The following is a 115,343-nucleotide window of genomic DNA, read 5'->3' as shown; positions in this document are numbered from 1 at the left end:
TGCCCCAGAATGTCGAACCAATGAACGATGCCATTCCTTGGGGTAGTTTTACAAGATCAGGTAACGATGCTTTGAGGATTAGCCAGCCTATTATAAATAGTAAGACAGTCTTAGCGATAGATTTAAACACCTCAACCAGATTATCCATGCTGAACATTTTCTTGAGTCCAGATGCTGGATTAAGATGATCCATATTTGGCTTTACTTTTTCAAAAGTTATGACAGGACCCGCCTGTAAAAACTCGACGAGTGTTCCGATTATTGCTGCTGGAATTATTAAGAGTGCAGTTAACTCCAATAGTGTGCTATATGACTCCATACCGATATGGTTGAGCCAATAGAAAAAATCATTTGACTGCCCGGCATTTTGGAGTGTAATAGAGACTAAAGAGGAGATGCGTTCAATAATATAGAAGAGACTGGCTCCTAGAAGTACTATCCAAAGTATCATAACGCCAGTGCTGGATATATCCTTACTTTTAGAGACATCCCCTTTCTTTCTTGCGTCCTTGAGCTTTTTCGGTGTGGGTTTTTCTGTCTTATCCCCACTATCATTCTTATCAGCCATACATGCTTCCGTTGCAATACTTATTTAATTTAAAGAATGAGAAGCTATCAGTGTATCCGATATATATATCAGGGTACAGATGAGATATGGTAAGAGTTACTTTCAGATTATAATTTTTATAAAGCACTATTTAAATAATGATATGACTCATATCACATAGTGATTTGGAATGGTTGGCAATAATTATTTAAATGCCATTTAAATTTAAAAATATAGACAAATACTTTCCTTACTTAATTGCGTCAATATTACGTCGTTCATAATAATTACTCAGTAATTGAGTGTTATGTGGGAATATTCTGATGTTTGTTGTGGTAAATTTCCGATGTAATTGACTTTCTATATGTGATTAAATTCTAGTTACAGATCTACTAATATCGTTATTATAGAAATGATAGTTGAAGTATAAGACTGTTATTTACAGTTATTATCTGTGAAAATAGATGTAAATCTGATAGACCACGGATTGGTGATAGCTGTGTGACATACTTCTCACTACAGAAATAATGAGTACGATATATGTCACGTTGTAGTAATGTTTAGTATTTAATATCACAAGCCATATCTTTATCAGGTTTTGTGAACAGGATGATAATGTTCAAAGGAAGGAATATGAGACATGATGTCTTAAAAGTTATTGCTATACTTCTTGCTGTAACTTCGATTAATAATGCTAATTGCTCCCCGCACCTATATAGATATGATATTGCTGACACAAGTCATAATGTAATATCTATTCCAGTCGGTTATCTGAAGTCTAGATACTTAGAATCATCACCTACAATTTCAAAACATTTAGATTTATATGATAAACAGGATGCTGAAAATTCCATAAAAGCGTCGAATATTACGAGCTTTGACATTAATAAATATAATGGGGATATTTCTAATATTACTTATGATTATAGAATAAAAAGAACTGTTCCTAATCATCAGTTTATTGAAGATATTTTTATAGTTTCCGAAGAATATAATATAGATCCACTTTTATTACATGCGATTGCAGAGATCGAATCTGCATATAACGCAAAAGCAGTCTCCAAAGCAGGTGCTCAAGGGCTTATGCAGGTGATGCCTGATACGGCTCGTAGATTTGGAATGCAGAACCCTAATCAAGAATTATTTAATCCCATTAGTAACCTAAGAGTAAGTTCTAATTACATTAGGTCATTACATAAGCTATTTGGCAATAATATTCCTTTAATACTTGCTGCATATAATGCAGGAGAAAATGCAGTAATCAAATATGGATACAACATACCACCATATAAAGAGACTCAAAATTACGTTGAAAAAGTGATGAAGCGCTATCTCGAAATGAAAGAGAAGTCTTACCAGTTATGAATACTGAAATTTCGAGCAATATATGAGCATACAAGAATATCTACAATCAGAAAAAGATATTGATGGGGGCATATTCTCAAGCATCAGTGATCTTGTTCTAGCGGTAGGGATTGTAGCCATCATAGCTTTGATGGTATTACCACTTCCACTAATAGTACTAGACTCATTAGTTGCAATAAATATTGTAGTTGGGTTGTTACTAGTATTGATGGGAGTGTATATAACATCACCGTTGCAGTTTTCTGTATTTCCGAGTGTTCTGCTCATTAGTACTTTATATCGACTTGCACTTTCTGTCGCTACAACAAGAATGATACTCCTGCATGGTGATGCTGGTCATATAATCGATACATTCGGCAATATGGTTGCTGGTGGCAATATAGTTGTTGGGTTGGTTGTATTCTTAATTATCACACTTGTACAATTTATAGTTATTGCAAAAGGTGCGGAAAGAGTAGCTGAGGTGGCTGCGAGATTTACACTGGATGCGATGCCAGGTAAACAACTGTCTATAGATTCAGATTTGCGATCTGGATTGCTAGATAAAGACGAAGCTAAGCGGAAGCGTAGAGAAATTGAGCTAGAAAGCAAATTGCATGGCAGCATGGATGGCGCTATGAAGTTTGTAAAGGGTGATGCAATAGCAGGTATAGTAATTATTATTATTAATCTAATTGGTGGTTTGGCGATAGGTGTATTGCAGTTAGATATGGAAATGGGTGCTGCAATGTCTAAATATTCAATACTAACTGTTGGCGACGGAATGGTTGCACAGATTCCTGCATTACTCGGAGCAATGTCAGCCGGTTTAATCGTCACGCGAGCTACTGATGAACAGTCAGATCGTCATCTCGGTGATTCAATTCAAAAGCAGTTAACTGCTATTCCTCGTGTATCACTGGTGGCTGGTGGGTTGTGTATATTACTAGCCTTTGTGCCAGGCTTTCCAAGTGGTGTTTTTGTAGTCATTGGCTTGGTTTTACTGGTTTCTGGCGCATTACTTGTACCTTTTTGGAAATCAAAAATAGAGAAAGTAACTAAACCAACGTTTGAAGTTATTTTAAGCGGAAAAGAATCAACAAAAATTGGTGAGAAAGAAGTTAACCCTTTATATGAAGTAAAGCCAGCTGTACCACTACTTTTACAACTGCCAAAAGAGATGTCAGGTAAAGATGAATGTAAATATCTAATAAATAATATAGAAAGTGTTGTTAATGATTATCAGGTAGATATTGGAGTTCTTCTACCAAAAGTAAATATACATTGGTATGGAGATATAGAGTCAGGTTGGAAGTTGCTTGCTTATGAAGTTCCTATAACAAAAAATAATATAGATACACCTGAAGCGATCGAAATGATACCTGAAAAGATACATTACGCACTTCGTAGAAATATAACTCTTTTTCTTGGTCTACAGGAAACGAGTACCATGTTGACTCAATTGACAGCAGAAATACCGGACATAATAAAAGAAGTACTACGTATTGTACCTATGCAGTCTCTGGCAACAATTCTACGTAATTTACTCGAAGAAGAGATTCCCATACGAAACTTACGTGGTATTCTCGAGGCTTTGATCGAGACGGGGCAACACGAAAAAGATATTAACAATTTAACAGAATATTCAAGAATTGCATTGAGAAGACAGATCACATATCGATATGCACCAAATAGTGTATTACATTCAGTAATACTTAGCCCTGAGCTAGAAGAGAAACTATTACAGGCTATACGTGTTACATCAGGCGTTGTACAAATGTCATTACAACCGCAAGAAGCAGAGAAAATAGTTAATAGTATTGTTACATCAATTAATAAACATAATCCTGTAGCATTAGTTACGTCGGTACAAATACGTCGTCATGTCAGGAAAATGATTGAAAATATCTCATTTGATACACCAGTACTTTCTCACAATGAGTTATTACCCTCTATCAAAATAGAGATCATGGATACTGTTAGCGTGCCCGATATGCTACTGGAAGCGGTTTAACAAATAATAACGGAATATATAAGTGATTTACTTTAAAAAAAATTGGTTCAGGTATTATGCATTTGTCAATTTATTGCTTATTTCAGGTCTTTGCTTTTCAGCAAATACACCTAATATTGATAAAAATATAACAATCATTGCTAGAGAACAACCCATTGAATCATTTCTTAGGGAGTTGTTTGGACAGTTATCTGTACCTGTTGTTATAGATGAATCTGTTAGGGGTATGGTGAACGGTAGTTTTGAAAACATTTCTGCTGAACAGATATTTAGCGATTTATCCAAGTCATTTGGACTTGTGAAGTATTATGATGGTGCTGTTTTATACATATATACGTCTAACAATATTACCAGAAGAATAATTCCAGCTAATAATTCTATCTCGAAGAGAATAGTGAATGCCGCAAATAGTCTTGAGTTAACTGATCAAAAAAATAGTATTCGTAAAGCAGTAGAGGGTGGTTTAGTAGTTACAGGAACGAGACGTTTTATCGAACAGATAGATGAACTTGTATACGCAGCAGAAATAGGACTAAAAGATTATGAACCACCGGTAGGTTTTAAAGTATTTTATCTTAAATATGCTTGGGCTCAAGATGTATCAATGACTTTCGCAGGTAAGCAGGTTGTTATACCTGGCGTAGCAACAATATTAAAACAACTTCTTGAAGAATCTCCTCAGATGATCATAACAGGGGGTTCACATGAGAATCTCATCAAGCCAACTACCCCTGGGCTACGTGGACAAGGTCTAAATAGTATAGGCAAGTCAGAACGGGTAGGTATTCCGGATACATCAGAAATCATAGAAGTTAATTCACGACAACAGGCATATCAACAGAATGTTTCCACAGTGTCTGGCATGGTTGGTGTTAATCAATCAAATGTAAGGATACAGGCAGATCCAAGACTTAATGCGATTATTATAAGAGATTCTCCAGATCGTATGTCACGATATAAAAACCTAATAGAGTCTCTCGATATTGAACCTCAAATGCTAGAAATAGAGGCGACGATTATCGATATAAACACAGATAAACTGAGGGAATTAGGTATCAATTGGCGTTGGCAAAATAATGATGATGAAGTTCTATTCGGTAATGGTAATGAAGATAGTGATACCGCTTTGAACACAACAGGACAAATAACACCTTTTGGTAAGGGTGGGTTTATATCATTTGTGCTCGGTGATAATGCTAAATTTATGGGTAGAATAAATGCGTTAGAATCAAATGGAGCAGCTAATGTTGTGTCGAGACCACATGTTCTGACACTATCAAATGTCGAAGCTATATTTGATACAAGTTCAACTTTCTACGTTAGAATTGCTGGTAGAGAAGAAGTTGATCTATTCAATATCTCTGTTGGTACCTCGCTAAGAGTTACACCTCATGTTTTTAAGGATAATGGGCAGGCAAAAATAAAATTACTTGTTACGATTGAAGATGGACAGCAAACAGACCAACAAGTAGATAAAATACCTGTTGTAAGCAGATCTGCAATAAATACACAAGCACTGATAAATGCAGGAGAGAGTGTATTAATTGGTGGGCTTGTTCGTGAGGTGACAAGTGAAAAAGTAGATAAAATACCATTACTTGGTGATATACCAATAATGGGAAATTTATTCAAAACAACAAATAATCAAAAATCACGCGTCGAACGAATGTTTTTAATATCACCAAAACTAGCAGTACATAAATTATCTGATAAACAAAAAAAGAAATTGTCAGATAATGACATTGATGTTGGTTTAGATGAGCATACGGAAATAAATAAAATTGATGAAAATGAGATAATGGAGGTTAGTAATAAACAAGGTTCAAAAGAATCATGGGAAGTATTACTTGATCTGTGATTAGTCTGTTTTATTCGTTAAATATCTAAAATTGAGTGATTGTTATTAATGCAAACAACTTCGAAAATAGAGATGATCGTTCTCACTGGCGAACAAGCAGGTGCTAGACGACTACTTGATAACAATACAACATTTACTATATCAGGAAATATGGATACTGATATGGTAATCAGGGATAATGCGATAGCTGATGAAAGACTTAATCTTATAACAAAAGACAATGAAGTATTTATTCAGGTATTGAATGGAAATATAGAAATCCAGGGTAGAAAAGTTACAAGCGGTAGCCTCGTTAAGGTACCTGAGTACGCGAAAGTTATAATAGGTGATACAACATTATCATATGGAAATAGAATAGATGCATCGTGGAAAGATATTGTTGAATATGTATCTAGTATGGAAAAGTCAACAATAAATAGTAGTAAGTTGGCAATAAATATAAAATCTAATTATATTCTATATTTATTTATAACATTAACAATTATAACAATGCTCATAACTTATCAGGTGCACTATTATAATATTGAGAGCAGTAAGTCCATAAAAATAACCAACGAAGAACACTTACTCAGCATTTTATCAGATAATGGATTTGAAGATTTAGCAGTAAGTGATAAAGAAGATAGACAACTTGTTTTGTCGGGGTTTCTTATGACAAATAAAGAAATGTCAAAAGTAGAAACGATAATAGATGAGATAAATTATCCTGTACTGATAGATATTTCTACTGGCGATCATCTTGCTGCAGAAGTAAGAGAACTATATCGTGTTAATGGCGTTGAAACTGATGTAAAGACTCTTAAGCCTGGGACTGCAATAGTTACGACAAAACATGATGATAGAGAGTTACTAGAAAAACTGAAGCATATTGCTCTAAGTGAGATACCAAGTTTAGTAGAATTAGATACAGAGTATATAGGAATTACTAATAAAAAAGAGACTGTTAATAATAGTACATATAATAATGAAGATGAAAAAAGAATAACCATGGTTGTAGATGGTTCACCTGCATATGTAATGACATATGACAAATCTAGATATTATGTAGGTGCACTTTTACCGACTGGACATAAAATTATATCTATTGTAGACAAGGAAGTACTACTGGAAAAGGAGGGACATCTAACGACACTAGAATTCTAAAATATATATAAATGGAATGATCTATAGACTAGTAAAATTTAATTGAGGATATAAAAATGGCAATAAACAATTTGTACAGTTCTATGAGTTCAACTGCTGCTAATAATCACGATACATCGGATGGTAGTTGGTTTGAAGCAATGGCTGATGCTTGGGGTAAGGCACTAGATAACCAGGCCACAAAAATAGAAACATTATCGACAGAAATTGGTGATGAAGGTCAGGAAATGCCTTCGCAAATAACAAGATTAACTGCAGAATCATTAAAAATGACATTTTTATCTAATAGTTCTCATACTGCTCTGAGTAGCTTAGGTAGCTCACTTGAAACTATGGCTAGAAAACAGTAGAGATAAAAATAATGGATAATTCATATATATCAGCAATAAATGCTGTTGGACCATCATATCTAAAGTCATCATCAAATCATGTTGAAATAGGCTACGGTGCCTCTCTAAATGATATTTCTAATTTTGAAAATAGTATGAAGAGCGTAAAAACAGAACATTTAGAGGCTACAAGAAGTGAAGGTCCATCAGTAACTGAAAAAGCAGTTACTAAACCACTAGACTTTATCAATAAAGAAGCTGAAGCTATCGCTAACTACGCAAAGTCTGCTATCGAAAGTGGAAATGAATTGACTCCAAGTGAGATCGTAATGTTAACGGCTCGCAGTCATGAATTTATGTTTCATTGTCAATTGACCTCAAACATAGCAAATAGAACTTCTGATGGTCTACAACAACTCTTTAGACAACAGAGTTAAGTATGTTAAAGAATATTATTCTTGTGATTTTAATAGTTTTAGGAATAACTGCATGTTCTGAAGAGTCATTATATTCAGGATTAACCGAAAGAGAAGCTAACGAAATTATTGCTTTACTGTCTAATGCAGGAATATATTCTTCTAAAAACAAGAATAATGATGAACGTTATACTGTATCAACTTCTCGTGATAACTTTTCTAATGCAATCGAACTTCTCAAGACTAACGGTTATCCTAAAAACAGATTCGAAAGTTTGGGTGAGGTATTTAAAAAAGAGGGTTTTGTATCTTCACCACTTGAAGAACGAGCTCGTCTAAATTATGCCCAGTCGCAGGAATTATCGAGAACTATAGAGAGTATAGATGGAGTTATATTAGCTCGTGTTCATCTTGCTATACCTAAATCTAATCAACTGGAGTCAAAAGTAAAACCTTCATCTGCTTCAGTATTTATAAAACATAGAAGAGGAGTAGATTTAACAGATAGAGAGTCCCAAATCAAAGCATTGCTTGTAAATAGTATCGAGGGATTACCCTATGAAAATGTTACGGTTGCAATGTTTACATCAAACCCAATTCCTGTAGGAGTAAAAAGAAAGGATAACAACATCAGTAGTATATTCTCACTCAACAATGCAGAGTTAGACTATATGCTTGTAATATTGAGCATACTAGTATTTGTACTATTTACATTGACAGTTTTGTTGTGGATCAAGAATAAAAAACAATCATCTCATTTAAGAATAACTAACTCTGAATAGTAAAATGAATAGTGAAATAGATCATGTAAGACAATATAGGTCGACATTAAATAGTATCGCAGATTATATACTAACGAATGAAAAATCTGTTGTTGAGTTTGGTAATTCTCTAGAGTGGAACGACCTTGAAAATATACCAACCTGGCTTCTGTGGGATAAAAATAATATTGATCATCTGGTTATGACTGCTGGAACGATATTTTTACTTCCATCGATCAGAATTTGGATAGATTCAAAAAAAATACGAGAAGTCAGTGATTTAATTGGTAATGATGTATTTAAATTTATAATGAATAATACTCATGTAAATAACCAACGTATCTCTTCACTAAATATTACAAATGTTTCTGAAAACATTAAGTCTGCAGGTGCATCTGTTTTATTATCGTGTTACAGCATAAGATTAAGACCCTGGTTGTCTCATTCCTTACCTAAAACGAAGGGTAAACTTAATTCAATATTAGCGCAGGAAATATTAAAACATACATTGTTTGTTCTAGAAAATACGAAAAATAAAACCCAACTAGATAAAGAAATACAATGAATTATCTAGTTATTATAAATAGTGATGCCATAACATGCGCAACAAACAATTATTTGTTATCAGATAAAGAGGTTATTCGGCTAGATTCTATTAACGATGTAGTAGAGACAATAAATACATTAAAAGCACAAAAAGAAGAACAAATTAATATATCAATTAAAAATGGCTATAAAAATGGATTTAATCAAGGATTAGTTAATGCGCGGAATGAATTAAATACTCAGTTTATAGAGTATCTTAAGGATTTGACTGAGAATTATTTTGTCAACACAACTGAAACTGATAGTGAAATAATTAATATGGCTTGTGAAGTAACAAGAAAGATCGCTGATGAAATCGATTCTGCTGAAATATTACCCAGTCTTGCGATTACAGCACTAAAAAAACTAAAACAACATAAAAGAATAGAGTTAAAAGTACGACCAGAATATGTAGAGATATTAAGATCAAAAATTAGTAGTTTAGAAACAAATGAAGTCAATAACTATTCATCTTTGGAAATAGTCGCTGATGAATCATTGGATACTTTGGACTGTATAATTAAAACAGATGCAGGTGTAACAGTAGCAAGCTTTAATGACCAACTAAATCTATTAAAAGAAAATATAATAAACGAAATGAGAGAATAGATATTATAGAAGTAATATTATGGTTGAGATTGAAACAAAAAAACGACGATTTAAGTCAGTAATCAATAACATCGATACTCTACATCGAAAAGGTAGAGTAGTAGAGGCATATGGGACATCAATTAAAGTCTGTGGAATCAATGCACGCATTGGTCAGCAATGCGTGATTAGTGATAAATCTAATAATAATAGAATATATGCTGATGTCGTCGGTATTACTGGGGATAATGCAATACTTCTACCACTAAGTAATTTACATGGGATTGCACAAGATTCTATAGTAACTGTTGTAAAAGAAAAATCATCTATAAAATATTCAGATAAATTAATTGGAAGAATATTAGACGGTATGGGAGAACCTATGGATGATTTACCTCTTCCGACAGAAATGCAGGAAGTGCCACTCTATAGAGAGGCACCTTCTCCTTTAAAACGCAATCCAATAAACAAGCCATTGAATACAGGTGTACGTTCTATAGATGCGATATTGACGTTAGGTGTGGGACAAAGAACGGGTATATTTGCACCGGCTGGAGGAGGAAAGTCAACACTTTTGTCTATGATAGCAAGACATGCAGTAGCAGATGTCATTGTCATTGCATTAATAGGTGAAAGGGGTAGAGAAGTTGGTGAGTTTATAGATCACACTTTAACTAAAGAGGGTTTAAAACGATCAGTTTTAATTGTCTCCACATCTGACAGGCCAGCAATGGAGAGACTAAGAGCAGCTTATACTGCAACTGCCATTGCAGAGGGCTTTCGCGAAAGTGGTAAAAATGTATTGTTACTTATGGATTCAGTCACTCGATTTGCTAGAGCACTGAGAGAAATCGGATTATCGATCGGTGAACCACCAGTCAGAAGGGGATTTCCATCATCCGTATTTGCAGAATTACCTAAATTATTTGAAAGGTCAGGTAACGATAATAGAGGAACAATGACCGCATTTTACACAGTCTTAGTAGAAGACGAAGAGAGTAATGATCCAATTGCAGAGGAAGTTCGATCATTACTTGATGGACATATAGTACTGACACGTAAATTAGCACAAGAAAATCACTATCCTGCTATAGATATTTTAAAAAGTACAAGTCGACTTATCAACCAAATAACAAATTCAAAACATAGAAGTTATATATCTAAATTGAGATCGCTTCTATCAAAATATTATGAAATAGAGTTTCTTGTACAAGTAGGAGAATATGAGGAAGGTAGTGATGATCTTGCTGATGAGGCAATTAAAAAAATTAATTATATACTCGATTTTTTGAAGCAGGATTGTGATACACATTATGAGCTAGATAAAGTAATTACAGAATTAAGTAATATAGCAACTGAAGAACAGGCCTCCTAATGGATGTTGAATTACTCAAAAAACTGACCAGGTTACAAAAGATAAGAGTTAGGGTACAGGAAAAATTGCTAATGATTGAAAAAAAAGCATATTCTGATGCCTGTCACAATTTATCAGAAAGAAATAAAAGTATAACAACTATTCATAATGAAAAAGACACTTTAAAAAAATACTGTAATGAAAAGTATGTATCAGAGTCACCAACTCACAGAGAACGGGTACATGTAAGAAACTTTTGGCTGAATTATGATTTAGAGATGCATGAATATTATCATGAACAGGAAGTCACAACTAAAACCGAATCTGAACATAAATATAGTGAACGAAAAAAAACATGGAACAAAGAAAAACAAAAAAATATTTTACTAAATAATAATCTGAAAAGTACTCTTTCTACGAGATCTTCAGTCATGGAAAATAAAGAAGATGAGTATTCACAGGAAGACATTATGCGGCAAGGAGACAACTAATGACAACTATAGAGAACAGTGGTGTAAAAATATCAAAATCTTACCAAAAAGATAATGCAAGTCAATATGATAAGCTATTCAATATTATATTGGATAATTGTAAAAATAAAAATAGTAGTAATAGTGAAGATGAAACTGAATATGGTTTGTGTGAAACTAAACCTAATCATATCTTAAATATTGAGAAAATCATGAGTTTTCATTCAGAAAGCGAAGAAAGTGATGGGAATTATTTTGAAATAAACAATCTAAACCTATATGCAAATAACTCTAGCCAAATACCTGAATACATAAGTCATATTGATTCGGTTCATATTAACGTTAATAATATTGAAGATCTTACGAAAAACTTCGATAGAATACTATGTAATATTAACAATACAACTATGAAAACTTGGATATTTACTCTAACAGAGAGTATTCATAACCAAAATATAGATTTCACATTACAAAAAGTATCAGATGTTGATCTAATACTTTCTTGTAGCATAAATCAAAATCAGATAAAAACTTATTTAAATGAATTAAATGATAGACTCTCAAAAAAAGGATGGATTATAGGGAACAGTGAACAGTCTAATAATTATTCAATTAAAGCAATAAAAAAGGAAAATAATACTTAAATATAAAATACTAATAGCCAGTATAAGATTATGTCAGTTATCTCTAATTCTATAAACTTTTCTCATGTAGGAAACATGATATCTGATTCTCTTCAAAATCATATAGAGCATACAGTACCTAATAGTATAAAAAATATAGCAAGATCGAATTCAACTCAAACTACAAGCAATTATAAAAATATAAATAATTTACAAAGTCTTGTAAATATAAGTACTAATAGTAAATACACAAATTGTGTTTCAAAACTTAATTTATCCTCATGCCACCTCGATAAACTCAATATTCAATATTCAACATTGAACAAAACACGAAGGTCAAATGTTAATATTAAATCTAAGTTGAAAAAAGATAATGATCGAGAAATTAAGGAATCAGTAGAAGAAAACAATAGTGATACAAGTATTGATAATTTGTATGATTATCAAGTCAATATTATCACTAACATACACAAATATATGCAATCTAATGAGAATTGCAGTTCCTATATTATAATATTATTTTTCGAGTATATATATGGTACTGATCTTATCTGTAAACAATGCTTAACAGTAATACCGTTTTATAATGATAAGCCAATAAGATCAATATCAGATATTTCTATTGTTTCTAAAAAAGGAAATTTGGAAAAATACAATAATCCAACATTTCTTCATATAGGTGGTTATAAATATACTCTTGATTGGCTTAACATATCTTATGTAATGACACTTAGTAATAAGATTCCATTGCGTAAGATCAGCATTGACTATGGAGATACAGTTCTATATGGATTGTGCCTTGATTGGAATCTAGATAATGATAATTTGATTACTAATAATACTAATATAAAATTACATATACCAGGATTATCTAAGATATGGAAATGATACACACGCCTTCTTTATGTCAATTTAGTGATATATGTAAATACCATCACGACTTATCTTCTAATCACGATAATACAGTAATGTTCGACACCTTATCAGATAAAATAGTATGGATGTCAGAAAAATTTATTGGTGACTTTAATCATTTAAGTGTTGGGAGTAGTCTCTCTTCTACTTGCGATGCCATCACTAAATCTAAAGATCAATCATTAGAAATGTTAAACATAGTAAAAAAGTCTTTGTTAAAAAACATTAGACAAGAATATAGTTGTCATGAGTATGTCATTGAGATATTTATCATAGAAAAAAAGGTTGTGGTTTTGAGACTTAATAAAAACCAAAATAATTTACAAGCAAATACCAGGTATCTAGAAGATAGAGAAAAATTATTATTTACGTCACGTAGTATTACTGTAAGTGAAATGGCTTCTACACTTGCGCATGAAATAAATCAACCAATTGGTACGATAAACAATTTACTTTATGGGCTAAGAGCAAGACTCAACAATATAGAAAATATTGATCATGAAATAATAAATGCAATAGATAAATCAATCGAACAAACAAAATTTACGGCTGATATTATAACAAGAATAAGGGATTATACTCAAACCAGGCAACCTAAGTTATCTAATGTAAATATCAAGTTACTTATTGCAAAATGTATTTCACTCATGGATTGGGAAATGCGTAATACAAATGTGGAAATTAGTCACTATAATCATATTTGCGATGTCATAGTATATGGTGACGAACTGATGTTGCAACAAGTAATAGTTAATCTTATACGTAATGGTATGGATGCAAATATAGATAATAATAAAAAAAATAAAATTATAATCCACACAACTCTCGATAATAATAATATAAAAATATCTATCGAGGATAATGGAAAGGGTATGACTGATGAAGAAGCAAGTAATATTTTTATACCGTTTGCTTCAAATAAGTCTTCTGGTATGGGAATTGGCTTGAATATCTGCCGATCATTTATCGAACTACATAAGGGAAAGCTTTGGTTAACTAAAAACAATAATAGAGGGTGTACTTCTCATATCATGTTGCCTCTATTGGCATAGGATAGATAACATGAATCAACATTATGTATATATAGTAGATGATAACAAAGAATTTAGTGACTCAACTTCATGGGTCCTTGAAGGGGCTGGCTATACGGTTGTTAAATATAATGATCCCTATGAAGCTCTTCATAATTTAGAAAATGAAGTTAACAGATCAAATAGTTGTTGTTTGCTTGATATAAGAATGCCAAATATGAGTGGCCTAGAATTCCATGAAAAACTACTATCAAAAAACATCTTAATACCAATTATATATATGACTGGTCATGGAGATATACCTCTAGCAGTAGAAGCTATGTCAAAAGGCGCAGTCACATTTTTAGAAAAACCACTGGATTTTGATATGTTAAATACTGCCTTAGACTGTGCTTTTAGTACTAACTGTGATGAAAGTGATATTACAATCTCTCAAGATGTAGAGTACCAATCAAGATTAAGTAACTTAACAAAACGAGAAAGTGAAATATTAAATGAGATTGTTGCTGGAAAAATGAACAAGGTCATTGCTCTAGACTTAGGTATAAGTGTTAAGACAGTTGAGCTACATCGTTCTCGAGTAATGACTAAAATGCATGCAACTACTGCTGCAGAATTAGTGAAAATGGTCATAACAAAAAGTATAAACTAAATATTAACCTATTGATAACAATGACACTATCTAACTCACTCGATAATTCACGTTCTGATTACGAAGATATGTCTGTTTGTTCTGTGTCAGATTATATTACTGATAATATATTCTGGTTTCATACAGACAGTAAATATGGGAAGTTAATAATTGGTATATTTCGTAATAGTACATATGACCAATCTAACAACTTCTATAAGCATACAATTATAGAAATGGTTAAAACTATCAATCGTGAGGAAGAAATCATAAGATTAATAGAGGATTGGCTTGAGGTTGGTTTAAACCTTAGACCATTTACTAAACAAAACAATGAAGATAATTATATTACTTTAAAAGTAGATAAACAATATAGTGATAAAAGTCATGGTAAAATAATTTTTGCATTCTCTAACGAAATATTAAATTTACTTCCATATCCAGATGAGCTAGTTAAAAGAAATATTACAATTGAGACAAGTCTTACAAACGTTAGTCTCTCACTCTCTAGTAACACCTTAAGCACCAAGTGTGTAGAAGAACTTAAACCTGGTTATATTTTATTAGTACCAGAATCATTTTCCACAGAATGGTTAACAATAATAAATAAGAGTAATATACTACCAAATGATTTAAATTGTAAAATAGGTAATGATATAAGAACTCTATCTATTAATAATACTCAAACTAATACTATCAACAATAGAGATCAGGCTGATATCATTAAAAATGATAAATATTTAACTATTATTGTAGATAATGAGATTCAGTTACCATTAGATATGGTATTAGGATGGAAAAAGGAAGCAGATTATTTACTAAGCAAATCACTTACCAATTACAAAATAGATGTAAAGAATAACAGTAAACTTGTAGCCACAGGACATTTACTCAAAATTACTAGTGGTTATGGCGTATTTATAGACTCTAAATTAGAATAGTTATATGGATTTAACTCAATTTTCCCCTTCATCTGCACTTATAACGGTTGTCATCCTTGCATTAGCACCCTTTGTTGCTGTAATGATTACTTCGTTCACAAAAATAGTTGTTGTACTAAGCCTACTAAGAAATGCACTAGGTCTTCAACAAGTACCACCCAATCTAATTATTAATGGACTTGCACTTGTTTTGTCAATATATGTGATGTACCCAGTCACGAAACAGATACATGAACAAATATCTCAAATAGATAATCCACTTAAAGATACAAGTACAATTCTGGAAATTGTTAATAGTTCAAAAGAACCAATGAGGAAATTTTTATCGAAGCATTCAAACCTTAAAGAAAGAGAGTTTTTTCTTTCATCCATCAAACGTATGGTTAAAGATGAAGATAGAAATACCAATGAGTTACTGATAGATGATTTCATCGTATTGATACCTGCTTTCACTATAAGTGAACTAACTGCAGCATTTCAAATAGGCTTTCTTATATTCTTACCTTTTATTGTAATCGATTTGGTTATCGCAAATGTTCTCATGGCAATGGGTATGATGATGCTATCTCCTACAGTAATATCTTTACCATTTAAACTACTACTTTTTGTGCTGGTGGATGGGTGGGCAAAACTTGCTCATGGACTTGTAATTTCATACTTGTAATAGTCGTGTACGATCAAGAAATAATAAAAATTACACAGCAGGCATTATGGTTCGTTATTGTTTTAGCTGGACCGCCTGTTATAGTTGCTGCGCTTGTAGGAATATTTATAGCATTTATACAAGCTGCAACACAGCTTCAGGAACAGACTTTCCAATATGCAGCTAAATTCTTTGCTATCGTTATTACAATATTTGTCACAGCCTCTCTTGCTGGTAGCACTCTATATCATTTCACAGATCGTCTGTTTACAGACTTCCCTATACTGGTTAACTAAAAGTAAGAAGAATGGACGGCTTTGACATTCTTCAATATCTTTCAGAACATGCTTTAACAATAAGCTTAGCATCAACGCGTATAGCAATAATATTCTTTATATTACCTCTGTTTACTTCTGAACTGGTACCTGCATTAGTTAGAAATGCAATATTTTTATCATTAGCAATTATTACCATTATTATTCAACCATCGATTGAACTTGGTACACTCAATACATCAGCTTGGATCTTGCTATTTGTAAAGGAAGCAATTATAGGTATCTCTATTGGCGTTTTATTTGGTCTCTTTTTATGGGCATTTGAAACTGCAGGCCAGATAATAGATAACCAGATTGGCGCCTCAATTGCCCAAGTACAAGATCCACTGACAGGAGCGCAAACAACACTTATAGGTTCTTTTCTTGCACGATTGGCTAACTATATATTTGTAACATCTGGCGGTTTACTGCTTTTGAATAATATTATTTTTGAAAGCTATCATATTTGGCCGATTGAACATCAGTTACCAGATTTAGCTGAGGCGGGTATCTCAATACTTGGTTCAGAGTTTTACTACTACTTCAAATTAGCACTATTAATAGCCTCACCAATGCTTGTGGTTGTATTAATAATAGATAGTATGATGGGGCTTGTTAACAGATATGCGCAACAATTTAATGTTTTCTTTTTATCAATGTCTCTTAAAATGTTAGCTGCTATTGTTATGTTGTTCTTTACAATTACGTCTCTAATTCATCTATTAATATCAGAACTATATGACCATTCAGAAAAGATTCCAACAATCCTAAAAGGTTTATTCGGAGGAGGGTAGGCGATGGAAATTGAAAATATTAATTGTATTCTATAAGATTAGATTGTTAACGGTTCGTGTTGTATGTCAGATTAGATTGGATATTACTTAATCTACTTAAGCTGTTACCTTGTAAAGTGTCGAGAAAGCAACTCAACACTTCTTCGGATGATTTCTCAGCCATCCAGGCCTCAACAAAGCTACCAATAGCAATACGAGATTTTCTCGATAAAGAACCATCCAACGGATCCTCAATATCTGCAGACAATTTCGTACAATAAAGTTGTTTTGCTTTCGGATTGGATGAGATTAACTCAACCAGTTCTGTTGCTGCTTTATGAAAGCCTTGAACTGGAAGAGGAGTTCTACCAGATGGTTGAGCATACCATGTAAATATATACTCAATCGGCCCTAAACTTCTGGTTTGTCCAAATAAACTATTACCACTGTTTGATTCTGCACCCCATGCACTCATTCTTCCAGATGGAAGCCGACCAGTAAGTAAAGATTGTACAAGGGTTTCAGTAATTAGTTGTTTAGACTCTTGGTCACCATTTTTTCCAACTAAGCATAGAATTTTCAAAAATGCAGGATAGAGTTCATCACCAAGGCCTAAGCAAAGTTTTTCCATTAACCCAATACGTTGATCCAGGTCGTCCAACATATTACATCCACTGACCAAGCGCTGCGCTGCGCTCTGCCAATCTGGCTGATCGCTAAGTTGGAAATATGGCATTCGGATGAGGGTGTTGAGATTCTATGGTTTTGATATATTACCAATGCATGACAGGATGCTCTGACTCATCTGGTCAATAGTCGTACCACTATCAAAATGTGCTGATGCCGTTATTGTTTGTGAAGCGTCGGTGGCGTCATCAGTAAACCAATCTGCATTTTGAGAAGTTCCACTCGCACTCGCACTTGAACTACTGCTTAATTGAGATGCAGTAGCATTTGATAAGTTATTGATTTGGTTGATAGTGGACATAAATATCTCTCCATGAGTGTCACGGGTAATACTATTCTCTAATGTCACACTTTTAAATAGGTGATAACCCTAGCCAGCGGTTACAAAATGGCGTTTGATTAATTTCAATAAATATCTAAGGCATTGATAATACAGTAATAAATATCAGTTATAAATAACTAAGGTGGAGCATAGCCCCTCCCTGTACAGGTTATGGGGCAGGATGTTAATCCCATGGATCTCCTATTCAGATTGCTGTGAGAATAGAAATGAGCTGATCCAGGGTCGACTCACTCGCTACAAATGATTGTGGATTTTACCAGATTAAATCATCAGGCACCTGGAACTCCGCATAGGGGTCATCCTCAGATGCTGGTTGCTCGTCGGCCAGATCTATGACCAGACTGGGATTGCGTTGACGAATCTTTTCAGCGATATCTTGTGGAACCAATTCGAAAACACCATTGCAATTGACGATGACGAGTCTATTCGAAGTTATCATTTTGTGAGTCTCGGCAGAGACATACATCTGCTTGACTTTACCCTTATTATTGAAATAGAAGGGCTTGTCATCTTCACTGTTGCTGCGAGGGTGTCGATGATTGGCTACTAACTGCTTGATCTGTATAGCGATTTCCCTCTGTTTTCGTGCTTCTTCACGCCGAAGATTTAGTTCGCGGTCTTTCGCCGCTTTCTCAAGTTGTCTCTGCTGTTCTGCGGTTGGCGGGGCAGTCTCTTTTTTGCTTCGTTGCTGGCGTGTCTGTTTGCGAAGCGCTTTACTGGCTTTATTGGCCTTGTTTTTATCAATCAATCCGGCTTTTAGCAATTGATCTTGAAGTGTATTTCCCACGTTATCTAGCCTCGGTTCGGGATCTGTTTTTTCATTGCAGAGGAGGGCGCTCTTTAGTTTACGGAGCCTTAGAGCAAGCCATGGGTCGATACTTTTCAGCTTAAGGACACCTCTATTAATAGCTTATACCCTAACGAAAATTATACTTCTTTAAGAAACGGTTACCAATAGCTGCTGGGTGGGATAGGAGGTGGTTTTGTTATTATTTTAAGCAGCTTGGGTTTAGCATGCAGACATGCATGTCTACATCAAGCTATCAAAGCGCCGCTTTTAGGGTGGGCTACGGGTCTTGTGCTGGCAATTAAGATTTCTTGAGACCGGGCTTTTTCGTTCATACCAAGCATGGTATCTTTGCACACCTTCGATTGATCATCCCACTTGTTTGAACTCAGAAAAACTATAATTCCACATAAATATCATTTCTATCTTATTACCAATAGGAGATTTTCCAATGAGCGAAAGAATTATTATGCGTACCGGTGAAGCCCTTGTTGCAGGCGGGCCACCCTTCACAGCTGCCGAGCCTGAAGTCGTAATCGGTGAATTAGATGGACCATTTGGTACTGCTTTTGCCAACCTGATGGGAGATCAGGTCCAAGGTCACTCGCGCGTATTAGCACTGATGAATACTGATATGCAAGTTCGTCCAGCCACTTTGATGGTAAGTAAAGTGACTGTTAAAAAAACAGCCTATACCAATATTCTGATGGGGACGGTGCAAGGTGCTATTGCCAATGGGGTACTGGATGCTGTTCGGAACGGTACCATTCCCAAAGAAAAGGCAAACGACTTGGGCATTATTGTCTCAGTCTGGTTAAATCCAAGCATTATCACAGTTGAAGAGTTGGATCACGAAGAACTGTTTGGAATTCATCGGGAAGCGACCCGACGTGCGATTGAGAAGGCCATGAATAATGAGCCAAGCATCGACTATCTTCTGGAAAATCAGGATAAACTGGTGCATAAGTACTATCAAAAAGAGCTTGATGCTAAAAAATAGATTTCTTTAGCCATAGCTCTATATAGATGAGTGGTCTATTCACTATAATCAGTGGATAGACCTAGTGGGCTGCTCGCTAAATTCGGCAAGCCTCAGCCGCATCACAAGCGTGGCTCTGAGGGTTGCCGAATTTACCGAGCGGCCCACTAGCATCTAGTCTCAATCTCCATGTAATAGGGATATACTAACGGGGTTAAATAAATTGGGATCCCGATTTGTTCAATCAACACTGTTACCACCTATGACTACCCCTGATGAAAGTGACCGGCTTAAGAGGCTGGCAGAAGAAAACGAGCATCAGTCATGGGCCGATTTTGGCTCAATCAATCCTCAGAATCCCCTGTTAAGTCGCTATATTGCCGGTTACACCTATTCCATAGGCTGCTTGAGAGAGCAGGAATCAAAATTGATCACCCGCGCCTATCCCACGATTATGACTCAAATCTATTTTGAGTTTTATGGTGGTCTGAGCGAAATTCGTGGAGAGGCACATGGCTTTGGTTCGGAGGCTAAACCTGAGAGAGAGGCTGTTTCCTCTGGGAATGAGACAAAGCAAGGTGAAGGTGCAGTAATTGAGAAGCGCACCTATATCAAACAGGGCTTAGGTAGCTGGTTTGATATCTATCAGCTTGCGACCAAAGAACAAAGCCGTCCGATAAAAAATCTTAAAGTCGATCTATATCCTATGGCGTTGTATGAACTTTTCCAATGTGCACCAAAGGAGCTTGTTGATGAAGATCTACAGCTGTCCGATCTGCTAGGGCATACCCGAACAAGTTTGATGCTGGAAGAGATGGAAGCGGCCAACAGTGGAGAGGAGCTGGTGCGGATCGTTGAGCACTACTTTCTTCAGCAGCTTTGGCACCAGATCAAACAGCATCGACTGGAGCTCTGTAACCAAAATAGTTTGGGCGTACAGGCCATTAAACCGAAGGGCTTTACTCCGCCGCTTCCTAAAGTAGAGGAGACACTACCTGAGCAGGCGCAGCACCATCAAAAAAGCAATCGTTGGCTACAGAAACGTTATGCAGAAGTCTATGGCATGTCCTTTAAACAGATTCAAAGTAATCTGAGGTTTCAGCGTACTCATCAGCAATTATGGCAGACCCTGCTCAAGCGCCAGCCGATCAGCTTGACCGAGCTTGCTTATTATAGTGGCTATTTCGATCAGGCACATTTTATAAAGGAGTTTAAGCGCTACACAGGCATGACTCCTGGGCAGTATTTGAAAAGCAATCTTGATCAACAGAGCCAATATCTTTGGTATTGGTAGGGAAGGGGGTATCTGGGAACTGGCAACACTACTCCCCCACAAGTTTTGATCATTGCCCTCATTGGTTAGCCCTGACGACGAAACAGCGACCACTGATTCATAATAATCACAACTGCAAAGCCTATCAGAACAAAGGTCTGAATGCTCTTTGTTTGCTGAGTCATACTCAACATCTCCTGGGAGAGGTTGACGATAAAGTGAAATAGAATAGCTACCAGAATACTGCGCTGATTGATATGGCACACCCAACTGATAATAACGCCCATAACTGCCGTTCCCAGAAAAAAGTTCACTGCATACCAAGGGCTCAGCTGATAGATCTCATACTGATAGGAGTGATTCACCCAGAGTAGAGGAAGATGCCACAAAGACCAGATAATTCCAAAGATCATTGAAGCAGCCAGAAAACTCCGCCCCTTCTCCAGACTTTCAAAACCATACCCCCGCCATCCCAGCTCTTCAAAAACTGCAGCAACAAACAGAAGTAGTAGCACCGGCACAAATCCGCTATTGAAAGAGAAAGCTTCAGAGAGTTGAAACTGACCGATTGAGCCGCCAAACAGCAGTGAAATAGAGATAGAAAGTACGACAGATAGTGGCATTAAAACCAGGGATAGCAGAAATGCACCTGGTCGAATCGCACGAAAACTCAACAGGCGTTGCGTGAAATCCCGCTTCATCTCCGATACAGGTTGTAACCAGATAAATAACACTGCGACAATAGCTGGCATCATCAAACCGAGCAGCATGGGCAACATATAATAATCTAACCAATCGGGGCTGAAGCTCATGGTGCCCCCCACACCCCAACATAAAAAAGTACTGAAAAAAACCACCAGAAAGTAGTTTTTCCCTTTGTAGTTAAAGTTGTTAATCATTGTCTTTACCTTATGCAACTGGTTAGCCGCTGTGAACGGATTTACTCTCTATCTTCTTTCACTGCTGTTCCATTAACTTTCAATCTTCTCAGAACAACTTATAAAGCCCCTCTCCCTTTACGGGAGAGGGGTTGGGGAGAGGGTGTACGCGAAGCGTTTCATGTGGTTGAAAAATAAAATCGCATTGATCGTTCATATCTATCTTGCTGATTGTTGGGGAAAATAGGGTGTTCATTCTCCCCCTCTCCCCCGGCCCCTATCCCGCGAGGGGAGAGGGGAGTTTCTCTCCCCACCTATTTAAGATACTGATGATTTGTAAGTTTTTTCTAGCCGCGACCCTCTGCTTTACGATGCTTTTCATATCTCAATTATCAATCAGCAATAGAAACCAACAGCAATGAATCAGTTACAGCCGAAATAGTTAAAGTAAGTGGGGCAGCAGTGATATTCTTTAATGATTCAGAACTGATAGAAAATGCCGATATAGGAAGACCACTGATCCTCTCTGTTGGTCAAAGGACTGTCATTGACCGCATCTGTAGCCCGAATGTACTCAACGCTGGCAAGCACCGTGACACTATTGTTAATCCGCTTAATAAGGTTACTTCCAAGAAAAAAGCTGTAGTTATCATCTGCCGTGTAGACAGACCGGGTGGACGTTGCCTCCTCAGGCTTTACTCCAAAGTAATAATCGGATTTCTTGCTGTTCCAGTATTCTGAGCCTGCATACCAGGAGAACATATGGGCATCACCAGTCCAGAGAGGACGCTCATATTCAAACCGTGCCGAGAAGCCGTTGTGAGTGTCAGAAATATCCTGCATCAATTTAGCTTTTGCTTGACCTCCGACCATACCGACTTCATAAGCTAGGCCGGCTTCCCAGGCCTGGTCACGTTCAGCCATACCAGCTAAGGTATCACTGTCATCGATATCATCACTGCTGTATCCATCAAAGGTACGACGAATTTCCAGGGCCAGACTCTGGCCTTCATCATCCTGAAAAAAACGATATCCACCATGGATTCCTTGCAGATAAAATCGGTCATATTCAGCGATCACCAGCGGTAAAAGGTAGTATTCTTCATCCAAATCGGTGTAATAGGTGCTATTGACTGCCGTTACCAATCCTACCTGTATATCCAGCTCTGCCAGTGAGGGTGTGCTAATTACCGCACCAATCAAAGCAATAAGTGCTGTATAGAGTTTCAATCTTTGTGCCATCATTTTTCATCCTTCATTGTTTACATGATGGCTAAAGGATAAAGCGGCATATGGGATAAAAATTGTAAAAAAGCGAACAGGTAGGAATTTTATTTGAGGGAACGAGTGGTTTTGATCAGGATATAGGGCCTCGCGTGTAGTTCCGAACTGGCTATCTCCTGCTTGATTGGAAATAACGATTCACTTGACCCTCACGGTGATCTTCTCCGACATCAAAACCGGATCCTGAGGCTCGTGATCCTCGTCCCCCAGTAGCAGTTGTAAGGTGTGTCTACCGGGTGGTAGATCCAGCAACACCTCCGTCTCACCTTTGTCGAAATGGAGATGATGCTCATCCCGTGGAATCGGCCCATCGAGATCAGGTAGTCTATCCACATCAATCAACAGATGGTGATGCCCGGCCTTGTGGCGGATTTTGCCTTTGGTACCTGCAGGAGTAATGCCAAAGCCAACGATACCGAATTTGACTTTGAATGGACTTTCGACAACTGCACCGTCCTCGATACCGATAAAAAAGACCCGGGCGTTAGGCGGTGGGGTATGGGCCATGGCAGACAGTGGTCCCAACAGCAGAATCAAAGCAAACAGTTGGCTTAGTTTTTTGTTTATGACAAGACCTTTTGATAGTGGCGAATAAAGAGAGTAACTACGCATTTCAGGTTGGGTCATTGGCCCTAGTGTGGTGCTTCATACTAGTGTAGCGTCCTATATAAAGAATAACTGACATATTAGACCCCTTATATCTCAGCCATCTTCAGGTGGCGCTCCAAGCCGGAGAATCACCAATTTTCTCCAATAGAAAATCGATGAAGATCCTGACTTTCGCTGTCAGTACATTCGATTTCGGATAGACAAGCCACAAGGCTGTCTGATTATCGATCTTGTAGTCAGGTAACACTCGAACCAGCTGGCCATCGGCGAGTTCCTGGTGGACACTCCATAGTGCGTTCATTGAGATGCCTGCCCCAGCAATAGTAGTGATCTTCTGACTCAAGCCATCATCGACTATGAGTTGGCTGTTGGCCAAACGTGGATTGAATTGTCCGGCGGTTCCATCACGACTAACCAGCTGGATCGGTGACTTGTCTTTGAATGCAATTAATTGATGAGCTGCAAGTTCATCGGGATCTGTTGGCGTACCATATTGCTTCAGATAACCAGGTGAGGCACAAAGAATAGCGATATCTTCTGCCAGCTTGCGTCCCTTCAGGCTACTGTCTGGAAGTGCTGAGTAGCGCAGCGCCAGATCGAAACTGCCTTGGATGAGGTCAAACTCCATATCGGTGAGTCTCAGGTCGAGACTTATCCCCGGATGCAAGGAGAGGAATTCGGGTAGGATTGGTGCGATATAGAGCTGGGCAAAGGTGCTTGGGGCAGTAAACCTGAGCGTACCTGTCGCTGTGACATTACCTCGCCCCAAAGCAGCGTGTGCAGCACTCTCCTGAGCAAGAATCTCTCTGGCATAGGGCAGAAACTCTGCACCCTCCAGTGAAAGAGCCACCTTCCGTGTCGAACGACGCAGAAGGTCTGCTCCCAAGGTCGTTTCCAATTTCGCGAGTTTGGCACTGGCCACCGAGGGCGCCATGCCCAGTTCACGGCCCGCCGCGCTGATATTCAGTCTCTCTGATGCAAGGACAAATAACCGAACACTTTCGGTATCCATTGATTATATCCATTTTACGAATTATGAAATCAATTGTAAGCCATTTTTTAATGATTTCAGAACAATTACTATTATTCAATACAGATGTTAATTGGAGAGAAATAGTGCCAATTGAAGTAATTCAACTATATGGACCAACCAAACAATCCTTCGGAGAAGCTCAATGAAAGCTATGGTACTCAATGAATATGGTTCCAATTCTGAATTCCAATTAACTGAGTTACCACAGCCCGCAGTAAAAGCTGGGCATGTGGTAATACGCATCGCTGCTACCAGTGTGAACACAGTAGATACCATGATCCGTCAAATGGGCAATGATCTACCGCTTTCGCCTGATCTACCCGCCATAATCGGTATGGACTTTGCCGGCACCATAGAAGCTATTGGTGAGGGCGTTACCGATTTCACTCTAGGTGATGAGGTTTATGGCTGTGCCGGCGGACTCGCAGATCTGCAAGGCACGCTGGCAGAGATTGTTGACCTGGGTGCAGTTAAGCCATTGCTCGATGAGATGCAATTTGGTTTTGAAGAAGTTGGTAAAGCATACGACCGCCTGACCAGCGGACAAGCCATTGGTAAGGTTGTGGTAGAAATCTAAGGCAATGGCGGCATTGGGATATTGAAGTCACCCGCACCAGCTCAATTCTATGCCAAGCATAACAAGGTATAGAGTTTAATATTTTCTTGATAAGTTCAGATTGTTAAAGGAGCCTAAGATGAGAAGTTTAAGATATGTAAGCGTCATAATCTCCATCTGCTTAAGTATGCAGGTTGCAGCCGAACCAATTAAAGAAGTTATCTTGGCGTCAGATGTTAAATGGGAACAGCTCAACCCAGCCCGTGGTGACAAGAGTCCATTGGCTGCTACGCTTTGGGGTGATCGCAAGGGCTCTGTGCCAACAGGCTTTCTCGTAAAATTTGCCGAAGGATTCTCGTCGCCTCCGCATATTCACAATGTCTCTTATCGAGGCGTGGTTATTAGTGGCCTCATTCACAATGATGATCCCAATGCTGCTGAGATGTGGATGCCAACAGGTTCATTCTGGACACAGCCAAAAGGAGAAGTGCATATTACCGCTGCCAGGGGTAGAACCAATATGGCATACATAGAGATTGAGAATTGGAATAGGAACATATGATGCCAAAGCAAGTCGATAAAGAAGAATTCCAATCCATCAATCGTGGATACAACTCAGCTTTCCGTATCAACAGCTTGAGCCTTGGACTCGTTGTACCACTGGAGGCCTATCCACATGGGCCTGTACCATCGATGACGCGACATATTGAACGGGTACGTCTGGCTGAGGCGCTTGGTTTCTCTGCTGTATGGTTGCGCGATGTGCCACTCAACGTGCCCTCATTCGGGGATGCAGGTCAGATGTTTGACCCCTTCGTCTATCTTGGACTGTTGGCAGGTCAGACAAATAAGATTGCTTTGGGTGTCGCCAGTATTGTTTTGCCACTTCGACATCCAGCACATGTAGCCAAAGCAGCTGCGACTATTGATGTGCTTTCGGAGGGGCGCCTTATTCTTGGCGTCGCTTCTGGTGATCGCCCAGAGGAGTATCCAGCCCTCAATCAAACATTTGATGATCGTGGCGACCGTTTTCGAGAGAGCTTTGAATATATCCAGCGCATGTGGGAGCAGTGCCCAGATTTCAAAAACAGCTATGGCAGACTCGGTGGTGGTATGGATATGTTACCTAAACCCCCATCAGGAAAACTACCGCTGTTGATCACCGGGGGCAGCCAACAAGACCCTGATTGGGTCGCACGTAACGGTGAAGGCTGGATAACCTATCCACGCCCAATCGCAACACAGACGCAAATCATCAATGGTTGGCGGGCGCGTATTGAAGCAGTGGGTGGCCATGCCAAACCTGCTCTCCAATCACTTTATGTGGATCTGCTGGACGAGCCGGATGCACCACCTCAGCCTATCCACCTGGGTTTCCGTTCCGGAATGAACCATTTACGTGCCTATCTGAAATCCTTGGAGGATATTGGTATGAATCATGTGGCACTGAACCTACGCTTTAATCAGGCCGATATCGAGACAACTCTACAACGTGTTGCCGATGAGTTATTGCCGGACTTTCCGGGGTGAGGAGATAAGAAAATGCAGCAGACCATATTAATTACCGGTTCCACTGACGGTATAGGACTTGAAACGGCCAAAGAGCTCTACTCCCTGGGACATCGGGTTTTGCTGCATGGGCGTAACCCAGCAAAATTGGAAGCAGCGGAAAAAGCAATCTCAGAGTTAACGGATGGTGGGCAGCTTGAAAGCTATCTGGCCGACCTATCACGAATGGCCGAAGTAGAGAAGTTTGCTCAGGCGATTTGCGAACGCCACAGTCGACTTGATGTCCTGATTAACAACGCGGGGATCTTGCGCACCAACGATACCATCACTAACGACGGCTTTGACATCAGGTTTGCAGTCAACACCTTCGCCCCATATTTATTGACCAAGCGACTGCTGCCGCTACTTGGGCCGACGGCCCGTGTGGTCAATCTCTCTTCCGCTGCACAGTCACCAGTTGACCTGGAGGCCCTGGCGGGACGAAGAACAATTTCAGATGATTTAAACGCTTACGCACAAAGTAAACTGGCCCTGACTATGTGGTCACGCACTATGGCACTATCACAAAAGGATAATGGCCCTCTCTTTTTCGCAGTCAATCCAGGATCGTTGCTCGCGACCAAAATGGTAAAAGAGGGCTTTGGTATGGCTGGCAAGGATATCCGCATCGGCATGGATATTCTTATCCGTGCCGCACTATCCAGTGAATTCGAGGATGCTTCAGGAGACTATTTCGACAACGATGTAGGCCAATTTGCCTCACCACATCGTGATGCACTTGATGTAAAAAAATCGGAACAGGTGGTAGATGCAATTGAAGCAGCTTTGGCGAGTATAGATATTGCTTAGGGCCTGTTAACTTTCAATCTTCTCAGAACAACTCTGAAAGCCCCTCTCCCTTTACGGGAGAGGGGTTGGGGAGAGGGTGTACGCGAAGCGTTTCATGTAGTTGAAAAAGAAAAACTGCTTTGATTGTTTATGTTTATCTTGCTGATTGTTGGGGGAAATAGGGTGTTCATTCTCCCCCTCTCCCCCGGCCCCTCTCCCGCGTGGGGAGAGGGGAGTTTCTCTCCCCACCTATTTGAGATACTGATGACTTGTAGGTTTTTTCTAGCCGTAACCCTCTGCTTTACGATGCTTTTCATGTCTCAATTCTAAATCAGCAATAGAAACCAACAGCATAGCAACGGCTAGTCCTACGTTCGCATTGCCAATGCGAATGACGCTTGTGATGCGGCTGAGTGTGACCAAATTTACCGAGTGGCTCACTACTGCCTGTTACAGTTCTTAAACATACCAACTTTTTTATTCTTCCGTCAGCCAACCCACAGCTGTGTTGGCCAGTCTAAAAATCGACATATCCCCTCTTTGGCAGTTGTTGGTCATTGATTGGTAGATGGCACATTGAACCCTATCGACCACATTTAAATAGTTGTTAAATCTTATTTTTACAGTGTTGAGTTTCATTGGAAATGTACTAAGCTCACCAATGAACGTGATGTGGCTGTTAAATAACACCAGATAAAGAGGAGAGAGACCCATGGGAATACGGGTCGGGCAGGTCGCTTTCTTCGCTGGGCCACAAGCCCAGGGGGCGCCAGACGATCTCGAGAAGGTGGTTGTCGACTTCATCAATCAGGCTCAGAAACGTCTGGAAATCGCAGTGCAGGAGTTGGAAAGCGAGCCTATCGCCAAGGCGATCATTGCGGCACGTCAGCGTAAAGTGCTAGTCAAGCTCGTCATCGAACAGAGTTATCTGAAACGCACCCCTCCAAAAGCTGATCCCTGGAATCCCGGCGGCAAGAATGAGCTTAATCGAGAGATTCACGATGCAATTTTACGCAGTAATATCGACGTTAAGGTCGACTACAACAGCAATATATTCCATCAGAAATTTATCGTGCGGGATCGGAAAGCGGTTCTGACTGGTTCTACCAATTTCACCCCCACGGGAACTCATAAAAACCTCAATCATATTGTAATCGTTGAAAACCCCAAAGTCGCAAAAGTCTATGCGCGGGAGTTCAAAGAGATCCAGGAAGGGCGGTTTGGTCGACGTATTGAAGGACATGATCCCCATCCAAAAGAACTCGTTGTCTCAGATATCCCGATCAAAATCCTGTTTGCACCTGACCATAATCCAGAAATGGAGATCATGAAGCAGATGATGAAGGCCCGACAGCGGATCGATTTTGCGATCTTCACCTTTGCGAAGAGTTCGGGAATCGACGATACCATGTTACGCCTTCTGGATATTGGCATGCCGATCAAAGGTGTCTTCGACAGTAAACAGGGCGCTCAGGATTGGTCCCCGGTTAAGACTTTAGCCAAGCAGGGAGCAAAGCTCTTTGCAGCAGGGAATAAAGACAAGCTTGGCAAGGTGCACCATAAGTTAATGGTGCTCGATAACCAGGTAGTGATTGCGGGATCTTTTAACTATACCGGATCTGCTAATCTATTGAATGATGAGAACATCATTATCCTGGGAAGTTTTGATGCATCAACAATAAAACAACAGAAAGCTCAGCGGAAATTAGCACGCTATGCCTGTGATGAGATTGAGCGGATGATTAAAGATTGTGGGCGCGCAATCTAGAAATTGAAGCGCTCAATGGCTCATGCGCATGCCAAGAGCCGACTTACCAGAGACTCTTCATGAACCTGATTGGCTTCCAGCTTAGTACTATGCCATTCGGTCATTCTCTAATATTGGAAACAATTGCTCTCTGGCTAGGAGCCAGTTTCTCATGACATGGAAAATAACAGTTCAAAGAAAGGGAGAAATAGAATACATTGCAAAATATACCACATTAGTAAAAGGGGGCTGGATGAGCAAAGAGTTGAAATTAATCGGATGGCGGGAGTGGCTTGGCCTTCCTGAGCTTGGAATAGAGGGCATCAAGGCCAAGATTGATACTGGTGCCAGAACCTCTGCGCTTCACGCATTTGCTGTAGAAAGCTATCAAGAAGATGGTATACGGATGGTTCGTTTCGGCATCCATCCACGTCAGAATGATACTGAAGTTGAGGCCTGGTGTTCTACTCAAGTCATTGATGAAAGAGAGGTTACAGATTCCGGTGGCCACCGGGAATCCCGATATGTGATCCGTACACTTGCCAAACTGGGTGACTACTCATGGCCCATAGAGATGACTCTCACAAACCGAGATACGATGAAGTTTCGTATGTTACTTGGGCGTACTGCCATGGCCGGTCATTTTAGTGTGGATCCGAATGCTTCTTACCTGAGCGGTAAGCCCAAAAAGTTGTATCGCAAGAAACAGAAAAGTAGAAGATAAAACAGTGAACCCGATTTTTTTTGGCCGGTTGTTGAGAAGTGGGGGTACTGTAGGCCATCTATAATTGGGAAACACCTCATATGAAAAAGCAGGTGACATACAGAGCCAGAGAGATCCAATTCAAACACAGGGAAACCACAATCGAAACTACCCGGAACCCTGCATATCAAATCTGTCATGGGGAATATAGACATTCACTCATTGGCGCAAGCGATTGTAGATAAAAAAGACTTTAGTGAAGGTAAGCAATGATACACTCAACTCTCGTTAACGATCATAGTATTCAAGAGGGAGGGGATGAGCTGGTTGAAGCTTGGCGCAAAGATCAGAACGCCTGGCTATGGATCGACCTGCAAGATGAACTAGCAGGAGCCGAACAAGCCCTCTTGTGCGATGAATTAGGTTTTGAAAGGCATCTAGTACTGGAGGCGCAACGCCCTCGACATCCGCCGGGGTTTGAGGCATTTGACGATTATATATATCTTCTACTGAAGCCGCTCACATCTGATTCTGAAGATCTCGATTTTGATACACTACAACTGGCAGTATTTGTTGCCTCCAATTTGCTTGTTACACGCCATAGCAAAGATTCTCGTTTTCTTTCGTTATTACGTGACCAATTGAAAGACGGGGGTTATAAGGAAATTAACCCCATATCCATGCTGGCCGCAATATCTAGGCGTGTTGCAGATCGATACGGAAAGATTATACTCGATCTCGAAACCCGTTTAGATGAAATAGAAGAAATATTGTTTGACACTCTGTCAGATGAATTGATTGAAGAGCTGGTTAAGTACAATACATCGTTAAGAAAAATGAGGCGGATTACAAACTATCATATGAAGGCATTTTCGTCACTGAATCATCACATGGAAAAAGATCAACAATGGCAAGATGAATTTAGTGATATATCTGCACTGATTGAAAGATTCCACAGTCTCGCTGATCTCTACCAAAATATGATCAGCGACTTGATTGATGGATACATAAGCCTGAATGGCCATCATTTGAATAAGATAATGAAGGTACTGACAATTGTTACTGTGATATTTGTGCCGCTTGGTTTATTGGCAGGTATATATGGCATGAATTTCGAAAACATACCAGAACTGAAGTCCTCCTATGGCTACTACATCTTATTGATTGTGATGGGGGTGATTGCTGGAGTCTCACTATGGTTATTTAAGCGTATGCGATGGCTATAAATCATGATCAAATGATAATGATCTATCTGTATTGCCTTAAATCAGAAAGGTAGTTACTAACCAGGAGATAGCAGTTTTGCTGATGCATAGCGCCACACAACATTCCAAATTACAGGTAGGGTGGGGCCTTGCCCCACCATATGATTGAATTAACATACCGAATTATCATAACCACGCACCATTTACTTCAGATTTGGTTTAATTTCTTGTAACAGAAATAGTCAAGTTCTGAAGAACTAGTTCAAATGGAGATAAAGAATGAAAATCGCTATTCTCTCACGAAATTCTAAGCTCTACTCAACCAAGCGTTTAGTTGAAGCAGGTAAAAAGCGTGGTCATGAAGTAAGGGTAATCGATACTCTACGCTGCTACATGAATACGACCTCTCAGAAACCGGAAGTACATTACGGGGGTGAAGCATTAGTCGATTATGATGCCGTTATTCCTAGAATCGGTGCTTCAATAACTTTCTACGGTACTGCTGTACTACGTCAGTTTGAAATGATGGGAACTTTTCCAGCAAACGAATCTGTGGCCATAAGCCGGGCCCGTGACAAGTTACGATCTCTTCAACTTCTTTCCCGAGATGGTGTGGGAATGCCAATCACAGGTTATGCACATTCACCAGGTGATGTACAAGATCTGATTAGGATGGTGGGTGGTGCCCCTCTGGTAATTAAGCTACTTGAAGGAACGCAGGGTATTGGCGTTGTACTTGCGGAAACCAAGAAGGCAGCTGAGAGTGTTATTGAAGCATTTATGGGATTAAAAGCCAATATACTCATCCAAGAGTTTATCAAAGAATCTGGTGGTGCTGATCTCCGCTGTTTTGTTGTCAATGGTAAGGTTGTGGCAGCAATGAAGCGACAAGCACCAGAAGGTGAATTCCGCTCAAATTTACATCGAGGAGGCTCAGCAGAAATAGTGAAAATCACACCTAAGGAGAGAGCTACTGCCGTAAAAGCAGCGAAGGTTATGGGTCTCAACATTGCTGGTGTAGATATCTTGCGCTCTGAAAGAGGTCCATTGGTAATGGAGGTTAATTCATCTCCAGGCCTCGAGGGAATAGAAACGGCAACAGGCAAGGATGTGGCTGGATTAATAATAGAGTTTCTTGAAACCAGTGCAAAGCCTCACAGGACGCGCACCAAAGGCAAAGGTTGAGAATACGATGTTAAAAATCGGTGGTATGAAGATAGACTTGGGAAGTCGAGTTACTTTGGAATTACCTATAGCTCAGCTTCACACACATACACCACTGACTATGCCTGTCCAGGTATGGCGTGGAAAAAAAGATGGTCCACGACTTTTTATAAGTGCCGCCATACATGGAGATGAGCTTAACGGTGTAGAGATAATTCGCCGCTTGTTGAATGAAAAAATTCTTTCCCGATTACGTGGCACTCTGATTACCATTCCGATAGTCAATATATACGGAGTTATTCAGCATTCACGATATCTTCCTGACCGGCGCGATCTAAACCGTAATTTTCCAGGTCATGAACGCGGCTCACTAGCAAGCCGTTTAGCATACTTGTTTATGCAAGAGATCGTTGCAAATTCCACGCACGGAATTGATTTACATACAGGTGCACTACATCGCAGTAACCTGCCTCAAATTCGTGCAAATATGGATGATGAGACCACTAGCAGTTTGGCTCTCGCATTTGGTGTGCCCTTGTTAATTAACTCACAGCTTAGAGATGGTTCTTTGAGAGAAGCTGCAGCTGAGCAGGGCATACCGATGTTATTGTATGAGGCAGGAGAGGCATTACGTTTTGATGAGGTTTCCATACGTGCTGGTGTGAAAGGCATTATCAATGTGATGCGCCTCCTGGGCATGCTACCTGCAGTACGGCATAAGTCAAAACGACCTATCGAACCGATGATCGCAAGAAATACTACCTGGATCCGTGCCCCGGAAAGTGGCATATTGCGTGTTCATGTACCCTTAGGTAGTCGAGTAAACAAAGAACAACTTCTTGGTGTTATAGCCTCACCATTCGGTGACCATGAATTTGAAGTCAAATCTCCATTTGATGGTATCGTTATAGGTCGAACCAATCTTCCTTTAACTAATGAAGGTGATGCGCTGTTTCATGTCGCTCGTTTTCAGGGAATACGTGCTGCTGAGGTTCGAGTTGAACATTTTACCGAGGAGTTGACTCCTGAAGGCCCAGATATAGATCCAGACTCTGATGCGCCGATAATATAGAATAACTACTAAGATAATATACCTCTATAGACGTTACCCCAAAAGTAACAGAAAATGAGCCACCTACGCTCTCCGGCCATTAACGGTTACGTAGGCTTTCAACATTGTTGATGTGGAGCATTTAATGAAAGTTGCCGTTATCTATAACCGTGAGTCTCAGAAAGTCATTAACCTGTTTGGTCAGCCAAACCGTGAAAAGTATGGACTTGCGGCAATTAATCGTATCGTCAACGCCCTGAAAAAGGGTGGACATCAGGTTCAGGCATTTGAGGGCGACAAAGATCTGATCGACCGACTAGAGGAGTTTATGCCACGCACACTGGTTGGTGAGCGCCCTGGCATGGCCTTTAATCTCTCCTACGGTATACAGGGCCAGGCACGTTACACCCATGTTCCGGGTATACTTGAGATGGTCGGCGTACCCTATGTAGGCTCTGGACCACTTGCCCACTCCCTAGCATTGGATAAAGTGGTAGCCAAGATGCTGTTTGTGCAAAACGGTGTTCCAACACCAGCCTTTGTGGTACTGGATACCCCCAGTTTTGAGATGCCAGATTTGGTATTCCCTCTTATTGTCAAACCTAAGAATGAAGCTGTCTCATTCGGAATTCGGATTGTCAATAATGAAGAGGAGTTACGCGAAGCCGCAGGGACTATTTTTAAGGAGTACGAACAGCCAGTGCTCGCTGAACAGTATATCGAAGGACGCGAGGTTAATATCGGGCTGCTAGGCAACGGTTCTACTCTTGAGGTCTTTCAACCAGCAGAACTCATATTTGGAGAGGGTGGACCCAATATCTACACCGAGGATGATAAGAGGCGTATATCTGGTCGTGATATAGGTATCGTTTGTCCCGCTCCGTTGGACGTAAAAATCATTGAACAGGCACAGTCTATAGCACTCAAAGCCTTTAATGTCCTCGGTTGTTATGATTGTGCCAGAGTCGATATGCGCATGGATGATGGAGGAAATCTCTATGTCCTGGAGGTGAATAGCTTGCCCAGTATGGGCGAACACGGTTCTTATGTGGCAGCCGCTGATACGATGGGTTTAGATTTTTCCGCCTTGACCAACCGCTTGGTCGAAGTGGCTTCATCCCGATATTTTGGTACGCCAAACCCCCCAGAGTTGAGAAAAAGCCGCAAGAGTCCACAGGAGAAGGTATTCGCCTATTTAACAGAGCAACGAGACAAGCTTGAAAAGCGTGTTGAGCAATGGGTAGGGCTGAGCAGTCATAGCAGCGACCCGGTGGGTATTCGTCAGGCGGCTAGTGAGGCAGCTAAGGTAATGACCTCGCTGGAGCTTTCACCTGTCGTACATCTGACCGATGCACCCCATGTCTGGACCTGGGAGTCTGCTCAAGGCATCAGGAATGGTACCTTGTTACTGTGCCACATTGATGTTCCCTTTAACTCGGCGATGGGTGGTGAACATTTTCATCGAGATCCAGAGTGGCTCTATGGAGAGGGCATCGGTGCCTCACGTGGGCCACTGGTACAATTGGAGTATACCTTGCGAGCCTTGCATCATGCTCGTAAGCTTAAATCGACTCCGCTGGGCATCATGCTTTATGCCGATGAGGGTCGAGATTGTGATGAGAGTACAGAGTTTATTACTCAGGCAGCTGCTGAGGCAAAAGAGGTTCTTGTACTCCGCCCAGGTAATTTGGATGATAGCGTAGTAGTTAGGCGTCGTGGTCAGCGCCGGTATCGTGCATTTTTCCAAGGTAAGCCTAGAAAACTGGGACAGAGCGAGAAGCATCCGGAAGTGATGTTGCAGGCGCTCAGTGCGCTGGAAGAGATCTCTCGACTCTCCAACCATAAAGAGAAGTTGGCAGTTTCTACAGTTGACTTGAGGTCTGAGGCATACCCACGTTTACTGCCACATCGGATCACTGCTACTCTTCAGGCCTCCTATCCCAATGTACGAACCGGCGACCTGCTCGAGCAGCATGTCAGCGAACAGCTGAAATTATCACGGGCGGAACTGGCATTATTATCCGATCGCCCCCCTATGCCATCTCGTCGCATCAATAGTGGTCTTTTGAAACGTCTGCTCGGGGTAGCCAATATGTGGGAGATACCACTGAACACTGAAACCAGTCTTTGGCCCTCAGTGGCAGGATTGGTACCTCCAAAGGTTCCAGTGGTCTGTGGCATAGGACCGGTAGCACGAGGCCTCTACACCGGCCAGGAGGCTGTCTCCAGGATCAGCCTGGTCCAGAGAACCTTGTTGCTCGCACAGTTTCTTTTAGCACAGGATGAATGAGAGTGAACCATCATGCTGTTAATTATTGACAACCAGAGCCAATATCTTCGTCAGTTCAAGCGACACTATCTTGATGATAGGGATATACCTCATATGATTGTTGAACATAATGAGCAAATCGATTTTCAACGCCTACCCTCAATCTCCGGTTTGATCCTCTCCGGAGGAAAGGGAAACCCCTATGAACCCCTAAACCTCACAACAAACTATGTGGCTATGATGAATCTGGATGTGCCAACAGTTGGCTTTTGTCTCGGTCATGAGATAATTGCTGCGGCTTATTGTGCAAAAATCCGGCGGCTACATGATTACCAATCCAGGAAAGAACGAATCTTTTTCACGGAGGTCGAAGACGAAATTTTCGATGGTATTGATAAATCAGAGTTCTTTATTCAGAAAAAACATCGATTTCATATTCCCTTTCCACCACAAAACTTCGAGGTACTGGCGTATTCAGATACGTGCCCGGTTGAGGTGATGCGACACAAAGAGAAGTCTATTTACGGATTCCAAGGACATCCTGAAGTATCAGGTGATTATGGGATGAAGATAATGAGTAATTTTTTATCGATATGCGGGATATCTAGTGAAGTGTAGTTAGACATTGAACACAATGTACGAACCATAGTACATATTGATCTTTAACGATAAAATCTAACAAACTATTTCTTTAAAGCTAATCGCAATAAAAACAGCGCGGCCACCCGAACCGCGCTTTTTATCAGTTTTCAAATCTTTGTTGCCTGTTTCGGCAAAGAATGTGTTTTACTCTTTTGTCTCAACTTCAGCGGATTCGTTGTTATCTGCTGATTGATTTACAACGTAATCCTGTATGCATTGATCAAGATAGGCCTCCATCTCTTCCGGTGCGACACCGTCTTCTTGAGCAAATTTTTGACAATCAGATTCGATTTCTGCCATCTGAGCCTCATTAATTTCGGCAACTGCATTGACAGAAAGGAGGGCAGCTACTGCAGCAGCTATATGTAATTTCATCGATTATTACTCCTAATAAAAATTAATTATTCATTGCAAAAATGTCATACAGGGCTATGAATAAAGCTAACAAAAATTAGTCAATATCATCCCTCTGCTGGCTTCTACGCTTGCTCTTAGGTATGTCAGGCGCTCTATCTGCGTCTACCAGAGTATCTATACACCCCTGAATGAAATCAGCCTGCTCAATATGGATAATCTTTTCGACCTTTGCACTGTGCATACACCAACTACGGTATTCTTCACCGACTTCTTCCGTGTTCACCATAGCCGATACACTTGATGTTATTAAGCATGAGGTGATTAGCATTTTGTAGATATCTGATTTCTTCGTCCAAATAGCCATTTGCAGACCGCTTAAAAGGAAGAAACTTATACCTCGCTGATTCACAGGAGTACAACAAAAGTTGCTGTTCTTGACGATCGATAATTCAGTTCGACAGAATGCCGTTCTCTACCCAAACTCACAGCCATATCGGAGACTGGTCATGCCCATATGTTCATTGAAGAAACAATCTTGCAAATCAGCGCTTAGTACAACACTACTTTCTGGATAGATCAGAAAATCGAGAATTGATAAATCAAGGCGTGTTGTCTGATACCAGCTGTTTTAATACATTTAATGCATATCGCATATGATCCTTTTGTTCATCGCCAGGTCGGTAGATCGCAAATGCGGTGCGTTCAATGACAGGCGCCTCTTGAACCAGAAACAAACTTTCATGCTCCAGTTCTTCCAATACCATCTGGTGTGCTAAATAAGCTGAACCACCTGTATCAAGCATCAGGTTGAGCGCTAAGGTGCCAGAAGCCAGTCTAGCTGCCGGTGGTGGTATGTCGGGGAAGTGTTCTGCGTGTTGAAGCGAGAAAACATTGCCCCAGTCCACCATGTAGTAGTCCCGTTTCATAACTTCCTCAACGCTACATCCTTTTCGAGATGAGACCAGAACCAGGGAGATATCCGCAATTTGCCGTAGGGCCAGATCAGAGATTTGAGGTGGTTCAAACAGTATTGCCAGATCAAGCAGGCCGTTCACCAGGCGATTGATGAGGATATCCGAAGGTTGCAATTCAATCTGTAATACCAAACTTGGCGATTGTTTACGCAACGAGGCAGCCCAGCTGCGCAGTAGTGTTGTCCATAGATCAAAGGAGCTGCCAACAGCAATAGACTCTCCTCCCTGCTCTTGAAGGGCAATCGCATGGCGGGCACGCTCCCAGCCAGTCACAATTGTCTCGGCATATCGGACCAAACGCATACCGGCAGGTGTCAATTGGATGTCATTGCGTCGACGAATGAACAACTCCACGCCCAAGCTGGTTTCCAGGAGTTTTATACGGGCGCTGACCGCCGACTGGGTAATGAATAAAGTGTCTGCTGCCTTGCCGAAATGACGTATCCGGGAGACTTCTAAAAATGTCTTAAGAAGAGATATATCCATTCAATTCAGCCTTGTTTGCTGGTTTCGATTTGTACCAGAAATTCAGCCATTATACTGTCGTAGAGCAATTCGCCCAGAATATTGTCATCTGCGCTATAAAGTCCCGTGCCAGTTAGATTGGATGCCTTCAGTGCAGCTGCCGCACCGAGTGTGCGGTGAACCCCCTCTTTTTCTGCGCCGTCGTGGTTATAGATCTCCCTATGGCCCTCGGTCACGAAGATGGTAGTGGCCTCGCACCACAGCCAAAGTTCAAGCTGCCGGTTTATTTCTAACCTGGGCTTGAGGGCCTTCATAGCAATCATCAAGCAGCGACCCACACCGCTGCAGGGTTGATCAGGCTGTGCTTTCTCTCCAGGAGTTAATGTCGCTAACTGAGCCTGTATTCGGTTTCCTGGTGTTATCAGGAACACTTTTGTTCCGGATTCCCCTAAACCTGTATGTGTCAGGTTTTATCTTTGATACCATGGGATCGTCTATTTTAAACAATCCGGTTATGAATGCCCGATTACGCATAGATGAAATCACTTCATGTGGGTACTTGGCGCTGAGAAAAGATACCAAGCGACCTTCAATGGGTAATATATCCTGGAAGTTAGGCTTATTGTCAGTATTTGTATAAATTCGAAGCTGCCCACCTTCGATTTCTGACCAATTGGGATTCAAGTAGAGAATACTAGTAACCAGGTTCCGCCCATTATTTTTCAATCTGTCTAATTGTTTTCGACAGGAAGTTCCTGGTAGATATACTTCCATATGACTTTCAAATTCTGTTAATCCTAAGCAAAGTTTTCTATTTAAAGAGAGTCGTAGTTCTTCCATGGCATCAAGATATACGCGTTGTGCACCTATACAATGTGAAGGATGCGGCCACATAATCTGATCACTTCTTGCATGAGAACTAAATCGGCCTTTGTTAGCCCAGCCTATTCCGACACGCCGAAAACTGCCATTCGTCCATAGTCGGTATATTTCACCTGCAAGTTCGCTTGACACCATAGTTGGAACAAAACCATCCGAAACATTCCATCCTTTAGATGCCAGGTCGTCAGAAATTTTATCAAATCTACATCCTGCCTCTTGAATGTCTGGTACTACATGTTTGATGGTCATTGTTCTTGCATAACACCTATCGTTGATGGAATTTCAATTTATATTGAATGATGAAGCAAACGGTAAATAGTTCAAGTTTGCAATGGAGAGAATCTAATGAAATCTTTGTGTGTGCATAAAATGTTTAATTAAAATATATCGTTGAGATAAGGCTCTCCTAAATGATCTCGAAGCTGTTTGAGCTCTATAAATCGTTCAATTCTGCGTCTCGAATTCAATGTTGTGTGATTGATCTCCTCTGTAGTTTCAAAACTTTGATCAATTTCATCCTCATTTTCAAGCATGCCGTCTTCGATTTCGAAATTCATTGTTATATCCAGGGATAATTCTGATAGATTCTAGAAATTAGAAGGTCTATTTAAATTAAAGCTTATTGAATTGAAATCAAAATATTTTTGTTGTCACGACAACGAATATAAATCATAAAAGCAGGCGAGGATTCTAAGAAGGTTGTTAAATCTCTCTTTTGTTCAGCGAAGGAGTGAATCGCTCTAGCAGCAACAGATAGGGCTATGTCTCATCGGGTCAGGTCTATTGAGCTACGCCCTTAGACCAAATCAACTACCAGTTTTCAAAAACGTATCCTGATCGGAGATTTCTGCAGGTTTTCTCTCATCCAGAGCCAGAGTCTCCAAAGTATAACGTCGTACAGCATGAACCAAGTCGAGATCATCATCCAAAGAGTGGCCATAGGATGGAATTAACTCTTCCAGGCGCTGTTTTGCTTCTCCCTGAAGCAAATCTGGCAGGCAGCTCTCGATAACATCCATCATTGCAGAGACACTGACAGAGGCCCCTGGGGATGCCCCCAACAGAGCAGCCAATGAGCGATCGGCTGTCTTGATAACCTCGGTGCCGAACTGCAACTTACCGCGCCCTTTTTTATCCAGTTTGATAATCTGCACCCGCTGTCCAGCTGGGCGAAGATGCCACTCTCCCGCTTTTACAGAAGGCATAAAGGTGCGTAGCTGTTCGAGGCGCTGATCGCCAGAACTTATCGCCTCTTTGATCAGATAGCGCGTTAACGCCCAATGTTCTCTCGCTACCTCCATCATCGGTTTGAGATTGTGGGAGCGAATCGAATTCATCAGGTCAAATAGACTGCTCGATTTCAAAAAGCGCGTGGTAAAACCGGCAAACGGACCAAACAGTAGGGCGGGGCGCCCATTGATCACCCGGGTATCGAGATGGGGTACCGACATAGGCGGTGCACCAACCGGTGCTACACCGTACACCTTGGCGTTATGAGTCGCTGCGGCTTTGATGTTCTCACTGGCAAGCCAGATGCCTGAAACGGGAAAACCACCATAGCCCCGAACCTCATCCACCCCCGATTTTTGCATTAGAGACAAAGCACAGCCACCCGCGCCGACAAATACGAAACGTGCCTCGATGGTTCGTTTTCCAGCAAGCGCATGTTTTGTTGTCACATGCCAACGATCTCCAACCTTCTTCAATCCCAAGACCTCTGTTGAGAGCCAATAGTCAACGGAGTCCTCATGTGCCAGATACTCACCCATAGAGCGGGTCAACTCACCGAAGTTGATGTCTGTTCCGTGTGCCACACGGGTAGCGGCCATCGGCTGCCCCATATCACGCTCAGCCATCATCAGTGGTAACCAATCCATCAGCTTGGCTGGATCATCCGCGTATTCCATCTCTTCAAATAGAGGATGAGTGACCAGGGCTTGCTGACGCTTCTTTAAATAACTGACGTTCTCTTTACCTTCCACCCAGCTTATATGAGGCACAGGATTGATAAAGGCTGAAGGATTCGTCAGAGCGCCATTGCGGATCAATCCGCTCCAAAACTGCAGGGACTCCTCGAAGCGGGCGTTTATTCCCAGTGCTCTTTCAATGGAAATTTCACCACTGCTTTGTTGTGGGGTGTAGTTGAGTTCGCAATAACCCGCGTGCCCTGTGCCTGCATTATTCCAGGCATGTGTACTTTCGGTGGCCAATGTTGCCGCTTGCTCGACTACAGTGATATGACGTGAGGAATCGAGCTGTGTCACCAGCATTGCCAGCGTCTTGCTCATAATGCCACCGCCAATCAAAAGAACATCTGTCTTATGTATTGTCATACGGCTGGCTCCAGTTTCATCAAACGCTAAAGTGGGTAGGGTATAGATGCTGCAGCGCAATATAAGGGAAAGTTGTCGACATTACACCCTAAATTTAACGATATTTACTGTTGATAAATGCAATACAAAAGGAAACTGTCGACATTTAACGTTAAATTCAACGATCGAGGTAGTTTCTGCACCGAATTTTTTCCTCCCTTTTTTCAGGGTTAATGGCTGTTTATCCGAGCTAGTTACTTGGTAAATGGCTGTCAGGTCAGGTGATTAGATATAAATATTCCTGATTACCCCCCATACTCAGCAAAAGAGTATCAACCTGTATAGCCGTAGTATGCGGCTAGTGCAGTTGGTGGGGCATGGCCCCACCCTACACTTTATATCGACAGGTAGGGTGGGGCCCTGCCCCACCAAATCGCGCTGGAAATTCACAAAAACCGCCAGCAACCTTCCGTAGATCCTTATCGGCACCTCTCTTAACTATCACTGCAGCTGACTTTGGAGGGTAATCAGGTAAATATTTGTTTATTACCGGCTAATTTAGGGCTAGATTCCGGCTCAATATTGGTTGTTTGTGGCTAATTTAAGGCTACGAACTGGACAGCTAATTAGACTATTAGTAAATAGCTTCTCACGACAATCTTTGAAATAAGAGAGTCGCGGGGCGAACTCAAACCACTCCACCTAAATGATCAGTATTTTGAGAAATTGCTGATTAAAGCAGGCTAATAATCATTTAATGCCTGCACCAATAATGGGGACAGCTCACTGCCTCTAACCTGAGGTCTGTTAACACTAATCGTATCGGCCCTATTACCACTCAAAAAGCGCCAATCAAGGCGCGACCAAAGGGGCCCTTACGGGCGCGAGGAGAGAGGTTTGGTCACTCCAAATGAACGACGTGCAACGCCTATCGCTTATTCTGCCTTGCTGGAAGAAAAAATTCTCAGCAGGGCCGATTCGATTAGTTTTAACAGGCCCTAATAGTATTGTGAACTGGCTGTGACACTTACGTGATATTTGCTTTCAATAATTGGGTCGCCACCTTGGTAAAAACCATCGGGCAAATGATTTTAAAACAGCTTTATCAAAGCTAAAGGAGATTTCCATGATTACACGAAGAAAACTAGCATCACTTGCATTGGCCTCAACTGCTGCAACCCTGTTTGCCGTGGCCCCTATGAAATCGGTTCAAGCGGGTAGTGATGCGAATGTGCACTGTTTTGGTGTCAACAAATGTAAAGGACACAATGATTGCAAAACCGCGAATAATGCTTGTAAAGGCCACGCAGCTTGTAAAGGACAGGGCTTTGTGAATATGTCTAAGCATGCCTGTGAAGAGATAGGCGGCTCTGTCGATAAGCCGAAAGGATAAGTCAAGCAGTGATGGATTGGTACGCCATCACAAAGATGGTGATACCAGTTCATAAATAACAAATATAACTTTTATCTGGAGATGTGCTGTGATCGAAGCTGATGGTAATCAAAGGCCTTTTCTCGGTTATGGATTGGGTCTGCGTAGACAGCATTACGATGATGTGCTTGATTCAAGGCCGGATGTGGACTGGTTTGAGGTTATTTCCGAGAACTATATGGTGGAGGGGGGTAAACCACTCCATTATTTAAACCGAATTCGCGAACTCTACCCAATAGTAATGCACGGGGTGTCTTTATCGATTGGCAGCATAGAACCACTTGATTACAACTACCTTAAAAAATTAAAGGCGTTGATGGGGTGGGTGGAACCGATGTGGTTCTCCGATCATCTATGCTGGACAGGCATCAACAAATTAAATATGCATGACCTTTTGCCATTACCTTATACAGAAGAGGCAATCGATCATGTTGTAGAACGTATCACCAGAGTACAGGAGTATCTGGGCCGACAAATGCTGTTGGAAAATGTATCGAGTTATATCAGCTACAGCGAATCCCAACTGAGTGAGTGGGATTTTTTAGCAGAAGTTGCAGAGCGTGCTGATTGTCTGCTGCTGCTGGATATCAATAATATCTATGTTAGCGCATTCAATCATAACTTTGATCCTCGCACCTATTTAAAAGCAATGCCCGCTGATCGCATCTGTCAGATTCACCTGGCAGGCCATACCCAGGAGGAGAATCTGATTATAGACACCCACGATCATCCTATCGCAGATCCGGTATTTGAATTGTATGCTGATGCAATACAACGCTTTGGTCGCGTCAGCACCATGATTGAAAGAGATGACAATATACCGCCGTTAGCGGAATTATTGCATGAACTGGAACATGTGCGGGAGATCGGTGAGACCGCTATTACTGAACAGGTCGCTTGAGTGATAAATATGTCAAACCTTGAGGAATTACAAGCTCGCTTCCAGGGATTTATTCTGGATCCGAAAAACGATGAACAGAATGCATGGGTAAGCAGGGCAGGGCGTGCAACACCGACCTATCAATTGTCAGTTTATGCGAATGCCTATACCTCACGTTTAAAGGAGGTATTGATGAATGATTATCCTGCGGTCAATATGGCCATCAGCAGTGATCAATTCGACCTTCTTGCGGATGGTTATATCCAACAAAACCCCTCACATTCATTCACACTTCGCGATTTTGGTCGTCGATTCAGTCACTATCTGTGTGAGAAGGTAGATACTGATCCCGCCTACCATAATATGTCGTGGTTGTCAGAACTGGCAGACTTTGAGTGGAAGCTGGGAGAAGCATTCGATGCCGCTGATTGTGACTGCTTTGAAGAGCAGGAGATGGCCTCAGTCCCAGCTGAAGATTGGCCAATGTTGCAGTTTCAATTCGCCCCATGCGTCGGTCGGCTAGATCTGAAATGGAATGTTCCTGAAATGTGGAAAGCACTCACTGCGGATCCCCCGGTTAAGATTGATGCAATGCAAGAGACAAATCCCTGTGGTTGGTTGATCTGGCGTCAGGATCTGGTGACACGATTTCGTTCACTTGAAGCAGATGAACAGTTGCTACTCGATACCCTTCGTAGTGGCGGAACGTTCAACGATGCATGTGAGTTACTGGCAACCCGGATAGATATAGAAGTTGTACCAATGAGGGCTGCAGGCCTGTTGAAGGGCTGGATCAATCAGGGCCTGATTGCAGCCTTGAAATAAACAGCCACCTGTACCTCCGGGGTCGGAGTCAAATCTAGAACGGAGTGGCTTGCGAGAAATATGCATTTGGGATTTTTCGAGGTAATTCACGATATGGTAGCTCTCGACTCCGACCCCTAATGTTGGTGCGTGTAGTACCACTGCAGTTACTTGATACGCGGAGCTTTTTTCGTCAGTTTTGATTTCCTGGCATTTTTTATCGTCCTCCTCCGAGGCAGAAAGTATTGTGCTATAATCTGCGCAGCTATCAAGCCTAGTGGGTAATTTCCACAGCAACCCAACCTTAGTCGGGACTACTCGTTGACATACGGCCAATTCCGGTCGCACTATCCTGTCGCCTCCTCTGAGCCTCACCTGAGGTGTTACAATGTTCACCGTCCCGTTGTACGCGCGATCAAGCGCGCCTATTTCCTATTCTGTCCCTACCGCCCGTAACGACACGGTAAAGTCCAGTCTACCTCGAATCAGTGACGTCATGCAGCTGGGCTCAACTGCCATCGTCTACTGCGAAGCCAATTTTGGTGCTATCGACGGCAAAACGGCCAACGGGCTCGTTCGGCGATCGGAACGGTATAAGATACTTTCGGTCATCGATAGTGAAAAAACCGGCCTCGACGCCGGCATGGTGCTTGACGACAAGCCCAACGCCATTCCCATCTGCCGTGACCTGGCCAGCGCACTGACACAGGCAGGTACAGTGCCAGATTACTTCATCTTCGGAATGGCTCCCTCCAGCGGCATGCTATCGATTCACGAGCGCAGCCTGATTCTCGAGGCGATGAGTCATGGTATGAACATCGTCAATGGCTTGCATGAATTTCTCAACGATGACCCGGTATTCAAAGCGGCTTGTGAAGCGAATCAGGTAGAGATCCTGGATATACGAAAACCCCGGGACAAAAAGGAATTGCGCATGTTCTGCGGTGCTATCGCCAAGGTCACCTGTCCGCGTATCGCTGTGCTTGGTACCGACTGTGCTATAGGCAAGCGAACAACGGCCGTTATTCTGACCCAGGCACTGAATGACTGTGGAGTGAAGGCCGTGATGATTGGGACAGGCCAGACCGGTTTGATCCAGGGGGCACGTTTCGGCATTGCACTTGATGCAATTCCCTCACAATTCTGTGCCGGCGAGTTGGAAGCGACCATCGTTGAAGCGTTCGAATTTGACGAACCAGATGTCATTATCATCGAAGGGCAGGGGGCGCTAAGCCATCCGGCTTTCTCATCTACATCCTTCATACTTCGTGGCAGCTGCCCTAGCGGGATTATTTTACAGCACGCACCAGGTCGAAAAAAACGCTGTGATTTTGAAGACATGGAAATGCCGACACCGGCCACTGAAATCAATCTCCTTCAGGTCTTCGCCGATACCAAGGTCATCGGGTTGACGATCAATCACGAGAACATGAGTGACAGCGAGGTCAACGAGGCGATCTCACAGTATGAGGATGAACTTGGCATCCCTGCCACAGATGCACTGATCCGGTCACCTGATCGACTGGTGGAGATGGTTGTTTCGGCATTCCCTGAACTCAAGGAGAAGCTCCCCTCCGCCGCATGAAGCCCGCACCACGGTTGGAGATCGACCTTGCCAAGATCTACCACAACGCCCACACACTGGTTAAACGACTGGCCGGTCTCGGTATCTCTGTTACCGGTGTCACCAAGGCGACACTAGGCTCACCTGAGATTGCGGCAGTGCTGTTAAAAGCGGGTATCAGTTCCCTTGGCGACTCCCGCATAGAAAATATAGAAGCGATGCGTCAGACACTACCATCCGTATCAATGACGCTGATTCGCTCTCCTATGCTTAGCCAGGTGAGACGGGTCGTCAAACACGCCGACATAAGTCTCAACACTGAAATGGAGGTCATCAGGAGACTCTCGCTCGAAGCACAAAAGGCAGACCGTACCCACGGAGTTTTACTCATGGTCGAATTGGGTGATCTCCGAGAAGGCATCCTGCCCGCTGACCTGATCGATTGCGTAGCCGAGACACTAAGCTTGCCAAACATCGCTTTCAAAGGTATCGGCACTAATCTCGCGTGTCGTAGTGGTGTCTCGCCCGACGCCAGCAACATGTCGTTGTTATCAGACCTTGCAGAGACTATCGAGTTGAAATTCGGCCAACCGGTAGAGATCGTATCGGGCGGGAACTCTGCCAATATTGAGTGGGTGTTCAGTCACACAGATACCGGACGAATCAACAATCTGCGACTGGGCGAATCGATCCTGCTCGGTTGCGAACCGCTCAATCGCATACCCATTAACGGGCTTCACACCGACGCTATCACGCTGATCGCCGAAGTCATCGAGTCGAAGATCAAGCCCTCACAGCCATCGGGTGAAATTGCACAAACCGCATTTGGTGAGAAGCCTATTGCTGCAGATCGTGGCCATATCATGCAAAGCATCCTGGCCGTCGGCATACAGGATATCGATCCAGATGGTCTGCAATCGTCAGACGGGACCCGCATCCTTGGGGCCAGCAGTGACCATCTCATCTTAGAGTCCGTACGAGGCGATCTGTCCGTCGGCACAGAAGTAACTTTTCAGCTCAATTACAGTGCCTTGGTGCGCGCCATGACTTCCCCCTTCGTCAGCAAGAAGCTGAAACCCTGACGCGTTTGCCAGAACTAAAAATACTTTCAACAATTCAAGTTATTACCCAAAGCCGCCATATAGGGGAGGGTTCTGGCGAGGATGATGGAGATCACAATGGAGTTACTTGCGGTAATAGCGGCATTATTGATTGCACCCATAGTTGTATTCATCCAGCACCTGACCCTGCTAATTGGCATGATTCCGATACCGCAGCTGCATAGCTTACGAGGACCAGGGTAAGGCGTGTTGCAACACTTGTCGTCTGATTTACACAAATACTATGAAAGAGGGGTATGATTTACATCTTTATTTACAAAGATACTTGGACGTCCACCAAGTTGATTTCTCCAGATCTAAATAATTATACGATTTAACATAATATACATTATGCACATAATCTACTGTCTTTTGATTTGTGCAAATATCGTCTTGATGTAGTATGCTTCCAGTGCAGTTAGCGTTTAGCCTTCCTTTGTGGTGAGCATTTAGCCTTCCTCTGCAGAAAGTGTTTAAACCCTTCCTGTGCAGTAGAAAGTGGTTAGCTTCCTTTAATCCTGTTAAACCGCTTTCTCCAAAGTAAAGTCGGAGACACGTTGGCTCGATCTTGTCCACCGAGCTAACACCTAAAGCCGCTGTTCACTGTAACGTTTCTGTTATGGTACAGCGGCTTTTTTAATCGGTCATGGAAAAATTATTGGTATTTCTCCACCTAATTGTCAAGAAATTTCTTCTGAGCAATGATCAAATGCGAATTTGGATTTGGCAGTGAAGCCAAGCCCAAATCCTTTTCTGGATTCATGATGATCATCCCCTTGACCGTCGAACTTTTTCGATCGCCCTTGATGTCATAGGTCCAGATGTTCTGTCCCTGCTCCGTTTTTTTGTTGATCTTCAATCGTTGAAATTTACTTTGAACCTTTTTGTAATCCGCACCGACAGATTGCGCAAATACTCGGAAGATTCTGGGACTGACGATCAAGAGACCTTCTGACACTGTATGGACCATCGCCTTAGCATTGTTGATCTCGAGCTTTCCTGTCTTGACACCTTTCGTCAGCCAGGTACAAAAAGACTTGGCGAGATTCTCAACCGGCACCGATTCTGACACAGTTTCTTTGTCGAGTGCTGCCGGTGTCGGTTGAGAATCTTGAGCCCTGGGATCCGGAGGCACATCATCATCTATATCCTGATAGGATTCTGACACATCCGTTGCAGTTACTGCAGTAATAACCGTTTGTTTGTCGACGACAGAAGCTGAGGATACCTGCTCCAGATTTTGAGAGATGGGCGGTGTGTTATCGACAGTCTGTGAGGTTGATGATGATTCTTCACGCTTGCCGTCTTCCAACACGATGTGGACATTGATGTCTGTTGATGGTCCTGTTCCAGCTCCCCACAACTTGGAAGCACGTACACCAATACACGTCAGTGATTGTTCCCAATCACCAATTTTAATGGTGATTTTCCTTGAGGCCTTGCCATCACTGGATGCATTTAGGTAGTCGTACTGAATCAACTCATCCATGATTCGAGGATTCGGTGGAATTCCCGTTTGACCCTGCCCAATCAAACTGGATCTGAGCTCATCCAAACTACGCTTGCTAACCAGCCAGATGGTATCGGATGACTGCTTGTGAAATGCAACGCCACCTGGTTCATTGCGTTTCCACTCCTCATCAATTAACCGTCGCAGTTCAACGGCAATTCGTTGATGCAGGGGTACCGCCGGTTGCTGGGCTATTGAAACAGCATGTCCTCCTGCTAAGTTATTTGCAACAGAATACTGATCGGCTTTCTTGATGATCTCGCTGATGGCATTGGCGTCATCGATGTTGGATCCGGATAACGCATCAATCCACTGCTCCAATAATGACAGGTCTGAATTGAGCCAGACTTGTCCCTCGATCGGGATTGTCCATTGAACCAGTAAGAGTTGTAATTTCTCGTGAATCTGATATTTCCGGTCACGTCGAAAAGTAATACTGTACCTTGACCCAATTGGCATTGGACCTCCCAGAGGTGCCCATTCATCCACACGACCATCGGAATGGTGAATGTGTATCAGTTGGTCGGCCAAAGGTTTTCCGATATCGTGCAGCAGTGCAGCGGTAAACACAGCATAAGTATAAAGATCTGCCTTCATCGATTGTTGCTCTGGGATTCCTCCTTGAGGTAACAGATAGCTTTGTCGTATCCGCAAAGCCGCTTCAGCCGTTTCTAGGGAGTGTTGGAGCAAACCGCCTGCGTGTGCGTGATGATGGGCTTCTGAGGCAGGTACTAATTGCACGAGTTCTGCCAGTCTTTGTATCAGGTCATTGTACAGTTTGTTGTAGTGGCCATCCGGGATACTGGTTAATTGCCGAATTCGGCTCAGCTGTGGTTGATAGCGCCTAAGGAGGTCTGTAGCAGCTTGAGCGTGTAGCAATCCCCTATTCGGCTTTTCCGCTTTTAAAACGCTTTTTAATTTATGCCACACATTCATGACTGCCGTTCTCTTGGATTTCTGCCTCAGTATTTATTGATCACTAATTGGAGTCCTGCACCAGTTCTAGAAAGCCCTTTAACCATTTCATCGCTGCGATCACTCACTTTTGTGATCGTGGCGGCCCTTTCGGGTAAGCCCTGTTCCATTAATTACCCCTACCCTTCATGTCATTTGTATCTTTTTCCCTTTGTAGTATGTGCTTTATATTATCAGCAAGTATCCATTATTTATTTTTATAATCAGAAAACCCATCATCTCCTGTGGCTCGGTCATGCTGATCAGGATTAAAATACTGGATATAATAGTCCCAACTGGAGCAGCATTTCTTGCATTAATTGCAAAAGGTGAGCTTAAGATTCGCTGTCTAGGTTCAATTTCTGGATCAGAGCCCACCTTGATTTCTATATATCGCTCCGAAGACTGGAATGCATTGGCAACAGATGCACTATTAGTATCTTCAGGGCCCAGAATTACTCTAAAAACGACCATTTACGACAGGATCATTCGTAAATACTTGCGGACTCCATACAAGTTGAGTGCCTGAACTGTCAGTATAAATATTAGCCTCAATCTTTTGTTTCTCCACACCATTGGCAGCAAGAGGATTGCCGTCTGCATCACGTAAAAAACCATGATAGTTGATTAGTATTGGAGAAGATGAACACACATGCACGGACAGTAAACATAATTATAAAAATAAATATATTGTGATTTTATTAATTATCATTACGAATCCTTTTCCAATAAAATAATGAACATCTCTGTCAGGTTGATTCATATTATATTCTGACGAAGCATATTTGATTTATAAAAGCCATTATATAAAATGGTTAACCTTAACTTTTTGATTTTGAAGTTTCTTGGGCAACAATCTAATTCTGCTTAATTATTTTTATTATTAGGCCCTACAAGTTGCCCTAGTTTATTCTTATAAAATAATTTACCGTAACATTAATCGGTCTTGTTTCAGTATCGCCACCACTGACAATTGTATGATCATGGTTGACTGCAGACTCTGTGTGATTAACAGGGCCACTCCCGTCTGGTGATGTCCCATCAGTTACTAATGCATCTCTACCCCAGTGTTTGTTTTGGGTACCAAAATGATGATATCGATGGGAATGTTGCCCATCGTGAGAAGAGACAAACGCAGTGTTTGGTAAACTAGTAGCATCATCCTGAAGCCCACCGAGAGATGTAGATAGAATACCCTTGCCTCTTAGAAATCTATCTCTCATATCTGGGACATTTTGAGAAACTATAGTTGCATAAGTAGAGCCCTGTACTGAACGACCATCTGCATAAGCCCATCTACAATTGGAATTATTTGAAATAGATGCACATGTTGATGCATCACCCACGTTTAAAGCATATTGCTCAGGAGTCAATAAAGATGAAATCACCGTACCTATAGCCACACCATTGCCGGCTGAAATTGCATAAGGAGCACTTAATATTCTCTGTCTAGGCTCAATTTCCGGTTCAGTATCTACCTTAATTCCAATATAACGCTCTGAGGATTGAAGGGCATTGACAATGGACGCAGCATTACTGTCTTCGTGGCCCAGTATTATTCCAAAACGACCGTTTACTACCGGAACATTCAAAAATACTTGGGGACCCCATACAAGTTGAGTGCCAGCACTGTCGGCATAGATATTAACTTCTATCTGATGCGTCTCTGCACCAGAGGCAGCAACAGGATTACCGCCTGCATCACGTAAAAAACCCTGATAATTGATAAGAGATGGAGGATTAGCAAATGCATAGCCTGAAAGAAGGCCTAATAATACTCCACAGCAAAAAACATGAGTAAATGTTTTCATATAAGCACCAATTAATTGGAAGCAAGTTTGAGTAAGATTTCCCTGCCATTGATAAGCTTTAGAATGAATGTAAATGAAAATATCTTCTATATTTTCAAGATGTATATTATTCACTTGCGCAGCAGGAATAATCAAGCGCCAATGGGAAGCAGTCACAGGACGCTCATTTAAATTATTAGACAAATATGGCAGTGTGGTGTATTTACCATGGGCTCAGTGTAAATATATACTTTGCTGCGAGAAAATATTGAATTATTATATAATTTAACATTTATTTACCTGGCACATATAATTAAATAATTAATATCGGCGCCGACTTGTGCTCCATCCGGATTATTTGCAAGCGCAGTAATTCTTCTATATTGGTCCGCAAAAAATTTATGTGGATTTGGCCAACCTGTAGTTGCTGTCTTAAATTCTTTTGGCGACACAGTCCATACACACTCAGATTGAGATGCTACTGTTCCGTCTGCATAACTTGGCAATGGTATTACTTGATCATGAGAAGAAGCCCCTGCGGATATAGTAAGTTTATCTCTCAAAGCTAATTGGGGAATAGATATTTTACCTGTAGTTAGTTTCGTGGCATTAAGATTAATTATGTTTGATCCATCCCCTGAAAATCCTGGCGCTATTACTTCTCTATCTGCAGTTATAGTGTTCGAGTTTATTTTGACTGCCCCTCTTCCTAAAACTTCTGCATTTATTGCATTTAGTGCATATGGAGCACTAAGGATTTGCTGACGTGGAGTCATTTCTGGCTCACTTCCAACCTTTATGCCCAAATATGTATTCTCTTTTTTAAATCCTTCAGTTAGTGCGCTACCATTTGAGTCTGTAGTCCCAAGTATTACATTAAATGAGCCATTGATTACTACTACATTATCAAATACTTGTGGCCCCCAAAGTTTGCTACCTGCACTTTCTGCATCGTAAATACTGAAATACATTTTGTAGGCTCCATCTGGGAGTGGTTTGCCATTGCCATCAAATAATCTCCCTTGATAATTTACTAATTGAGGAGCCGTTTCTCCATTAATATTAAATCCTACTAATAACAATGCTAAGAACAATAGTGTAGTAACATTGAGGTTGTTAATTGGTTGTTTCATGATTTTCCTTGTTTAATCATCAGCCGTTTCTGTAGAAAATAATATTTATACTTCTGCGATATTAGGAGCAATATATATTATTCATGATTGCCAGTTAAATCTATCATCTAACATATCTTTCGTATGTTTCATGCACTGCAGCTGCCACAATAATCAGGGTGAAGCTAACCGTTCGCTAGCTCTTTTTAGGCCTCTTTCTGTAGCTTCTCCTGCCGCAGTACCACCTACTGCACCAGCACCTGTGAAAGCAGGCCCAACTTTTGGTGCGCCCACAACCTTCTCAAAAAAACCTATCTGGCCGTAATTTGGCAAAATTGACTTGAGCTGCTTAAATGAATTCTTTCCAAAACGATTTGCAAGTCCCGTTGAAATTCGTTGACCTACCGGACCAGCAATTGCTCCTCCAGCGGCCCCACCCAAAGTAGCTGACAAAGTGCCAGATGCTATACCCTGAAAGAGTGCCTTATCGCTCTTCAAATTGTCGCGCAGATTCTCAAATAATTTGCCTGAAAATCCCCCTGCACCACCGGCAACTGTGCCAATAACAGCAGCATCCAATGCCAACGAACCACCTAAGGTTAAAGCAGCCCCAACGGCAGCCGCCGTAATTCCACCAGCCACAGCACCACCAACAGCACCTTTATAAGCAGCGGCCCTCACGGCGCTCCAATCGGTAGAGCCCTGCTGTGTAAGTAATTCGCTAGCACCACTTACCAAAGTACCTGCAGTACCACCTACTATCGCTCCAACTACCGCTCCAGCTACCGCTGCACTTCTTCCATCATTGTCGACATTTAAAGTCGGGTTATTCACTGCATATCGGTAAGTCGACAAAATTTGTGGGTTAACTAGGTATCCATATCCACCTTCATCACCCACCAAGTCACTCGTATATGCTTTATCGACGCTAATAAATGCTCCAATATTCGATGAATAGTACCGATCTCCAAAATACATATAACCACTTTCTTCATCGTATTCTTTTCCGGTATATTTGTACCTTGTATCAGAATCGCCACTACTATTTACTACCTCTTTTCTCATGTGACCATATGAGTAGCTTTCAAAATATTCCTCAATTACACCACCAGCTGATAACAATAAATTAGCAGATCCGAGGTGGTCATGAAGATAATATGCATACAACCACGTTCTTCCATTTGGACGAAGACCTCTTTTTTCCGCAACGCGCTTACTCCCGCTATATACATACTTATGCAAACGTCCATTTCTAATTTCACTATACCTATCTACATAAACAACTACTTTTCCGATGTCATCAAGATTTACTAATGTTTTTAGCTTTCGCTTGCCTAAATAGTCATAACGATATTCAGCTTTACTGTTAAAATTATTTACAGTAATAAGGCGGTCTAAGTAATCCCAATCTAAATTAATTCCACCATAATTGATCATATTACCGTTCGAATCGTAAGAGAATACCCCACCCCCAAATGAATTATTTTCGGCACCAGTCAGTGCGTGTGGGCCAGGAGGATCACTAACATCTCGCCCATTACGATTCCATGCTCCAGCTACGCCACCGTTACTGACCTCTCCCAAATTGAGAGCAGGTTTCGGAACTAGAAGGTTGGCCGCGTCCACACGAACTAAATTACCAATACGATCGTACCGATATTCGATATGTCCATAGATCGAACCATTTGCAGATTTGGTCAACCGATACAGATCGTCATATTCAAACGCCTGTGTGGCATTGAACTTCTGCGCCTCCAGATTCTCTATGCCAAGTTCATCACCTATAGCATTTAGTGTTGCTGCATCCCGCTCATCGGTAATTGTTGTGATGTTCGAAACATTGTCGTATTTGTAGTTGAGATCCTGTAGTATCAAAATGTCGCTACCCCGCTTGCTTTGCAGTCGCTGCAAACGCAAGCGACCATCGTAGGAGTAAAACGTGGTCACGCCATTGGACAAGGCCAGCAGGACATTCTGGCCAGCCTCGTTGTAGTCGCAGCGGTCAATCACACCTGGCACAGATTCCAGTAACCCCCGGTTGTTGTACTGGTAGTTCACGTAACTGCCATCCGGGTAGGTGTACCGAGTAACGCGATCCATGGCGTCGTAGCGATTGGCGCTGTAGAAGGCATGGGTGATACTCTGACGGTCGTTTATGCGCTTGATTTTCCACTCGACCCTACCGCGATTGTCATAGCTCAAGTGCTCTTGCCCGGACTGGTCTTCCACCCAAGCGAGCTTACCTAGCGTGTTATTCGCGGTGACGTTATCGGCCTGATCCGTCTTGGCTACGGTCACCACATCGGCCACGTCATCAATGCCATCTGCGTTGAGATCGTGGGGCAGTTTAGTGGAGCTGCTATCGAGAATAACGCGCGCGATGCGGCTCGCCTGGCCCCAGTAATTACCACGACCCAATGGTCCTTTGGGCGCATCATAGTGATACACCACGTCGGGGGTCGGTAAACCTGCGCTGTAGAATTCTTTTTCCAGACGGTTAACCCCATCGTACTGGTAGCGAATGGTCTGCAGCTTGGCATCAATGGTACGCTCAAGATTGCCCGCCTCATCGTATCGATAATGCATATGCCCCCGATCGGGATCGTTCATGAAGGTCTTGCGGCCCAATCCATCGTATTCGATGAGTTTCTGGTTGTTCTGGGAATCGGTATAGCCGGTGAAATTGTCCAACAGGTTGTAGCGGTAGGTCGTTTTCCACGCGACTGGTTTGGCAGAAGCCTCGCCTAGGTCGGTGAGTTTGACAACCTCGAACACCTCACGTAGGCGGCCTTTGCCGTAGTTGTCCTGCAGGCCATCCTCGACGTAACTCATGGCCGCACCTCGGTGTTTCGAGTTGGGATTCGTCTGCTCTTCATCTCGCACAGTCCTGGCCAGGGGTGCATATTCGATAGCCGAGTAGCTACCGTCAGGCTGGGTCATCCTGGTCATGCGTCCAAGTGCGTCGTACTGGTGTTTGATAAAGCCGGTGTTGTACGTGGGGTCGACGAAATCCAGGGTACCCGTCTCGAAATATGGCAAATATTTTTTCCAGGGCTGCTTACGGGCATTGAACTCCACCGTATCGCTGACCACGATCTGATCTGTGGTCTCGCCCTCGGATCGGGTCATGATGGTACGCCCCAGGCCATCGTAGAAGGTCCGTGCATCCAGGGTGCCGTTTTGTCCGGAGACTTCCCGCTTGCGGGTCTCCACCCAATTAATCACCTGACCTGAGGGCAACTGGTGGTTGAGGGTATAGTCAAATTCCTCTGTCGGATTCTGTAGACTATCTCCAGGCTTAACGATCGTGCTCAAACGCCCAAAGGTATCGTATCGGTAGTCGGTCACATGGCCATTGAAATCTGTCGAACTCGACACCTTTCCCAGTGGGAAGTCGTACCCCACTGATATCTGCAACCTGCGTTTACCGGTATATATCTTTTCAACTACCGGAAATACCGAGTAGTAATCATCGTATTCGATCTCTCGGTAGTGACCCGGCTGCTTACCAAATAGCGGGTCATAGACTGCGACAATGTTGCCATGGTTGTCGTAGTCGTTGCGCACGGTATCGATGTATTCCGACCCAGCGACCCAGTTCTTTTGCCGAGTCAGGTTTCCCTTGGAAAGTTCACACAGCGTGGTTTCCTTGTCGTAATAGTTTTCCTTGTGGGAGGCCTGCTTCCCTGATTCGTCGGTTACCCGTTGCTCTATCAGCCGGTCGAGAATCCATAACGCCTGGCCTTTCGGGCAATCAGCACTATAGCGGAATACGGTAATGCGCTCGTCATCCCATCCTGCATCCAGCCGTCCATATTCGGTAACTTTTACCTGATTGCCAAAATCATCGTACAGATAATCCCATTGCAGGCGGACCGGGTTCCCGCCACCCTGCTCGAGAACAACGCGTTGCTTTTGGGTCTGAGAAGCATACGTAACGGCCCTCTTGGTGTTGGCATCGTAGAACAGTTCTTTTGACTGCCAAGTATAACTTTCGCGGAAGAACGCCTTGCCACCATCATCTTCCGCCTGCATCTGCAGGGGCTTTCCCTTCAAGGCCTCTGTGGTAGCACCGGTATCGTATTGAAACCGAGACACCAGGGTGGGGGAGCTGGCATCGCCCAACTCTATCTTCTCTACCTCGGCAAAGCCGCGAAACTCCTTTTCAGTCGGATCGAAATAGCCGTCGTGATACATAAATCGCTGGCTGTAGGTGGCACCAATGCCGTCAAATACATCAATCCGATCGATAACGTTGACCGGGAATGGAACCTTGTACTTCCAGTTGCGATTGGCCTTACGATCCGCAACCAGGTCTTCTACTGCGCTCTTATAGGTAACGGTGGTAATCTGCCCTGTGCCATTATGTATCCTGGTAATTAGGTTTGGGCGCACACCTGCGGTTAAATCAAGGTAGACCCAAGTCGCGGATTCTCCCAGTTCGCTGAACGCCTGTTGGCGGTTCCATACGATATCCGTGGTCCCGTTCCCATTCATATCGGCATTGCGAATGTGGGTTTCGGCATTCAGACCGGGAATGTTCTGAGTAACAGTGTAGGCGTTCGGTGAAAAGCCGTGCCCTCCAAGATTCAACCAGGCCTTGAGCCGGTTGTTGGCTACATAAACCAGGTCGCTAAGTCCGTCGCCGTTGATGTCCAGCAGGCGCAACGCGCGATATTTAACTGCATCTGCAAAATCATCATCGTCGAGGCTGTCTGGCGCATCGTTCATCCAATAGCCTTCGCCATTGGCAATATCGACAGGCCAGTTTCTTGGGGTCGGATCCCAGCCCTGGTAGGACCTCGGGGTGTCCGCATTCATCGTGACACCGCGCCCTGGAAAGTACCAAAGCTCCCCTCCGGCTTTCAGCACAACGAAATCCTGCAGGCCATCACCGTTCATGTCAGCCAGTCGGACCGTGCCTGTAGTCTCCTCGCCCAGATTAAAGGTGGTGGGGGAGTCAACAGACAAAACCCCGGAAAATGCTTGACCCTGCTTGTTAAAAATACAACCAATCGCAGTAGATAAGTCGGGTTTGAACAGCACATCGGTGCGGCCATCATTGTCTAGATCCACCGGCCGGGTTATCGCTGAAAAGGTAAACGTAGGGCTGTTGGCCATTACTATCGGCAACAGTTCCCAGCCCCCTGTTGTGTGCCCTCCCCTGAAATAGCGATAGATACTGCTACCGGCGTCTTGTTGAGAATGTTGAAACAGGTCAGAATAGCCATCAGCATCCATGTCCATCAGCATGGTGTTGGACTGCTGCAACTTAATGGTGCTGAATCCACCAGGCACATCATAAGAATGACGCCAGGTCTTACCATCGTCATTTAAGTATGCCCGATGTACATCTCCGGTGTGCAACAAGTCCGGGAGGGCATCTCCATTCATGTCAACTAAATCGACATCTGGCGAGAAAAGCCCCACACCTGGATTAATCCCCTGGTCCATCGGTATGATCATGGAATTCAACGCGAATTCGCTGTATTCAAATCTCAGGATGGAAGGCAGCGGCCCCTGCGAGAGATCCCGCCCGTAGACCTCGACAGCACCCAACCGCGACAAGACACTTTTCGGGTCATAAATCAGCTTGTAGACTTTTACTGGCTGACCCGATACCCATGTTCGGATTTCTCCGACTCGCTGAGTCAACTGGATCGGATAGCGTGAGCGGTAGCTGAAAAGACTGTCGTAGGAAGAGCGCTGCTGGTAATGCAGGGTAACCTTAGCCCGGTGGGTTTTGAGTTCGTTTTCGTTATAGGTTATCGATGTCAGGTAGGCGCTACCATCTGTAGGAGCCTGACCATTTCCAAAGCCATTTGACTCGTTATAGCGGTAGAGAATTTCATTGCCATTTACGTCGACTCGCCGACTCGGATACCAGCGGAATATGTGGTCACCGTCACTTACCGCCCCTGCAGAGGAAGCATCGTAGTAGGTGGTGCTTCCGTCACGATGCTGTACCAGCCAGTTATCACCCTGTCGCAGAAAACGCTGAAAAACGCCCTCGTTCTCAACCCGGTATATGTCAGGAGAAACCTCGATCAGTTCCTCGCCACCGGCAACGAAAATATCCAGTTTATCGGCATAAACCGGCAGGCCTTTGTCCGTGCGACGCTGTATCGATGGCAGGGAAAGGGTCCAACCGATACCGAGCGTGCTGTTCCCGTTGCCACCGTTGTAATTCAGGGTGATATTTGGTTGAAAGCCGGCTCTCCCAGGAGGGACTTCCAAGGGAACTCTGTAAGATGCTGTGCCGGAATTGATCTGCGCTTCAAACGACTCTCCCAGTCCGTCGATGGAACCAGGGCCGGTGGGCAGTTTCAATACCTGTGGCTTGACGCCTGATTTGTCGACCCCGCCCCCGGCAAATACTGGCAGCGACAGGAGCTGCGCGAAGCAGACAACCAAAACGCGAAATCCTAACGACATGCTGTTGCGGTGCTGCAAGAAGAGGCTCATTCTCGTTCATCCTTTGGGAGTTGTTCAACACTCCAGCCCCAGCCTCCCTGTCCTCCCCAGTGACAGGGTGTAGTAGGAAATATTACAGGCAGGTCTGGGTGGAGTTACTTTGTCGTTGATACGCTTCCGAATTGATGTAGATAAAAATGTCCTGGATGTTACTCAGTACAATCTTGTTAGCTTTTGAAGCAGGTATCACCAGGCGCCAACTCGAAGCCGCTACCGGCCGTTCCTTCAGGTTGTTGACCAGATAGGCGGCCTCGTTAAGCTCGAAAGATAAACTATCAGGGATGGACAGGGGGACAGTACGGAAGTCGATAGGCTCCAGGCGCCCGTTTCCTTTATCCCTCCACTGGCGCATCTGGTAGGCACGAAAATCGCTGCAGTTATCGCTATCCTGCTTCAAATAACCCACACCGCCATACTGCAGCGAACCGGTCACGTTCAATACCCCACTGACAAACGCCAAACCTCTGGGTTGGAGCGACACCCCGACTTGTGTGATTTTATGGTTCCATAACGGAATCGTTGAGTACGATCGCAAGGCATAGTGAGTCCAACTATTGTGGTTGGTATCGACCGGCAGATTGTGGTTTTCCAGGTGGCCCATGGTGTCGAACTCAATCACCAGGTTGCCATCTGCATCCCGTCTTGCAGGGTCTGCCAACCACGCTGAGAACTCTTTCCAAACCCTCTGATTTTCTTCCAGCGTGTTTTCTTCACGTACGATCCGCAAAAAATCCTCACGCAGGGAATAGCGGGCGGTGTTACTGGAGTTGGTACGGTTAATGGTGACCGGGCTTTTGCTGTAACGCAACGGCCCGGAATCGTGGAAGGCCAACAGGGTTTGTAGATAATCTGACACGGTCAGGCTATCTTCCAATGCTGACACACCACTACCCTCGTTGACTGCACCGATAACCTGTAGCCGCTTTATGTCGTTGATGGAGATATCGGGTAGGCCAGCTACTCGTAGCTTCGCATCGTCGGCCAGGGCCCATTCGTAATAAACCGTGCGGGTCAGTAGATACAGCCACCTCTTGAGAAATTCAACCTGGTCTTCGGCATCCTTCATAACAGAAAACTGGATCAGACGGAAAGAAGGATCGGCAAACGACATTTCACCCAGGTTGGTGATGGCTCTGCCACGCCGGGCCAACAACTCGTCGCGCTCCACCATCAGCTGGTTCATCCGGCCCAACGCCACCTGCAGATCTAGTTCCGCCATTTCGGCAGATAGCGCCTTGAGCACCAGTTGGTTGGCGAGTTGTTCAATGGTCTTGACTTGCTGCAACTCGAATATCTTGGTGTCGAATTTTGTCAGCTTGATGCGCTCTTCGGCGGCATAACGTGTTTTTTCTGTCTGCAGCTCACCTTTTCTCTCTTCATACCGGGCCTGTTCCATGCCATTTGCCAGCGCAATGGCGGCACCCACCGTGGCAGCGTGAGTGCCGCCTGTAATAGCGCTAAAACCATTCGTCCCGGCAGCCATGGTTTGAGCTGCTTGCGTAACAGCTCTCAACCTTGCCTGCTTTGCATTGATCTTGCCGATTTCACGGTCAAGATTTTGTTGCAGCACGCTGTATTCGTTCATCACCTGTACTTTTTGGGCATGCAGCTGTAGCGCATCGGCCAGGAAACGTTTTTCCAGTTCGATATCAGCCAATAAGCGATCCATATCCGCATTGGCCTGCTCCAGTGCCGATTGTGCGCGCTGGAACAACAACACATGCTGACCGAATTCAGAGGCGATATTCTTCCCCGAGGCCCGCATATCCACGTCGATGGGATCGCTGGAATCCATACTGGGATCCAAGGTGGTTTCGTCGATACGCCCACAGATCTGCAATAGCCGGCTTTCCGCCTGTTCGTTAATTGTAAATAGCTCGTTGCGAATCCTGTCCTTGGTGTCCTGCAACTGGCCGTAGCTCCGGATTGATGACGTTTCGGCGTCTCGTGCGGTGCCGAAAAAGCCGGTTGCACTGCCCGGCGTGAACGATCCGGGTCCCACGATCAAGTTACGCAACGCACTAATCGTGTCGCTCGAATCATTGTTGAAAAACGGAACATAATCGTCAGGATAACCAAAGGCATTGGCACCTGGCCTTATAAACTCCCGCAGTGCACCGAGTTCATTCAGCTCGGAACTGACCGAGGCGATAGCATTCTGAAGCCTGTCATTGTTTGCTATTTCGGCCTGGCTCGAAGCCTTTTCGAGCATGCTTTGAGTCAGTTCGAACCACTGGTTGATGCGATAGATCGCGTCTTCGAGTGCCTTTATGGCCTGTTGTGGCGAAGCGATATCGTACATACGGCGAACTTTTTCACCCAAAGCATCACCATATGCCGCAGCTATTCGGTAAAGCAGCGCAATATCCTTGAAACCAGAGACCAGCTGCCCTCCGGACCCGGCGACATAGACGTTGACCTCGGTAAACTGCGGAGCGTCCGCGCGAATGGTGAACGGAACGGACACGACCCGAATACCACTACCAGTAGCCGGGGTCGCGATGGAAAACTTCAACAACATCTGGTTGGCGAACAACTGTTTTCCATCATAGATACTGCTGGGACCATAGAATACTTCCGTCCCCGGCATCGGACTCAAATGGGAGTTTCTGAAACTGAAGTCACTGAAGGCCGACGGTGGTATCAGAGTTTCATGGTCAAACTCGATCAACAGCTCCAGGTCCTTTACCGAATGTCCGTTTTCGACATCCATTTCGAAACGAAGCACAAAGGAAGTTCCAGGTTCGAACGAAGGCGTGCCCTCATATTTGGGCAAGGTAAACACCACCGGTGCCTGGATGGCAACGATCTGCTTACTCTGACTCTCCTCAAACGCCAAGCTCGGTGAGCCCTGCACAGGAGAGACCACTTGCCCATGCGGATCGTAGAGTTCGGTCGTTACACCGATTTCTGTTTCCTGACCACGTAGAGCTGCATATGAGACGAGATCGGAGCTACCCTGTCGGGGAAAGCGTTTGCTGAATAGCAAATCTTCGGCATTGATCTGCAGAAACGGTCTGGGAAGATCGTCAACGCCTATGTAAGTGGGATTGAAGAGTTTCATAAACTCCCTGAAGCCCGTTTCATAGGCCTGCAGGGCATTATGGATATCCTGAATTTCCAGCTCGGTGGTAGACCTGCTTTCGTTCGATTTGCGTTCGAATTTGTGCCGGTAAGCACGCGCCAGAAAGTCGTTTCCGATCAACATAAAGCCTTCGGCACGCGCGTAGTAGGTCTCCATCAATCCATCCAAGGCCTGCTCCCAGTACGGGTTGACCTTCAGGGCCTGGCGAAAATACTCTTCTGCATTCAGTAGCTTACCAATATCGTTAGTGAACTCCCTGATTGCATCCGTGTAATAGGCTTTGAGCGCATCTGCACCGCTGCCGGCATAAAGCACCCTGCGGAAATCCAATGCGGAATTAGCCTGTGGGCGATCGTAACTCCCATTACCTTTAAGGACATCCAATCCTAGTTCTGTCAGCCGCAGTGACGCATGCGGAAAATACGCCAGGGGAGCAGCAGTACCGCCCAGTTGACCATCCTTGAGATAGAGATCGGCATTCAACTGAGCATTTAACGGCTGCGTCACGAAATAAGTATCGGCACAAGCCGCCACCGAGATTGAAGCTACTCCCGTAGTACAGGACACCAACTGGTTTGCTGCAACAGTGCTTGCAGCCCCAGTCACTGTCAGAAGAAAAGCGAGAAAAACCTGTGGGCCAGTCCATTTCATTGCCTTCTCCAAGAAAACTAGCGGCTAGCGCCCATTGGTTGAAGTATCCCGGTTACCCCTCCATGGGGGGCGTTACCACCGTAATTGCTTAGCAGTCCGGTCGTCTCGATGCGATAAGTTCCTGTTAGTTTTCGGTCGTACTTGAGTTTGTCCAATGAAGCGTCGAAGTTCTCGATCGTCACGATGAGCTTCCGGTCTAGCAAAGGCTCAGGCTCTGCCGAATAAACCGGGAGGTTGTCATTGAGATCCGGGTCGTAGAGATACTGCTTGAGACTTACAGCAGTGGAAAGTGCACTGGCGATCACCTTGAAATCAAAAGTCAACACCAGCGTCTTGTTCGAGTAGGCAACGCCTTTTGCGGGAATAATGGTGCTTGTCGTATCGTTGTCGCGAACGCCAACGGACCTGGACTCGTCTATATAGGCGGCTACCACATCCCCCCCGGAAAAAGTGAAGTTGATGCCAACCTTCTTATTCGCAAACCCGAGAAAGCTTTCCGTATAACCCGCACCGTTTGGTAGGTGCCGCGTCAACGTGAACAGGTAATCTGCGCTGGTTTCGGCCTCATTTTCCAACAAGGTCACATTGTGGGATTTGTGCTCACCCAAGAAATAATCCACCGAAGGCAGCAAAGAAATCTGAAGTGATTCATTACCTTCAAAAACCTTGTCCGAAACAACGCCCAATGTGATTGTTGCCGCGTTGCCGCTGACCGTGATCTTTCCCTGGTCCTTATCTGAGAAGTCGGCCGTTGCCGAAGCACTCCCACCAATCGCATATCTGACCAGAAGATTGCTGACGGGACGATCAAGAGACAGGTGGACTTTATGCTGACCACTTACCTCGTTCACTGCACTGGATTTAAATGCAAACGAAACGGAAGGAAATTTTGCCGCTGTTTCCGCATCACTCATATCCAATATGCCATCCTGGTTCAAGTCCATCAGCCCCAGTTCCCGATCACTAAACTGCTGCGGATCGAGAAGCGCATCCCTGATCTGGTTTTCGCTGGTAGCCCAAGTAGCTGTTGAAAACAAACTCATAAGGATGGCGACAATTCGTTCCCTCTTCTCGAATATCATGTCAACGCCCCTCATAATCACGCGTAGCAGTTAGGTGCTGCAAGATGAAAAGTACCGACTTCATAAAATGCTTTCCATGGCGACCAGTACCGTCACTATGATAGTCACGTGTGAAGTCAGAGGCGGGCGCAAGCAATGCAACCCTTTCAGGCAGACGCAAGGGGGCGGGTACACTAGGGTGGTCATTGAAACCGGTCGAGGCATCAGCGACGCCCCTGTTCGAGCGTAACCATCAAATTGCTAGCACTCGTTACACTTGCCAAGCTATCAGTGTCGATGAGATACATAAGATTACCATCATCAACAGTTTTGGATTCGACTTCGGCCTTTACAAAAGCGGAAACATCAGGAATAGTGATTTGCTTACCGTTCTGTGTAGCGCCTATCATACAACTGGCAATGCCACGAGTGGCGGTCACCTTGTATCGGGTGTATTGAAGGTTGCGTTTAACGTAAGAAGACGACAATCCACGATCCAAGATTGTCATAGTGTCGATTGGTGCCCGGCCCTGTAAGAAGGCCTCATGCCTGACCCGTATCCGCATGGGTCTCTCCCTTTTTTGTCTGGTATTTGTTATCCCGGCTTATGAATAGGCCAGTCTTGATTGTTCTACCACATCCTGCTTAGGAAATGAGTTTAGACATTATTTTACGAAAATCAAAAAAAATATTTATTAATGAAATCCACCCCGTCCAGAAAATGTGCCGCATCCACGGTAAGCACGTTGGTATAGATCTCCGTACTGTCCACCGAGCGATGCCCCAATAACTGACTCACCACTTTCAAAGGCCGCCCGTGTAATAAGAGATGCACCGCAGTGGTGAAAGCACGCAGACAGATTCGACATTTCTTGGAGAATTGGTGGGTGATCTCGTTCGAGAGCTGGAGCAAGATCCAGAAGCAACATTCACCATCAAGACATCAGTTGCAAAATAACCTTTTGAGAAACCATGTCCTCTAAATGTATGTTTATCGGACCCAGTGAATACGCCCTTGCCTGATCCAGAAATGACTCTTACAACCACTCGTACGCCATATTGAAGGGTGAACAGTCATTTTCTCCGAGGCATCAACCTGAGCAGACCACCGTGGATGCTGTCCGATCAAATTGAGAGAGATCGACTCACCGCACCCACAGGGGCACTTGAAGGCGACTGCCCAGGAGACGCCGCCCTCTTCGACAAGATAGCTGACCCCAGGGGCTGGACGCTCCGGCACTTCCTCTACTTTGGTAATGGTAAGATTCCGATACCACCAACGGTACCAGGCACGATGGAAAAATCGCAACAGCCTCATGCTGCCTCCTCCTTCTCCGTCAGTGCCGGCAGCCCAAGCAGAGGCACACAGTCTCCCCGACCAATGTGTGGTGCGAGTGCTGGGCACACACCTGTATCGGTGCTGTGTCTAGCAAATCCCAGGTCAACAGAGAAAAACGTCTCTGCGTTCAGACCTTTGTCGTCTCCATCCCGATAGCCGTGGATCCGCGTCAGCAGCTCAGTAACCGCCAGCCCTGCAGCGATCATGTTGAGCGGCATAACAGCCGGCTTCTCCACGTTTACGCCAGACACATAGCCAGCCCGTACCTGCTCCGCATGGTGGTCCGGATCAGTGGTGGCCATCACCTCTTCACGCAATGCTTCCGCGCTAAAGACTTCCCGCGAAATGAACGACTGCCCGGGTTCAAAATAGTGGACCCCAGTATTCACTGACAGGATGTCACCGGTATCCTCATCGGCATGGATGGCCACCCCGGTATCGATATAGGGCAACAGGTAGAACGCCGCGATACGACACAGGAGCTGTCGAGCTTCGCGATTATCCACACACCCCATCACCACATCACAACCAGCAAGGGCCCTGATCACACCCGGTTCGTGCAAAGTACCCACGATCTCGGTCACCTCGATGTCGAATCCGATCGAGCGCATGGCGTCTGCTGCCACAGCCGTCTTCAGCCGGCAGGCGGTTATGTCTTCGTGGGTTGAGTGGATAATCCTATTGAGATTCACATCTTCAACTGTTTCAGGATCGATAATTACGATGTGGCGCACGCCGGTCCGCACAAGTGCCTCAATGACCAGACTCCCAGTACCGGAGGCACCCACCACGCCTACTCGCAGACCGGCGAGCTCGCTATAGGTGCCCTCGCCGAAGGCCTGCACCAGACGCCGCTGCGCTTCATCGACCGGAGTTGTCGGTGAAACGATCAACGAATTCAGTTGAGATCCAACCACACGGATGCTCTCCAGAGGCTGAACTTGCCCCGTTTCATCTACGAGCCGTCCTGTCGCATGCGACTCGGTCAGTACCAGGCTGCCATGCAGCCCTTGAGAATTCCAGTCGTAGCAGTGGGGCAACAGATTGCGATCACTCTCATCGTCCAGTGACGAGAATTCCGCCACACCACCTGGGTGGGAGTGGCACTTGAGCAGGGACAATCTCTCCTGCTCAACACGATGGAGCAGAGGCAGCAAGTCTACCGTGTTCCAGGTGACCTCAACCCCTGAGCGATTCCGGTAGGCCGAGGATGGCAGAGGAATCACCTCCCGCACTAACAGCTGTTTACCGAAAGGTCCTTCGGACACACCGCACAGCGCGAAGGCCACCGCTTCCTTGTTGTCACCGGGGAACAATGCGGCTCTCAGATTCGCAAGATCCTTCTCGCGAATCCGCAGTCCACTGACTGGGTCAACCGCCATCGCGGACCTCCTTGTTGAACCAGTCGTTGACGAGGGCCAGATGGCTTTCGACATTGTCGATACCGGGCTGCCATGCCGAGCCAGGCTGACGATGGCGAGACCAGCGCTGCCAGCTCTTACCGTCGAACGTGTCGTTTGCAAGTGCCCTGATACTGCGGCCAGAGTTCAAGCTCAGGTCCGGGTAGACGTAGACCATGTCGATCTGTGTGTCTGGGTAGGACCGCTCAATACGCAAATTGATGTCCGCCGTCTCGTGGTTATAGCCCGACGGTACCGGGTAATCGTAGATGACCAGGCGCATCACATTGTTAGCCGTCACCGTCTCCCACTGAAGCTCGAGGCTATCCAAAAAGGCCTCGTCGTCAGCCGGCAGACGGAACTCTCTGCGTCCGGAGAAGCCCTCCTTGCACTCCCGCGGCAGGGCCCGAAAGCGCTCCACCCCAGGGCAGCTGAGATCCACGGTATCCTCCGGGAGGATCTCACGCGGCTGGCCCTGGCCCGATTGCACCAGGAGGAACCTGATAATCGGGGTGTGACCAGAGAGCTCAAGGATCTGATGACCGGTTATGATCGGTTCATCAACCTGAAACTTCTGTTTATCAACGGTAAAAGTGAAATTTTTAGGTTTACAGTCATGATGGTTTGGCATCGATTTTCTCCAAAATTTATGGTTACACTATAAATAAGAGAAAGCGTTACAAATCCGGGGTGGAGGCATTTTGTAACGCTTTCGCTTTATATAAATGGAGGTACAGGTAGGTGCAGATGGAAATGAAAGACAAGAAGCCCCCGGTCGATTGGATTAACCTGATCGAAGAGGCCCAAACAGATCCAGAAGAGTTTCCCGGAAACGCTGTTAAGGCACTCTACTTCGAAATACATCTGTATATCAGTAGCTTAGCGACGAAGTGGCTTTCCTCTCGGAAGCTAAGCGAAACGGAGGATGGCATACTCCTCGATATCGGAATCGAAAAGGTGCTGACAGAATTAGAGAAATTTGCGTGTCAATCTGATGACTCAGAGGTTGTACACAGGCAATTTTTCGCCTGGGTGGCCAAACTCTGCAGACGTAGATGGTCTGCCTTGATCGAAGAGATGGCGAGAGACAGTGCAGCCTACCAGGCCCATGTTGAGACAGTTATGGACACTGATACGGAAGATCGCGATCGCATTCTGCTACGCACACCTGAAGAAAAGGCCAGACTGCTGGCCATTGTCGAGAAGTGTCTGGGACGCTATCCAGAGAATATGCGCCAGGCCATCCTGGCAACCATGGACCTGAAAGATTCTGTTACCTCCACAAAACGAGGACGGACCGGTGAGGCCGCCCTCATATGCGAACATTATGACGTCAACCCAAGCACCGTTCGCGTTTACAGGATGCGAGCCATCGAGTGTGCGAAAAAGGCGTTTGCCCAGGAGGGGAAATGATGAAGAAGCAAAATGGAAAGCGTAGTAACACCGAATCTATTAGTTCAGCAGATGTTAATGATGCACTGCGAGAGATCGGCGTGAAAGAAGGACTGGTGATGCCAGAAACACCTGAGGAAGTGGCGATCTATGAGGCGACAAATTCGGCTGAGCTAAGTACTTCCGGCAACTGTACCATCCCAGACCTCAGTCAGATCCTTGAGCGTGCCCGCCGAGCCCAGGAGAGCGGTACACCGTTACTCAAACCCAATCCAAAAACTTATCCTGACAGCAATATGGCCATGGCAGCTCGTACTGGCGCCGGACTCTCAGAGGAATCCCTTAGAATCATGGATGAGTCTACGCAGGAAAACTCAGACAAGCCTGATCGTGATGGAGACTGAACAAATCATCGATATGGCGGAAGCGATGGCGGATATCCATCGAGGTAGGTACCTTGGAGGCGACCCCTTCGCGGCATTCAAGGACCTAGGTGTGAGCTTTGTTCAACGCGACTTCCCAGATCCCTTCGATGGGCTACTCCGCTATAAGCGGGGATCTTTTGAAGTGTTCATCAACACTGATCATGCACGAACATCTGGCCGGCGACGCTTTACCGCAGGCCATGAACTTGGCCACTTTTCTCTCCCGCTTCACCGCCAAGGCATCCTGCAGGGCACCCTGCTTCATCAGAGTAGTGCGGGGTTTCAGTCAGATATACAATATGAATATGAAGCAGACATCTTCGCTTCTCATTTTTTGATGCCTACCGCTGAGGTGGAAACCCGTGTCCGCGTAAAAAACTGGGGAGCTGAGGAGATCTTAAGCGTCTCACAAGGGTTTGGTTCATCAATTATCAGTGCAGCGATAAGGTGTCAGCAAGTTCTTGCTGGTGACAGCACTCTGATTTATTGGAAGGATGGGGGTTACGGCTGGTCTTGGTCTGGGGGCAGCTGGGGAAAAACACCCTTTCGGTCCATTCGATCTACAGAGGAACTGGCTCGTGACTCAGCAACAGAGCAAGTTCTGCATGGCAACATGGAGTCAGGGAAATACCTTGAGTGTGGCAGCACTAGATCATTTTGGTCAAGGAGAGTTGCTCATTGGAGTTCTCAAAATGACATTTTGATCGAGTACGCAATATCTCTCGGACAATATGGCGCGATGACGCTTTTGCGGCCAGATTGTAGGGTATGAAAAGCACTTTGCATTTTAAAACATATAGATAAAGCGATATTACTGAATATCTCTCGTACGTCTTCTACGTCTGCCAACCCATTATTGATGATGTCTGGCATAGAGTTCAGTTTGGGACGTCTTGAGGGATGTGTGGCAAGCGCTTCTAGCTGGGTCTATGCAGCGTACTGACAATCTTACAGCAAGGCAGGAAGAATTGAGATAGAATCGGCTTTGAAGGGTATATTTAGAGTCACCCTCCGAGCTATGAACGGAAAATATTACCCTTAGAGAACAATATTAGTAGGAGCTAAATAACATGCAGCAACGCGATCAAGAAGTCAGCCCTTTCGGGATCCATTTTCTGGAACTAAAACATACTACAAAACATACTGATCCTGAGAACTGGAGTTGGGAACCTCATTGCGGTATGGAAAATATAGAAGAAATGGTAGGTACCACACAATACTCTCCCCCTAACACCATTGAGGACCGTGACTAAACTTTAATTATGCCTGTACTTTTAATTGATGATGGCGGTAATCAAGTAAAAAACATCTGCCAAAATCTAGAGGAGCACAAATGCCACTTTCTAGTACTAGATAAAGACTTTATATCTAATGGTGGAGAGATATCCTTCTCGTATGCCGATACAAAAACTAGTGGTAGTATCAAAAGTCCAGAAGGGAAAGTCCTGAACTTATCTGACATAGGTGCTGTATATTGCAGGGTACCATATTATCAATTTCTATCCGATAAAGTATCTGATGACTACAAAAGATCTTGGGCTGACAATAATTCAAAGGCCAGCTTTGAAAACCTTCTCCATGGTTTAAGTTGTTCAATAATGAACAACCCCAGCAACTCTATATTTGCTAACAATAAGATAAAGCAGTATCAAATAGCCAATAAGTTTGGCATTAAAACCCCGCCTACATCAATTACAAACTCACCCAGTTATCTTTCAGAATTCAGAAAACACCACGGTAGAGATATCGCGTATAAGGCTTTGTACGGGCACATTAAATGGCATGAAAAAGCTATTTATACAAATCTTCTAAGCGAAGATGACTTCAATATGTATGATGAGATGTCAGTGGTTTTGTCATATTTTCAAAAGTATATAGATAAAAAACTAGAAATTCGTTCCACAGTTGTTGGCAACCAATGTTTTAGCTGTGAAATTCACTCACAAAAAAGCGAATCAACGAAGGTTGATTGGCGTCGATATGATTTGGCGAATACGCCCCATTATGCTCATACTTTACCAAATTTTTTATCAAATGGACTCATTTCTCTTGTTAAAGAAGTGGGGCTAAATTACGGTGCATTTGACTTGATCTTAGATAAAAAAGGAGATTACTGGCTACTAGAGTTAAATCCAGATGGCATTTATGATTGGGTGGAAAATCTCGCAGGTTTACAAATATCAAAAGCCATCGCTGATTGGTTATACAATGAAGATGTTAAATACAAAGCTCTCAACGAGGCATCAATCTCAACGGCCAATACCCCTGGTTGATGCCATCGATGACATTGAACACCGGTAAAGCAAACCATGGTGGAGCGAATCGGTCATGAAGTCGGCCGGCCATACCTCTGATAAAGCTGTTTTACCCTGAAGGAGCAATAATGAGATTAAGGATCAAAGTATCAGAAGGTATGAAAAGGCTTAGGCTTTTAGTTTCGGTATTAGTTGCTATCTCGACGTATATTTATTTATTTGTCAATGAATATAGGGTCACTGAAGGAGAAGGCTTTGTGTTATTCCCACTCCTCAGCGCGCTTGGGTTTGTTTTGACTTTTATCCTGATAACAGCAGTGTATTGGGTATTAGAAGGCTTTGAGAAGGAAAATATAAGAAAATTTACTACAAAAACCATTACTGTCTTGGAGCTACTAGAAATAGCAGATCGCATATCGTTAGAGTTTCAGGCTAAGCTTATATCTATGGCAGGGTTGGCCGATACAGGAAATGAAAAACACAATAACATTAATAAAATGATTATTGACAGCTGGCAGCAGCCAGCATTGGCCTACGCATTTGCATTAACTTGTATCTGCATGTTAAAGAGACAAAAACATTTTTTGCAATCGAAAGCCGCCAAAGAATTTTCTGATACTGTATCAGATAGGTTGAGATATTTATCCTACAAGGAGGCGGAAAAGCTGGCAGACAAGAATGACAACCCTGAGACATCAAAGGAGTATTCCGATTCTCAAATTAAAAGGATGATTCTTGGTGTTCTATTCTTTTCGGAAAATATTGCGAATAGAGCGGAGGGAACAGAGCCGTTGCAGTCGTTGAATCTCTATGTTGCAGAAATTACTGGGCTTAAAGAACCAGAGCATTTTAAGAGAATGACGGAAGCAGGAAAACACCTTTTAGGGAAAATAGATAATGTATTGGTATAAAAAGTAAAAAGACAGAGAGGCTCGTTAACGTAACTGTTAGCAGGTTGATGCAACCCAAAGAGTATATATACAAATATGAATGACTCAAAAACGACATTTTTCGCATGTATTCTTTTATTAATAAATGCTGGTCCTGTTTTTGGAGAAACTTTGTGTAGCAAATATAAGCTATGTTCGACACTTAGGGCGCATGGACTTCTTGGAGAAAAAATCATTGACGGAAGTTCTGCTATCAGTAGAGATCCACCCTATGCAGCAAGGCATTCATTGTTTTATGCAGAAGATGCTGTAAGACGCTCTGGTTTAAAACTCAACTACGAGGTGGCCTGGATTGAAAATATTGGCCACGCATACGCATATATCTCTGAAGACAATGATCGTTGGATTCTCATTGACCCCAAGTGGGCAATTGATCTTATAGAACAATATAAATCATCTTTTCCCTTAACATGGATTTTAGCCCATGAAATAGGCCATCACGTGAAAAATCATGACTTTTATAATATACATGAGGAAGAATTAGAGGCCGATCAGTTTGGTGGAAGAATTTTAGGTCAGATGTTTGTCTATAAATGGCAAGCTCAACGCTGGCTGAGTAAACAAAATTCTGACTCGCAAGGTGAAGGTTATCCTGAAATTCAAGAAAGAATTAACGCCGTATCAATCGGATATGATCGTGGATGCGATAATCCTCTAGGTGTATTTATTATGGATGAAAGAAAGTTTACAGGGAACAAGACAGCGAAATGTCAGAAGTATCTTAAAGAACGAGACATCGCCAATCCGCCCACTATAGATCAATCAAAAGATAATGAGGGCCAGGTGCTTTTTGGTAGCATTCGTGGCTTTGTGAGTTCTGCAGGTAAAGAAGGAGGGACAGTGCTGGAGGAATTAAAAAAGAAAGGAGTTTATTAGATTAATTGTAAGTGATTGTATATGACTGAATGATTCTTATTAATTGTCATGGGGTGTAGAAGATGTCTATTTCGAAGATATTGAACAGTATTTGTCTACTTCTTCTAATGTATAGCTTTGAGGCTTTTTCGGAAGATGAATATTTCGGAATATTCGCCGGTGAGCCAAGCTTAAAGGCAAAATCCAACTCAACCAGCCGACCAACCTTCCTACTATTAAATGATTTTAAATTTACCGACCCAAATGGACTAGATTGGATCACGCCTGAAGGGTGGGAGGTTGATGGTGCATCAATACCACAGGTCGTATGGTCAATCGTCGGGGGGCCAATGAGTGGGAAGTACTTGCACGCTTCTATAATACATGATCGATACTGTGATACTAAAAACAGAACAGCTCATGATACCCATAGAAATTTTTATTATGGGATGCTTGCTAAAGATGTTTCAATATCAAAGGCTAAAGTTATGTATTGGGCTGTTAGAACGTTCGGACCAAGTTGGAAAGTCACGAAAAAACCCATAAGCCCGGGAATAAAGGATACCAAATATGTTTTAAAGAAGTCAGATGTTCAACCGCCTACACTTTCAGATGAAGCTGCTATAGAGCTAGTGAAAAATCTCAACTCCAATTTATCGCTTGCTGAGTTGGACTTGTTATCTGACAGTCTTCGCAACAGTTACGGATCTGAAGGCATTCAAATTAAGTATCCGACACTTAGGCCAGGTGAAGGAATGGGGAATATCGAACAAAAACTTCGTATGTTAAAAAATCAAAAATAGGTATATTTGGGAAGTTTCTTCCATATGAGTACATAAAATGACGCTAACAAAGCCATGCACCCGACGCTCCAGTCGCTCCTTCCGCTCGGGTGATGGCGGGCGTTCGCCTCTTGGAAATGCTGAAGAATTAAATGGCGATGATTATCGATAAATGCGAAATATGCGAGGAAAAGATCATCATTCCACTCCTAACTATAACCCACTCAGCTCCCACTTACTTTGCTCTATGCTGTAGTTTCGCCAGCTCGGCTACACCTGACTGATCCGGCGCCAGTTTTCTCCCATAATAGGCAGGCATCTCCGGTCGTTCCCAGTCCCCCGCCAACATCACCCGACCGATATCGATTCCGGCGGCCAACAAATCCTGGCAGGCACCAATCCGGCAGGCATGACCACTGACATCGCGGGGATCCAGTCCGGCGGCCTTGGCAACTCGTTGCACGGCACGATTGACTCCCTTGGTGCTGAGCGGTTCATCGAGGACCTCACCGCTCTTGGCTACGCCCCGGAAGATCGCCCCGGAGGTGTTGGGTAATCCCAGACCGGGATCTGCTGTTTGTTACAGCGCCGTAAGATCCTGACGGATCAGACTGCATTTATTCATGCCCGCGTGAGATAGAAACAGTGACGCCGAACTTAGAAGCGATTATTTTTTGTGCTTGGCATTATCAATTGTCTGAAAAGTTAACTAAGATTCTTTTGAATTCTGCTTCTAACTCTAAGAACGCTGAGACGATTACTGGATCAAAGTGCAAACCACTCCCCTCTTTTATGACTTTTACCGCCGTTTGATGGCTATAAGCTTCTTTATAGACTCGCTTGTTCACAAGCGCATCATAAACATCAGCTAGTGCCATTAAACGACCGGAAACAGGTATTTCATCTCCTTTCAAGCCATTTGGGTAACCACTGCCATCCCATTTCTCATGGTGAGTCAGTGCTACCTCTTTTGCGATTCCTAAGAAACTGGTTGTACCAATATCTTTTTCAGCGTTGAGGAGAGCATCAAAACCAAGTTGGGCGTGTGTAGTCATGATGTTCCATTCATCGTCATCCAATTTTCCTGGTTTAAGTAGAATACTATCAGGGATGCCCACTTTGCCAATATCGTGAAGTGGTGCAGATCGAACTATTCGATCAATATTATCATCAGTCAGATAATCACGGTAATCAGGATGGTTCTGTAGTTCTTCGCAAAGTATCTTTATATAATGTTGTGTACGCTGAATATGGTAGCCAGTTTCACTGTCTCGCGTCTCAGCCAGAGAGGCCATACAACAGATAGCAACATCCTGTGTTTTACGTATTTCGCTCGTACGTTCTCTAACTCGACTTTCCAGAAGCAGATTCTCTTCATTTAACAGCTTTTTACTCCTGGCCAAAGCCAAATGGTTAGAGACACGGCTTTTAACAATAGGTGGACTGATCGGTTTTGTTATGTAATCAACTGCACCTAAATTAAACCCTTTGACCTCATCATCTACTTCACTTTTTATTGTCAAAAAGATGATTGGAATCTCTGAAGTAAGATGATTCTCTTTTAATTTTTTACACACTTCATAGCCATCCATGTTTGGCATTACAATATCGAGAAGAATTAGATCAGGCGGGTTTTCTCTATTAGTTGCCCTAGTGATGCCCTGTTGTCCATCCTTAGATATCAGAACCCGATACTCTTCTTTGAGTATTTCAACAAGTACATCGATATAAAATTTCTCATCATCGATTATAAGTACGCAGGCTTTTTCATTGCTATTCGCTTTCATTATATGACAGTCCAGTTTCGTCTATTATTTTTCGTAAGATCGGGTAAGCTTCCTCAAACTCGTAATTATCTATCTGGTGTTGTAAATCCGATATTAATTCAGCCATATCTGGCTTTATTGTGAGAATTTGAGCTGCACATTGATCCAGTAGATTGGAAGATCCGGAATCACCATTCTTTATCGCATTAGTTAATTGCTGGCATAGATCATCTAACTGAGATGTTGAAGTTAGCTGTTGTACGTTAGAGGAATTTGATGTTGCAGATATCAACTGTTGTATATTGCGGATACTATTAAAAGTGACCTCGGCCTGTGTGATAAAGTTATCCAAATTGATATTTGACTCACTTTCAGGCTTAATTTCTTGAAAAGCAGCAAGCAACTCATGGGATGCCTGTTGTAATTTTTTTGCACCTAGATTGCCAGCGACACCCTGTAGTGTATGTAACAGGCGATGTAATGCTTTATCCTCTCCTGATTTAATAAATTCATGAATCTGTGTCCCACTATCCCGATATCGTTCAAAAAACTCAATCAGTAATTTACCGTATAACCGCTCATTCCCCCCTACCCGCTTTACTCCCCACTCTGTATCAATGCCATTCAGATCACGAGGTAAATTCAACTCTACCTCACCTGCTGGTTTTGCAGCCCGATCGACAATAGGTCTATCATCGACAGGTAACCAAGCAAGTAACATTCGAGATAATTTATCGGGATCGATTGGTTTCGATATATAATCATCCATACCTACTGCTAGACAACGCTCTTTATCTCCTTGCATGGCATGTGCTGTCATTGCGATTATACGAGTATAGGTGTTGCACAGATCTTGTCTTATGCGGCGTGTAGCTTCTAGTCCATCAATACCAGGCATCTGTATATCCATGAACACTAATTCATAATCTGCTTGTTGAATTTTCTCTATAGCCTCTTCACCATTGTTTGCAATAACCACCAGTAAACCGAGTTTTTCCAATAGCTCTCTAGCAACTTGCTGGTTAATAGTATTATCTTCAACAAGCAAAACATTACCTCTAAATCTTCTTGAGATATGACTCTTAGTTGGCAGTGACTTTGTTTGTCCGGTTACCACTTCATGAACAGCATCAAATAATGTAGATGGACTTATAGGTTTTATCAAAACAGCATCCAGCTTAATTGCTTCTACCTGATTGAGTAACTCCTCACGATCATGTGCTGTTATAAGAATTATTTTAATATCAGCATCAAGATGTTCTCTAATATAAGCAATTGCTTCAAGTCCGTTGGTTTTTGGCATTCGCCAATCCATCAGTATCAGTCTAAAGCTGGTCGATTGTATATATCCATAGGCTTCATCAGCAGATGAAGCAGTTGTTACATGAAAAGAAAATGCTTCGAGCATCTCAGTCATAACATGTCTAGCAGTATCGTTATCTTCAACCAACAATACACTCATGCCTTGAAGATCTTCATTGGAAATAAATTGTCTATCTGACTGCTCTTCGGCAATGCCGAGAGGTAGTGTAAATTCAAATGTACTTCCTTTATCAACCTGACTGGATGCAGAAAGTTCGCCACCCATCAAATGAACTAGGTTATTACTGATACTCAGGCCGAGACCTGTACCTCCATGACGTCGTGAGACTGATGCATCTGCCTGAACAAATGCATCAAAGAGGTTTTGTATCTTATCTGCTTCAATCCCAATTCCTGTGTCGGTTATAGAAAATTTCAGTAAGCAGTTGGAAATACTTTTCTCAATAAGAGTTACCGAAATTAATATCTCTCCTTGAGGTGTAAACTTGATCGCATTTTGTACCAGATTCAGTAGTACTTGACCAATGCGTAGTGGGTCACCTATAACCTTGTGAGGTATATCAGGATCTTGTTTAAAGATTAGCTCCAAACCTTTAATGTCAGCTTTAAAACCGATCATGCTCGAAAGATTTTCCATAACTGAATCCATCTTGAATTCAATTTCATCTATTTCAAGCTTACCTGCTTCTACCTTTGAAAAATCAAGAACATCATTAATAATGCCAAGTAGATTGTGTGCGGATAATTTTATTTTACTTAAATAGTCATACTGTTTTTCAGTAAGCTCTGTCTCCAATGCAAGATGAGACAAACCTATTATGGCATTCATCGGCGTTCGTATCTCATGACTCATATTGGCCAGGAATTCACTTTTAGTACGGTTGGCCTGTTCCGCTATATCCATAGCTTTTTCCAGCCGCCGTTCCATCTGTATTCGTTGTGTAAGATTTATCAATATTCCTAAGTTCATCTCCTGCTTGTTCATACGAATTGGAATTGCTGAAAGCATTCCGTCAATAATATTACCTTTTAAAGTTTTAATCTGCAGACACTTATCGTAAACATGGGTTTTTCTTGATAATTGATTACGAACAGCATCTCTATCTGCTGGATCTGCGTAAAAAATTGACATATTCATATTAGTTATCGGCTTACCATCTGATTCGATCTCTTTCAGAGCATGAGGATTAGCTAATTGAATACGGCCCTTCTGGTCACTAACCACTATGGCGAGTGGCACTGTATTGATAATCTGACGCAACTGCTCTTCGTTCCGTTTGGCAATTAGATGTTTACGCTTTGATTGAATCAAGAGTAAGACAATTAGTAGTATGGTCATCGTTGCGAAACCGATTACCTCCCAAACCCGTGTATAATCAACTTTAACGTCATATCGAAGCGCCATCCATTTCTGGCTGATCTCTTTTTTGTCGTACTCTGTCATATCCCTGATGACTCGATTAAGAATGGGTATCATTTCCGGCCAATCTTTACGCACGCCAATCGATAGTTCATATTTGTATGGTGTTGGTGCACCGATCTTGATGTTTGTAATGCCTTTTTTTCTGATCAAGTGACTGCCGACAGTAAGATTACCCACATAAGCATCTACTTCATTCAATGAGAGTCTGGTTAAACCCTCTAAGGAGTTATCAACTGGAATGAGTTCTATATCAGGAAAGTCGCGTTGAAGATATTCCTGCGTAACATAGCCATCGACAATTGCCACGCGTCTATGCTTGAAATCTTCCAGACCCGTGATAAATGGCGACTGCTCAGTTACAAATATTACAAATGGAAAATCAAGGTATGGTTCAGTAAAATTTAAGTATTCAACTCTTTCCGGTGTTTCGACCAGTGCCGGCAATATATCAATTTCCTGTTTTTTCGCAGCCGCGACTATTTCTGACCAAGAAAGCTCTTTTACGATATCCAGTCTCAGATCGAGCTTGGCTTTTATGTACGCCATATAGTCGGATGAAATCCCTTGGTACGCTCCACTTTCGTCAACATACTCGATGGGTTCCCAGGCATTGTCGATTCCAATCTTCAATACACCCCGCTCTTTTAGCCAATCCCTCTCTTTTTGGGATAATGTAAATTTATAACTTGATGAATCGAATTCATTCGTTCCCAGCCAGTGATTGAGAATGTTCTGTTTTTCCTCCTGATCAATCGACTTCAATGCCTTGTCCATTGCAGATGCCAGAGGTGTTAATTGTTCACTTTTATGTATTGCAAATCGTTGATCGGAGGATCCAATACCTGAATTACCGCTAAAATGAAGATTAAAGAGTTGTTCTTGCTGAATCAGCCACTGAGCAACTGCTCGTGTGCCAATATAGGCATCCGCCTTATTCCAGAAAACAGCATTTAAAGCTTCTTTTGTCGATTTTACTGGTAACAGGTTAATCTGTGGATAAAGCTGTTGAAGCTGTTCCATCGTTGAAAAACCATTCTCGATAGCGACGGTTTTACCAAATAGCGATTCGATTCCATTAATATCTGTTCGATCCTTTCTCGACACAATCGATTTATGGGTTCGAAAAAATGGTGTTGTAAATATTAAATCTTTCGCGCGCTCATCATTTTTTACAATAGAGGCGCCAGCCTTCAGTTCACCTTGTCGAACCTTATCCAACATCTCCTTAAATGTTAATTCATGATGTATTTTAAAGGTGATACCTAGTTTATTTTCAATCAGTTTAAGGTAATCTGCTGCAATCCCACGGTGCTCGTTACCTGACATGAAGTCAATTGGGGGCCAACTTCCATCTACACCAATATCTATAATTCGATTATCTGCTAACCAGGAAATTTCTTTAGCTGTTAACGATATTTCATTTTTTGTTTTGTGATTCTGAATGGCGAGAATTGTCGCAGGAGCAAAACACAATAGTAGTAGATAGCTAGAAAGCAGAATATTAATATTTAATTTTTTCACTGTCATAGCACTTTGTCATTCAAACTTTTTTGGATGGATACACTTGCCTGCTAGAGGCTATATAGTTCTCGCATCTTGCACCTAAAATAATTAGCTAGAATTGATACGCACTGCTGTTTTCCCTGTTTAATGCCTGTTAACAGGCCCTGATTAGTCCATTTTAGATTCTTATCGATCTATCAATACTACGCTTTCGCCTGACTCATATTTAGCACTCTTTTCTGCTTCTTCAATAAGAGCGATGATATTTGCATAGATCCTCTTTTTATATTTCTTGTAATGTCATTGCAATTTTCCCTCTGCTACATCTGGAGCAGCACAGACCTGGTTCCGTCCCATTCGCTTGGCGCGATAAAGGGCGATATCCGCTTCACGCAGCAGCTGTTCTGTACCGCCCATCACACTAGGCACCATGGTTGCTGTACCTGCACTAACTGTCACCACTGCACCTATTGAGGAGTGTTCATGCTTAATTGCCAGCTCCTCGATTGCCCGGCGAACCTGTTCTCCCACATGGGCGACACCAGTTCGGTCGGTATTGGGTAGAATAAGAATAAACTCTTCTCCGCCATAACGAGCGACCAGGTCGGTGGGACGCAATAACTGCGCAAAGAGCGCTTCGGCTACGGCCACTAAACATTCATCTCCAGCCTGGTGACCGTAATTGTCGTTAAAAGCTTTAAAATGGTCGACATCCAGCATAATGATCGAGAGGGGTGATTTTTCTCTTCGCTGCCGAGTCCAAACCTCTTCTAAGTAATTATCTCCCCGGCGTCGGTTGGCAACACCGGTAAGACCGTCGCGCTCTGCCAGCCCCTGTAACTCCTCGTTGAGCTGCTCCAGTCGAGCGGTGCGTTCGACCACCTTCTCTTCCAAGGTTCGTGAGTAATCCTGAACCTGCTCATAGAGCCGTGCATTCTCAATCGCAACGGATGCTTGTGCTGCCAGTAGTCTAATAATTTCAACCCGCTCTTCGGTGAAGACGCCCTTGGTCAGATTGTTCTCCATATACAGCACGCCTTCAAATCGCTCTCGCCGCAGTGGAACGCATAGCACCGATTGTGGCATGGTTTTTAGCATGTAGGGATCCTGTGAAAACTCCCCTTCATGAACAGCGTCATGCAGCACAACAGCTTCGCCGCTATAGAGCACATGGCTAAGGAGGGTAACCGGCAGGGCCACCTTCTCCCCATCGGGAGTCGCTACCATAGAATGGATTGGCAGTTCGACCTTCGATAGCCCCTCGGGTGGCAGCTTGGCCACTTCTACTGTCAGACGCCCTTCTCGCCGTGCAATCAGGCACCCCCATTGACCACCAGCATTTTCCAACAATATACCTATGGTGGTTTCAAGCAACCGATCTAGTACGATCTCACCGGAGATCTCCCTTGATGCCTTCATTACTGATGCGAGATCCAGGTCATTTTTCTCATCTACAGCTATAGAGCTACGACTGCGTATACCCAGTTCTCGCAGAACGGGGTACTGTTCCTCCAGCTGAGTGACCTTACGTCGAGCTCCCCAACGGTCATAGAGATGGTGAGCACTGCGCAGATAGCCTTCAGCAGCACGCCGACGACCAAGCGCCAGGAGATGTTTGGCAGCCCATTCGCAGGCGGTGGCTTCGTCATGAAGAAAACCACTCTTTTGAGCCGCATCGATTGCTGCGTCATAAAGCTCCAGCGCAACATCCTGGGCCCCATCGAGCCGTGCCAGTTCAGCCTCCATCAGATACTGCAGGTGGCGAAAATTTGCCTCACAGTTGTCGGCCCAGCGTTTCATACGTTGGTGATCTTTTTCCAGCCGTTTGCGGGTTTCTCCCTGTTCATCTGCTTCCATATCAGGATAGTGAGTCGCCAGGGTGAGAAAGGCGACAACATAAAAACGAACCAGTTGAGGCAAAGACATGGCTGATTTAATCAAACGATCCTGTTCCCTTACATGCTCAAGGGCCTGGTTGTAGTCGCCATATAGCAGGCAAATCTCTGCACGATAGATGTGGTAGTTGGCGATACCAGTCATGAACTGACGCTGGCGCATACCGGCCAGGCACTCTTCCTCATCAAAGTTCTCATCACTCAGACTGCAGGGTGCTTCGGTGAGGCCCAACAGGTTGCGTTGCAGTTGCCGGAACAGGGTGCCGGAATCCAGAGAGTCCTGGTAGGCACACTCTCGTACGATCTCCAGATTCTCACTATGCAGTCGGTGAGCTGTCTCAAGATCCAGTGTCGGATCCCAGATCACACAATCCTGAGCGCTATAGGCGAGGTAGAGCAGGTCCCCCGACTGGTAGCCTGCCTCTATACCTTTTTTGAACCATGATGTGAGACTGCTCCAGTGGTTGCTCCAGTGGTGGACGAACATTGCATAGACGTAAATCACTCGAGCCCTCAAGGTTGGATCGTCATGAAGCTCGTTTATCTCCAGCCCTACTCTTCCATACTGAAATCCAACCTTCGGCTCATCAAGCTCTCCACACAAAAGCATGCCGTAGGCTGCATAGACAAAGGCAGACTCTGGGCAGTTACCATGTCGTAGAGAGAGATTGACCGCCTTTAAAACCAGATAGGTAAATAGATTGCCGCTACCGGAGAGAAAAGCTGCTGGAAATATCTCCATCAACAACCTCATACTTGCCAATGTAGCTGGATCATTGACCATCGGTACATTTATCAATTCGGCGATGCTTCTATCGCCCAGATTCATCTCAACCAGATTCCGCTCCTTATCGATATCCTCTGTTGTGGGGTGTTCAATGAGTTCCAGGCCGAGCATCTCCAAACCCTGAATAGCAGAGAGGATTGACTCTTCCATACGTCCGAGAGTGGCATATTGTCGTGTTCGGGTAGCGAGTATTTCAGCGCTTTTCAAGTCTGTTTCACTATGTTCCAACAGCACTTCTATCCACTTTTCCGCCTCTTCTGTGCGTCCGGTCAGATAGGCACATTGTTGGATTTCGGAGGCAACCCCCTGCATCAGCACGGGGGTATCCCGCCAGGGCCTGGCGGGTAGTAGTTCCTCTACTACACGCAGGTAGTTGAGGGCCGACTCATAGGCCCCGGATTGTCTGGCGCGAACACCTGCTCTCAGGTTCAGCTCAGCCAGTTGCAGTTGTTCCTCCTCCGATTCGATCAGTGGTCGTCCCTCATTGAGGTGGCCTACGATGTCGATGAGACGATCCTCTGGAATATCACCATCGGCAGAATGCAACATCAGACGTCCCACGGAGAGGTGTGCTTCTGGCAACCGCCGGGTATCAATTAGGGCATATGCTGCCTGTTGCATCCGATCATGTTGAAAACGGTAGGATGGATTGAACTCCAGTGATACGACATCCTCTCCCTGCACGCAACCATCGACAAGACGGTAATCGGTATGAAGAGGCAAGACTGTGTAGTGTTTGAGCGCTGGCATAAGCGCTGCTGCTGTCGCTGCAATCGGATGTTCATAAATTACAGAAAGTGTATGCAGGTCAAAAGTACTGCCGATACAGGCTGCTAACTGCAACACCTGTTGGGTTGCAGGTGGCAGCTGGCGTAAATTGTCCACCATGAATTCAACAACATTGTTGCTGATGTGGAACCAGTGCTCTGTATCCAGCTTCCAGTTCCAGCGTCCACTCTCTGAGTCTGGTGCAATGACACCATCCTTATGCAGTTGTCGTAGTAATTCGTTGGTGAAGAAGGGATTCCCCTGCGCCTTATCGAATAACATATCGCTTAGCTGGCGTGTCTCGTCTAAATCCTGGCACAGAGCATCTGCCACTAAGTGAGCAACCGAATCCCGGTTCAAAGGTCCTATGGGAAGCTGACGAATACTCTTCGACAACTGAAGGTCATCGAGCAACAGACGCAGAGGATGACCTACCCCAACCTCATTACTACGATAGGCACCGATAAGCAACAGATGGCTCAGTTCGCGAGAGGTCACAAAGCGACGTAACAGCTCCAGTGTCGGGGTGTCACTCCATTGCAGATCATCAAGAAACAGCACCACAGGGTGTCCATCTGCCGCAAACACCTGTAAAAAATTGGTGAGTACAATGTGTAGACGATTACGTGCCTCGGCAGGCGGCAATGCTACCACTGAGGGTTGATCGCCAATGATCAGCGCCAGTTCAGGCACCAGATCCACAGCCAGACAGGCGTTAGGGGTCAATGCATCCAATAGACGACTGCGCCAATTTGCCAAACGCTCCTCTGGTTCAGATAGAATTTGCTGCACCAGGCCACGGAAAGCGATTGCGATGGCGGTGTATACCTCTCCATGTTGAAACTGCTCGAACTTGCCCTGTACTAGAAAGCCCCTCTCCCGCACCAGGGGCCGGTCGATCTCATTCACCAGGGCCGACTTGCCAACCCCTGAATAACCATGAACCAGGCAAAACTCAGTACCTCCGGCTGCAGCCACCTCAAACAGTCCTAGAAGCTCTTGGATTTCCTGTTCGCGTCCGTAAAGGCTTTGTGGTACCAGAAACTTCTGCAAGAAATCTTTTTCGCCAAGTTTGAAGGGTTCGATTTCACAACCCGCCGCAAGCAGATCAACACAATGCTCCAGATCGTATATCAGTCCCTCTGCACTCTGATAGCGCTCCTCAGGACTCTTGGACAGCAGCTTGAGAACAATCGCCGACACTGCTTTGGGAACATGCGGAGAGATCTGGTGTGGCTCCGGCGGCAAGCGACTGATGTGACCATAGACCCATTCCAACAAGTCATTAGCTTGAAACGGCCGTGTACCGGTCAACAGTTCAAACAGCAGCACACCCAGGGAGTAGTAGTCGGACCGATAATCCAAATCCCGATTCATCCGTCCAGTCTGTTCTGGAGAAATATAGGGTAACGGACCTTCGAGGCGACGTGACATCTGCACCGCTTGACGTTCCTGATCCAATTCTGAGGCGATACTAAAGCCGGCAATGGCAATCGCACCACTGGCAGGATCGAACAGCACATGACGCGGAGTCAAAGCTTTGTGTACGATATCTTTGGCGTGTATATCACCCAGGATGCGGGTAAGGTGCAGGGCAATCTCAAGTACTTCGGTCAGTGGCAGACCACTCCCCCCCGCCTTGGACAGGTGGGAATCGAGAGTACCCTTAAACAGTTCAGCAACCAGCGCCAGATTGCCGCTTCCATGTGCAAGCACCGCATGCACATTCTGTACACCATCGACCTCAGCCAGGCGTTGTGCGATAGTCCCTGCGCGTCGAATCTCCGCTACCTGCTGACGCTCAGGGTATTCCGCGTCAAGGGTCTCTACAGCAACAGCTGTGTTGTCGGCAAGACGTTGAGCTCGATAGACCACGCGCCCTACAGATCGATAGAGTACCGGCCCAACCTCATATCCAGGCAATTGAAGTGTCGCCATCTTCAAGTATCTGATCCTTATCCGAGCTTCAGACGCCGAGCAGTCGATTGAAGGTTGCGCTGAACTCTTCGTGAGCAGTATCTCGTAAGGGTTCGCCGTGACCGCATAGCGCATGTTTGAAGACCAGCCTTTTGAGGCGTAAGAAGTCATCTCCCTGGGGCGAGGCTCTCTGCACCCAAACCGGACCGAGATTGGCCGGTGTAAAAAACCCCATCTGAGTCATCAACTCCCGGGAAGCGTCTGAGAAGTGTTCATCTGGTGCAATCCAGTTTTGCAGTGCATCGCAGGAGATTAGAACACCGCCGTCCCGGTCAAGGCGCAGTATCCCTTCAGGAATCTGGGTAGTACGGAAATCAAATAGAGAAGCATCTGATATTGGCAACGGGCCTTCCGGGGTAAGGGTGCGTGTCGCTTGAAGACCGGTTTCGTGCTCCATCTCTGGCATCGCCCAATACTCAGCGTTGTAGCGATCAACATAAAAAGGATCGTCACGTCCATGCAGTGAACCCAGACGAACCACATCAGTTACCTGGCCTAGCTGATCCAGCTCGGACAACCCCTCCTCGCTGAGACGCACACTGTTGATGATGATCAGACGCTCACCATCTCGTACCACTGTCATGTTGCGACTGAACTTCCAGTCTATATCCTGAAGCACAGTCTCCATAGCCCCACTGACAAAAAAGAGATTGGGAAAGACCTCATCGATAGCACCATGAGAAAGTGCCGGGGGAAACTGATCCATTAGTGAACTCCTCATAAATTGTTGTTGTAGTCGATGCGTCCAACATAACGGTATTCCTTTGCGTACTCATTTAAATAGCTATTGAGATATCGCTGTTGGGCATCGTTGAGGCATCCGTGCTGAATATCGTCCATGGATTCGCAGCCATCACTACTATCCATTCGTTTTAGATGAAACAGGGTCATATCACGTCCACCGAAAAAGTGCTTCAGGTATTCATGCAGGGGACGAGCCTCTGACATATCGAAAACAGCACCATAGAGCCCTGTATAGAGCTGCTGTTCAGCTAGTGAAGTTGCACTATATACAGGATAGTCCCCAGCGGGCGGTGTAAAGGCTGGATGGTCAACGGCTTGGTGGATCGGTTGTCTTTCAAGGTTTCGCAGATATTCAGGATCAAGACCTGTCCTGCGCGCGCCATCGATAAGGATGTTGAGGTAGCGACGGCTCGGCAAGCACTCATCATCAATAAATGCCGGCATACCAACATAGGTAAATGCTGAGTGCAGTAAGCCATCTGCCTCAACTTCAGTGGTGATGCGTTGATAGCCATAACCACATGCTTCCATGGCATCGAGGGATGGAAGGGCTTCATCCGCACAATCATGGAGTACACCAAGCACCTGCTCACCAGCTGTATCACAAGGCTCAATGTTGCCTACACCACCTTCGTGGTTGAAGAAATGCTGTACATTGAAACACAAACGCCATCCACGCAAAGTCGCTCTTTGCGAAGACAATGGCTCCACTCCCTTGGCCCTCAATGAGGTTATGTTCATATTGGAACCATAGCCGAAGTAGCGAAACATGCAGTGAGCACCCCCATCAAGCAGAAGCCTGCACCAGTTAGCATCCAGCCTTGAGTGGTCTTGGCGTACAAAAGACACTATCTGATCACCATACCGGGTTAATAGGTGAAATCAATCTGTTTATTAGGGCCTATTAACACTTATAGACACTATCGACTGGCATGCTTGATAACTTTAACAATCAGTTTCCTCTGAATTATGAGAATCGGAAAGCAGAGGGTCACGGCTAGAAAAAGCTTACAAGTCATCACTATCTTAAATAGGTGGGGAGTGAAACTCCCCTCTCCTCTCGCGGGAGAGGGGCCGGGGGCGAATAAACACCCTATTTTCCCCAACAATCAGCAAGAATAATATGAACGATCAGTGCGGTTTTATTTTTCAACCACATGTAACGCTTCGCGTACACCCTCTCCCCAACCCCTCTCCCGTAAAGGGAGAGGGGCTTTCTGAGTTGTTCTGAGAAGATTGAAAGTTAATAGGGCAGCAGTGAATAGAGATTTAAAAAAGCATAGTAAAGCAGAGGATCACGGTGTGAAAAAAATGACAAATCACCGAAACCTTAAATAGGCGGGGAGAGTAACTCCCCTCTCCCCTCGCGGGAGAGGGGCCGGGGGAGAGGGGGAGAATGAACATCCTATTTTCATCAACAATCAGCACGATAAAGATGAAGGATCAATGTGGTTTTATCTTTCAATCACGTGAAACGCTTCGCGTACACCCTCTCCCCAACCCCTCTCCCATAAAGGGAGAGGGGCTTCTTGAGATGTTCTGAGAAGATTAAAGTTAATGGGAAAGCAGTGGTCGGCTTCCTGAAAAAACTGACCGGGGAGTCAGGCGGTTTATTACTGCGCCATTTTTTTTATCCTCTGCGCACACGAGCCAGTAAAAACTCTGCCTGATCTGCAAGAATGTTTTTTCCACGCAAAATCATATGCTCTGCGAAGCATGGAGCATAAGGTATCGCCAGTAATTCCACCCCCCATTCACTGGGTGTACGTGCACCTTTCAGATGATTACAGCGGGTGCAGCAACTGACTACATTTGACCAGCTGTCTGTGCCCCCTCTGCTCTTAGGAATGACATGATCACATGTCAGGTCGCGATTGGAATACTGCTTACCACAATAGAGACAGATGTGGCCGTCTCTAGCGAATAAGGCACGATTGGTCAGCGGTGGTTCGTATGTTTCTGCCCAAAGATGCGGTTGCACCTTTGATCTTGTAAGTAGAATAGAGGAAATTTCAATACTGGAGCGCAGACCAGTGAGCGCATTGAATCCACCTCGAATCAGATGAGATTGCTGGCCCAATGGAGCCAAAACCCTGTCTGTCGCAATCAAATGGACTGCCTTTTCCCAGTTCAACCAACGACTTGGGTTGCCAGCCTGATCTAGCGCCAGGATTGGCATGACTCTCAGCATCAGATGTTACCTCCATATTTACAAAAACTATAAGTTGTAATAATTGAAGTACTTAATAGTCAGAGACTGGAGCATAGCATAGAGTTCCTCGCCGAAATTATGATATTGCCCCGCACCCGAACAATTAGACCCTAAGTTGCAGATAGACTATCGCATACATATGACAAACATTACACGATCAATCAATAATGAATGATCTTCGCTATGAAAAGGAATCCCATCAGCTTCAGATAGTGTTCGTTTCACTTGGGTTTGATACGGCTGGGCCGCAGCCTACATCACTTGCATTTATTTCGGACGTCAGTGTTTATATCGAAACTATGGAAAGAGAAACGATAAGTATTTAGTGTAGCTTTATTGCCGGATCAATACTCCTTCTCAGCATACGGGCTAATGTGGTCAATCCTGTTCGCCACCATCCAAAAAGGGTCAGCTGATGCATTTTATAGAGTGAGAGATAGACCCATCGAGCGATCCAACCACTGACTCGAACACTACCGGTTATGGCGCCCATTAAACTGCCAACAGTGCTGTAGCGACCCAGGGTTACCAGGGAACCGTAGTCCCGATAGATATATTTTTTATCGAAATTCTGCCCCTTTATCCGTTTAACCAGTGCTTTAGCAACGAATGATGCTTGCTGATGAGCTGCCTGAGCCCGTGGTGGCACCAGATCACCCTGTTCGTTCATGACACATGCGGCGCAATCACCAATGGCAAAGATGCGTTCGTCATCTTCCAGGGTAAGATCACCATTGACCTTGAGTTGGTTGATGCGGTTGGTAGTCAAATTGAGTTGACTCAGAAAATCGGGCCCTTTAATGCCCGCAGCCCATACCTTGATGGTTGCAGGGATGACTAATCCGGAGTCTGTGTGCACCTCATCTTCTGTGATCTTTGTGACTTTTTCAGAAACATGTACTTTGATACCCAGACTTTCCAGCTCCTGCTGCACCTGGCTTGAGAGTTTCTCTGGTAGTGCTGGAAGAATGCGAGGCCCTGCATCGAGAATATGGAGGTGTATGTGTCTGTCCGGCTCAATTGTCTCGAATCCGTATTGGGAAATCTGGCGGGTGACCTGGTGCAACTGTGCTGCCAGTTCAACACCTGTTGCGCCAGCACCAATGATAGCAACGTCCAACTGCCCCTCTTTCAGGGGAGTATTCTGTGTATTTGCCTTTATCAATGCTTCTAGCAGTTGTTGCTGAAAGCGTGCGGCCTGAGATTTTGTGTCAAGCATCAGACAGTGATCTTTAACCCCTGGAATGCCAAAATCGTTACTCACACTGCCTACTGCAAAGATCAGATAGTCATATGAGAAACTTCGACTTGGAATCAGTTCTTCCCCTTTATCGTTGTAGAGCGGTGCTAATATAATTTTGCGTTCTACCCGATCGAGATCCTGCATCATGCCTAAGCGAAATCTGTAGTGGTTCCAACGGGCATGAGCCAGATAACCCAAGGCGTGCTGATCCGGGTCAAATGTGCCCGCCGCCACCTGATGTAACAGTGGTTTCCATATGTGTGTTCTGGTGGCATCGATAAGCGTGATTTGCCCCCTACCCCGTTTACCTAACCGTCTGCCAAGGTGGGTTGCGAGCTCAAGACCAGCAGCACCGCCGCCGACGACAATTATTTTCGGTGATTCCGACATCAAGGACTCCAAAAAGGTAAGGATTTGAAACGATTCCTGTGCAGACACTGGCGGTAGAATCCCATTGACTCTCCTACACCTGTCCTGACATTAACGGGATGACTTGAAATTGAAGGTCAAAGCTCTCTGTCACTCTCTTGACATACCATTTACCGTTGATTGGTTGTATCTAGGATAGATCGCATAAATAGTTAAGTCCAGCAATAACTTAAGTGTTACTTTGCCGGTCAGATACCACTGGTACATGTTTCAAATCTGGCTCTATTTTCGAGCAAATTAGCAGACTTTTATTGCACCAGATGGTTTCAAGAATAAAACTATTGTTACGTTAGGTAGGATTGTTAAATATCATCGATATGGAGAGCTGATCTTGCCTTCCGTGCCATACATAAGCACTCTATTTCGCCCCCCGTCCTTTGCTGCATACAGAGCTTTGTCAGCGAGTCCAAGCAGGGTATTTAGATCCTCTCCTGAATGGTCCCCTACAGAGGCAAGACCGATACTTATAGTGACATCAACCCCGCCGGGTTTGAGTTGCTCCACGCTTTTGCGCAGGGCTTCAGTTCTTTCGGGTATATCTGTCCCATGAGCCAGGACAACGAACTCTTCTCCTCCAAAACGCGCTGGCAAACCATCCTGAAAATGGTGGTTTAACAGTTTTCCCATGGCAATCAGTACCTGGTCACCAATCAAATGACCCTTGGTGTCATTGATTTTCTTGAAATGATCCAAATCGATGATCATCACCCAACCATCAGCAGTTTTGCTTATATAATCCTGCCCCTTTTCTACCAGGAAGAGCCTGTTATGTGTGCCTGTGAGAGCGTCAGTGGTGGCGATTCTCTCCATATTCACTGCTTGACGACGCAGGGTATCATATTGGCTTTTTACTAAAAGCAGAGACCGAACCCTAGCCATGACCACTTCTTCAACCAGTGGTTTATTGACGAAGTCGTTTGCGCCAGCGTGGAACACTTCGACCTGAGTTTTTGTGTCCTCATTTCCTGTGGTTACCAAAACTGGCAACTCCTGCTGGGAATAGTGTTGTTTCACGCGTAAATAGTAGAGCAGATCCCCTCCCGTCATACTCCCCTGTAGATGAAAATCGGTGATTATCAGGTCAAATCCCTTCTCGTTACCATTACGAGTTCTCTCGAGCAAGGTCATCGCCTCCTCTACAGAAGTAACATGGATAACCTCCATGCCATGCTGTTCCATCATTTTCAGAGCTGCGGCTACAGCGGTCTTACTATCCTCGATATAGAGGATTCGTCCATAGAGGTCTGGATTACGCTCAAGAAAAGATTTTATGAACTGACCAAAAGCCATAAAACCCAAGGCTTTCTCAAAATAGTCCGTTACACCTGCATTGTAGCCTTCGTGAAGTAGGCGTTGACCAGCATCTGAAGAGACGACAATCACCGGTGTATAGCGATGTCGCTTAGTGGTGCGTATCTGTCGGCATAAATCGAGACCATCCATATCAGGCAGCAATAAAGCGGTCGTGATCAGAGAGTAGCGCTCAGCATTCATCAGTTGCAATGCTTCAGATGCACTTGCGCAACTGCTGATTTGGATCTCAGGCATAGCAACCTGCAATTGCCTCGTAAGTACTTCACGGGATGCCGAGGAACCATCAACCAGCATGATTCTGTTAATCATTTAAATCTCACCATTCTTAACTTACTAACCTGGCCATAGATATTAATACACTCAGGGCTACAAGCGTGGCTCAGATCAAGGCGCGGCTCGCCGGCAATGGCTAGCCCTTGTCAAAAGCTGCAACACCGATCTGAGTCACGCTTGTAGCCCCTATCCTTATGATATTTAACGGCTGAGTGTCTTAATATCTATGGCCTGGTTAGTATATCTTGTGCCATCCGTTGCTTCAGCACAGCACTTTACAGCCAGGTAACCATATAGGTTGCTTTTGTCGCTAACCTTAAAAAAATAACAATCTGCGAATAAACTAAACAACGTCCATAATGGTAGGTTCAGGGCATCCCTGGCTAATAGGAAACTATAAATCAGTCAACAGGTTAAACAATGTAACTACACAATTCCTACTGACCATTATCATCTTGCGCCATCTGTAGCCATTCAAAGAGTTTGCGCAGGAGTTTCTCTAAACAATTCGATCGGATGATACAGAGAGAACTGACCGATGTATCTGAATAATCTATTTAGGGCACCTCTATCAATCGCTTATGCCCTCTGCGTGACCTGAAGCGTGTAGCTGCAAGGCATAAGCCGAAGCAAAATGGTTGTTCCATTCTCAAGCACCACATCGCAGCTGATGCATGCTTCAGGCCCCGCCCTACGGGGCTTTAGGGCCCGTCCAGACTCTGTATTGCGCTTTTTCGACAGGCAATAAGCCTGGCTTCAAAAGCTCGCCTTGATTCTGAACGGGTCGTAAAGCCAGAGGGCACAAGTAATTAAAAGAGGTGCCTTTAATTATTAAATATTATATTACATGGCTAGTTTCGGCTTACACTACCAAATTGATGTCTAACGGGCTAGAACTGCTTTGCAACATAGAAAAAAAGAGGGCCGGGATCGGTGATGGGTAGTGGTGAGTTTGAAAGCTCTACTATTTTACCCAAACCGATCAACGGCCCTTTAACGAGGATATTAACTTCACATCTCCCGGATGGTGACTAGTATGGTGCGTCATATAAACCCTATATTTAGACAAGGCCTATCTCAGTTTGCGTTTAAATCACCTGCCTCGCCCTGCGGGAAGCCACTCAAGCCGCGATTGCGGCGTTGCACACAACCATTACCTGCGGGCTGCGCCTTGCACTCACGGCTTGAGCGGCTTTCTAAATACAGGGTTTATATGACGCACCGCACTAGTTCATCCAGGATGAATGGATTAGTAGACTATGCTTCCACCTCCAGCGGCTTTAATAGTGTTCAGATCAGAAAAATTCATAGCTAATTCCAGCCCAGAATGCCCTGGGAGATCCGGGTGAAAGAAAACGGCTATCTTCATACTCATCACCAAGAACCTCATCGGCTTCGCCATAGAGACCAAAGGTTTCGTACTCTTTGTCAAATAGGTTGTCCACCTTGGCAAACACCTTAAAACTGTCAGTGGCCTGATATTCACCCCGTAGATCGACCAGGGTATAACCATCAATTTCATCATCAAGGTTTGCTTCATCGCCTCGCATGATGGTGCTGGAACTATATTGTAAATCCAGGCCAAGAGAGAGTTTCTGGGTCATATGATAGGTGACTCCTGCTTTTAGCAGATTCTCTGGTAGACCCGGAATCCTGTCGCCTGGTTGTATGCTGATTTCACCGTCTACCGCATTGGGGTTGTTAGGGCTGGCGATGGTCAGGTTTTCTTCAAATGTTGCCTTCAGGAAGGTGTAACTCAGGAACCAGTCAAGCTGTTGATCAAATGAGTTACCGTTCAGGCTCATCTCTATACCCTGTCTGCGGGTCTCTCCTACATTATCAAAATAACCCTCATTGGTAAGCGCTCCGGCACTTATAAAAATGATGTCATCATGATTGGTGGTATGAAACACTCCTAGGTGCCACTCAACTCCTGCCTGCGAGCCACGGATTCCGCCTTCCCAGGTCTTGGCCACAACCTGTTCCAGGGGTGGATCTGAGAGAAAGGCATTGGGTAACCGACAAGGATCATCAGGATCTGCGCAGGTCAGTTCCATCGCTGTAGGTGCTCGATTCGATTCACTGTAGCCCGAATAGATATTGAATTGATCTGACAAATCGTATGCGACACCGGCTGCCGGATTGAATCGCGTGAAACTGTGATCACCATTCAAGGCTGTACCCAGTTGATCTTTAAGCTCAATCTCTGTCTTGTTCCATCGACCGGCGAGGGTAAGTGACAGCTGTTCAGTGACAGACCAGGTATCCGTCAGATATAGGGAGAGGTTCTTTGTTTCTGTCTCAACTTCTGTAAAACTCTCCTCAACAAGAATGCCACTACCAATGGCCTGTCTGCTCTCATCGAGCCTGCCCAACTCACTATTGGATGAGAAATCAACCTCACTTCGATCAGCAGCTATACCGATAATCATATGATTATCCCTACCCGCCAATGATTGTAAAAAAGCACTCTGTAAGCTGAAACCCACTGTATCCTGATCACTTTTTGAACGGTTAACAGTAGCGCCTTCAACTGCATCATCTTCCAATACAGGGTTACCATTCTGATCAAACACAACCTCCTCTTCATCCCCATCCTCTTCACAGATGAAGCCTGCGTTCTCTGCATCTTCACACCCTTCATAGTCAGAATCGTCACCGTTTAATGTGTCGAGTTTGCTATTGCGGTAAAAGAGCATTCCTTCAAGCACTATTTCATCGCTTACATAGTGCTCACCTCCCAGTCTAAGTAGTGTGGCTTGCTGTTCTGTAATATCCGGACGAGTAAAGATTGTCTCCCTATCCTCCTCTAAAAGCTCTATCGGCAACGCGCCATTACCGATCAACTCACTGTCACTCAAACTCAGGCTGAGCTCTAGTGTGCTCAGTTCGCCCTGCCAGGTCAGATTACCAAACAGTTGTTGAGACTCAGATGGCGAATAATCCCGCCAGCCATCCTCTTCGAAATAGTTGCCTGTAATAAAATAGGCCAGATTGTCCTGGCTGCCACCAATGCTGGCTTCTGCTGTATAGCGGCCGAAGGAACCTCCGGACAGCTCAATGTCACCACCGGGATGGGAGAAACCATTCTTGGTATTGATTGAAATCGCGCCACCCAGGGTATTCAGTCCGAATAGTGGATTCGATCCAGACATCAGATTGATACCGGCAATGGCCGAGTCAGGAATCACAGACCAATTGACTGTGTCACCAAAAGGTTCGTTTATTCGGACACCATCCATATAGACAGAGATGCCCTGAGGTAATCCGATCAGAGGCGAGGCAACAAATCCACGATAGAGTAGATCTGGTTGCAGTGGATTGTTTTGTGCCTCATTGAGAAATACGCTGCCAAAGCGTTGATTAAGGAACTCTGAAAGATCCAGGCTCTGTTGCTGTTCCATGTCCCCATCGGTAGCAACCTCGGTGTGCATCGGTAAGCGATCTCTTTCAATGCCTACACCATGCAGTGGGGTCGTGCTGATGACTTCGATTGGCGCCAAAGTTTCCGCAGCCCAGCTGCCTCCTATACATGGCGATATAAGGATCGCGGCAATAAGCCATCTGCTGCGCTTATTTTTCGCTGATTGCATTCCTGACATGGTCGTAATCTCTCTTTTTTCTACTTTTTTTGTTATTAATAACTATTAACAAAACATATGCATATAGGAGTTTATAACCCTATTCGGCATGGAGATGAAGAGGAACTTTTCTTGGGAATTCGGGAAATTTTCCCGTGTCAGAAACGAACATATTTGCACAGTGTCACCCGTTACACTGTTATCCCATTAACTTCTATTATTATCGTGTAAATTGTTGAAGGATAAGAGCGTCGGATTCCATTCGAGTGTAGTGTACAACAGGAACATCATACATTTTTCACCTGATATGGTGGGGCATGGCCCCACCCTACAGCAACCCTGAAAAGTGTCTCTCTTGGTATCCTATTTTGATACGAGCGAGTAGCGCAGGAATAACCCAACTATCGGAATAGATTCAAGCGTAGGGTGGGGCCATGCCCCACCATCAAGGCGTGGTTAGCTGAGAAGGGTTGTTCCCTTGTCATGAGCCACAACGTAGTACAAAGGCCCCTAACATTTTTATATTAAAAGGACAGGCACGCTTCGGCTGAAGAGGAGGTATTTATTTTCCGGGTTAATAAATAAACCACTTAGGAGCTACTCACTGATAGGATCTATGACACCGTGCCGAATTGCCAGGTGCACCAGTTCGGTTGTGCTTTTAACATTGAGTTTTGATTTGATCTGTGTGGTGTAGTTGGCCACTGTCTTGTAACTCAAAGATAATTCGCTGGCAGTTTCAGTTGGCGAGAGACCATGGGCTAGAAGATTAAAGATTTGAAACTCTCGGGTGGTGAGACAGGCGAATACTTCTCTATCGCCACTTGCTTTATGCAGGGCCAGGTTCTGTGCAAGTTCATGATCGATATAAGCCTGTCCTGATGCAATTGCTCTAATCGCATCCACCATAATTTCAGCAGCGCTATTCTTGGTGATATAGCCCCGGGCACCGGCTGCCAATGCCTTTTCAACAAAGGCGGTATCATCATGCATACTGAACACCAGAATTGCAGCATCACGATCACGGGCAACAATACGCCGGATCGCCTCAAGTCCACCAATTCCAGGTAATGAAAGATCCATCACCACCAGATCGGGTAGAAACTCAGCATATCGTTGGCAGGCTTCTTCACCACGACCAGCCTCTGCAACCACATCAATATCATGGGTTCCGTCAAGCAGGGTTTTGTAGCCGGCCCGTACAACGGCATGATCATCAACAAGTAGAACCCGGATAGCACTCATTTCTAAAATAATTTTCCTAGGGCCTGTGAACACTAATCGAATCGTCCCTGGTGAGACTGTTTTTTCGTCCAGCAAGGCAGAATAAGCGAGTTGTAGCCATTCTACATGAGCGAATGATAACGCCGCTGGGCGGAAAAATAGCCTCAGCCCTTCGGGTTACCCCTGAAAAAGTGCCTCTCGGCGTTACTCGTCGTTCATTTGGAGTGACCAAACCTCTCTCCTCGCGCCTTGATTGGCGCTTTTTCAGGGGCAACAGGGCCGATTCGATTAGTGTTAACAGGCCCTAATTACCCCTAACTTGAGGGTATAGTGATATCAATTGATACACCCTTGGTGGGTTCACTGGCAAGGGAGATTTTCCCACTCAAAGCCTCAATTCGTTCACGCATACCAAGCAGCCCCATGCCTTTGCGCTTGTTTTTTTGATCGAATCCCTGACCATTGTCACGGATAGATACCCTGATCTCACCTGACGAATTACGTTCAAGTTTTATCTCCACCTTCTCCGCTTTAGCGTGTTTGGCAACATTGGTTAGTGCCTCCTGTACGATACGATAGAGGGTAATTGCACGATCTTCGTCCACCTCATCGAACTCACCAATGATGGTGAGGGCACAGAAACACTCTTCCTGATGATCATTCCAGCCATCTACCAACCTTTCAATACCGGTCACCACGCCCAACTCTTCCAGGGCAACAGGTCGCAGACGATTCATCATGTCACGAACAACACTATACATGTGGTTACATACACTGATAATGGAATTCGTGCCATCATTGATATTTTCAGGGTGCTGTCTGAGCGTGACTGCCATTGCCTTTATTGCGCTGATCGATTGGCCCAGTTCGTCGTGCAGTTCCCGAGACAGATGACGTCGCTCCGATTCCTGCACTGACATCAAACGCCTGCTGAGCTGTCGATTCTCTTCCTGCTGAGCCTCCAGCACCTGCGCCATATGATTGAATTGCTGTGACAGACGGTTCAATTCAGGCAAGTTAAACTTTGGAAGACGAGCTTCATAATTACCAGACTGTATGATGCCGAGACCAGTACTGATCTGATTGACAGGTTTTAATGCTCGACGGATGGTAAATGCCATCAGTACAAGGTAAATGAGTGTAAAGGTAGTGATCAGCATGACAATCGAGCGAGCCTCCAACCATACCTCTCTGATCTCATCTGATGGATCTGCCAATATTACAATCTCACTGCTACCAAATTGTGGACTTGCTATACGCTTATGATATTCCGCTGGCGGTGGTTTGACTAAGTTGACAAACCATTCTGGAACCACTTTTGGTGCCAACTCCTGTCGCTCACTGAATGGATAGATGACCGTGCCGTCACCACGGGTCAGTGCTATGTGCAGATGACGCGTATCATCCAGTCTTTGCAAGTGGGTAATCAGAATTTGCTGTGCCTTTACCTGATCCTCGGCATGGCTGCTTATCAGCGCTGCTGTTAGCAGTTGCATTGTGATTCGCGCACTCGATTCGACCTCATTAGTGATGTTGGTACGTGCCACACCAAGCGCGAAATAGGCACCAAAAACAAACATCGCTAAGACAATCGTCAATACCAGAATCAGTAGTCTACTTGTCAGTGTCATAAGGCTCTTGTTTACCGAAACATACTAACCAGGTCATAGATATTAATATCGACTTGATTGCATTAACAGGTCAAGAGACCAAGTCCATACAATGTCATCACGGGATTTTTTCCCATATTAATAAAGGTTCAGATGGATTATTTTTTGCATTACTCAAGTTATATATCTCTCTCGGAGTGAATCATGTTACCTCTACGCCGTCAAACACCAGCACAGCTTGCTATTCTGATTTCCTTCACCCTGTGCAACGACATTATGGCCGAGGAATCTGCTGAGGCTACCGTTTTGGAAGACATTTCGGTAACTGCTACACGAGTTGAAAAACCACTGGAAAATGTACCGGCAGCAGTTGGTATTGTGCAGCAGCAGGCGATCCAGTTCGCTCAACCCCAACTGGGACTCGATGAATCTCTGACCCAGATCCCCGGCATCTTTATGCAGAACCGTTACAATTTCGCTCAGGATCTGCGCATCTCGATTCGTGGATTTGGAGCCCGCTCAGCATTTGGTATCCGCGGCATCAAGGTAATGGTCGATGGAATTCCTGAAACCCTACCCGATGGACAGGCGAATGTGGACAGCATCGATATCGGCTCAATTGGGAATATGCAGGTGATTCGCGGGCCTGTCTCAGCCCTGTATGGGAATGCATCAGGAGGCGCACTTCTGATTGAATCAGAAGAGCCGCCAGAGATTCCTTTTATCTCACTTCGCCCTACTTTTGGTGAAGATGGTTTTCAAAAAACACAACTCAAATTTGGTGGCAAAACTGAGTTGTTTGATTACTTGGTCAATCTTTCTGACATGAGCTACGATGGTTATCGCGACCACAGCGCCACAGAGCAAAGCTCCCTTAATAGTAAGTTTGGTATCGATTTTGAAAATGGTGCACGTTTCAATACTGTAATCAACTACACCGACTCACCACAGGCCGATGACCCCGGTGGTCTGACCGAAGCACTGGCAGAGGATGATCCAACAACAGCCTGGACGAGAAATTCAACCCTCGATTCTGGTGAAGAGCTGGAGCAGACACGATTGGGTTTTGTCTACGATACCCCAATGGGTGACAGTGGTGAATTACGAGTACGCAACTACTATGTCTGGCGGGATCTGGCCAATCGTCTGCCCATAGGGGCAACAGGTCAAGGCATCCTGCTTGATCGCTTCGCTGTAGGTGGTGGTATCCAGTACACCCACAGCGCTCCTGTTGCCAATCATGCCAATCGCTTTACCACTGGTATTGACCTGGATCGTCAGCAGGATGAACGAAAACGTTATCTTCTGGCCGGTGACAGTTTGGGTGAAAAAACTCAGGATCAGGATGAGCAAGTCGATAGCATCGGCCTCTATCTGCAGAATGAATACAGTCTCAGTGATCGCATGGAATTAACCCTGGGTGGTCGTTATGATCGACTCAACTTTGATGTGGAGGATAACTTTCTCAGCAATGGTGATGACTCAGGTGATCGAAGCTTCAACAAATTCAGCCCCTCTGTGGGATTTCGCTTCACAGCCATGCAGGATCTCAATCTTTACACCAATATCTCTCGCTCTTTTGAATCACCAACAGCAGTAGAACTGCGGGATCCCGATGGTGCCGGATTCAACCAGAACCTGGATCCACAGGTGTCCACCAATTATGAAATCGGTTTTAAGGGTGCCATGGGTAAAAAAGTCCGCTATGACCTGGCTCTATTCACTATGGATGTAACGGATGAGCTGGTACCTTTTGAAATCGACGACATAACCTATTATCAAAACGCCGCAGAATCCCGTCGCAATGGATTGGAAGCTCAACTGGTATTTGAACTCTTCGACTATCTGATTACCACACTAGCCTACACCTACTCAGATTTTGAATTTGACAAATTCATAGATGATAACGGCAACGATTTCAGTGGAAATGTCATACCAGGCATTCCCGAAAACCTGTTCAGTGCCGATTTCTCCTACACCCACCCAAATGGTATCTATAGCCAGTTCACCGCCTTGTTTGTAGATGAGATTTACGCCAACAATGCCAACACAGTAACCAATGATTCCTATACCGTGGCAGATCTCAGAATTGGTTATACAAAGTTCTTTGGCCCTTGGGAGCTCTCACCCTTCATTGGCGTCAACAATCTGTTTGACGAGCAGTACAACGGCAATGTACGTATCAATGCCTTTGGCGGACGATACTTTGAACCAGCCCCTGATCGGGATATCTATGCTGGATTAACATTAAGGTATGATTTTGGAAGCTAACGAGCGGCCTAGTATTTAAAACAAACAACGCACTCTGGGTAGAGTGGGGCCCTGCCCCACCATAAGGTTTAACGAATAAGTTTATGGTTTTGTAACCACCTTCTTTGGTGGGGCATGGCCCCACCCTACCTGTGAAGGTGAGCTAGCAGATTAGAGTAGTCCGTAGCTTGGATGTAGTGCAACGGAATCCGGAGGAACAGCGCACCAACCATCCCGGATTCCGCAGTGCTCCATCCAGGCTACCTAGCTCGTTCTGAGATTTAATGCACGGCCTAATAGTTAAAACAAACAACGCACTCTGGGTAGGGTGGAGCCCTGCCCCACCATAAGGTTTAGCGAAAAAAAGTTTATGGGTTTATAACCACCTTCTTTGGTGGGGCATGGCCCCACCCTACCTGTGAAGGTGAGCTAGCAGATTAGAGTAGTCCGTAGCCTGGATGTAGTGCAACGGAATCCGGAGGAACAGCGCACCAACCATCCCGGATTCCGCTGTGCTCCATCCAGGCTACCTAGCTCGTTCTGAGATTTAATGCACGGCCCAATAGTTAAAACAAACAACGCACTCTGGGTAGGGTGGGGCCCTGCCCCACCATAAGGTTTAACGAAAAAAGTTTATGGGTTTGTAACCACCTTCATTGGTGGGGCATGGCCACACCCTACCTGTGAAGGTGAGCTAGCAGATTAGAGTAGTCCGTAGCCTGGATGTAGTGAAACGGAATCCGGAGGAACAGCGCACCAACCATCCCGGATTCTGCTGTGCTCCATCCAGGCTACCTAGCTCGTTCTGAGATTTAATGCACGGCCCAATAGTTAAAACAAACAATGCACTTTGGGTAGGGTGGGGCCATGCCCCACCATAAGGTTTAACGAATAAAGTTTATGGTTTTGTAACCACCTTCTTTGGTGGGGCATGGCCCCACCCTACCTGTGAAGGTGAGCTAACAGATTAGAGTAGCTCTATTTCCTGGTCGTTGATGGTGTCATCATCTCAGACAAATCCCGGAGCATATAATCCGCAGCTCTAAGCCATGCCTTCTCGTTGTCACCTCTGAAGTCATATGCTTTGCTAATAAATGTCTGTTGAGTGGCTATATCTTTGATTTCGATATGCATGGTCAGAACCAGAATGCTCATCTTATATATCCAGCCTGTCATAACCTTTTCTCCATCAACCTTTTTTGCCAGATCGAATTCACATAGGTTACAGTTTCGAATGTCGGTGCCTAACTGGGCATTTTTTACGGTTTCGTTGACTCTATCTTGTGGAATAACTTTGAATAATCCTATTTCTTCGATATTTTGAGCAATGTAACGCGTCATTTTATCGAGCATCATCTGGTTTCTCTCCTGACCACCAAGCACAGGAGTGTTATCAACAATCTCAAACGGTAATACAACAAGCCTCTCGTTCTGAGCAGCTTCTGTGCTATTGCTTAAAAAAACAGCTAGCAAAAAAAGTGTGCTAATGGCCACTGTTAATCGTTGAGAAAAACTAATGGTGTTGTGATGATAGTGCTTTGATATATTCATGGGATGCCTCCCTGTTGGTACCGATAACAATACGAAGATGCCCGGCAATCGATACCTCTAATTGCCCCTGAATTTCCACCTGTTCATCTCTTAAAGCCTGGCCGCTATAGGTTGCGGTATAACTGATTACCTCATCTATAGCAGGATGACTTAGACTATAGCGGGCGGGATAATCAAAACTATTCCGATCATCAGCAATAGTTGTCTTTAAGTTGACCCTGCCCTGTTTTCTATAGCGTATAAGGTCCTGCCACCTATCAGCAGTTAGCAGACTGATATCAAATTTTGTCTCTTCAATTGCTGCTTTATTATATTTGCGATGTTCATGCCAACAATATTCATCGTATGTCAGAGCGCAGCCGCGTCGTGCATAGGCGTCCTGCCATAGTGTTTCATCCAGCGGTTGCAACTGTTGTTTAGTGATTAGAGTTTTGATGATTTCTCTGGCTTTGAAAAATGCCTCTCGCTGATAGAAGACTAAATCTATGTCAGAACTCTGCTTTTGAGCACCTATCAGCATGGAGCCAGTCACGCCAATCTCCGCTGTTTCCAAACCCTCCGCTTTAAAGAGTTTAATCAATCGCTGCAGTTTGGCTTCTATTTGGTCGTTCGGTTCTGCCTCTAGAATCTCCAGTAAGCGCAGCCTGGGTTGGTGGTGATATACGATTCGATCAACACCTACACCATGCAGCCAGACATCTCTTGTTGTGGAGTAGTAGAGATAGTAGGGATAGCTATCTTGCAACAGCTTTTCAGCTTCTGATGTGCTGAGTTTCTTATATCCATTAGGTGTCCGCTGATAGCGGAGAGAAGAGAGGATACGTTGATCTTCCTGATCTTCTGTAACTACAGCGAAGATCAACCCTTCAGCGGTCTCGACAAAATCCTTGGGCTGATAGTTGTCCAAGACAACCTACCCTGCACTGGTTTTGGAAGTCTGTTGAACGACATCCATTCCACTCCATTGCTGATGATAATCTGCGTAGTCATAAGACCTCATCAAACGCAGTTGGTTATTATCATCAAGAAAGTGGATTGATGGCAGATTAAGACCGTTAAAGCGGGAAGCTTTTATCAGCGAGTAGGCACCAACATTTTCAAAAATAAGCCGGTCATTGATTCTAAGTGGACGGTCGAACTGGTATTCACCAAACAGGTCGCCACTCAGACAGGTGCAACCCGCCAGGATTACCGAATAAGCCCCTTCACTCTTTTCTCCGCGAAGTTTGGGTTTAACCTGATACTCAAAAACTTCAGGTAGATGGTTGACTGAGGTATCGAGTACAGCTATCGATTTACCCTCGCTTTCAAAAGTATCAATGACTGTTGATACCAATACCCCTGCATCATCCACTACTGATGTACCAGGCTCCATATAGACCTCAGCCTGCCATTCAGATTGAATATGAGCTATTGTTGATAACAGTATCTCCAGATCCTGTGCAACCTGGAATTGGTAACCTCCCCCCAGGTTGATCCACTCAATTTGTCTTACCAACTCTGGTAACTGTTCTTCCAGATGGGCCACTGTCGATTGCAATGGTGCGAAGGAACTGGAACAGAAATTGGTATGTAGATGCAGACCACTGATGCCACTTGCTGGAAGGGTTCCCTCCCGCCAGTGTTTAACGACTTCTGACAAGGGGGCTCCGAGTTTGGAGTGGGCGCGACAGGGATCATAGCGTGGATCATCTAGAAACGAGCGTTGCGGATTGATCCTTAGACCGATTTTTGCCCGGCCGGCTAAATGAAATGGTAAGCGTTCCAGCTGACTCAGTGAGTTGAAGCTCACTGCATCACAAAGATCCCCAATTTCTGCTAACTCATCCTGTCGGAATCCCGGTGTGGTGATATGCATTGCGCCCATACCCCCTGTGACTTCATGGGCGAGCCTGGCTTCAAACAGCGAACTCACGGAGAAGCCATCGACATGATTACGAATCTGTTCCAACAGCCCCTTAAAGGGACATGCTTTGATTGAATAGAGCATATGACAACCGCTTGCCAAACGGATGCGCGACAATAGAGCAAGGTTTTCAGCCAAACGTTTTTCATCGAAAACAAAACTGGGTGAAGTAGAGAGGGACTCGACCCAATCAGTAGAGGCCTCGTTATCAGTTTCAGATTGCCAGTAACTAATCCCCATAATTCACCCCTGTGAATGTGGATTGCTGTTCAACCGGTTGGCCGTTATAAGTGAATGCATTGCGAACTTCACTCAACCGATGCGGCATAATCCCCGCAGTTCGCTCTGACTGGTCACAGAGTGCTCCACGAAATCCAAGATAGTCTGGCATTAGTGGCAGTAGCCTGGGAATATCCTGTAAAGAGAGTGATCCGGCCAAGCCGTTCAGCATCCCAAGGGATCTGCTTTCTACTACGAAATGAGCTATCGATTCCAGATCGATGTGGCTGAGTAACCCACCCCCGCCCTTCTCTGCCGTATCCAACATAACACCACGAAAACCAGCAGAAGCAAAAGCCTTCAATTGATGCAGTGGGGGTTGAAGATCAGCAAAGAGTACCGCCACAACCGCATATTGGTCTGTGAGGCTGGAGATAGCCTGTAAACATTCAGTCAAATTATCGTTACTGAAGAACCCCACCTTGACATAGTCGACACCGCACCTTGCTGTTCTTCCTATTGCCTGGGTAAGTTGTGCGGGTTCAGCAGGCAGATCACCAACGGTTGCGCTGACTGGACAACGATGTCTGCATTGCAGTACCAAGCTGTTTATTGTCTCTATCGGCAGTGCACCGAGGGCACCACTGTGAGGATTCTTTAGGTCGATAATGTCTGCTCCGGCATGAATTGCCAGTTCCATCTCCTGGTGATCAATCACACTGGCTAAGAGTTTACTCATACTGCGCCCTCCCTAGACTGCAGAAGATCGTTAACCCGAACCATCAACCAATCCCAAGCCTCCTTCTCTCGATCCCCTGCAGTTTTCTCTATGGCGATGGTGAGATAGGCAATCTCATTTTCAATTTTCTCATGCGACAATCTGCCCAGTCGACTGACAAGAATTGCCAACTCCAATACTGCTGATTGGGCTCTATTGAAACCTTGGAAAGGTCTATGGTTGGCTTGAAATAGTGGTTTGCAAATCAAGCGTGGGCGGATTGGATCCTCCTCCACTCGCATCAGTTGAACCTCAGTGTGAGCCAGTGCATTGGCGAGCCTTGGCGCGGAGACCTTTTCAGCTTCAAGCAGTGGCCAGTTATAACGTCCGGTAAGGCAGCCTGCGAATACTCTTACATCGTCACAATAGTTGATCACTGCACATTCACTGGCAAGGATGTTATTGAGTGTCCGTGAAGGACGAAAGGGGGCAACTACAACCTCCTCTTCTCGCCATACCACACCCATCGGTGCAATCTGGTTTTCACCATCTGTACTGCGACAGGTAACGATAACTTCCTGGATCATGATCTTTTCCTGCTCTGGCTGACTTTTTTCATGGTTGTACCAGGCGCCTCCTGGCGATTCAGATCCCGCACGACCTCAGGTAGGGCGACACCCCAACTTAGTGGTTGATCCTGTACATAGCGCTTACCCAGTTGCTGTGCAATCTCTGCCCGGGCAAGCTCAACGCCAAGGTAGAAGGCGTGACCACCATCACTCTCAACACCCAGCTGCGGGTAGAAATCGAAGGGGTCACTATGGGTATGCATCCCATCCCTGTTAAAGCAGTGAACCCCCTCATCACTGACCTGTATTCTGAAATTGGGATCACGAATCTCCGCGGCAAGATCACTGACCTCAGAGGCGTTATAGGGAAATGGCTTGATTTCATGCAGAGCGGTCAGGCCGCTATCAACCTGCTTAGGCAATCTATTTTCCTCTCTCGCCCAATACATGATCCGTCGTGCTCTATCTGCCTCTCTTATCGCACTTCGACAGTGTGGACTGACCTGGGTAGATAGAATATTTGTGACATGAAGCTCTGAAATAATGCCCATTAAAACCGCATTAATACCTGTAGTATCTGCTTCTGTCAGCTCTGTGATATTACCTACACCCATCATTATCTCAGCATCTGGATAGTCACTACGCAGACGTTGATAGCGAACGATTGAGTCGGTAAAACCGAAATGGATCGGATCAAGAATCGGATCTGCAATGTATCTACGACCCAGTTCATCAAGCTGTTTCATCGCCTTTTGCAGGGAATCCAAATCACCTGGCTGGGCAGGAATCAATATTGGCGTTGAATCAACCTTATCGGCAATCCAGAGGTTATTCTCATGCAGGCTGAGAAGATAATCAGCGCCAGCTTCCCCGCCAGCCAGCAACTCTTCAGACAACATGGAATCGACACTCACCTGATAGCCCTCATCCTTAAGCGCCTGTACGGACTCTGCCAGGTGAGGAAAAGGTGTTTCAGGCAGACAGCCCAGATCGATCACATCTGCACCATCAGCAGCATACGCCTTTGCCTGCAGAATAATTGCTTCAATCGTCAGATTTGGTGCGTCGACGATTTCAGAGAAGATTCGAACATCATAACCACTCAGATCGGGCGCCTTACCCTCCATACCGAAATATCGGGGTAAGTCCATCAACTCTTCCGGGCCACGCTCAACTGGAATTCCAAAATGGTGGCTGAGTTGATCCAAGTCTCCGCGGCAGCGGCCAGGTACTAAAATTCGTTGTGCATCTCCAATATCGGTGAGACGACGCTTGATCATATCCGCTGTCATCAGTGCTGCAACTTTGAGCCCAAGATTATGGACTCGCCATTCGAAGGCATCAGCGTTCATCTCCTGCAATACCCGGACGAGCTGTTTCTCCGCCAGGGAACCAGTAAGAAAAAGGATCTTTTCTGACACTACACTACACCCTTTATAGCCATCTCAATTGGTGCGGAAATCACGTCGACAGATACCCCACTGCTGATCAGCCTCTTCCACTGCGATCTCGAGGGTCTCCACATGGTTCAAGGCGTTGTCTGATTCGAGTTTCGGCAGTAGTGATTCCATGATGTACCAGGCGAGCATTTCTGCCGTGGCGTTGGCAATCGGGAGAATCAGGCAGTTACTAACCGGTAGGGAGAACTGCTTGTCGTAACTTTTGACTTCGATCTGCTCACCTACCTCCTCTATATCAACCTCTCTACTCTTACCAGGCAGAAGTATCTTGTCGTGAAGTTGCAGACAGACTTCTGCAGCGAGGCGATTGAGCTGGACAAAATCGATGACGAAGGCATCGTCATTATTGTCACCATTGGCCTGAATACGAACATGAAAGTTGTGACCATGAAGATTTTCACAACTGTTGTTAAATGTGATGAAGTGGGCTGAGTTAAAGTGTAACTCACCCGGATGCACACTAACTGCAAATGATTGCGCGTGATTTTGCAACGGTTGGCTCCGATATTATAAGTATTTTAACTGCTTCCCAGGTTCCTCAAGTATCCTGGGGTGCCAGGTAAGCGTCAACCTGACTCAACAAATAGTATGCAAATATAGATCCAATCAGTGCTTTTCGAAAGAATCAGTTTAGCTGCTCATTACGGATAGCAGAATCAGGTATTTATAGGCACTCAGGTGTCTAGAGATGAGATAGGCGGATCATCCCCCTATTAAAAGCTCTTAGGGTGGGGCCGTACCTGCTGGATTGAGGAGGAAAACGGTGTGAAATTATCCCCGTTTTTACTCATGATCGACATTATTTGCTAGCTTTTAGCGACTTTTGCTGGGGCATGGCCCCACCCTACGCAAAATGTAACACTTGTTTATGGCGCGTGCTGAAAGGTTCAAAATTCAGATTGCTTTGGCACAGCTGTGTTCACAATCTGCAACAGTGGAAAGGGGGTGGTAACTCAAAATTATTGGAAAATGAGCGGCTATTATGAGAAATAGCCGCCTGGATTGGTCATTTGATGGGGATATCCTGATTAAGATGTCTCTATGGGCTCTTTATCCTCACAACGCAGCATAGGAACAACCCTTCCGACTGGATAGTAGGTTCCGTACTCGACCAGATACTTGCTCTGTATGCTGTAGGCTTGACGCTCTGCTTCGATACTTCTCTCACAGTTTTGCAGCAGTGCACCCTCTTTACCCTGAAGCCAATGAACCAGTTCATGCAGCGCGACAGAAGAGTGGAACAAGTTGTTTTCGAGATCCATACGATCATCTAAATAGATCACATCCCCTTCACCGGGATACCAACCAAGTACCTTGCAGGAACGTCCACTGCAGGCTTGTTCTTCGAGCCAGCTGTGAGCCACCATACGCATTTCGGGACAGGTATTTTTCTCGACTTGTTCGAGATCCGAGAGGGTGAACACCCAGGAGAGTAGTACTGCGCATAATTCCATAAGATACCTCTATGCTCTGCATCATATTCGACAATTTAGTCACAAGGACGGCCTGTCTGATAGAGGAATCCGTGCCGCATATCCAAGACCATCAATAGTCTGATGTTTAATATATCGGGCAGTTGCAGCAGTACTTTAGAAATAGCTAATACAGCAAAACCAAATAAAACCAATAACATCAGATCTTACTAATATTCTGCATAACATATGCCAGCAATGCATTGATAATTGTTTATGCAATTATTTCATTAGGTTATGATGCTTTATTTATAAATTACTTTATTAATGAAGCTGTCTAAATCAGTTCAAAGCTGACAAAAACACGCCACATAACAGTGCATGGTCACAATTTGATTTTATTAAGTAGTTAGTAAGCGATAGCTTGAGAGTCGAAAGAGTGAGTCTCAATTTGATTGGATATCTGCCTGCAAGCCGCTGGCTTTTGCTGCTTATAAGTTAAGGGCACCTCTATTAATTGAGATGCCCTTAAGTTTTTGTGGTGAGTATGGCGGGTTGTCGGGTAAATTAAGGCTTAGAGATCACTACCCTGGTGGCATTCTCATACTGGTTGTTGAGTAACTCACTGAAATGGGAATGAACTTCCTGCCCTACCATCCAAGCCTCAACAGGGTTCATCCGCAGGTAGTGCTCGAATCTATCATCCACCACATCATGCTCTTTTAGCATCTTTGTGCTCAGACTGGGTTTTTCGAAAGTGATCGATTTCACCAGTACCACTCTCTCTATACCGAGTTGTCCAGCAAGCCACACTGCCAACGAATCAGAGGTGACACGCCAGCTCTGTTCAATCTCTGGATCTGCCATGGCCATCGTTGTTGGCATCCAGACTGGGGTAATCCCCCTTTCAAGGGATGCCTCAATCTCCTTGTGTGTGGTGGCAACTTGTAATCCAGGCTGTAGCCCACACAACATCCTTCCATATTGCTCCATGGCAAGCAGGGCCATGCAATGGGCAGTGGCTTCATCGAAGCCAAATTGGCTTTGGGAAAGCCTCACCTGATCGGCAAAAGGTCCGCCACCGGGGACTACGATCAGAGAGCGGTTATCGGCAAAAAGCGCCAGCCACTCTCTTAGATTATCTGCATTGAAGAGACTGCCACCGAACTTGACTACCCACATTTTTCGGAATTCATCTGTTCCATTCGCTGCAGGAGATCCAGCAGTGCAGAAGCTTTATGGTAGGTCTCCCGATATTCAGCCTCGGGATCAGAATCGGCAACTATGCCACCACCTGCATACAATCGAGTGATGCCATCTGCATGCACCATAGTTCTGATGGCGATGTTGCTATCCATATCTCCATCAAAACTGACATATCCGATTGAGCCACAGTAGATACCGCGTCTATGTGGTTCAAGCTCTTCTATGATCTCCATCGCACGCAGCTTTGGCGCACCTGTAATTGAGCCACCGGGAAAACAGGCCCGCAACAGTGAGAAGGCATCCTCTCCTTGAGCCAATTCACCACTGACTTTACTCACCAGATGGTGTACCCGGGAAAAACTTTCAAGCTTAAATAACTCAGGTACCTTAACAGTGCCATTTGCACAGACCTTACCCAGATCATTGCGCAACAGATCGACAATCATCAAATTTTCAGCCTGATCCTTGGTGCTGCCTTTGAGCAGTTCTGCAAGCATCATGTCCTCGATCGGATCCTCTCCCCTGGGAGCTGTTCCTTTGATAGGCTTGGTTTCAACTGTGCCAGCCCGGAGTTCCAGAAAGCGCTCTGGCGAGGAGCTCATCACCTTACACTGAGGGGTATTGAGGTAGGCGGCGAATGGGGCCGCATTGAGTTGTCTCAACCCTTTATAGGCTTGCCAGGGATCGCCTTCTGCCGCTACCGAGAAGCGCTGTGCGAAATTGACCTGATAGCAGTCGCCATCGAGGATATAGCGTTTGATTCGTTGTATCGATTCCAGGTATTCAGCCTGGGTCATATTTGAGCAGACTTCACCTAATACACGATAAGGCTCTGTTGCTCGGGATTTAGCCGAACGCTCTCCAACACCCAACATCAGTCTGCGAAATTTCTCAAGTCTGGTGGGATTCTGCCCAACCAGCCAGCTACGCTGTTGCTGGTGATCCACAACCAAAGACCAGTCATAGATTCCCACAGCCATTTCAGGCAACTGCTCCATATCTTCAGCGATTGTCGGCATCCGTTCCAAACGACGCCCCAGGTCATAGCCAAAATATCCGATTGCACCGCCACAAAACGGTAATCCCTCAATCCCTTCCTGCAGAGGCCCCAAGGCTTCACGAAGCAGTTGAAAAGGGTCTTCTGTAGTGAGGCGCATATTGCTGCCATTAGAAGATATTCGGGTATGCTCTCCATGTGTGACCAATACAGTCACTGGATCAGCCGAGAGGATATCGTAACGCCCCTGCTGGCTGTAAGGCTGACAACTATCCAGCATCGCAGCCCAGGGAAGATGGCATATCGCCTCAAACAACTCGGCACTATCCTGCCGGTAGGGGAAGTCGAGGGCCTGAATTTTCATTTTGAACCCTCCATCGCTAGGCTGGCGACAGCAACTGCAGGCGCACACTCTGCCACTTTGGTCTGAATCTCTTGTTCACAGGAAAAGAGTGACTCTATCCCCAAGTATGGTCTATTCAATCTGCGACTGATCTTCTCGATCATAAAGCGCCCTGCTCCTGCACCTATCAGAGGGGTATCTGCGGACAACCCAGGAGCCGAGAGATGCCTTTCACAGGCATCCTGCACCAATCGCAACTGTTTTTCAGCAATAAACTCAGAGACGCTTCGCCAACCTGCAGTGTTGCTGGCATCCGCATCCAGACCTAACATACGGGCTAATCGACGGGTACTCCCCTGACAACTCTTTTCACCACCATCCGCACTGGGCAGGAGGTCTGCATCATCAGGCAGATCACCATTGAGTCTGTAGATATCAGCAGTTGTTGCAAAGTGTTCCGCCATCAAACCTACCCACTCCCCAGCAAAAGGGACCTTATCTGCTATTGCCATCAATGGAGTGCGCACAACGCCGGTATAGATCATTGTCTGCTCTACCAGGCGCTGATGATCGGAATAGCCGGAAACCAACAGTCGCTTATCGGCAAAAGGTATCAGATCGGTGGTGGTACTTCCCATATCAATCAATAAACCTTCGGGCAGACGGTTGGCAGCCCAGGATGCCGTGGCAAGCCAGTTTGCTGATGCAACCTGATTGGTATTCACTTTGGCAGCCTGGTGATCCAAAAATCCCGACATGCCGCCAAAGATTGCCAGGTCTGCACCTGCAAAGCGGTGACTCATACTATCGATCAGTGCATTTACACCACTCTCACGGTCAGGAAACAGATCGACCAGCTCCCCTGTCATGGTGACGGCATGTTTCAAGCCGATATTCTCTCCAACCTGGTTCAGAACTTCATCGATACTTGAGTGCAGATTCTCGAGTCCCTGCCAAAGAGGACAAGCTATCTGCAACACAGCATCCACGCCGCCATGCTGATTGACCAGGGCCGCTTTGGTATGGGCGCCACCGAGATCCCAACCTAATATTGCATTATGCCGCACCGGCAAACTCCAGATTTACATCTACTACGGACGAATTAAGCATTTTTTCTGACAAGCACTGTTTATTCTGCAACAGGTCAAACACCAAAGCAGCCGGGTTGACCCCGGTAGACTCCTTTAGCCCAACATATGAGGTGGTCACTCTAGGATTGACCTCCAGCACCTGTAAGCCCTCTGCTGTATCAAGAATATCGATACCAATGATACCCCACAAATCCGGAATTGCAGCTGCTACGGCTTTACCAAGATTTCTAAAGCACTTTTTATCTTTCAGGTGGCCATTCACAACACACCCCAAAAGCATGAATCCATTGTCTGTCATTGCTATTCTTTGATGATTGACACTCAGCAGTAGTGCCTTACCACCAGCTACCAATAAGTTGATACTTGTAGGTTTTCCATGGATAAAGGGTTGAACCACATAGTCTCCACCCACCGGTAAATAGTTAAACTGCTGGCAAAGCTCATCCCGGTCACGACAGATTCTGATTCCCTGACAGCCAACACCATCATCCGGTTTAAGCACCCAACTGCCCAGATGGTCAGGCACACCCTCTTCGAAACGGTAGGTGGGCACAACCGAGATACCCTCTTCTCTCAAACAGATGGATGTCAACATTTTGCTGGTTGTCATCTGTACTGCAGAGGGGGGACTGTTTAACAGTAATTTGCCCATGTTGACCACTGTTTCACTGATATGCAGCAGCACATTGGAGAACTCAGGCGCGATCGGCCAGACCGCATCAGCCTGCTCAAGACACTCTATCCAAGCAGCAGTGAAATCCTCCATACTATTCAACATATGACATACTACAGGCAGATCGAGCTGCCCCAATCTGGCATCTCGTGTTACAAACACCTCTATACCCTCGATTTCCACAAGATCGGAGATTAATGACTTCAGCATCATATCCCCCTCTTCGGCAAGGGAGGGTGGTAAAGGGCTGTCCAGCAATCCACCACCCGTAATATACTCAAAGACGAATACTTTCATGGCTAGCTATCCATACTAATGAAGCTTATTCCAGTCATAGACTTGATGAACGGAGATGTGGTGACCGCAATCAGAGGTCAGCGTGAAGCCTATCTGCCTTCCGATACGCCGCTCTGTTCCTCCAGCGATCCCCAGATAGTCCTTTCCGCACTGCTGCAGGTTCACGCTTTCGACACGGTTTACATCGCTGATCTCAATGCTATTAGAGGAGATGGCTCCAATTTTGAAGTGATTGATAGGCTCCACCATGATCATAAAGAAATCACCTTTTGGGTGGATAATGGAGTGACTGAGCTGGCCAGACTTACACAGATTGCCAGGCCAGTAATTGGTACTGAATCGGTCAACAGCATCGAACATCTTAGTCATCTGGTCACCTCGGTTGCAAAGCCAATACTTTCACTCGATTTCTTCGACGACAAATTCAAAGGCCCGGATGACCTCGATTATCTGACGGAACTATGGCCGAAAGATGTTATCGTCATGACCCTCTCCCGGGTCGGTAGTGCTAAAGGTGCAGATACCTCTAGGCTTGAACGACTGAAAAAACTCTCACCTGATACTCATCTCTACGCTGCAGGCGGCATCAGAGACCAAAGAGATCTGACGATGCTTAGTGCTCTCGGCATAACTGGTGCTCTGATCTCCACTGCCCTTCATCAAGGCGCAATTAATAGTATTGAGATCAATACTATTGTTGGGTAGTTGATATTAGCCGCTTGATTTACGAATAACTTCCAATGCTGGTGTTTTCTCCTTAATCAGGTTTCTTAATGATGACCTCCCCAGTCTCTCATCGAGAAAGTGGGTCATTAAACAATCGCTACCCTGCAGCTGAAAACTCTCTAAACTTGGACCAGTATAGTTACACCATGACTGTGGCGTTTCATACAACTCAAGTTCTATCAATCCGGGGAGATACTCTATTAACTGTTCCCAGATATAGACACATAACATTTCGGTACTTGAGCGCCATGACAGTTCTGTAGCTGCATAGTTAAGGTTATGGTGATCAAACTTTTCAATCACCTGCCTATTTGCCACCCGCTTAAGGTATCCATAGTCCACCACACAACCTGTTATCGGATCTATGCGATCTCTTACTTTGACATGCAGTAGATATCTGCCACCATGCAGGTTGGAGCACTTGGCCGGATGGTCAGTAATAAAGTGTGCTGCATCGAAAACCAGTTCTTTAGAGACGGTGACTTGTGGCGTCTTCTGGTCGAACCTCTGCAGAACACCTGGCATCTCTGTAAAAATCTCACTTACCAAGTCTAATAAGCGATCTGTATCGGAAATGGTTAAGGTACGTAGAAGCAGGCCATCGGTATGGTCAGCTGCATCCAGTTCTTTAAAATTGATACCACGCTGTGATGCCTCTGCCATCACACTCTTACCCGCTGCCTGGCCTGGAAACTGAAGGAAAAGATATCCAGCCTGCAATTCACCGACATGAGCAATGAGAACAGCGAGACTCCAGACGAAATCGGGAGGCGGTACTGGTGACAAATGAGCCTCAACAGTCTGAGAAAGAAAAGCACTGGGCACCTTCAGTCTATTCAGAGAGACTACCCTGTGGGTTGTGTCTGCATATCGATACTCCTGGCGGAACTGAAATCCATATTCACGTAACCACTGTAGACTCCATAGGAGTAGATCCAAGCGACGAATCTCGCCGGGTACTAAAGTAAATTCTCCATCATTGTGCAGCAATCCAGCCCACTTTAATCCTCTGAAAAGGGCTCGGGCGCGCTCCGAAGGATAGGCTTGAGGTTGTGTGTAATCATCAACCCTCTCTTCCAGATTGACCTGATCCCGCTCAAGCAGAAGATCGAGTGGCAGATGATGCCTGATTGCATATTCATGAAGGGTCAGCGAACAACAGTCGAGTAAATGACTGTTGTCGAGACGGTTTAGTTCAGTACCACACTCGAGACATTGCATAATTCATCCTACACAATCGAATTGAAATCGACTGTAAAGATCATTGATTTGATTCGAGATGGCGACGATGACGGCATTTTTAATCTGCCAAAACAACTGATACAAACCACCTCAATATAACATGCCCGGAATTAATATTCCGGGCATGGCCGGATCAGATCCTTATGCTAAAACCAATATCAATCTATTAGTCATGAGCAGCAAATGGATGTGAAGCTGAACCTTTCTGAGCCACAACAGCACTGGCCGCAGGTTCTCCACTTACAGCACGCTTGATAGACTCTTTGGTTGCCTGATAGTTGTAATCCTGGATCTTTGTATCATCCTCGGCTTCCCAATGGATGAAAACACCAACACAGATGAAGAGATCATCAGCCTCATCAGCAGGGATAGTGCCATCTTCAACGCAATCAGCAACAGCCATGGCAACACCACGCTGTGCTGGGCCAAACATCTGTACTGCCTGCTTAGCGCCTTTGATAGTTACTTTATTGAACATCATGGTGCTTGGTTTGCAAGCCAGATTTGGAGCAACCACTGCAAGCAGTGCAGTAAAACCATCTTTGTTGTTGACCAAGCCGTTACAGAAAGCTGTCTCTACAGCAGATCCACGAGGACCAATCAGAAGATCGATATGTGCAACCTCGTTGCCATCTCCGACCAGCGATTCTCCGACCATTGTTCTATTGATAACTGACATTCAGTTTCTCCTTACCTTTTTATTGAGAGTTAACTTCGTTTCCCACCTCATTTGGGCGGGAATCGCGGACACGGGAAGTTCCCGTATTAAGTTCAAACACAGCAGATATCGATTCCAGATGCGCTATGAATAGCGTAGCTACAGTCATATCTGCAGAGGTACCGGGATTGATACCTTTACGTTTGAATTCGTAGTCTGTTTGTAACAGACGTAAATGAAAATGTTCGGGTGTGCTTGCATGGGACAACTCTTCTTCCAGTTTTGCCACATGGAGACTGATCACAGTCGCCCTGTAAAGCC

The 115,343-nt window shown here is 44.7% G+C and carries 101 protein-coding genes (2 of these 101 only partly in view); 48 read left to right on the top strand and 53 right to left on the bottom strand.

The window, feature by feature from the left end; all coding sequences use genetic code 11:
- Positions 1-568: the start of a type III secretion system export apparatus subunit SctU gene (gene sctU, locus AC4IFB_RS08295; protein ID WP_490777237.1), read on the bottom strand. It extends 587 nt beyond the left edge of the window; only the first 568 of its 1,155 coding nucleotides appear in the window; it begins with the start codon at positions 566-568; its stop codon lies off the left edge, out of view.
- Between the two features lie 612 nt (positions 569-1,180).
- Here sctU and AC4IFB_RS08290 point away from each other — a divergent pair.
- From AC4IFB_RS08290 to sctT, 19 genes are all read left to right on the top strand, one after another.
- Positions 1,181-1,912: a lytic transglycosylase domain-containing protein gene (locus AC4IFB_RS08290; protein ID WP_490777238.1), complete on the top strand. Its 732-nt coding sequence runs from the start codon at positions 1,181-1,183 to the stop codon at positions 1,910-1,912.
- A gap of 22 nt (positions 1,913-1,934) precedes the next feature.
- Entirely contained in the window at positions 1,935-3,905 is a 1,971-nt protein-coding gene (locus AC4IFB_RS08285) for an FHIPEP family type III secretion protein (protein ID WP_490779918.1), read from the top strand.
- A 22-nt stretch (positions 3,906-3,927) separates the two neighbouring features.
- Entirely contained in the window at positions 3,928-5,763 is a 1,836-nt protein-coding gene (gene sctC / locus AC4IFB_RS08280) for a type III secretion system outer membrane ring subunit SctC (protein WP_490777240.1), read from the top strand.
- Positions 5,764-5,811: 48 nt separating this feature from the next.
- Positions 5,812-6,906, top strand: coding sequence for a SctD/MshK family protein (locus AC4IFB_RS08275; protein ID WP_490779917.1), 1,095 nt, complete (start codon positions 5,812-5,814; stop codon positions 6,904-6,906).
- A 56-nt stretch (positions 6,907-6,962) separates the two neighbouring features.
- Positions 6,963-7,256, top strand: coding sequence for a hypothetical protein (locus AC4IFB_RS08270; RefSeq protein ID WP_490777242.1), 294 nt, complete (start codon positions 6,963-6,965; stop codon positions 7,254-7,256).
- A gap of 11 nt (positions 7,257-7,267) precedes the next feature.
- Positions 7,268-7,672: a hypothetical protein gene (locus AC4IFB_RS08265; protein WP_490777243.1), complete on the top strand. Its 405-nt coding sequence runs from the start codon at positions 7,268-7,270 to the stop codon at positions 7,670-7,672.
- 2 nt (positions 7,673-7,674) lie between these two features.
- The gene (sctJ, locus tag AC4IFB_RS08260) at positions 7,675-8,433 is read left to right on the top strand and encodes a type III secretion system inner membrane ring lipoprotein SctJ (protein ID WP_490777244.1); all 759 of its coding nucleotides are present in this window, start codon (positions 7,675-7,677) and stop codon (positions 8,431-8,433) included.
- 4 nt (positions 8,434-8,437) lie between these two features.
- Positions 8,438-8,977: a hypothetical protein gene (locus AC4IFB_RS08255; RefSeq protein ID WP_490777245.1), complete on the top strand. Its 540-nt coding sequence runs from the start codon at positions 8,438-8,440 to the stop codon at positions 8,975-8,977.
- Complete coding sequence (locus tag AC4IFB_RS08250) at positions 8,974-9,606, top strand: FliH/SctL family protein (RefSeq protein WP_490779916.1); 633 nt, start codon at positions 8,974-8,976, stop codon at positions 9,604-9,606. Before AC4IFB_RS08255 ends, AC4IFB_RS08250 begins: the two co-directional genes overlap by 4 nt.
- A 19-nt stretch (positions 9,607-9,625) precedes the next feature.
- Positions 9,626-10,960: a FliI/YscN family ATPase gene (locus tag AC4IFB_RS08245; RefSeq protein WP_490779915.1), complete on the top strand. Its 1,335-nt coding sequence runs from the start codon at positions 9,626-9,628 to the stop codon at positions 10,958-10,960.
- Positions 10,961-11,031: 71 nt separating this feature from the next.
- The gene (locus tag AC4IFB_RS08240) at positions 11,032-11,430 is read left to right on the top strand and encodes a hypothetical protein (RefSeq protein ID WP_490777248.1); all 399 of its coding nucleotides are present in this window, start codon (positions 11,032-11,034) and stop codon (positions 11,428-11,430) included.
- Positions 11,430-12,053 carry a hypothetical protein gene (locus tag AC4IFB_RS08235; protein ID WP_490779914.1) on the top strand — a complete coding sequence of 208 codons (624 nt, stop codon included), beginning with the start codon at positions 11,430-11,432 and terminating at the stop codon, positions 12,051-12,053. Before AC4IFB_RS08240 ends, AC4IFB_RS08235 begins: the two co-directional genes overlap by 1 nt.
- A 30-nt stretch (positions 12,054-12,083) precedes the next feature.
- On the top strand, positions 12,084-12,920 hold the full coding sequence (locus tag AC4IFB_RS08230) for a hypothetical protein (protein WP_490779913.1): 837 nt from the start codon (positions 12,084-12,086) through the stop codon (positions 12,918-12,920).
- A gap of 113 nt (positions 12,921-13,033) precedes the next feature.
- The gene (locus AC4IFB_RS08225) at positions 13,034-13,999 is read left to right on the top strand and encodes a sensor histidine kinase (protein ID WP_490779912.1); all 966 of its coding nucleotides are present in this window, start codon (positions 13,034-13,036) and stop codon (positions 13,997-13,999) included.
- A gap of 10 nt (positions 14,000-14,009) precedes the next feature.
- Positions 14,010-14,630 carry a response regulator transcription factor gene (locus tag AC4IFB_RS08220; protein WP_490779911.1) on the top strand — a complete coding sequence of 207 codons (621 nt, stop codon included), beginning with the start codon at positions 14,010-14,012 and terminating at the stop codon, positions 14,628-14,630.
- A gap of 20 nt (positions 14,631-14,650) precedes the next feature.
- Positions 14,651-15,550 carry a hypothetical protein gene (locus tag AC4IFB_RS08215; RefSeq protein WP_490779910.1) on the top strand — a complete coding sequence of 300 codons (900 nt, stop codon included), beginning with the start codon at positions 14,651-14,653 and terminating at the stop codon, positions 15,548-15,550.
- A gap of 4 nt (positions 15,551-15,554) precedes the next feature.
- Positions 15,555-16,214, top strand: a complete 660-nt coding sequence (sctR, locus tag AC4IFB_RS08210) for a type III secretion system export apparatus subunit SctR (RefSeq protein ID WP_490777254.1) — start codon at positions 15,555-15,557, stop codon at positions 16,212-16,214.
- A gap of 5 nt (positions 16,215-16,219) precedes the next feature.
- The gene (gene sctS, locus AC4IFB_RS08205) at positions 16,220-16,489 is read left to right on the top strand and encodes a type III secretion system export apparatus subunit SctS (RefSeq protein ID WP_490777255.1); all 270 of its coding nucleotides are present in this window, start codon (positions 16,220-16,222) and stop codon (positions 16,487-16,489) included.
- An 11-nt stretch (positions 16,490-16,500) separates the two neighbouring features.
- The gene (gene sctT / locus AC4IFB_RS08200) at positions 16,501-17,301 is read left to right on the top strand and encodes a type III secretion system export apparatus subunit SctT (RefSeq protein WP_490777256.1); all 801 of its coding nucleotides are present in this window, start codon (positions 16,501-16,503) and stop codon (positions 17,299-17,301) included.
- 46 nt (positions 17,302-17,347) lie between these two features.
- On the opposite strand, the gene AC4IFB_RS08195 is transcribed toward sctT, so the two are convergent.
- The 3 genes from AC4IFB_RS08195 to AC4IFB_RS08185 form a co-directional block, all read right to left on the bottom strand.
- Positions 17,348-17,944 carry a hypothetical protein gene (locus tag AC4IFB_RS08195; protein WP_490777257.1) on the bottom strand — a complete coding sequence of 199 codons (597 nt, stop codon included), beginning with the start codon at positions 17,942-17,944 and terminating at the stop codon, positions 17,348-17,350.
- A gap of 93 nt (positions 17,945-18,037) precedes the next feature.
- The gene (locus tag AC4IFB_RS08190; protein WP_490777258.1) at positions 18,038-18,268 is read right to left on the bottom strand and encodes a hypothetical protein; all 231 of its coding nucleotides are present in this window, start codon (positions 18,266-18,268) and stop codon (positions 18,038-18,040) included.
- Positions 18,269-18,563: 295 nt separating this feature from the next.
- On the bottom strand, positions 18,564-19,097 hold the full coding sequence (locus AC4IFB_RS08185) for a DUF2058 domain-containing protein (RefSeq protein WP_490777259.1): 534 nt from the start codon (positions 19,095-19,097) through the stop codon (positions 18,564-18,566).
- 451 nt (positions 19,098-19,548) lie between these two features.
- On the opposite strand from AC4IFB_RS08185, the gene fae (AC4IFB_RS08180) reads away from it, so the two are divergent.
- Both fae (AC4IFB_RS08180) and AC4IFB_RS08175 read left to right on the top strand, forming a co-directional pair.
- Entirely contained in the window at positions 19,549-20,097 is a 549-nt protein-coding gene (gene fae / locus AC4IFB_RS08180) for a formaldehyde-activating enzyme (RefSeq protein WP_490779909.1), read from the top strand.
- A gap of 241 nt (positions 20,098-20,338) precedes the next feature.
- Positions 20,339-21,370, top strand: a complete 1,032-nt coding sequence (locus AC4IFB_RS08175; RefSeq protein ID WP_490779908.1) for a helix-turn-helix domain-containing protein — start codon at positions 20,339-20,341, stop codon at positions 21,368-21,370.
- A 65-nt stretch (positions 21,371-21,435) separates the two neighbouring features.
- Here AC4IFB_RS08175 and AC4IFB_RS08170 read toward each other — a convergent pair whose 3' ends face one another.
- From AC4IFB_RS08170 to AC4IFB_RS08155, 4 genes are all read right to left on the bottom strand, one after another.
- On the bottom strand, positions 21,436-22,248 hold the full coding sequence (locus AC4IFB_RS08170; protein WP_490779907.1) for a CPBP family glutamic-type intramembrane protease: 813 nt from the start codon (positions 22,246-22,248) through the stop codon (positions 21,436-21,438).
- Between the two features lie 459 nt (positions 22,249-22,707).
- On the bottom strand, positions 22,708-23,472 hold the full coding sequence (locus tag AC4IFB_RS08165) for a MipA/OmpV family protein (RefSeq protein ID WP_490779906.1): 765 nt from the start codon (positions 23,470-23,472) through the stop codon (positions 22,708-22,710).
- Between the two features lie 177 nt (positions 23,473-23,649).
- Positions 23,650-24,138: a DUF4399 domain-containing protein gene (locus AC4IFB_RS08160; protein WP_490777264.1), complete on the bottom strand. Its 489-nt coding sequence runs from the start codon at positions 24,136-24,138 to the stop codon at positions 23,650-23,652.
- 85 nt (positions 24,139-24,223) lie between these two features.
- Entirely contained in the window at positions 24,224-25,132 is a 909-nt protein-coding gene (locus AC4IFB_RS08155; RefSeq protein ID WP_490779905.1) for a LysR family transcriptional regulator, read from the bottom strand.
- Positions 25,133-25,295: 163 nt separating this feature from the next.
- On the opposite strand from AC4IFB_RS08155, the gene AC4IFB_RS08150 reads away from it, so the two are divergent.
- The 11 genes from AC4IFB_RS08150 (at position 25,296) to AC4IFB_RS08100 (ending at position 36,803) form a co-directional block, all read left to right on the top strand.
- Positions 25,296-25,730 (top strand): alcohol dehydrogenase catalytic domain-containing protein, encoded by a 435-nt coding sequence (locus AC4IFB_RS08150; RefSeq protein ID WP_490779904.1) that lies wholly within the window; start codon positions 25,296-25,298, stop codon positions 25,728-25,730.
- A 118-nt stretch (positions 25,731-25,848) separates the two neighbouring features.
- A complete protein-coding gene (locus tag AC4IFB_RS08145) occupies positions 25,849-26,271 on the top strand; it encodes a DUF4437 domain-containing protein (RefSeq protein ID WP_490779903.1) in 423 nt (140 codons plus the stop codon).
- Positions 26,268-27,239 (top strand): LLM class oxidoreductase, encoded by a 972-nt coding sequence (locus AC4IFB_RS08140; RefSeq protein WP_490779902.1) that lies wholly within the window; start codon positions 26,268-26,270, stop codon positions 27,237-27,239. Before AC4IFB_RS08145 ends, AC4IFB_RS08140 begins: the two co-directional genes overlap by 4 nt.
- Before the next feature lie 12 nt (positions 27,240-27,251).
- Positions 27,252-28,067, top strand: a complete 816-nt coding sequence (locus AC4IFB_RS08135) for an SDR family NAD(P)-dependent oxidoreductase (protein ID WP_490779901.1) — start codon at positions 27,252-27,254, stop codon at positions 28,065-28,067.
- Positions 28,068-28,758: 691 nt separating this feature from the next.
- The gene (locus AC4IFB_RS08130) at positions 28,759-29,814 is read left to right on the top strand and encodes a phospholipase D-like domain-containing protein (protein WP_490779900.1); all 1,056 of its coding nucleotides are present in this window, start codon (positions 28,759-28,761) and stop codon (positions 29,812-29,814) included.
- A gap of 232 nt (positions 29,815-30,046) precedes the next feature.
- Positions 30,047-30,517, top strand: a complete 471-nt coding sequence (locus tag AC4IFB_RS08125; protein WP_490779952.1) for an ATP-dependent zinc protease family protein — start codon at positions 30,047-30,049, stop codon at positions 30,515-30,517.
- A gap of 248 nt (positions 30,518-30,765) precedes the next feature.
- The gene (locus tag AC4IFB_RS08120; RefSeq protein ID WP_490779899.1) at positions 30,766-31,722 is read left to right on the top strand and encodes a magnesium transporter CorA family protein; all 957 of its coding nucleotides are present in this window, start codon (positions 30,766-30,768) and stop codon (positions 31,720-31,722) included.
- Positions 31,723-31,980: 258 nt separating this feature from the next.
- Positions 31,981-32,886, top strand: a complete 906-nt coding sequence (gene rimK, locus AC4IFB_RS08115) for a 30S ribosomal protein S6--L-glutamate ligase (protein ID WP_490779898.1) — start codon at positions 31,981-31,983, stop codon at positions 32,884-32,886.
- A gap of 7 nt (positions 32,887-32,893) precedes the next feature.
- Positions 32,894-33,937 carry a succinylglutamate desuccinylase/aspartoacylase family protein gene (locus AC4IFB_RS08110; RefSeq protein WP_490779897.1) on the top strand — a complete coding sequence of 348 codons (1,044 nt, stop codon included), beginning with the start codon at positions 32,894-32,896 and terminating at the stop codon, positions 33,935-33,937.
- A 124-nt stretch (positions 33,938-34,061) separates the two neighbouring features.
- Positions 34,062-36,206: an ATP-grasp domain-containing protein gene (locus tag AC4IFB_RS08105; protein WP_490779896.1), complete on the top strand. Its 2,145-nt coding sequence runs from the start codon at positions 34,062-34,064 to the stop codon at positions 36,204-36,206.
- A gap of 12 nt (positions 36,207-36,218) precedes the next feature.
- Positions 36,219-36,803, top strand: coding sequence for a glutamine amidotransferase-related protein (locus AC4IFB_RS08100; RefSeq protein WP_490779895.1), 585 nt, complete (start codon positions 36,219-36,221; stop codon positions 36,801-36,803).
- Between the two features lie 168 nt (positions 36,804-36,971).
- On the opposite strand, the gene AC4IFB_RS08095 is transcribed toward AC4IFB_RS08100, so the two are convergent.
- The 7 genes from AC4IFB_RS08095 to mqo form a co-directional block, all read right to left on the bottom strand.
- Positions 36,972-37,202 (bottom strand): hypothetical protein, encoded by a 231-nt coding sequence (locus AC4IFB_RS08095; protein WP_490779894.1) that lies wholly within the window; start codon positions 37,200-37,202, stop codon positions 36,972-36,974.
- Between the two features lie 76 nt (positions 37,203-37,278).
- Positions 37,279-37,470 (bottom strand): hypothetical protein, encoded by a 192-nt coding sequence (locus AC4IFB_RS08090; RefSeq protein WP_490779893.1) that lies wholly within the window; start codon positions 37,468-37,470, stop codon positions 37,279-37,281.
- A gap of 313 nt (positions 37,471-37,783) precedes the next feature.
- On the bottom strand, positions 37,784-38,644 hold the full coding sequence (locus tag AC4IFB_RS08085; protein ID WP_490779892.1) for a LysR family transcriptional regulator: 861 nt from the start codon (positions 38,642-38,644) through the stop codon (positions 37,784-37,786).
- A 5-nt stretch (positions 38,645-38,649) separates the two neighbouring features.
- Positions 38,650-38,946 (bottom strand): peptidase C39 family protein, encoded by a 297-nt coding sequence (locus tag AC4IFB_RS08080; protein ID WP_490779891.1) that lies wholly within the window; start codon positions 38,944-38,946, stop codon positions 38,650-38,652.
- 31 nt (positions 38,947-38,977) lie between these two features.
- Positions 38,978-39,754 carry a 2OG-Fe(II) oxygenase gene (locus AC4IFB_RS08075; protein WP_490779890.1) on the bottom strand — a complete coding sequence of 259 codons (777 nt, stop codon included), beginning with the start codon at positions 39,752-39,754 and terminating at the stop codon, positions 38,978-38,980.
- Between the two features lie 128 nt (positions 39,755-39,882).
- Entirely contained in the window at positions 39,883-40,062 is a 180-nt protein-coding gene (locus AC4IFB_RS08070; RefSeq protein ID WP_490779889.1) for a PA3496 family putative envelope integrity protein, read from the bottom strand.
- A gap of 249 nt (positions 40,063-40,311) precedes the next feature.
- Positions 40,312-41,838 carry a malate dehydrogenase (quinone) gene (gene mqo / locus AC4IFB_RS08065; protein WP_490779888.1) on the bottom strand — a complete coding sequence of 509 codons (1,527 nt, stop codon included), beginning with the start codon at positions 41,836-41,838 and terminating at the stop codon, positions 40,312-40,314.
- A gap of 1,105 nt (positions 41,839-42,943) precedes the next feature.
- Here mqo and bufA2 point away from each other — a divergent pair.
- From bufA2 to AC4IFB_RS08040, 5 genes are all read left to right on the top strand, one after another.
- Positions 42,944-43,210 carry a BufA2 family periplasmic bufferin-type metallophore gene (gene bufA2 / locus AC4IFB_RS08060; protein ID WP_490777272.1) on the top strand — a complete coding sequence of 89 codons (267 nt, stop codon included), beginning with the start codon at positions 42,944-42,946 and terminating at the stop codon, positions 43,208-43,210.
- Positions 43,211-43,298: 88 nt separating this feature from the next.
- The gene (gene bufB, locus AC4IFB_RS08055) at positions 43,299-44,150 is read left to right on the top strand and encodes an MNIO family bufferin maturase (RefSeq protein WP_490779887.1); all 852 of its coding nucleotides are present in this window, start codon (positions 43,299-43,301) and stop codon (positions 44,148-44,150) included.
- Between the two features lie 9 nt (positions 44,151-44,159).
- Positions 44,160-44,954, top strand: coding sequence for an HvfC/BufC N-terminal domain-containing protein (locus AC4IFB_RS08050; RefSeq protein ID WP_490779886.1), 795 nt, complete (start codon positions 44,160-44,162; stop codon positions 44,952-44,954).
- Positions 44,955-45,429: 475 nt separating this feature from the next.
- Positions 45,430-46,518, top strand: coding sequence for an N-acetyltransferase DgcN family protein (locus tag AC4IFB_RS08045; protein WP_490779885.1), 1,089 nt, complete (start codon positions 45,430-45,432; stop codon positions 46,516-46,518).
- Positions 46,515-47,579: an alanine/ornithine racemase family PLP-dependent enzyme gene (locus AC4IFB_RS08040; RefSeq protein ID WP_490779884.1), complete on the top strand. Its 1,065-nt coding sequence runs from the start codon at positions 46,515-46,517 to the stop codon at positions 47,577-47,579. Before AC4IFB_RS08045 ends, AC4IFB_RS08040 begins: the two co-directional genes overlap by 4 nt.
- 26 nt (positions 47,580-47,605) lie before the next feature.
- Here the strand turns inward: AC4IFB_RS08040 and AC4IFB_RS08035 are convergent, their stop codons facing one another.
- From AC4IFB_RS08035 to AC4IFB_RS08000, 8 genes are all read right to left on the bottom strand, one after another.
- A complete protein-coding gene (locus tag AC4IFB_RS08035) occupies positions 47,606-47,731 on the bottom strand; it encodes a hypothetical protein (RefSeq protein WP_490779883.1) in 126 nt (41 codons plus the stop codon).
- Positions 47,732-48,270: 539 nt separating this feature from the next.
- Positions 48,271-50,043, bottom strand: coding sequence for a MobH family relaxase (gene mobH / locus AC4IFB_RS08030; protein ID WP_490779882.1), 1,773 nt, complete (start codon positions 50,041-50,043; stop codon positions 48,271-48,273).
- Between the two features lie 478 nt (positions 50,044-50,521).
- Positions 50,522-50,713 (bottom strand): DUF8740 domain-containing protein, encoded by a 192-nt coding sequence (locus AC4IFB_RS08025; RefSeq protein WP_490779951.1) that lies wholly within the window; start codon positions 50,711-50,713, stop codon positions 50,522-50,524.
- Between the two features lie 250 nt (positions 50,714-50,963).
- Positions 50,964-52,055, bottom strand: coding sequence for a DUF8740 domain-containing protein (locus AC4IFB_RS08020; RefSeq protein WP_490779881.1), 1,092 nt, complete (start codon positions 52,053-52,055; stop codon positions 50,964-50,966).
- Positions 52,056-52,147: 92 nt separating this feature from the next.
- On the bottom strand, positions 52,148-52,984 hold the full coding sequence (locus tag AC4IFB_RS08015; protein WP_490779880.1) for a DUF8740 domain-containing protein: 837 nt from the start codon (positions 52,982-52,984) through the stop codon (positions 52,148-52,150).
- A gap of 153 nt (positions 52,985-53,137) precedes the next feature.
- On the bottom strand, positions 53,138-59,428 hold the full coding sequence (locus AC4IFB_RS08010) for a SpvB/TcaC N-terminal domain-containing protein (protein ID WP_490779879.1): 6,291 nt from the start codon (positions 59,426-59,428) through the stop codon (positions 53,138-53,140).
- An 82-nt stretch (positions 59,429-59,510) separates the two neighbouring features.
- A complete protein-coding gene (locus AC4IFB_RS08005; protein ID WP_490779878.1) occupies positions 59,511-63,173 on the bottom strand; it encodes a hypothetical protein in 3,663 nt (1,220 codons plus the stop codon).
- 17 nt (positions 63,174-63,190) lie between these two features.
- Positions 63,191-64,255 carry a hypothetical protein gene (locus AC4IFB_RS08000; protein WP_490779877.1) on the bottom strand — a complete coding sequence of 355 codons (1,065 nt, stop codon included), beginning with the start codon at positions 64,253-64,255 and terminating at the stop codon, positions 63,191-63,193.
- Between the two features lie 110 nt (positions 64,256-64,365).
- Here AC4IFB_RS08000 and AC4IFB_RS07995 point away from each other — a divergent pair, with 110 nt between their 5' ends.
- Positions 64,366-64,770 carry a hypothetical protein gene (locus tag AC4IFB_RS07995; RefSeq protein WP_490779876.1) on the top strand — a complete coding sequence of 135 codons (405 nt, stop codon included), beginning with the start codon at positions 64,366-64,368 and terminating at the stop codon, positions 64,768-64,770.
- Between the two features lie 455 nt (positions 64,771-65,225).
- On the opposite strand, the gene AC4IFB_RS07990 is transcribed toward AC4IFB_RS07995, so the two are convergent.
- The 3 genes from AC4IFB_RS07990 to AC4IFB_RS07980 all read right to left on the bottom strand — a co-directional run bounded on the left by AC4IFB_RS07990 (position 65,226) and on the right by AC4IFB_RS07980 (position 67,604).
- A complete protein-coding gene (locus AC4IFB_RS07990; RefSeq protein WP_490779875.1) occupies positions 65,226-65,552 on the bottom strand; it encodes a ubiquitination-like system serine protease family protein in 327 nt (108 codons plus the stop codon).
- On the bottom strand, positions 65,549-66,841 hold the full coding sequence (locus AC4IFB_RS07985; RefSeq protein ID WP_490779874.1) for a ThiF family adenylyltransferase: 1,293 nt from the start codon (positions 66,839-66,841) through the stop codon (positions 65,549-65,551). The genes AC4IFB_RS07990 and AC4IFB_RS07985 overlap by 4 nt, the downstream gene beginning before the upstream one ends.
- Positions 66,842-66,944: 103 nt before the next feature.
- A complete protein-coding gene (locus AC4IFB_RS07980; protein ID WP_490779873.1) occupies positions 66,945-67,604 on the bottom strand; it encodes a multiubiquitin domain-containing protein in 660 nt (219 codons plus the stop codon).
- Between the two features lie 122 nt (positions 67,605-67,726).
- On the opposite strand from AC4IFB_RS07980, the gene AC4IFB_RS07975 reads away from it, so the two are divergent.
- The 7 genes from AC4IFB_RS07975 to AC4IFB_RS07945 all read left to right on the top strand — a co-directional run bounded on the left by AC4IFB_RS07975 (position 67,727) and on the right by AC4IFB_RS07945 (position 73,653).
- The gene (locus AC4IFB_RS07975; protein ID WP_490779872.1) at positions 67,727-68,386 is read left to right on the top strand and encodes a hypothetical protein; all 660 of its coding nucleotides are present in this window, start codon (positions 67,727-67,729) and stop codon (positions 68,384-68,386) included.
- Complete coding sequence (locus tag AC4IFB_RS07970; protein ID WP_490779871.1) at positions 68,383-68,769, top strand: hypothetical protein; 387 nt, start codon at positions 68,383-68,385, stop codon at positions 68,767-68,769. Before AC4IFB_RS07975 ends, AC4IFB_RS07970 begins: the two co-directional genes overlap by 4 nt.
- The gene (locus AC4IFB_RS07965; protein ID WP_490779870.1) at positions 68,720-69,562 is read left to right on the top strand and encodes an ImmA/IrrE family metallo-endopeptidase; all 843 of its coding nucleotides are present in this window, start codon (positions 68,720-68,722) and stop codon (positions 69,560-69,562) included. Before AC4IFB_RS07970 ends, AC4IFB_RS07965 begins: the two co-directional genes overlap by 50 nt.
- 490 nt (positions 69,563-70,052) lie before the next feature.
- Complete coding sequence (locus AC4IFB_RS07960) at positions 70,053-71,063, top strand: MvdC/MvdD family ATP grasp protein (RefSeq protein WP_490779869.1); 1,011 nt, start codon at positions 70,053-70,055, stop codon at positions 71,061-71,063.
- Between the two features lie 110 nt (positions 71,064-71,173).
- Positions 71,174-71,956 (top strand): hypothetical protein, encoded by a 783-nt coding sequence (locus AC4IFB_RS07955; RefSeq protein ID WP_490779868.1) that lies wholly within the window; start codon positions 71,174-71,176, stop codon positions 71,954-71,956.
- 75 nt (positions 71,957-72,031) lie between these two features.
- Positions 72,032-72,871: a M48 family metalloprotease gene (locus AC4IFB_RS07950; protein ID WP_490779867.1), complete on the top strand. Its 840-nt coding sequence runs from the start codon at positions 72,032-72,034 to the stop codon at positions 72,869-72,871.
- Between the two features lie 62 nt (positions 72,872-72,933).
- Positions 72,934-73,653, top strand: coding sequence for a DUF1353 domain-containing protein (locus tag AC4IFB_RS07945; protein ID WP_490779866.1), 720 nt, complete (start codon positions 72,934-72,936; stop codon positions 73,651-73,653).
- Positions 73,654-73,867: 214 nt separating this feature from the next.
- Here the strand turns inward: AC4IFB_RS07945 and AC4IFB_RS07940 are convergent, their stop codons facing one another.
- The 6 genes from AC4IFB_RS07940 to AC4IFB_RS07915 form a co-directional block, all read right to left on the bottom strand.
- Positions 73,868-74,167 carry a tyrosine-type recombinase/integrase gene (locus AC4IFB_RS07940; protein WP_490779950.1) on the bottom strand — a complete coding sequence of 100 codons (300 nt, stop codon included), beginning with the start codon at positions 74,165-74,167 and terminating at the stop codon, positions 73,868-73,870.
- A 154-nt stretch (positions 74,168-74,321) separates the two neighbouring features.
- Positions 74,322-75,419, bottom strand: a complete 1,098-nt coding sequence (locus AC4IFB_RS07935) for a response regulator (protein WP_490779865.1) — start codon at positions 75,417-75,419, stop codon at positions 74,322-74,324.
- Positions 75,406-79,671: a response regulator gene (locus AC4IFB_RS07930; protein ID WP_490779864.1), complete on the bottom strand. Its 4,266-nt coding sequence runs from the start codon at positions 79,669-79,671 to the stop codon at positions 75,406-75,408. Before AC4IFB_RS07930 ends, AC4IFB_RS07935 begins: the two co-directional genes overlap by 14 nt.
- A gap of 276 nt (positions 79,672-79,947) precedes the next feature.
- On the bottom strand, positions 79,948-85,035 hold the full coding sequence (locus AC4IFB_RS07925; protein WP_490779863.1) for a diguanylate cyclase domain-containing protein: 5,088 nt from the start codon (positions 85,033-85,035) through the stop codon (positions 79,948-79,950).
- 28 nt (positions 85,036-85,063) lie between these two features.
- Positions 85,064-85,780, bottom strand: coding sequence for a hypothetical protein (locus tag AC4IFB_RS07920; RefSeq protein WP_490779862.1), 717 nt, complete (start codon positions 85,778-85,780; stop codon positions 85,064-85,066).
- A gap of 11 nt (positions 85,781-85,791) precedes the next feature.
- Positions 85,792-86,667, bottom strand: coding sequence for a gamma-glutamylcyclotransferase family protein (locus AC4IFB_RS07915; RefSeq protein ID WP_490779861.1), 876 nt, complete (start codon positions 86,665-86,667; stop codon positions 85,792-85,794).
- A gap of 547 nt (positions 86,668-87,214) precedes the next feature.
- Here AC4IFB_RS07915 and AC4IFB_RS07910 point away from each other — a divergent pair.
- Positions 87,215-87,361 (top strand): hypothetical protein, encoded by a 147-nt coding sequence (locus AC4IFB_RS07910; RefSeq protein WP_490779860.1) that lies wholly within the window; start codon positions 87,215-87,217, stop codon positions 87,359-87,361.
- 87 nt (positions 87,362-87,448) lie between these two features.
- Here the strand turns inward: AC4IFB_RS07910 and AC4IFB_RS07905 are convergent, their stop codons facing one another.
- The 6 genes from AC4IFB_RS07905 to AC4IFB_RS07880 form a co-directional block, all read right to left on the bottom strand.
- Positions 87,449-88,009: an HNH endonuclease gene (locus AC4IFB_RS07905; RefSeq protein ID WP_490777407.1), complete on the bottom strand. Its 561-nt coding sequence runs from the start codon at positions 88,007-88,009 to the stop codon at positions 87,449-87,451.
- Positions 88,010-88,352: 343 nt separating this feature from the next.
- Positions 88,353-89,663: an NAD(P)/FAD-dependent oxidoreductase gene (locus tag AC4IFB_RS07900; protein ID WP_490777408.1), complete on the bottom strand. Its 1,311-nt coding sequence runs from the start codon at positions 89,661-89,663 to the stop codon at positions 88,353-88,355.
- A gap of 348 nt (positions 89,664-90,011) precedes the next feature.
- A complete protein-coding gene (locus AC4IFB_RS07895; RefSeq protein WP_490779859.1) occupies positions 90,012-91,325 on the bottom strand; it encodes a response regulator in 1,314 nt (437 codons plus the stop codon).
- Positions 91,326-92,584: 1,259 nt separating this feature from the next.
- Positions 92,585-94,891: a TonB-dependent receptor gene (locus AC4IFB_RS07890; RefSeq protein WP_490779858.1), complete on the bottom strand. Its 2,307-nt coding sequence runs from the start codon at positions 94,889-94,891 to the stop codon at positions 92,585-92,587.
- Between the two features lie 576 nt (positions 94,892-95,467).
- Complete coding sequence (locus AC4IFB_RS07885) at positions 95,468-96,115, bottom strand: response regulator (RefSeq protein WP_490776773.1); 648 nt, start codon at positions 96,113-96,115, stop codon at positions 95,468-95,470.
- Between the two features lie 293 nt (positions 96,116-96,408).
- Entirely contained in the window at positions 96,409-97,725 is a 1,317-nt protein-coding gene (locus AC4IFB_RS07880) for an ATP-binding protein (protein ID WP_490776774.1), read from the bottom strand.
- A gap of 183 nt (positions 97,726-97,908) precedes the next feature.
- On the opposite strand from AC4IFB_RS07880, the gene AC4IFB_RS07875 reads away from it, so the two are divergent.
- Positions 97,909-99,975, top strand: a complete 2,067-nt coding sequence (locus AC4IFB_RS07875) for a TonB-dependent receptor family protein (protein WP_490776775.1) — start codon at positions 97,909-97,911, stop codon at positions 99,973-99,975.
- Between the two features lie 957 nt (positions 99,976-100,932).
- Here the strand turns inward: AC4IFB_RS07875 and AC4IFB_RS07870 are convergent.
- The 12 genes from AC4IFB_RS07870 to AC4IFB_RS07815 form a co-directional block, all read right to left on the bottom strand.
- On the bottom strand, positions 100,933-101,505 hold the full coding sequence (locus AC4IFB_RS07870) for a DUF2380 domain-containing protein (protein ID WP_490779857.1): 573 nt from the start codon (positions 101,503-101,505) through the stop codon (positions 100,933-100,935).
- On the bottom strand, positions 101,468-102,412 hold the full coding sequence (locus AC4IFB_RS07865) for a nucleotidyltransferase domain-containing protein (protein ID WP_490779856.1): 945 nt from the start codon (positions 102,410-102,412) through the stop codon (positions 101,468-101,470). Before AC4IFB_RS07865 ends, AC4IFB_RS07870 begins: the two co-directional genes overlap by 38 nt.
- 6 nt (positions 102,413-102,418) lie before the next feature.
- Positions 102,419-103,651, bottom strand: coding sequence for a type III PLP-dependent enzyme domain-containing protein (locus tag AC4IFB_RS07860; protein ID WP_490779855.1), 1,233 nt, complete (start codon positions 103,649-103,651; stop codon positions 102,419-102,421).
- Entirely contained in the window at positions 103,641-104,369 is a 729-nt protein-coding gene (locus AC4IFB_RS07855) for a (5-formylfuran-3-yl)methyl phosphate synthase (RefSeq protein WP_490779854.1), read from the bottom strand. Before AC4IFB_RS07855 ends, AC4IFB_RS07860 begins: the two co-directional genes overlap by 11 nt.
- On the bottom strand, positions 104,366-104,935 hold the full coding sequence (locus AC4IFB_RS07850) for a DUF447 domain-containing protein (protein WP_490779853.1): 570 nt from the start codon (positions 104,933-104,935) through the stop codon (positions 104,366-104,368). The genes AC4IFB_RS07855 and AC4IFB_RS07850 overlap by 4 nt, the downstream gene beginning before the upstream one ends.
- Positions 104,932-106,338, bottom strand: coding sequence for a DUF6513 domain-containing protein (locus AC4IFB_RS07845; protein ID WP_490776781.1), 1,407 nt, complete (start codon positions 106,336-106,338; stop codon positions 104,932-104,934). The genes AC4IFB_RS07850 and AC4IFB_RS07845 overlap by 4 nt, the downstream gene beginning before the upstream one ends.
- A gap of 24 nt (positions 106,339-106,362) precedes the next feature.
- A complete protein-coding gene (locus AC4IFB_RS07840) occupies positions 106,363-106,869 on the bottom strand; it encodes a 6-pyruvoyl trahydropterin synthase family protein (protein ID WP_490776782.1) in 507 nt (168 codons plus the stop codon).
- Between the two features lie 536 nt (positions 106,870-107,405).
- Positions 107,406-107,831: a DUF6647 family protein gene (locus tag AC4IFB_RS07835; RefSeq protein ID WP_490776783.1), complete on the bottom strand. Its 426-nt coding sequence runs from the start codon at positions 107,829-107,831 to the stop codon at positions 107,406-107,408.
- Between the two features lie 525 nt (positions 107,832-108,356).
- Entirely contained in the window at positions 108,357-108,971 is a 615-nt protein-coding gene (locus AC4IFB_RS07830) for an amino acid kinase family protein (protein ID WP_490779852.1), read from the bottom strand.
- A complete protein-coding gene (pabB, locus tag AC4IFB_RS07825; protein WP_490779851.1) occupies positions 108,962-110,356 on the bottom strand; it encodes an aminodeoxychorismate synthase component I in 1,395 nt (464 codons plus the stop codon). The genes AC4IFB_RS07830 and pabB overlap by 10 nt, the downstream gene beginning before the upstream one ends.
- Positions 110,353-111,402 carry a hydantoinase/oxoprolinase family protein gene (locus tag AC4IFB_RS07820; protein ID WP_490779850.1) on the bottom strand — a complete coding sequence of 350 codons (1,050 nt, stop codon included), beginning with the start codon at positions 111,400-111,402 and terminating at the stop codon, positions 110,353-110,355. The genes pabB and AC4IFB_RS07820 overlap by 4 nt, the downstream gene beginning before the upstream one ends.
- Positions 111,392-112,396, bottom strand: a complete 1,005-nt coding sequence (locus tag AC4IFB_RS07815; RefSeq protein WP_490776787.1) for an ATP-grasp domain-containing protein — start codon at positions 112,394-112,396, stop codon at positions 111,392-111,394. The genes AC4IFB_RS07820 and AC4IFB_RS07815 overlap by 11 nt, the downstream gene beginning before the upstream one ends.
- A gap of 18 nt (positions 112,397-112,414) precedes the next feature.
- Here AC4IFB_RS07815 and AC4IFB_RS07810 point away from each other — a divergent pair, with 18 nt between their 5' ends.
- Positions 112,415-113,101 carry a HisA/HisF-related TIM barrel protein gene (locus AC4IFB_RS07810; RefSeq protein ID WP_490776788.1) on the top strand — a complete coding sequence of 229 codons (687 nt, stop codon included), beginning with the start codon at positions 112,415-112,417 and terminating at the stop codon, positions 113,099-113,101.
- Between the two features lie 6 nt (positions 113,102-113,107).
- Here the strand turns inward: AC4IFB_RS07810 and AC4IFB_RS07805 are convergent, their stop codons facing one another.
- The 3 genes from AC4IFB_RS07805 to AC4IFB_RS07795 form a co-directional block, all read right to left on the bottom strand.
- Complete coding sequence (locus tag AC4IFB_RS07805) at positions 113,108-114,343, bottom strand: 6-pyruvoyl trahydropterin synthase family protein (RefSeq protein WP_490779849.1); 1,236 nt, start codon at positions 114,341-114,343, stop codon at positions 113,108-113,110.
- Positions 114,344-114,530: 187 nt separating this feature from the next.
- Positions 114,531-115,043, bottom strand: coding sequence for a formaldehyde-activating enzyme (fae, locus tag AC4IFB_RS07800; protein ID WP_490776790.1), 513 nt, complete (start codon positions 115,041-115,043; stop codon positions 114,531-114,533).
- A 19-nt stretch (positions 115,044-115,062) separates the two neighbouring features.
- On the bottom strand, positions 115,063-115,343 hold the end of the coding sequence (locus AC4IFB_RS07795) for a triphosphoribosyl-dephospho-CoA synthase (RefSeq protein WP_490776791.1). It continues 673 nt past the right edge of the window; only the last 281 of its 954 coding nucleotides appear in the window; its start codon lies beyond the right edge, outside the window; it ends in the stop codon at positions 115,063-115,065.

The sequence above is a fragment of the Candidatus Thiodiazotropha sp. AKIB8 genome (assembly GCF_058244675.1).
The sequence above is the reverse complement of the archived record's forward strand: the minus strand, read 5'-3'. Positions and strand labels throughout refer to the sequence as shown.

Excerpts from the sequence above, each read along its gene's own strand:
- AC4IFB_RS08290 (WP_490777238.1), top strand. The coding sequence starts at position 1,181 with ATGAGACATGATGTCTTAAAAGTTATTGCTATACTTCTTGCTGTAACT.
- AC4IFB_RS08285 (WP_490779918.1), top strand. The coding sequence starts at position 1,935 with ATGAGCATACAAGAATATCTACAATCAGAAAAAGATATTGATGGGGGC.
- AC4IFB_RS08275 (WP_490779917.1), top strand. The coding sequence starts at position 5,812 with ATGCAAACAACTTCGAAAATAGAGATGATCGTTCTCACTGGCGAACAA.
- AC4IFB_RS08270 (WP_490777242.1), top strand. The coding sequence starts at position 6,963 with ATGGCAATAAACAATTTGTACAGTTCTATGAGTTCAACTGCTGCTAAT.
- AC4IFB_RS08265 (WP_490777243.1), top strand. The coding sequence starts at position 7,268 with ATGGATAATTCATATATATCAGCAATAAATGCTGTTGGACCATCATAT.
- sctJ (WP_490777244.1), top strand. The coding sequence starts at position 7,675 with ATGTTAAAGAATATTATTCTTGTGATTTTAATAGTTTTAGGAATAACT.
- AC4IFB_RS08255 (WP_490777245.1), top strand. The coding sequence starts at position 8,438 with ATGAATAGTGAAATAGATCATGTAAGACAATATAGGTCGACATTAAAT.
- AC4IFB_RS08250 (WP_490779916.1), top strand. The coding sequence starts at position 8,974 with ATGAATTATCTAGTTATTATAAATAGTGATGCCATAACATGCGCAACA.
- AC4IFB_RS08245 (WP_490779915.1), top strand. The coding sequence starts at position 9,626 with ATGGTTGAGATTGAAACAAAAAAACGACGATTTAAGTCAGTAATCAAT.
- AC4IFB_RS08240 (WP_490777248.1), top strand. The coding sequence starts at position 11,032 with ATGATTGAAAAAAAAGCATATTCTGATGCCTGTCACAATTTATCAGAA.
- AC4IFB_RS08235 (WP_490779914.1), top strand. The coding sequence starts at position 11,430 with ATGACAACTATAGAGAACAGTGGTGTAAAAATATCAAAATCTTACCAA.
- AC4IFB_RS08230 (WP_490779913.1), top strand. The coding sequence starts at position 12,084 with ATGTCAGTTATCTCTAATTCTATAAACTTTTCTCATGTAGGAAACATG.
- AC4IFB_RS08225 (WP_490779912.1), top strand. The coding sequence starts at position 13,034 with ATGTCAGAAAAATTTATTGGTGACTTTAATCATTTAAGTGTTGGGAGT.
- AC4IFB_RS08220 (WP_490779911.1), top strand. The coding sequence starts at position 14,010 with ATGAATCAACATTATGTATATATAGTAGATGATAACAAAGAATTTAGT.
- AC4IFB_RS08215 (WP_490779910.1), top strand. The coding sequence starts at position 14,651 with ATGACACTATCTAACTCACTCGATAATTCACGTTCTGATTACGAAGAT.
- sctR (WP_490777254.1), top strand. The coding sequence starts at position 15,555 with ATGGATTTAACTCAATTTTCCCCTTCATCTGCACTTATAACGGTTGTC.
- sctT (WP_490777256.1), top strand. The coding sequence starts at position 16,501 with ATGGACGGCTTTGACATTCTTCAATATCTTTCAGAACATGCTTTAACA.
- AC4IFB_RS08195 (WP_490777257.1), bottom strand. The coding sequence starts at position 17,944 with ATGTTGGACGACCTGGATCAACGTATTGGGTTAATGGAAAAACTTTGC.
- AC4IFB_RS08190 (WP_490777258.1), bottom strand. The coding sequence starts at position 18,268 with ATGTCCACTATCAACCAAATCAATAACTTATCAAATGCTACTGCATCT.
- fae (WP_490779909.1), top strand. The coding sequence starts at position 19,549 with ATGAGCGAAAGAATTATTATGCGTACCGGTGAAGCCCTTGTTGCAGGC.
- AC4IFB_RS08175 (WP_490779908.1), top strand. The coding sequence starts at position 20,339 with ATGACTACCCCTGATGAAAGTGACCGGCTTAAGAGGCTGGCAGAAGAA.
- AC4IFB_RS08170 (WP_490779907.1), bottom strand. The coding sequence starts at position 22,248 with ATGATTAACAACTTTAACTACAAAGGGAAAAACTACTTTCTGGTGGTT.
- AC4IFB_RS08165 (WP_490779906.1), bottom strand. The coding sequence starts at position 23,472 with ATGATGGCACAAAGATTGAAACTCTATACAGCACTTATTGCTTTGATT.
- AC4IFB_RS08160 (WP_490777264.1), bottom strand. The coding sequence starts at position 24,138 with ATGACCCAACCTGAAATGCGTAGTTACTCTCTTTATTCGCCACTATCA.
- AC4IFB_RS08155 (WP_490779905.1), bottom strand. The coding sequence starts at position 25,132 with ATGGATACCGAAAGTGTTCGGTTATTTGTCCTTGCATCAGAGAGACTG.
- AC4IFB_RS08150 (WP_490779904.1), top strand. The coding sequence starts at position 25,296 with ATGAAAGCTATGGTACTCAATGAATATGGTTCCAATTCTGAATTCCAA.
- AC4IFB_RS08145 (WP_490779903.1), top strand. The coding sequence starts at position 25,849 with ATGAGAAGTTTAAGATATGTAAGCGTCATAATCTCCATCTGCTTAAGT.
- AC4IFB_RS08140 (WP_490779902.1), top strand. The coding sequence starts at position 26,268 with ATGATGCCAAAGCAAGTCGATAAAGAAGAATTCCAATCCATCAATCGT.
- AC4IFB_RS08135 (WP_490779901.1), top strand. The coding sequence starts at position 27,252 with ATGCAGCAGACCATATTAATTACCGGTTCCACTGACGGTATAGGACTT.
- AC4IFB_RS08130 (WP_490779900.1), top strand. The coding sequence starts at position 28,759 with ATGGGAATACGGGTCGGGCAGGTCGCTTTCTTCGCTGGGCCACAAGCC.
- AC4IFB_RS08125 (WP_490779952.1), top strand. The coding sequence starts at position 30,047 with ATGAGCAAAGAGTTGAAATTAATCGGATGGCGGGAGTGGCTTGGCCTT.
- AC4IFB_RS08120 (WP_490779899.1), top strand. The coding sequence starts at position 30,766 with ATGATACACTCAACTCTCGTTAACGATCATAGTATTCAAGAGGGAGGG.
- rimK (WP_490779898.1), top strand. The coding sequence starts at position 31,981 with ATGAAAATCGCTATTCTCTCACGAAATTCTAAGCTCTACTCAACCAAG.
- AC4IFB_RS08110 (WP_490779897.1), top strand. The coding sequence starts at position 32,894 with ATGTTAAAAATCGGTGGTATGAAGATAGACTTGGGAAGTCGAGTTACT.
- AC4IFB_RS08105 (WP_490779896.1), top strand. The coding sequence starts at position 34,062 with ATGAAAGTTGCCGTTATCTATAACCGTGAGTCTCAGAAAGTCATTAAC.
- AC4IFB_RS08100 (WP_490779895.1), top strand. The coding sequence starts at position 36,219 with ATGCTGTTAATTATTGACAACCAGAGCCAATATCTTCGTCAGTTCAAG.
- AC4IFB_RS08095 (WP_490779894.1), bottom strand. The coding sequence starts at position 37,202 with ATGAAATTACATATAGCTGCTGCAGTAGCTGCCCTCCTTTCTGTCAAT.
- AC4IFB_RS08090 (WP_490779893.1), bottom strand. The coding sequence starts at position 37,470 with ATGGTGAACACGGAAGAAGTCGGTGAAGAATACCGTAGTTGGTGTATG.
- AC4IFB_RS08085 (WP_490779892.1), bottom strand. The coding sequence starts at position 38,644 with ATGGATATATCTCTTCTTAAGACATTTTTAGAAGTCTCCCGGATACGT.
- AC4IFB_RS08080 (WP_490779891.1), bottom strand. The coding sequence starts at position 38,946 with ATGATTGCTATGAAGGCCCTCAAGCCCAGGTTAGAAATAAACCGGCAG.
- AC4IFB_RS08075 (WP_490779890.1), bottom strand. The coding sequence starts at position 39,754 with ATGACCATCAAACATGTAGTACCAGACATTCAAGAGGCAGGATGTAGA.
- AC4IFB_RS08070 (WP_490779889.1), bottom strand. The coding sequence starts at position 40,062 with ATGAATTTCGAAATCGAAGACGGCATGCTTGAAAATGAGGATGAAATT.
- mqo (WP_490779888.1), bottom strand. The coding sequence starts at position 41,838 with ATGACAATACATAAGACAGATGTTCTTTTGATTGGCGGTGGCATTATG.
- bufA2 (WP_490777272.1), top strand. The coding sequence starts at position 42,944 with ATGATTACACGAAGAAAACTAGCATCACTTGCATTGGCCTCAACTGCT.
- AC4IFB_RS08050 (WP_490779886.1), top strand. The coding sequence starts at position 44,160 with ATGTCAAACCTTGAGGAATTACAAGCTCGCTTCCAGGGATTTATTCTG.
- AC4IFB_RS08045 (WP_490779885.1), top strand. The coding sequence starts at position 45,430 with ATGCAGCTGGGCTCAACTGCCATCGTCTACTGCGAAGCCAATTTTGGT.
- AC4IFB_RS08040 (WP_490779884.1), top strand. The coding sequence starts at position 46,515 with ATGAAGCCCGCACCACGGTTGGAGATCGACCTTGCCAAGATCTACCAC.
- AC4IFB_RS08035 (WP_490779883.1), bottom strand. The coding sequence starts at position 47,731 with ATGAATACAACTATGGGTGCAATCAATAATGCCGCTATTACCGCAAGT.
- mobH (WP_490779882.1), bottom strand. The coding sequence starts at position 50,043 with ATGAATGTGTGGCATAAATTAAAAAGCGTTTTAAAAGCGGAAAAGCCG.
- AC4IFB_RS08015 (WP_490779880.1), bottom strand. The coding sequence starts at position 52,984 with ATGAAACAACCAATTAACAACCTCAATGTTACTACACTATTGTTCTTA.
- AC4IFB_RS08010 (WP_490779879.1), bottom strand. The coding sequence starts at position 59,428 with ATGAGCCTCTTCTTGCAGCACCGCAACAGCATGTCGTTAGGATTTCGC.
- AC4IFB_RS08005 (WP_490779878.1), bottom strand. The coding sequence starts at position 63,173 with ATGAAATGGACTGGCCCACAGGTTTTTCTCGCTTTTCTTCTGACAGTG.
- AC4IFB_RS08000 (WP_490779877.1), bottom strand. The coding sequence starts at position 64,255 with ATGATATTCGAGAAGAGGGAACGAATTGTCGCCATCCTTATGAGTTTG.
- AC4IFB_RS07990 (WP_490779875.1), bottom strand. The coding sequence starts at position 65,552 with ATGAGGCTGTTGCGATTTTTCCATCGTGCCTGGTACCGTTGGTGGTAT.
- AC4IFB_RS07980 (WP_490779873.1), bottom strand. The coding sequence starts at position 67,604 with ATGCCAAACCATCATGACTGTAAACCTAAAAATTTCACTTTTACCGTT.
- AC4IFB_RS07975 (WP_490779872.1), top strand. The coding sequence starts at position 67,727 with ATGAAAGACAAGAAGCCCCCGGTCGATTGGATTAACCTGATCGAAGAG.
- AC4IFB_RS07970 (WP_490779871.1), top strand. The coding sequence starts at position 68,383 with ATGATGAAGAAGCAAAATGGAAAGCGTAGTAACACCGAATCTATTAGT.
- AC4IFB_RS07965 (WP_490779870.1), top strand. The coding sequence starts at position 68,720 with ATGAGTCTACGCAGGAAAACTCAGACAAGCCTGATCGTGATGGAGACT.
- AC4IFB_RS07960 (WP_490779869.1), top strand. The coding sequence starts at position 70,053 with ATGCCTGTACTTTTAATTGATGATGGCGGTAATCAAGTAAAAAACATC.
- AC4IFB_RS07955 (WP_490779868.1), top strand. The coding sequence starts at position 71,174 with ATGAGATTAAGGATCAAAGTATCAGAAGGTATGAAAAGGCTTAGGCTT.
- AC4IFB_RS07950 (WP_490779867.1), top strand. The coding sequence starts at position 72,032 with ATGAATGACTCAAAAACGACATTTTTCGCATGTATTCTTTTATTAATA.
- AC4IFB_RS07945 (WP_490779866.1), top strand. The coding sequence starts at position 72,934 with ATGTCTATTTCGAAGATATTGAACAGTATTTGTCTACTTCTTCTAATG.
- AC4IFB_RS07935 (WP_490779865.1), bottom strand. The coding sequence starts at position 75,419 with ATGAAAGCGAATAGCAATGAAAAAGCCTGCGTACTTATAATCGATGAT.
- AC4IFB_RS07930 (WP_490779864.1), bottom strand. The coding sequence starts at position 79,671 with ATGACAGTGAAAAAATTAAATATTAATATTCTGCTTTCTAGCTATCTA.
- AC4IFB_RS07925 (WP_490779863.1), bottom strand. The coding sequence starts at position 85,035 with ATGGCGACACTTCAATTGCCTGGATATGAGGTTGGGCCGGTACTCTAT.
- AC4IFB_RS07920 (WP_490779862.1), bottom strand. The coding sequence starts at position 85,780 with ATGGATCAGTTTCCCCCGGCACTTTCTCATGGTGCTATCGATGAGGTC.
- AC4IFB_RS07910 (WP_490779860.1), top strand. The coding sequence starts at position 87,215 with ATGAACATCCTATTTTCATCAACAATCAGCACGATAAAGATGAAGGAT.
- AC4IFB_RS07905 (WP_490777407.1), bottom strand. The coding sequence starts at position 88,009 with ATGCTGAGAGTCATGCCAATCCTGGCGCTAGATCAGGCTGGCAACCCA.
- AC4IFB_RS07900 (WP_490777408.1), bottom strand. The coding sequence starts at position 89,663 with ATGTCGGAATCACCGAAAATAATTGTCGTCGGCGGCGGTGCTGCTGGT.
- AC4IFB_RS07895 (WP_490779859.1), bottom strand. The coding sequence starts at position 91,325 with ATGATTAACAGAATCATGCTGGTTGATGGTTCCTCGGCATCCCGTGAA.
- AC4IFB_RS07890 (WP_490779858.1), bottom strand. The coding sequence starts at position 94,891 with ATGTCAGGAATGCAATCAGCGAAAAATAAGCGCAGCAGATGGCTTATT.
- AC4IFB_RS07885 (WP_490776773.1), bottom strand. The coding sequence starts at position 96,115 with ATGAGTGCTATCCGGGTTCTACTTGTTGATGATCATGCCGTTGTACGG.
- AC4IFB_RS07880 (WP_490776774.1), bottom strand. The coding sequence starts at position 97,725 with ATGACACTGACAAGTAGACTACTGATTCTGGTATTGACGATTGTCTTA.
- AC4IFB_RS07875 (WP_490776775.1), top strand. The coding sequence starts at position 97,909 with ATGTTACCTCTACGCCGTCAAACACCAGCACAGCTTGCTATTCTGATT.
- AC4IFB_RS07870 (WP_490779857.1), bottom strand. The coding sequence starts at position 101,505 with ATGAATATATCAAAGCACTATCATCACAACACCATTAGTTTTTCTCAA.
- AC4IFB_RS07860 (WP_490779855.1), bottom strand. The coding sequence starts at position 103,651 with ATGGGGATTAGTTACTGGCAATCTGAAACTGATAACGAGGCCTCTACT.
- AC4IFB_RS07855 (WP_490779854.1), bottom strand. The coding sequence starts at position 104,369 with ATGAGTAAACTCTTAGCCAGTGTGATTGATCACCAGGAGATGGAACTG.
- AC4IFB_RS07850 (WP_490779853.1), bottom strand. The coding sequence starts at position 104,935 with ATGATCCAGGAAGTTATCGTTACCTGTCGCAGTACAGATGGTGAAAAC.
- AC4IFB_RS07835 (WP_490776783.1), bottom strand. The coding sequence starts at position 107,831 with ATGGAATTATGCGCAGTACTACTCTCCTGGGTGTTCACCCTCTCGGAT.
- AC4IFB_RS07830 (WP_490779852.1), bottom strand. The coding sequence starts at position 108,971 with ATGTGGGTAGTCAAGTTCGGTGGCAGTCTCTTCAATGCAGATAATCTA.
- pabB (WP_490779851.1), bottom strand. The coding sequence starts at position 110,356 with ATGAAAATTCAGGCCCTCGACTTCCCCTACCGGCAGGATAGTGCCGAG.
- AC4IFB_RS07815 (WP_490776787.1), bottom strand. The coding sequence starts at position 112,396 with ATGAAAGTATTCGTCTTTGAGTATATTACGGGTGGTGGATTGCTGGAC.
- AC4IFB_RS07810 (WP_490776788.1), top strand. The coding sequence starts at position 112,415 with ATGAAGCTTATTCCAGTCATAGACTTGATGAACGGAGATGTGGTGACC.
- AC4IFB_RS07805 (WP_490779849.1), bottom strand. The coding sequence starts at position 114,343 with ATGCAATGTCTCGAGTGTGGTACTGAACTAAACCGTCTCGACAACAGT.
- fae (WP_490776790.1), bottom strand. The coding sequence starts at position 115,043 with ATGTCAGTTATCAATAGAACAATGGTCGGAGAATCGCTGGTCGGAGAT.